Raw genomic sequence first — 115,343 nt, forward strand, 5'->3', positions numbered from 1 at the left:
GCGAATGCTCTCGCCGCTCGACACCGCAGCGACAACACGCTCACGAAGATCGTTTGATATCGGTGCGGTCATGTGATGCTGGCCTCCATCCAACCAGCATCAAAGAATCAGAACAAAACTGATTTGGGAATCCCAACCGATTCAGAAAAACGGTGAAACGTTCTAGTCTGCAGAAGGCGTAACGGGAGTCTAACATTTCAGTCTGTGCCGCTCTTGATAGCAAGGCGACCCATCGCCCGCTTCGGATGCTCTTCGTTCGGGGCAATGGGTACCGGGCACAGGACCCTGCTCAAGCCGCGTGACGCGCGAACCGTCCGAAGCTACCTCGCGAGAAGCACAGCGGCTCACCTTCACGGTGTGCGGCACGCAGCACGCGGGCGATGAGGATCGTGTGATCGCCCTCGTCATGCAGGGAAGCGCGGGCGCATTCGAAGCGGGCGAGCGTGTTGTGGATCATCGGTGCGCCGTGATCGTTGAGCGACCAGTCGAGCCCTTGAAAGCCTGCACCGCCGCGGGTGAAGCGGCGCATGATGTCGACCTGTTCGGCATCCAGAATATGAATGACGCTATGGTCCGCCCCGGTGAAGAGGCCGTGGCGGGCTGAGTTGCGGTCGATGGACCACAGAACGAGCGGCGGCGTCAGCGAGACGGAGGCGAAGCTGTTGACCGTGATGCCGGTCGGCCCGTCCACGCCCATGACGGTCACGACGGCCACCCCGGTCGTGAACGCGCCGAGCGCCGAGCGCAACTGCCGCGCATCGCTCTCGCCGGAAACGAAAATCTGTTCGGGAACGCGCTCAACTTTCGCCGCCGTGATCATCAGGGCACCTCTTTTCCGATTGCCAGCGTGTAAAGTTCAAACCAGGTCTGCCGGTCGATTTCGACTTTGGCCGCCTCGCCGATGCGGGCGATGCGCGAGAGATTGTTGGTGCCGAGCACGGGCAAGATGCGCGCCGGATGCGCCAGCAGCCAGGCAACGGCCACAGCGGCTTCATCGATGCCCTGTTCGTCGGCTATTCGCTTCAATGCGGCAGCCAGCGCCGGCTTCGAGCCATCCATCAGCCCGCCGCCACCGAGCGGCGACCACGCCATCGGCACGATCATCCGCTCCTGCAGATAGGCCAGATCGCCATTGGTGAACGGGTCAGTGCAGGCAAGGCTCAGTTCGATCTGATTGGCCGAAAGGTTGTTCTCCATGGACGACTGCAGCAGCGAGAAATCCCACGGGCGGAAGTTGGACACGCCGACTGCGCGGACCTTTCCGGACGCCACAAGCGCATCGAGCGCCGGGCCGGTCTCGTCCGGATCCATGAAGGGATCGGGCCGGTGGATCAACAGGAGGTCGACATGGTCGGTGCCAAGTTCTTTCAGCGAGGTCTCAAGGGATGCGGTGATATGGGCAGCACTCGTGTCGTAATATTTGAGACGAGCAGCCGAATGGCGCCCCGCAGGCACGAGGATATCGCATTTGGTGACGATTTCGATCTGGTCGCGCAGCGACGGCGTGGCCTTCAGCACGCGGCCGAACAGGCCCTCGACCGTGTAGCCGCCATAGATGTCGGCATGGTCCATGGTCGTGATGCCTTGGCTCAGGCAGGCATCCAACTTGGCGCGGATATGCTTATCCGACGTGTCCGCGTCATCGCCCAGCCGCCACATGCCATAGACAAGGCGGCTGAAGGTGAGGTCGGGGGTGATATCGATGCGTTCCATCAGCGGCGAACTCCGGTTCCAAGCGGCGTCGCCGGGGTTTCGGCGGGCACGCGTCCATATTCATGTGGCAGCGAACAGGTTTTCAGCTGCGGCAGAACCTTCGTGCCGAAATATTGCGCTTCGTCAAGATGCGGATAGCCGGACAGGATGAAAGCGCGGATGCCCATCTTGCGATAGGCTTCCAGTTCGGAAAGCACCTGATCGGTCGAGCCGACGATCGCCGCCCCGCAGCCGGAGCGCGCCCGGCCGATGCCCGTCCACAGATGCGGCTCGATATAGCCGAACTGGTCGGCGAGTTCGCGGGCGCGGGCCTGATGGGCAACGCCGAGCGAGATGGAATCATGCGCCCGCTCGCGGATCAGCTTGCCATATTCGTCATCAAGCTTGGAAACGATATGCTCTGCATATTCACGTGCTTCCTGCTCAGTATCGCGAACGATCATATGGACGCGAAGGCCGTAGTCCAGCGTGCGGCCATGGGCGGCGGCGCGTTCGTTCACAGCCTTCATCCGCTCGGCAAGCTGTTCCTTTGTCTCCGGCCACATCAGATAGACGTCGCATTGCGCGCCGCATAGCTCCAGCGCGTCGGGCGAATAACCGCCGAAATAGAGCAGCGGGCCGCCATTCTGCTGATAGGGGCGGGCGGGGTCGGTGGGCACGTTCTTGAAATTATAGACCTCACCCTCGAAGTCGATCCTGTCGCGGGTCCATGCCTGACGCAGGATTTCCACGACCTCGTGGCTGCGACGATATCGAAACGCGCTGTCGGCCACTTCGCCGGGGAAGTCGGAGGAGATGACGTTCAGCGTCAGCCGGCCTTTGAGCATATGGTCGAGCGTGGCGACGGTGCGCGCCAGCATGATCGGTTGCATCTCGCCGCATCGGATGGCGGCAAGCATGTTGATCTTGTCCGTGATCGGCGCGCAGGCCGCAACGAAGGAGAGTGTGTCCTGGCCGACCTGATAGGAGGAGGGGCAGAGAATGTTGCGGAAGCCCAACCCCTCGACCGTCTTCACGATGTCCGAGCAATGCTCGAAGCTCGAGCGCAGGCGGCCGTCCGGCACACCTAAGAATTCGTAATCGTCGGAACACAGAGCGGCGAACCAGGACACTTCGGCAGCGTCGAGGTCCGGCGATGTGATGGGAACGACCGTCATGACTTTTTCCTCCCGGTCCGTATTTTTCTCTTGCCTAACATCAAGTTTGATGTAGATCAATAGTATATCAATTTTTCCGGTGACGGTCCGAAGGGCGCACCGAATGCAAGGCGGAGGCGTTTGGGAGGGCGCGGAGGTCATGAATTCAGCCGCAGGCAGCTTGCCCATTTATGTCCAGATCGCCGAGCTTCTGGTGCGCGACATCGCCGCCAACCGGCTCATCGACGGCGAGCGGCTGCCGCCCGAGCGGGATATGGCCGCCAGCCTCGGCATTGCCGTCGGGACATTGCGCAAGGCTTTGGCGGAACTGGAGAAGCGCGGCCTGCTGGAGCGCCGGCAGGGCTCGGGCAACTACATTCGCGCCGTTAGCGATCCGCAAAGCGTCTATGCCATGTTCCGTCTCGAACTCATCGAGGGCGGCGGGCTGCCGACGGCGGAAATCCTCAGCGTCGTGCGCCGCGAGAAGCCGGCGGACCTGCCGGAATTCGGCACATCGAGCGAGGCGTGGCGCATTCGCCGTCTGCGCCGTCTTTCCGGCAGGCCGGCTGCACTGGAAGAAATCTGGCTGGATGCGGGCGTTGCGGCCGGGTTCAAGGCCGAGGACCTGTCTGAGTCCCTCTATCTCTACTATCGCCAGAAGCTGAATCTGTGGATCGTGCGGGCCGAAGACCGTATCGGTCTAGGCACCGTTCCCGAATGGCGGCCGCAGGAATTCGGCATGGCGGCAGGCGCGCCCGCGCCGCAGGTGCTGCGTATCAGCCAGGACCAGCATGGCGGGAAGGCGGAAATCTCTCACACTTGGTTCGACCCGGACATCGCCCGCTACGTTGCGCGGCTGAAATAGACAAGCAGACAGGACTTGCAATGACGACGTTGAATTATGGATTGATCGGCTGCGGGATGATGGGGCAGGAGCATTTGCGCAACATTGCGCTGCTCCCCGATGCGAAGGTTGCGGCGATTTTTGAGCCCGATGCGGCCATGCGCGCCATAGCAGCGGAGATGGAGCCGCAGGCCGTGATGGCCAATTCGATTGCCGAGGTTCTGGCGGTCGAAGAGGTCAATTGCCTGCTCATTGTCAGCCCGAACTATATGCATCTGCGCCAGCTTGAAGAGATCGCCGCGATCCGTCCGCTGCCGATCCTGTGCGAAAAGCCGCTCTTTACCGATCCGGCGGACGCGCCGCGTCTGGCAGCACTTCGCGCCGCTTACCCTGCGCCGATCTGGGTGGCGATGGAGTATCGCTACATGCCGCCCGTGGCGCGGCTGGCGGAAGAGGCGGAAGCCGCGACCGGCGGCGTCAGGATGCTGACCATCCGCGAGCATCGCTTTCCCTTCCTCGAAAAGGTCGGCGACTGGAACCGGTTCAACCGTAATACGGGCGGGACGCTGGTCGAAAAATGCTGCCATTTCTTCGATCTGATGCGCTTTATTCTCAAGTCCGATCCCGTCCGCGTCATGGCCTCGGGTGGCCAGTCGGTGAACCATCTGGACGAGGTCTATGACGGGCAGACGTCCGATATCTGGGACAATGCCTATGTGATCGTCGATTTTGCTTCCGGCGCGCGGGCCATGCTGGAACTCTGCATGTTTGCCGAAGGCGCGCGCTATCAGGAGGAGATTTCCGCCGTCGGGCCGAAGGGCAAGATCGAGGCGCATGTGCCGGGGCCGGGGCGGTTCTGGCCGGCGCATCTCGGCGCGCCACCGGTGCCGCAGGTTGTCGTCTCACCGCGCGAGCCGAAGGGGCCGCGGCTTGTTGAAATCCCGGTCGATCCGCAACTGCTGGCGGCCGGCGATCACAACGGTTCGACCTTCTACCAGCATCAGCGCTTCCAGCGGGCTGCCTTGGGTCAACAACAGGTCGAAGTCTCGCTTGAGGACGGCTGGTGGGCGGTCGCCATGGGCATGGCGGCGCAGCAATCGGCCGCGACGGGCCAGGCGGTGCGGCTCGATCAGGTCGCCTATGGGGTGAAGCGTTGAGCCGCGGGCTCAAATCTTTATTGATTGCGCGCACGCGCCGTGGAATGCCGTTCCACGATGTGGCAGGCAAGCTCGATGCGGCGCGCCGGCGTTGCATTGCCGTTGACGGCATCGAGCAGAAGATCGAGCGCGCTCGCGCCGATCTCGTGCATCGGCACATGGATGGACGACAGCGGCGGGTGGTAGAAGGCCGCCTGCGGCAGGTCGTCCATGCCCATGACGGAAACGTCGCCGGGCACGTTAAAGCCTGCCTTCTGAACACCCATCATCGCGCCGGCCGCAAGGCTTTCGCCGGCCGTCAGAACGGCTGTGAAATCGAGGCCACGTTCGGCAATGCGCGTTTCGATCGCCGTAGCAGCCAGCTCCGGCAGCCAGTCTTCCACCTCGACGGTCAGATCATCGAAATCGCGGATGCCCTTGGCGAAGAGCGCATCGCGCCAGCCCTCGAAGCGGCGCTCGATGGTGCGGCGGCCGCGCCGCATGAGGAAAAGTATCCGCTCGTGGCCGAGCGATTGCAGATATTCCGCACCGATGCGCGCGCCGGAGCGGTTGCAAGGCGTAACGCTCGAAAGCCGCATCAGCGGGTCGTCGCCATTGATCAACACGACCGGCTTGCCGAAATCGCGGCTGAGCGACAGTGCGCTTTCGTCATCGATGGTGAGGAAGAGAAAACCCGCGACGCTCTCGTCGGCCAGCGCCGCGCGAAGACCTTCCACATCGCCGGCCGCGTTGGAAATGGGGCGCGTGACGATCTCGATACCCAGCGTTTCGGCGCGCTGGTGCAGGCCCTGCAGAACCTGCGCGGTGAACTGGTTGCGCACATAGTCGATCATCGCGACGCTGCTGGCCGCCAGAATGATCTTCTGGCCGGTGACAGAGGTCGGGATGCTGTAGTTCAGCGCCTTGGCCATTTCCATGACCTGCGCGCGGATTTCGGGCCGCACGCCCTTTTCGCCGGCAAGCGCCCGCGAAGCCGTGCTCATCGAGACGCCGCAGCGCGCCGCGATGTCTTCCAGCCGCACCTTGCGGCTTGGCTTTCCGCGTTTGCCAACCATGCTCATGCCATTGTCCCCGCGAATTCGTTGCGGGAAACTGCAAGAAATTTTCAGATTGCGCAAGAAAATTCATTGTGCCAGTTTTCTCTTCAAGCCGCCGGGGCGCCCTTGCAGGGCACGAGAGGCGGCATGCATGGGAGGAAATCGATATGACGCCTGACGCGAGCGTTCTGAAAGAGCGCCTGGACCGGCTTGTGCAGGGCATGACCAAGCTCAGCCATGATGGCCGCTACAACGAGCCCAATCTGGACGGAACGGCGGGCGACTATATCAGCTTCAATTCCTGGGAATGGCCTCAAGGCATCGGCCTTTATGGCCTGGTTCGTCTCTGGATGTTCAATCGCGATCCGTCGTTGAAGGCGTTGATCGAGAACTGGTTCGACGGCCGAATTGCCGCAGGGCTCCCCAAACTCAACATCAACACGACTGCCCCCATGCTGCCGCTTTCGCTTCTGTGGCGCGAGACGGGCGAGGCGCGCTGGAAGTCTGAGCTCGACAAATGGGCTGACCGCGTCCTTTCCGAAATGCCGCGCACGCCGGAAGGCGGCATTCCGCACATCGTGTCCGACAAGATCAACGATCGCGAGCTATGGGACGACACGCTGGTCATGGTCGGCCTGTTTCTGGCCTCCTACGGTCAGACGAGCGGCCGGCGCGAGCTGGTCGATGAGGCCTGCCATCAGTTTCTGGTTCATACGCGCTATCTGGCGGACACCAAGACCGGCCTCTGGTTCCATGGCTGGACGTTTGAAGGCCGGCACAATTTCGCCCGCGCGCTCTGGGGTCGCGGTAATTCCTGGATTACGGTCGGTATTCTCGACCTGATCGAGATCGCGGACATTCCGGCTCCGGTGCGGAAATTCCTGCTCGGCGTTCTGGAAGCGCAGATCGAGACGCTTCTGAAGCTTCAGGCCCCCTCGGGTGCGTGGCACACGCTGCTCGACGATCCGACATCCTACGAGGAAATCTCGGCGACCGCCGGCTTCGGCTACGGTCTGATGAAGGCCGCGCGTCTCGGCATCGGTCCCAAGGGCTGCCGCGAGGCGGGGCTGAAGGCCCTTTCAGTCGTCCTCGCCAATATCGACGATAACGGCACCGTCGCGAACGTCTCCTACGGCACGCGCATGGGCCACGACCTGCAATTCTACAAGGACATCCCGATCGAGCCGACGGGTTACGGTCAGGCGCTGGCCATCCTCTGCCTCACCGAGGCGCTCTCCCATGTGGACCACAAGGAGGCGGCGGCATGACCATGCGCGTTCTCTACGGCGTTTCGCCAAACGATATGAAAACCTTCGACACCGCGCGCCTGCGCGCCGAATTCCTGATCGAGGGCCTTTATCGTCCCGGTCATATCGAATTTGCCTACACCCATGTCGATCGCATGATCGTGGGTGCCGCAACGCCTGCCGCCGAGCCGCTTTCCTTCGGTGACGGCGCGGAAATCGGCACGCCGCTCTTCTTCACCGCCCGTGAAATGGGTGTGGCCAATCTCGGCGGTGCGGGCAAGATCACGGTGGACGGCCAGACTTTCGCGCTCGCCAACCGCGATGTTCTCTATATCGGGCGCGGCGCTGAAAAGGTGACGCTGACAAGCGACGATCCGGCCAAGCCGGCGCGCTTCTACATGAATTCCGTGCCGGCCGGTCGCGACATTCCGCATCGGCTGATCACGCGGGCTGAAGCCAAGGCGCTTGATCTCGGCGATGAGGCGCGCTCCAACAAGCGCCGGCTGCGCATGTATATCCACCCCGAGGTCGCCCCGTCTTCCCTCCTTTTGATGGGGATCACCGATCTCGCACCCGGAAGCATCTGGAATACCATGCCCCCACACCTCCATGAGCGGCGCATGGAAGCCTATTGCTATTTCGACCTCGACGAGGCCGACCGGGTCATTCACCTGATGGGCCGTCCCGACGAGACGCGTAATCTGATCGTCGCCAATGGCGATGTCGTGATCTCGCCGGCCTGGTCCATCCACATGGGCGCGGGCACCGGCCCTTATGCCTTCGTCTGGGGCATGACCGGCGAAAACCAGGCCTATACCGATGTCGATCCCGTTCCCGTGGCTACTCTGAAATGAACACGCACATGACCTCTTTTGCGACCGATCACCTGAAGCGTCCTCTGCCCGCCGGCGCGCCGATCACCTATTGGCAACTCGGTTCCACGGCCGAAGCGCGTTATGACGTGCCGGACCAGCCGATGAAGGGGGAGATGGACCCCTTCTTCTTCCTGACCAAGCATAAGAACTTCATTCCGCACGAATATCCCTGCCGCACGGCGTTCGGCGTCGAGCGCCGGGGCAAGCGGCCCGAAGTCACCGGCGAATTTGCGCTGTCGCGCTTCTGGCTGCCTTTCGGCTCGCCGCGCGTCGATCTCTCCGGCTTCTGGTTCCGCCCGACCGTCATCGGCACATGGGCGCGCACTTGCATCGAGGCGGCCAGCGCCGGCGAAGCCGTGCTGCGGCTCGGCACCTGCGGCGGGGCGATCCTGTTCGTCAACGGCGCGGACGTCGGCTTCATGGCGGACTATGTCCGGAACCTTGAAGCGAAGAAGGATTTCACCGTCTCGCTGAAGGCCGGTCTCAACGAGATTTCCGTGTTCTTCGACGATCTGGCCGAGCGCGATGCGCGCTATTTCTTCCAGATGGATTATGTCTCCGGCCCCTCCGCCGAACAGGCGTTGCCCGTGCCGGGCAAGGCCGCAACCGCCGCTTCCATCGAGGCGGCGCTGGACGACATGCATTTCGAAAAGCCGGTCTATCGCGCCGGTGATGTCGCGCTTGTGACGGGCGCGGCGCTGCCGGTTTCGGCGGAAGCCCATGTCACCATCGAAGGCGACTTCATGTCCCGCGAGGAGCCGATGCGTCTCGCGCTGACGCTCAATGCCGGCCAGTCGCGGCTCTCGCTCGGTGAGGCCTCGGCGCTGCCCTCTGACTTCCGTCATTTCCATGTCAGCCTCACGGCGGACGGTTTTTCCGCCGCGCGCGTCTTCGGCGTCGAAATCTGCCATGCCGAGCGGCAGGGCGCCGCGGGCGCTGATCTTGCTGCCCGCATCACCGAAACGCTCGCCGAGATCTCCGAATTCGGCGAGCCGGACAATGTCATGGCGCTGGCGCGACTGGCCTCCGGCCGCTACGGCGCCAAGACCGACGAGATGATCGCCGCGACGCTGCCGACCATTGTCGATTGCCACGACTGCGCCGACTTCGCCCTCGTGCCGCTTCTGTGGTGCCGCACGGCCTATGGTCAGCATATCGGCAAGGATGTCGTCGCCAAGATCGATGAGGCGATCCTGTCCTATCGTTACTGGATGGATGAGCCGGGCAATGACGTGCAGTGGTATTTCTCCGAGAACCACGCGCTGCTCTTCCACACCGCCTGCTATCTCGCCGGCGCGCTGCATCCTGAAGCCCGCTTCGCCCGTTCGGGGCGTCTGGGTTCGGAACAGTCGGCAGTCGGGCTCGCGCGGGTTCGCGCCTGGCTCGATCATTTCGAGAAGTGGGAAATGGCCGAATTCAACTCCGCCCCCTATTTCCCCATCGACCTCAAGGGACTGACGGCGCTCTTCGCGCTGGCTCCCGATGCCGATGTCCGCGAACGCGCACGCAAAGCGATTGTCCGGCTCGTGACCGTCGTCGCCCGTTCGGCCCATCATGGCATCCTGACCGGTGCGCAAGGCCGTTCCTACGAGCATACGCTGCGCGCGGCAGGCTCGCTGGAACTGTCGGGCATTGCCCGCCTCATCTGGGGCAAGGGCAATTATGGCCGCCGCGTCCATGCGCTGCCGCAGATGGCGATTTCGCTGCGCGATCACGGGCTCGAAATCCCGGCGGATCTGGCGGCCGTTGCCGGCTGGCGCTCGCCGGAAGGCCAGGAATGGGTCTTCGCGCAGGGCGAAAACCGCATCGCCAAGCTCTATCACTATAAGACCGCCCATTACGCCATCGGCACGGCGGCGCATTACCGCTGGAACGAATGGGGCTATCAGGAAACGGTGCTCCAGCTTCGCCTCGGCGAGAATGCCGACGCGCAGATATGGATCAACCATCCGGGCGAAACGATCCATTCCGGCTATGGCCGTCCGTCCTATTGGGGCGGTTCCGGTACGCTGCCGCGCCTGCACCACTATCGTGGCCTTGCCGTTCTCATCTTCAACTGCGCGGCCGAACAGCCGGGCTTCTCGCATGCCTGGTTCCCGCGCCAGGAATTCGACGCCGCCTCCGTCAAGGGCGATGTCGCCGTGGCGCGTTCGGGGCAGGGCATGGTGCTGCTCAAGGGCAGCAGCCCGTTTGCGGATGTCGAAACCGGGCCGACTGCCGGAAACGAGCTTCGCATCGACGGTCACCGGACCGCCTGGATCGTCCGTCTGGACGATCGTGGTTCCGAGCAGGATTTCGCAGCCCGCTTCGGCGCGCTTGCAATCTCGGAAGGGGCGGACGGCGTATTGACCATCCAGGACCCCGAATACGGAAAGGTCCTTTGCCATGCCGATGGCCGCACCGAGGCCGAAGGACGCGTACTAAACCCCGCCGACTGGAGCGTCGAGGGCAAGGCAACCAACATGACGCACGGGGGCTGATCCCCGCGCGAGACAAGCCGGGCTGGCGGAGGAGGGTCCGCGGCCCGGTCAACTGACGGCTAGAACCCGTTGATCTAGGGAGGAGACGAAATGAAGAGCATTTCCATTCTGGCAGCTGCAGGTATCGCACTGCTGTCGAGCACGGCGGCCTTTGCCGGTGACGTGCGAATCATGTGGTATTCGGACGGCGTGGAAGGCCAGGTCTTCAAGGACCTCATCGCCAAATTCCAGAAGGACAATCCGGATATCAAGGTGACGGTCGACGAGGTTGCCTATTCGACCATCAAGGAACAGCTGCCCGTGCAGCTTGCAGCCGGAAACGGCCCGGACATTGCCCGCGTCACGAACCTGAAGTCGCTGTCGCAATACTGGCTGGACCTGACGCCCTATCTCAAGGACGCCGAGTTCTGGAAGAAGAACTATGGCGACCAGCTCGACTGGATGCGTCCGGACGGCTCGAACATCATTCCCGGCTTCATGACGCAGATCACGCTGACGGGCGGCTTCGTCAACAAGACGCTGTTCGATCAGGCCGGCGTTGCGCTGCCGGGCGAGAAGGCAACGTGGGAAGACTGGGTCAATGCGTCCGCCAAGGTCGCCAAGAGCCAGCAGGTGCCTTATGCGTTCGCCATCGACCGTTCCGGCCACCGCATCACCGGCCCGGCGATCTCCTTTGGCGCGAACTATATCGGCAAGGACGGCATGCCGGCTCCGCTCGATGATGCTGCCAAGAAGTATCTGACGCAGTTGATCAAGTGGAACGCCGATGGCGTCTCTGACAAGGACGTCTGGGTTTCGGCCTCCGGCACGACCTACAAGCCCGCCGCGGACGACTTCATCAACGCGCAGGTGGTCATGTACTATGCGGGCTCGTGGCAGATCCCGAATTTCATGACCAAGATCGGCACGAATTTCGATTGGGTGGCGATCGGCAGCCCCTGCGGTCCGACCGCCTGCACAGGCATGCCCGGCGGCGCCGGACTTGTCGCCATGAAGGACACGAAGAACCCGAAGGACGTGGCCAAGGTCATGGACTTCCTCGCCTCGACGCCGGTAGCCAAGGACTTCGCTGAACGCACGCTTTTCCTTCCCTCGAACAAGGAAGTCGTCGCCGGCGGTCTCGACTTCAAGACGGACAACAAGTTCGCCAAGGAAGCGCTGAACACTTTCGTGAAGGCCACGACGACCACGGCTCCGGAAGCGCTGAAGCTTCCCGGCTGGAAGTGGTCCGACACCTATTACGGCGCACTGGTCAGCCGCGTCGGTCAGGCCATGGCGGGCGAAATGACGGCTGAGGAAGCCTTCAAGCGCATCGACAGTGACATCGCCGAAAAGGTCAAGGCCGCCAAGTAAGGCCGCGATTTGCTGATGCGCGGGGAGGAGGTCTCCGCGCATCGGTCCGAACAAAAAGAAGAAACGGGAGGGCACATCATGAAAGCCAATGGGCTTCTGTCGGCATCGCAAGCGGTCTTGATGACCGTTGTCGGGCGGCTGATGGGCATTGTCGATGTGCCGCTGCGCGCGCTTCAGCGCAAGACCGGGCAGAACGGCATGGCCGCGTTCTTTCTCGCGCCGAACATGGCGATCTTCGCCGTCTTCGTGCTGGTGCCTTTTGTCATCAATTTCGTCTATTCGCTGACCGGCGGCGCGGCGATCTTCCTCAACGAGCGCAGCTTCGTCGGCGCCGAACAATATAGCGAGATCTTCGCCTGCGGCAGCTATCTGGATCCGAATTCGTGCAAGCAGGACGTTTTCTGGATCGCGGCGGGCAATACGGCCGCGTTCGTCGTGTTGCAGGTGTCGCTGATGATCGTGGCGGCGCTGATCACGGCGCTGATCCTCAATCGCGAGATTATCGGCCGCAGCTTCTGGCGCGCCGTTTTCTTCTTCCCCGTGCTTCTGTCGCCGGTCGTCACCGGCCTTATCTGGCGCTGGATTTTCCAGCGGCAGGGCGTCTTGAACGGCGTGATGCAAGGTCTCGGCCTCGAGCCGCATGACTGGCTGACGGAGCGTAGCAGCGCCTTCTTCGCTTCCATCGGCGTGTCGATCTGGGCGCATGTCGGCTTCTACACGCTGATCCTGCTGGCAGGGCTTCAGGCCATCCCGAAGGATTTGTATGAAGCCGCGCAGATGGACGGAACAAGCCGCCAGCGCGTTTTCTGGCGCATCACGCTGCCGCTTCTGATGCCGAACCTGATCGTCGTTCTCGTTCTGGCGCTGATCAAGGCCGTGCAGATTTTCGACGAGGCCTTCGTCCTGACCCATGGCGGGCCGGGGACCAGCACCATGTATCTCGTCCAATATATCTACGAGACCGGCTTTGCCTCGGAGCTTCGAAATCCCGGCCTCGCGGCGGCGGCCTCGATCCTCATGGGTGCAGTGCTCGTTGTTTTGACGCTGGCCCAGATGGCCGCCTCACGGCGCAATGAAAAGAAGGGGGCACGCTGATGGCGCGCGCAGTGGAATTTGTCACGCGCCGTCGCGGTGCGAGCGGTTCGGGCCGAGGCTGGCACTGGACAGATATATTTACCTGGGTATGGTTGGTCGGCGGGCTTTTCATCATGTTCGCGCCGGCTGCCTGGCTGACGCTCTCGTCCTTCAAGACGCCGGCAGCACTCTCCGAGTTTCCCCCGACGCTGCTGCCTTATGTCACCGAGACGGTGAAGATCGCCGGCAATGACAAGCCTCTGCCGCTCTATGACGTGACGCTGCCGGATGGCAAGACGGCCCGGCTGGTGGAACTGCGCCGCGTCGGCACGATTGCCCAGATGGTCGATCCGGCAAGCCCGGAAACCGTCATCAAGGTCAATATCAAGGATCGCAAGCCCGTCCAGAAGCTGCATTTCGAGACATCGAACTACACCGAACCCTTCGTGCATTTCGACTTCCTGCGCTATCTGTGGAACTCGGTCTTCGTGACGGTCACGGCGACACTGATCACGCTGCTGGTCAATTCCATGGCGGCCTTCGCGCTGTCGAAATACCAGTTTCGCGGCCAGAATGCGGTTCTGATCGTCATCGTCGGAACGTTGATGGTGCCGCTTGCCGTCATCATGGTGCCGCTCTATTCGGTCGTCTCGTCGTTGGGGCTCTTGGATACGCTCTGGGGCGTGATCCTGCCGACTGTCGCGACCCCGACCGGCGTCTTCCTGCTGCGGCAATATATGCTCACCATTCCCGACGAACTGATCGACGCCGCGCGCATGGACAAGGCGTCAGAATGGCAGATCTACTGGCGCATCGTGCTCCCCTTGTCCGCGCCGGCGCTCGCCGTCCTCGCCATCTTCTCCGTCGTCTGGCGCTGGAACGACTTCCTCTGGCCGCTGATCGTGCTCAGCCGTTCGTCGCTCTATACGCTGCAGGTGGGCCTCAACGTCTATTCCGGCCAGCTGAACGTGCAGTGGCATTTCATCCTGGCGATGACCGTCGTCACCATGATCCCCGTCGTCCTCGTCTTCGTGTTCCTGCAGCGCTTCATCGCGCGGGGCATCGCGACCTCGGGCCTCAAGTAAGGAACCAGCCATGGGCCGTATCACGCTCGAAAAAGTCACCAAGTCCTTCGGTGCCGTCGATGTCCTGCATGGCATCGACCTCGATATCGGCGAAGGCGAATTCGTCGTCTTTGTCGGGCCGTCCGGCTGCGGGAAGTCGACCCTGCTGCGCCAGATCGCCGGGCTCGACAAGCCGACCAGCGGCGAAATCCGTATCGACGGAACGCTGGTCAACGAGGTGCCTGCCTCAGACCGGGGGCTTGCGATGGTCTTCCAGTCCTATGCGCTCTATCCGCATATGAGCGTGCGCCAGAACCTCGCCTTCGGACTTGAAAACGCGCGCATGCCGAAAGCCGAGATCGACGCGCGCATCGCGGAAGCGGCCCGAATGCTGGAAATCGGCGACTATCTGGAGCGCCGTCCGGGCCAGCTTTCCGGCGGCCAGCGCCAGCGCGTCGCCATCGGCCGCGCCATCGTGCGCAATCCGACCGCCTTCCTTCTGGACGAACCGCTGTCGAACCTCGACGCGGAACTGCGCATTTCCATGCGCGCCGAGCTTGCCGCCCTACATGCGCGGCTGAAGACGACGATGATCTATGTGACGCATGACCAGATCGAGGCGATGACGCTTGCCGATCGCATCGTGGTTCTGCGCAAGGGGAAAGTGGAGCAGATCGGCTCTCCGCTGGAGCTCTATAATCGTCCGGCTAACCGCTTCGTCGCCGGCTTTATCGGCGCGCCGAGCATGAATTTCCTGTCGGGCCGCATCGAAGGCGTGACCGAGGCAGGGACGCAGCTTCGTCTCTTCGACGGCGAGATCGTCACCGTGCCGCGTCGTGCCGAACAGACGCAAGTGGGGCAGGACATATCCATCGGTCTGCGGCCGCAGCATACGCGGGTCGCGCGCGACGGCGAAACCGGTGTGCCGGTGACGATCGATATGGTCGAGGCGCTGGGGTCGGAAACAGTCGTTCATTCGCACGCCCCGACTGGTGAGCTTGTTCTTGCGGTCTTGCAGGGACAGCATGAGCTTTCCCGCGGTGACAGCCTGAAACTGGCCTTCAATCCCGGCGACCTGCATCTCTTCGACAAGAGCGACCGCCGGGTGGCCGGAACCTGACGGGACGATCTGCCGGCGGTCGCCTTTGCGGGACTGTCGCAGTTCCGCATTGCACCGGATTTTCTGATATCCAATTTCGGAACCCGTGGTCTCCGCTGGTGCATGCCTCGCTGGTATGGCCAGAAGGGGTGAAAACAGAATCGCGCTTTTCAAAAATCAGGAACCGAGATACAAATCGGAAATTCTGAAATGAATGAGCGCCATGAACAAGAATTTCCTGATTGTCGATCCAGAGACTGACCACGCCGTTCTCAAGGGCATTTCCTCGCCGGCGCGGGCGAAAATGGTGAAACTGCTGCATGAGCGCGGCCCGATGAATGTCAACGACATCGCTGCTGTGCTCGATTTGCCGCAATCGACTGTCTCAACCCATATCCAGATTCTGGAAGACGCAGGTCTCGTCGAAAGCGAGACGCAGAAGGCGCGCAAGGGTAACCAGAAAATCTGCCGCGCCACGGTCGAGGAAGTCATCATCGTCTTCAAGAGCGAGGTGCGCGAGCCGCGCAAGGATCTGATCGAAGTTTCCATGCCGGTGGGGCTCTATACGAGTTTCGAAGTCACCGCGCCTTGTGGCCTCTGTTCCCCCGATGGCATCATCGGTCTGCTGGATGTTCCCAACGCGCTTCTCGACCCGGACCGCATGAAAGCCGGGCTTATCTGGTTCACGCGCGGCTATGTCGAGTATCAGTTTCCCAACAATGCGAAGCTTTCAAACACGGCCATCCAGGAGCTGGAAGTGGCGGTGGAACTGAGTTCGGAAGTGCCCGGCACCAGCGCCGACTGGCCATCCGACATCACGCTCACCATCAACGGCAAGAAGGTTGGCGTGTGGACTTCACCCGGCGATTTTGGCGACAAGCGCGGCGTCTATACGCCCGACTGGTGGAAGCTGAAGGGCTCGCAATATGGCAAGCTGAAGAACTGGCGCGTCGGTCCGGACGGTACCTTTGTCGATGGCGTGCAGATCTCCAATGTGACGCTCGCGGATCTCGATCTTGCCAATCACCATTCGATCCGTGTGCGCATCGGTATAGACAACGACGCCACCCATCCCGGCGGCATCAATATCTTCGGCAAGGGCTTCGGCAATTACGATCAGGATATCGTTCTGCGCCTGAAGATCGAATAGTATCAATTAATCCGATATTTAAAATACTTTCATAATTTCAATGTATTGAGAATCCTGAAAGATTTTCACGGGCGCGTTTTGGCTCCCATCTCTTGACCTTCATCCAAATCTTCGATTTAGTATCCGTAATGACGATCCATATCGTCTTTTATGATATTTATGGGAGGAATGCATGAAGGTGTCTGTCGTGGCGCATCCGCAGTTTGTTGTCGCGGATATCGACCCGAGGCTCTATGGCTCGTTCATCGAGCATCTGGGCCGCGCAGTCTATACGGGCATCTATGAGCCCGGCCATGCGACGGCCGATGAGAACGGCATGCGCAAGGACGTGATCGACCTCATCAAGGAAATCGACGTTCCGATCGTCCGCTATCCCGGCGGCAACTTCGTTTCGGCTTACAATTGGGAAGACGGCGTGGGCCCGAAGGAAGAGCGTCCGGTTCGCCTTGATCTCGCCTGGCACACATCCGAGAGCAACGAAGTCGGCCTGCACGAGTTCGCCGACTGGTGCGTTTCCGCCAATACCGAAATGATGCTGGCGGTGAACCTCGGCTCGCGCGGTCTCGACGAGGCCCGCAATCTGCTCGAATATGCCAACCATCCGGGCGGTTCCGAATGGAGCGATAAGCGCATTGCCAATGGCCGCGCAGAACCCTTCGACGTCAAGCTCTGGTGCCTCGGCAACGAGATGGACGGCCCCTGGCAGATCGGCCACAAGACGGCGGACGAATACGGTCGTCTTGCCCATGAAACCGCCAAGGCCATGCGCGCCTTCGACAAGTCGCTCGAACTCGTCGTCTGCGGCTCGTCCAACGCCAAGATGCCGACCTATCCCGAATGGGAAGCGACCGTTCTCGATCACACCTATAACGAGGTCGATTACATCTCTCTGCACATGTATTTCGACAACCACGCCAACCACACGCCGAACTATCTGGCGATGAACGAGAAGCTCGACGACTACATCATGTCGGTCGCCGGCGTCATCGATTACATCAAGGCCAAGAAGCGCTCGTCCAAGCAGGTCTATATTTCCTTCGACGAATGGAACGTCTGGTATCATTCCAAGGAGCAGGACAAGAAGATACTGGAGGGTGCCGATGGCTGGCCTTTTGCTCCGCCGCTTCTGGAGGACATCTACAATTTCGAGGACGTGCTGCAGGTCGGCCTCATCCTCAACACCTTCATCCGCCGCTCGCATATCGTGCGCATTGCCTGCCTGGCGCAGCTTGTCAACGTCATTGCGCCGATCATGACCTCGCCGAATGGTGCGGCATGGCGGCAGACCATTTTCTATCCGTATATGTTTGCCTCGCGATATGGCCGCGGCAAAGCGCTCGATCTCAAGGTCGCCGGCCCGACCTACAAGAGCGATGTCGCAGGGGACGTCTCCTGCCTCGACGTGTCGGCTGTTCACGACGAGAAGGCTGGCGCCGTCAGCTTCTTCATCGTCAACCGCTCGGACAAGGAAGTTGAAGCTGAATTCGACATCGCCGCCTTCGGCAAGAATGCCAGTATCATCGACCATCAGATCATGACTCATGCCGATCTCAAGGCGGTCAACACGGAAGCCGACATGATGAATGTCGCGCCGAAGAAGGCCGACAGCGCATCGCTCGCAAATGGCAGCCTCTCGGCCAAGTTCGCCCCCTATTCCTACCAGATGATCCGGATCAAGGTCTGATCCGGGTCCCGTCGGACAGGTCATGGGAGGAGAGACAATGACGGCCAGCATAGACATCAAAAATGTAACCAAGCAGTTCGGTTCATTGACCGTTCTTGACGAGCTGTCGCTGTCCATCCCGGCGAATGAATTCGTCGTGTTTCTAGGCCCCTCCGGCTGCGGCAAGTCCACGCTGTTGCGGATGATCGCGGGTCTCGAAAGCGTTGATTCCGGCGAAATCCTCATCAATGGCGAGCGCATCGACAACCAGCCGCCGGGTCAGCGCGGCGTGGCCATGGTGTTCCAGTCCTACGCGCTCTATCCGCATATGACCGTGCGCGACAACATGGCCTTCGGCCTGAAGAACATCTCTGTCGAGCGCAGCGTCATCGATGCGCGGATCGCGGAAGCCGCGCGCATGCTGGAAATCGGTCATTTGCTCGACCGCAAGCCGGGCCAGCTCTCCGGCGGCCAGCGTCAGCGCGTCGCCATTGGTCGCGCCGTGGTCAAGGAGCCGGAGGCTTTCCTGTTCGATGAGCCGCTCTCCAACCTTGACGCGGCGCTGCGCACGCGCACCCGCATCGAGCTTGCTCAGCTGCACCAGCGTCTGAAGTCCACCATGATCTTCGTCACGCACGACCAGATCGAAGCCATGACGCTCGCCGACCGCATCGTCGTCATGAACAATCGCAAGATCGAGCAGATCGGCGCGCCGATGGAGATCTACAACCGGCCCGCCACGCGTTTCGTCGCCGGCTTCGTCGGCGCGCCGGCGATGAATTTTCTGCCCGTGAAGACCAAGGCCGAGGGTGGCCTTGTTGTCGCGGAAACGGCTGCGGGTCTTCGCATCGCGACGGCTATCCCGGCGGACGGCCTTGCGGGCGGCGATTGCGAGCTTGGCCTGCGCTCCGAGCATGTCCGCATCGCCCAGCCCGCCGGCGATGCCGCCGAGGGGGTCGTCGACGTGCTTGAGCGGCTGGGCGAGCGCACGCTGGTTTATGTTCGCCTCGGCGATGGCCATCAGATTGTAGGCTCAGATGCCGGCGACAGCCGCGTCAGCGTCGGAGACCGCGTAGGCCTGGCTTTCGAAGGAGCTAAGGCGCATCTCTTCGATACATCGGGCCGAGCCTGGCATGGTCGGGAGACGGGCCATGGCTGACCCTGTCAATGGCAATGCGCGGCGCGCGAAAAGCGTGGATATCTACGCTCCGCAGTGGCGCAACTTTCTCTTCGTCGCGCCCTATCTCGTCATCTTCGCCGCGTTTCTCGTGTTTCCGCTCTTCTGGGGCATCTGGCTGTCGTTTCATAAGGCCGACACGTTTTCCTCCGGCCCCTTTGTCGGTTTCGGCAATTACGTCCGTCTGTTTCGCGACGGCATCTTCCTGCAATCGATCTGGAACACCTTCTATTTCGTGTTCCTGACCGTTCCGGCGCTGGCGCTGATAGGCCTGTTTCTGGCGCTTAGCCTCAACCGGCAGACGCGAAGTGCGGCAGTGCTGCGCACGCTGTTCTTCTCGTCCTCGGTCCTGTCCGTCACCATCGTCACGCTGATTTGGCGCATCGTCTACATTCCAGACTTCGGCCTGCTGGCGATGATCTACGGGTTTTTTGGCGCCAAGGCGCCGGCCTTCCTGTCCAACCCCGACCTCGCCATGATCGGCATCGCGATTGCTACGGTCTGGTGGTGCATCGGCCTGCCGATGATGCTGTTTCTCTCGGCCCTGCAGCAGATTCCGCAGGACATTTATGAGGCTGCGGCGCTCGACAATGCCAACCGCTGGCAGACGCTGCGTTCAATCACGCTGCCTTCGATCAAGCGGACTTTCGTTCTGGTGATCATCATCCAGATCGTGCTGCAGTTCCAGCTCTTCGGTCAGCCCTGGTTGATGACGCGCGGCGGCCCCAACAACCTGACCAAGCCGATCGTCCTCTACATCTACGACACCGCCTTCCGGCGCTGGGATCTGGGCCTCGGTGCCGCGGCTTCGGAAATCCTGTTCCTGCTGATCCTCGTCGCGGCCATGGCGCAATATCTCGTCACCCGTAGAAAGGCAGATGCGTGATGGCCTCGCACAATTCCGAAATTATCGGCAGATCCTTCGGCGACCGGGTGATTTTCGGCCTCGTCATAGTGCTGGCGCTCCTCATGGCTGGACCGGTGCTTTACGTCATCGCGATGTCGCTCAAGGACAACAAGGAGCTGATGGTCGATCCGCATTCGGTCTTCCATCTACCCTATACCATCAAGAACTACATCGACACGGTCGGCACGTCGAACGTGTTCTCCTGGGTGTTCAACAGCATCATCGTGGCGGGGGGGCTGACCATCTTCACGCTGATCCTCTCGTCGCTAGCCGGCTACGGCTTCGCACGTCTGAACTTCCCGGGCCGCGACGTGCTCTTCGTCATCGTGCTTTTAGGCCTTGCGGTACCGGAACAGGCGGTGCTGATTGCGCGTCACCAGATCTTCAGCTGGCTAGGGCTGCACAATACCTATCCGGGGCTGATCCTGCCCGGCCTGTCGAGCGCCTTCGGGGTGTTCCTGATGACGCAATATTTCCGCGCCATCCCGAAGGAACTGGACGAGGCCGCCATCCTCGACAATGCGAGCCGCTTTCGCGTCTTCTGGAAGGTTCTGCTCCCGCTCACCGTCCCCGCACAGGCGACACTCGGCATCTTCACCTTCCTCGGCGCCTGGAATGACTATTTCTGGCCGCTGATTTCGGCGACCAAGAAGGAAATGTTTACGCTGACAGTCGGCATTGCCTCGACGCAGCAGAATTTCGCGCAGTCGCAGGGCATCGGCTTTCTGATGGCGCAGGCGGTCTTCGCCGGTGCACCCATTCTGATCATCTATCTGTTTTTCCAGAAACATATCGTGACCGCCGTATCGGGAGCGGCGGTTCGGTAATGCATGCGCCGGGGGGAGAACAAGCCCGGCGATTGAGGGAACGGCCGTCCACTGATGGACGGCGAAAAACCAACCAGGAGGAAATGACATGACTTTGAGAAAACTGTTTCTCGCCACCATCTCCGCAGCGACGGTGATGATGGCATCACCGAGCTTTGCGGCGACGGAACTGCAGGTTCAGCGCTTCTTCGGCGCCTGCGATGCCGATTTCGGCAAGAACACCGATGTCAGCAAGGCTGTCGGCGAATGCGGCATCATCACCTCGCTGATCAACAAGTTCGCGGCCGATAATCCGGACATCAAGGTCAATGTCACGACGGTCGAGTGGCCGGGCTATGACCAGCTGACCGCGCAGTTCGCTTCGGGCGACGCACCGGACATCGTCACGATCCATGAATCGGTCCTGTCCGACTATCAGTCCAAGGGGCTGATCATGCCGCTCGACGACGTGCTGAAAACGGCCGGTGTCACGGTTGACCAGTTCACCGGCGCCGCCAAGGAAGGCGCGACGAAGGACGGCAAGATCTACGGTCTGCCGATCGACAACTGGACCATGCTCTACCACATCAACATGGACCTCTTCAAACAGGCTGGCCTCGTGAATGCCGATGGCACGCCAATGCTGCCGAAGTCGCCTGAAGAGCTTCTCGCCCAGGCCGAGCAGTTCAAGCAGAAGACGGGCAAGCCCTATTTCGTGCAGAACCTCGCCAACGAGACAGCGCTCTTCACGCGCAACTTCTACACCTACCTCTTCCAGCAGAATTCCAACTTCTTCGCCGATCCGAAGAAGGCAAAGTTCAACACGCCGGAAGCCAAGAAGGTCGTCGAGATGTACAAGGCGATCTATGACAAGGACTACACCACCAAGAACCTTGATTACGCAGGCGGCATCAACGCCTTCCTGGCAGGTGAAGGCGGCGTGCATCTCAACGGCACCTGGGTTGTGGGCGACTACAATGCCCAATCGGAAAAGGCCGGCACCGCGCTCAACAAGGGCGGCTATGCGGTCTATCCGTATCCGCAGCTCTTTTCGGGTGCCAAGGCACAATATGCCGACGGCCACACCTGGGCGGTTTCCAAGAAGGACCGCAAGCCTGAACAGACGGCCGCTATCGGCAAGTTCCTGAAGTTCTTCGCCGACAACGACTTCGAATGGTCGCGCACCGGCCACCTGCCGGCCTACAAGGCCGTCATCGACTCCGCCAAGTTCAAGGCGCTGCCGCATCGCGACACCATCTCCGCCGTTGCCACGCTTGGCAAGCCGCTGCCGTCTGAAGTTCAGCGTCAGTTTGCCATCCAGGACATCGTCGGTGAAGAAATGAGCGCTGCCGTTACCGGCCAGAAGCCGGTCGACAAGGCTCTTGCCGACATGGAAAGCCGCGTCAACGAGCTGCTTGCCAACCTCTAACAGGCTAAGCCCTTTACGGCCCCCCGCCGTATCCCGCGTCGCGTCATCCCTCCCGGAGGCGCGGCGCGGAACTGTTTTGGCCCCCCCCCCGGCCTCAGCCTACTTCTTCCTTTACCGGCAAGCAGGAGTTCAAAACAGAAAAACCCGCGCATCATCCGCGCGGGTCTCTGATGTTCGGGACAGTGTCTCGAGCTTATTCGGCAGCCACGGCAACCGGAACCAGGCGGGGCTCATCGGCAATCGGCTTGCCGGAGAGAGCGGCCGACAGCCGATCCTTGTCCAGTTCGCCTTCCCAACGGGCGACGACGACGGTTGCGACCGCGTTGCCGATGAAGTTGGTGATGGCGCGGCATTCCGACATGAAGCGGTCGATGCCGAGGATCAGCGCCATGCCGGCGACCGGAACGGCCGGGACGACCGAGAGCGTGGCAGCGAGCGTGATGAAGCCTGCACCGGTAATGCCGGCTGCACCCTTGGAGCTGAGCATCGCGACCAGCAGCAGCAGGATTTCGTCGCCGAGCGACAGATGCGTATTGGTGGCCTGCGCGATGAAGAGGGCGGCGAGCGTCATGTAGATGTTCGTGCCGTCGAGGTTGAACGAGTAACCCGTCGGAATGACGAGACCGACGACCGGGCGGGCGCAGCCCGCGCGCTCCATCTTGGACATCAGGCCGGGAAGGGCTGCTTCCGACGAGGAGGTTCCGAGGACCAGAAGAAGTTCTTCCTTGAGGTAGCGGATCAGCGAGATGATCGAGAAGCCGTTATACCAGGCCACCGCGCCGAGAACGACGAAGATGAAGAGGAAGGACGTCAGATAGAACGTGCCGATCAGCATGGCGAGGTTGGCGACGGAGCCAATGCCATACTTGCCGATGGTGAAGGCCATGGCGCCAAAAGCGCCGATCGGAGCTGCCTTCATGAGGATGGCAACGAGGCGGAAGATCGGGGTGGTCAGCGCCTGCAGGAAGTCGAGAACCGGCTTGCCCTTTTCGCCGACCATGCCGAGTGCGATACCGAAGAGCACCGAGAAGAACAGGACCTGCAGGATGTCGCCCTGTGCAAATGCGCCGACGATCGTGTCCGGGATGATGTTCATCAGGAAGCCGGTGATCGTCGCTTCGTGTGCCTTGGCGGTATAGGTGGCGACGGCCTTCGTGTCGAGCGTTGCCGGATCGATGTTCATGCCGGAGCCGGGATGAACGACATTGGCGACAATGAGGCCGACGATCAGCGCCAGCGTCGAGAAGGTCAGGAAGTAGATCATTGCCTTGCCGGCAACGCGGCCGACCTTCTTCAGATCCGCCATGCCGGCAATGCCGGTGGCAACGGTCAGGAAGATGACCGGGGCGATGATCATCTTCACCAGCTTGATGAAGGCGTCACCCAGCGGCTTCAGGCCTTCGCCGATGCCGGGATAGAAATGACCGAGGAGAATGCCGGCGGCGATGGCCGCAAGAACCTGGACATAAAGCTGCCGATAGAGCGGCGTCTTGCCGCGCGGTTCGGCGACCGCGTTCGAAATCTGCATGTGAGCCTCCACTTTGCCTCGCCCGGATGAATGCGCCTCCCGAGGCGGATCGTTGATCGCACGGCATCTTTTCCCTGCCGTCGGTTCCTGTTTTGCAACGACCGTGCCAGTTTTGAGGGGCCGATTAAGTGGCTGTAAAGAAATGTGAATTTTTTGTGTCGCCCAAAAGTTCGCCCAGTTTTGTGCGGAATTCCGCACGCGGCCGCTTGCCTCCCGTATAGAAAGATGCACACAATGTCTCATGACCGACAGCATCGCGACACGGCAAAATCAGGAGCCGCTTGCGCCCCTTGCGGGCCTGAAGCGCCGCGTTAAGCGGGCGTGGTCGATCTTCGCCGTTCTGTTCATTGTGGGTGTGGTTCTGGTTGTCGCGGGCGCCAATCGCTACGGCAGGGAGGCTGCGGTTACCGAGCTGTTGAATCAGGGACGCACCGAAATCAATCTGAAGGCCGCGCTGCTGCGCAGCGTTCTCGAGCGGCCGCGGGCCTTGCCGCTGGTTCTGTCGCAGGATCGCGATGTGTCCGATGGGTTGACGTCGGGGGCCGCAAGCGACATAGACCGCCTGAATCGCAAGCTTCAGGCTCTGGTCGTCGGTACCAAGGCGTCCGTCATCTACGTGACGAATGACAGGGGCGTGGCAATTGCCTCCAGCAACTGGGATGAGAAGACCAGTTTCGTGGGCAGCGACTATTCGTTTCGCGCGTATTTTCAGGACGCGATCGCTAAAGGAACGGGAGAGCAGTTCGCGCTCGGCAGTGTGAGCAACAGGCCTGGGCTCTATATTTCCAATCGGGTCGATGTGGCGGGCAGAGCACTCGGCGTCGTCGTCGTGAAGATGGAATTCGAGCAGCTGGAAAACGACTGGCGCGATAGCGGCAAGCCGTCCTTCATCACTGGTCCGCAGAATGTCATCCTGATCACGAACCTGCCGAGCTGGCGTTTCATGACCATCGGATCGTTGGAGCCGGGGACCGCTGCCGCGATCCGCGAGAGCCTGCAATTCGGCGGCGCGGCGCTTCAGCCGCTTCCCCTGCGTCCCGAAACGCCGCTGGCGGAGGGGTTGACGCAGCTCCGCGCCGTGCTTCCGGGCGGCGGGGAGGCCTCCTTTCTGGAATTGAGGACGGATGTCGCAACGACAAACTGGGTGCTGCATTACCTCGTGCCCGTGCAGCCGATGCTCAACGATTCCATCGGGCGCGCGATGTTCGTGTCGCTGGCCGTTTTCATCGGCCTTTCCGTGCTCACATCCATTGTGATGTGGCGCCGGCAGGCCAATCTCTTCGGGCAGGCTCGCGCAGCGCTCGCGCGGGCCGAACTGGAACGCCGCGTGCGCGAGCGGACCAAAGACCTGAGCCGTGCGCGCGATCTGCTGCAGGCGGAGGTTTCCGAGCATCGCAATACGGAGCAGAGGCTGAAAGGCGTCCAGCAGGAGCTTGTGGCGGCCAACCGTCTGGCGATTCTGGGGCAGGTGGCGGCGGGCGTCGCGCATGAGATCAATCAGCCGCTGGCGACCATACGCGCCTATGCCGAAAACGCCGCGACGTTTCTTGAGCGGAAGAAGATCGATACCGCTCGCGAGAATGTCGGCCTGATTGTCGACCTCACGCAGCGCATTGCCACGATTACCGACGAATTGCGCGCGTTTGCGCGGAAAGGGCGCGGGGCGCCCGAACCTGTGCCACTGCGCAACGTGCTGGAGGGAGCCGTCATCCTTCTAAAAACCCGGTTTGCTGGGCGTATCGAGGCGATTTCCATCGATCTGCCGGCGGAAGACATGAAGGTGCTCGGCAACCGCATTCGTCTGGAGCAGGTCTTCATCAACCTCTTCCAGAACGCGCTCGAGGCGCTGCAGGACAAGGTCGACGCGCGTGTTGAAGTGAGCGTTGCGAAGTCGGCCACCGGAGTCATCGTCACCGTCGCTGACAATGGATCGGGAATTCCGGCTGAAATTCGCGATGTGCTATTCACCCCTTTCAACACGTCCAAGGAGCAGGGTCTGGGGCTCGGCCTCGTGATTTCCAAGGAAATTCTGGCCGACTATGGCGGTACGATTGCCGTTGAAAGCGATGGGAACGGTACACGCTTTGCCATCGGATTGAAGGGAGCATGAGTTTGGAAACGGGCGGTTCGGTCTTTCTGGTCGATGACGACAGGGATCTGCGGCGGGCGACCTCCCAGACGCTGGAGCTTGCGGGCTACGACGTCCAGTCCTTTTCGCGGGCGCGCGAGGCGCTGGCGGCCTTGCCGGAGGATTTTGCAGGTGTGGTGGTCAGCGATATCCGCATGCCGGAAGTGGACGGGCTGCAACTCTTTGGAGAGATCATGGCGCGGGACCCGGACCTGCCGGTCATCCTGATCACCGGCCATGGCGATATACCGATGGCGGTGCAGGCGATCCAGAACGGCGTCTATGACTTCATCGCGAAGCCCTTTCCAGCCGATTATCTGTCGCTGACCATTGCGCGTGCGCAGGAAAAGCGGGCGCTGGTGCTGGAAAACCGGCGCCTTCGCCGCCTAGCCGAAGCGGTGGATGATGACATGCCGATGCTGGGCAATACGCCGGCCATCACTCGCCTGCGCCAGACGCTCCGGCAGATCGCCGACACCGATGTCGATGTGCTGGTGACGGGGGAGACGGGCACCGGCAAGGAGGTCGTTGCCAATCTCCTGCATCAATGGGGACGTCGAAAGCGCGGTAATTTCGTTGCGCTCAATTGCGGCGCCTTACCGGAAACGGTGATCGAGAGCGAATTATTCGGACACGAAGCGGGAGCCTTCACCGGCGCGCAGAAGAAACGCATCGGGCGGATCGAGCATGCGGACAAAGGGACGCTCTTCCTCGATGAAATCGAGAGCATTCCGCTCTCTACGCAGGTCAAGCTGCTGCGCGTGCTGGAGGGCAGGGTGGTGACACCGCTCGGCACCAACGAGGTGCGGCCCGTGGACTTCCGCGTCGTCGCGGCGGCGAAGGAGGATCTGGCCGTTTCCTCCCGCGAGGGCAAATTCCGCGAGGACCTTTTCTACAGGCTCAATGTCGTCAGCATTTCCATTCCGCCGCTGCGGGAGCGGCGGGACGATATTCCGCTTCTCTTCACCTATTTTGCCGGGCGCGCGGCGCAGCGTTTCCGCAAGGATGTGCCCGATATCAAGCAGGCCTATATGCGCGGACTGCAGTCGCGCGATTGGCCGGGCAATGTGCGGGAACTCTCGCATGTGGCGGAGCGCTTCGTGCTCGGACTAGATGAGGATGCCGGAAAGGCGGAAAGCGCCCCGCCGGCGACCAGCCAGGAAACACTCTCTTTGCGAATGGATCGGCTCGAAGCCGATATCATCCGTCAGACGCTGGAGCACTGCAACGGCGACGTCCGGGCAACCATCGAACAGCTGGGTATCGCGCGAAAGACATTCTATGACAAATTAAGTCGGCACGGGATCAGCCGCGCCGACTATATTCGGGACGATTCAGGGCCGTAATCAGGACATTTGCTTCGCAGGTCGCCGTAACAAACAAACCTTCGCGCCGAGCCACCCCGGCGCGCATCGGTGATTGCCGATGACCTTGCGAAACGTGTCGCTCAGGTCCCGGACTTCTTGAAGCGTGTCGCCGCGAAGGCCGACTTGACGGTCGTGGTGTCGCGGTTCTGTGCCGGCGGGAACGAGAAGAGTTCCGCAGCAACGTCGATCAGAAGGTTCTTCTCATGCAGCCACATGATGTCGGAGACGAGACGGTCGATGCGCTCGCGGGCTTCCGCCAGCACCATAGCGCGTTCTTTCTCTTCCTCGAGAGCCTTCTTCTTTTCGAGAGCAAGCTGGAGCTCCGTGATCTGGCGCTCAAGTTCTGCGTCGGACTTAGACATCAGTTCGGGCCGAAGCTTGTCGATGTCCTGAATATTCGTCATGATGTTTCCCCTGTTGGACCTGACAGAACCGCGCGAAGCCCAGATCGCAAACGCCGCCTGATACAAACCACTGAGTCGCTGATTCTACTGGTCAAATTATTACGTATGAGGGCCGGGCGCTGACAAGACGGAAAACTCTTGAGAAAGAGTTACGAACGATTTTGTTGTGAAACATCCCAAACGTGCAAACCTGCTGAAATACCGCATTTACGCTCTTTTCACCGAAAAACATAATTGCAATGCGGCGTTAAGCTCTTTCAAGCGTCTGCGGCCTATAGTCGTGTCCGGTCTTGAACACGGATGCGTGCATGTGCGGTTTTGCGGGATATTTGGGCAATGTGGCTGAGCCGGAACGGCTTCTGGCTGCCATGGGCAATGCGATTGCTCATCGCGGACCCGATGGCCACGGCCTGAAAGTCGTTGCACCTGCGGGCTCCGCGCCCGGTGCCGGCCTCTCGCATGTGCGCCTTTCGATCGTCGGTCTCGCCGACAGCGCCCAGCCGATGGTCTCCGAGGATGGCCAGCTTATGATCGCCTTCAACGGCGAAATCTTCAATTATGTCGAACTGCGCGAAGAGTTGATCGCGCGCGGCCACCGCTTCCGCACCAGCGGCGATACGGAAGTTCTGCTGAAGCTGTATGAGATTTACGGTGAAGGCTGCCTGTCGCGGCTCAACGGCGATTTCGCCTTCGCCATCTGGGATGGCCGCGCCAAGCGGATGTTTATTGCCCGCGATCGCATGGGCGTGCGTCCGCTCTTCTATACCGAGAGGGCCGGAACGCTCTATTTCGCCTCGGAAGTGAAGGCGCTGCTCGCAGTCCCCGGCTTCCATGCCGTGCTCGACCCCTTTGCTCTCGATCAGGTCTTCACGCTCTGGTCTCCGATTGCCCCGCGCACGGCGTTTGAAGGCGTGTTCGAGCTGGAACCCGGCAATTACATGATCGCCGAGGCCTCTGGCCGTCGGATTTCCACCTATTGGTCGCTCGACTTCCCGGATGCCGGCGATGTCCGCCCCGACATGGACGAGGACCAGAAGGCCGCGCAACTGCGTCATCTGCTGGAAGATGCGACCCGCATCCGGTTGCGGGCCGATGTTCCGGTCGGCTCCTGCCTCTCCGGCGGTCTTGATTCCTCCATCGTCGCAGCACTTGCCGCCGACATGGCCCCGCGTGGGCTCGACACATTTGCCATCACCTTCGACAGTGCCGAGCATGACGAGAGCGGCTTCCAGACGCTGATGGCCCGCCATCTCGGCGTCAAGCATCATGAGATCAACTGTACCGAAGCCGATATCGCCGCAGCTTTTCCGGATGTCGTGCGACTGGCCGAAAAGCCGCTGATCCGCACTGCGCCCGCGCCCATGTATCGCCTCTCCTCACTGATCCGCGAGACGGGGATGAAGGTCGTGCTGACGGGCGAGGGGGCCGACGAGGTTTTTGCCGGTTACGATCTTTTCAAGGAAGCGCAGGTGCGCCGCTTCTGCGCGCGCCAGCCGGGCTCGAAAATCCGCCCGCATCTCTTCCGCAAGCTCTATCCCTATCTGCCCGGTCTGCAGAAGCAGTCGGCGGAATATCTTGCTGCTTTCTTCGGCGCGGATGCCGCGCCCTTGTCGGATCCGCTCTTCTCGCATCGCCCGCGCCTGCGCAACACGGCAGCGGCCAAGCTCTTTTTCTCTGGCGACCTCAAGAGCCGGCTTGCCGGTTATGACGCAGCGGACGACATGATCGCGCAACTGCCGGAGCGCTTCAGCCGCTGGCATCCGCTGCATCAGGCGCAATATCTCGAAACGCGCTTCCTCATGCCGGGCTATATCCTGTCCAGCCAGGGCGACCGCATGGCGATGGGCAATGGCGTCGAAGGCCGTTTCCCCTTCCTCGATCACCGTCTGGTCGAGTTTGCCGCGACGCTTTCGCCTTCGATGAAGCTGAAGGGGCTGAAGGAGAAATATCTCCTGCGCAAATCCATGGCCGACAAGCTGCCTCCCGAAATCGCCTATCGCGTCAAGCAGCCCTATCGTGCACCGGACAGCCGCGCTTTCTCGGGCGCTGTTGCACAGGAGCAGGTTCATGCCGTGCTGAACCCGAGCCGCGTTGCCGGCGACGGGCTTTTTAATGCCGCAGCGGTCGACAAGCTGGCGCAGAAATGCGCTGGCCAGACCGCTCCGAGCTTCCGCGACGACACGGCCTTCATCGGCGTTCTGTCGACGCAGATGTGGCTCGATATCTTTCAGGGAACCAACAGGCGCGCCAGCGAAGCCGCCTGAATAATAAGGAGAGAAACCATGACTGCCATCAAGGAAACCATTCGGTCCTTCATCGTTGAAAACTTCCTCTTCGGTGACGAAGCCGCCCTTCCGGCCGATGCGGACTCGCTGATCGCGGGCGGGATCATCGATTCCACCGGCGTTCTCGAACTCGTCGCCTTCATCGAGGAGCAGTTCGGCTTCACCGTTGCCGACAGCGACATCGTTCCGGCCAATCTCGACACGATCGAAGCCATTGCCGGTTATGTCGGCCGCAACGCGTCGACAGCGGCGGCCGCTTGAGGAGATAAGCCCATGCGGGTCGAGCGCTTCCTGACAGACAGTGCCCAGGCGTTTCCGGAGAAGACGGCGCTCGTCACCGCCGACCGGCGGCTGACCTATGCCGAGCTTAACCGCCTGACCGATGCGCTGGCCTCGTCGCTTGCCGCCCAGGGCGTCAAGCGGTCCGACCGCGTGCTGGTCTTCATGGACAATTGCTGGGAAGCCGTCGTCTCGATCTTCGCGATCCTGAAGGCAGGGGGCACGTTCAGCCCGATCAATTCCTCCACCAAGGGAAACAAGCTTACCTATATCATCGGCAACTGCGAGCCGGCGGCGATCTTGACTCAAGGACGGCTTATGCCGGTGGTGCGCGAGGCGCTCGCCGAACATCCCGGCCGCCAGATCGCCGTGCTTTCGACGGAAGGCCGCAACGGCGTTCCGGAAGGGGCCGGCTCCTTCATCGCTGCACTTGAGGCCGAGGCGACCCCGCCCGCCCATGGAAGCGTCGAAACCGATCTCGCCATGCTCATTTACACATCAGGCTCCACGGGCCAGCCCAAGGGCGTGATGATGACGCATGACAATATCGAGGCGGCGTCGCGCTCGATCATCACCTATCTCGAAGGCCGTAGCGGCGATATCGTGCTCAACGTCCTGCCGCTCGCCTTCGACTACGGTCTCTATCAGCTTCTGATGACCTTCCGTCTCGGCGCGACGCTGGTTCTGGAAAAATCCTTCGCCTTCCCGCAGGCGATCTTCGATCTGATGCGCCGTGAGCGCGTCACCGGCTTTCCGCTGGTGCCGACCATGGCGGCGATGATCCTGCGGATGACCGAGCTGCAGCCCGGTTTCCTGCCCGATGTGCGCTATCTGACGAACACGGCCGCAGCCCTTCCGGCCGAGCATATCGCCCAGCTGCGTGGGCTCTTCCCCGGCGCACGGCTCTATTCCATGTATGGTCTGACGGAGTGCAAGCGCTGCACCTATCTGCCACCGGAAGAACTGGATCGCCGTCCGGGTTCGGTCGGCATCGCCATTCCGGGTACGCAGGCCTTTGTCGTGGACGATACCGGGGCTCAAGTACCGCCGGGTGTCGAAGGCGAGCTGGTCATTCGCGGGCCGCATGTCATGCAGGGCTATTGGCGCAACGAGCAGGCGACGAGCGCGATGCTGAAGCCCGGCCCTGACGGCGTCATCCAGATGCACACCGGCGATCTCTTCCGCACCGATGCGGAAGGTTTCCTCTATTTCGTCGGGCGCAAGGACGACATCATCAAGACGCGCGGCGAGAAGGTGGCACCGAAGGAAGTCGAGGCCGTGCTTCACGCGCTGCCGGGTGTCGCCGAAGCCGTTGTCGCCGGCATTCCCGACCCGATCCTCGGTCAGGCCGTGACGGCCATGGTCGTCTTGAGCAACCCGGCGCTCACGGAGCGCGAGGTTCTCGCCCATTGCGCCCGCAATCTCGAAGATTTCATGGTGCCGAAGCGGATCGTCTTTAAAGACGCGCTGCCGCGCACCGATACAGGCAAGGTCAGCCGTCGTCTGGCGGCCGGAGAACTGGAGCAAGCCGCATGAGCACGTCCGCAACCGCCCTGAGAGAGGCCGAGGCCTTCGGTCCCGAAACGTTGGTCATCGACGCCGAGGCGGAGGTCGAGAAGATCGTGGCGGCCCTGCGCAGCCAGCTGCGCGCCATGCGCAAGCGCGGCCTCGTGCTCGGCCTCTCCGGCGGGATCGATTCCAGTGTCTCCGCAGCACTCGCCGTCCGCGCGGTCGGGGCGAAGAACGTCTTCACGCTGTTCATGCCGGAACATGATTCAGATCCGGAAAGCCTGCGCCTCGGGCGGCTCGTCGCCGAGACCTATGGAATCGAGAGCGTTGTCGAGGATATCGGCCCGTCGCTTGCCGCCATGGGCTGCTACAGCCGTCGCGACGAATTCATTCGCACGCTGGTGCCGGAATACGGTCCCGGCTGGGCCTCCAAGGTTGCGATTTCCAACTCCGCGGAAGGTGGCGGGTTCAACATCTCCTATCTCGTCGTCGCCGATCCGGATGGCAAGCAGAGCCGCCACCGCATGCCGCTCAATGCCTATCTCGGCATTGTCGCGGCCACCAACATGAAGCAGCGCACCCGCAAGCAGCTCGAATATTACCATGCCGACCGGCTGAATTTCGCCGTGCTCGGCACGCCGAACCGGCTGGAATACGACCAGGGCTTCTTCGTCAAGAATGGTGATGGCGCCGCCGATGTGAAGCCGATCGCACATCTCTACAAGAGCCAGGTCTATCAGCTCGCCGCCCATCTCTGCGTCCCGGAAGAGATCCGCGTCCGCCCGCCGACCACCGACACCTATTCGCTCGCCCAGACGCAGGAGGAGTTCTACTTCTCGCTGCCGTGGGACAAGATGGACTTGTGCCTCTATGGCCTGAACCACGGTCTCGACGCGGGCGAAGTAGCTGTCGCCGCCGGCCTCAAGCGCGAAGCGGTTGAATATGTCTATGCAGACATTACGGCCAAGCGTTCGGCGACGCGCTATCTCCATGCCGGCCCGCTGCTGGTGGAAAAGGTTGAGGAACTGGATCGCCTCGACTGACCGGCCTGCGGCCCGGCACTCCCGGACCGGCGGAGCGTGTTGTATCACGCGTCGCCGCCGAGCAGCGTCTATATTAAGCCTGACCCGGCACGCGATATGCGGCTAGAATATCTCCGGCCATCTCGCCGACGGCCTTGAATTCCGCGGTGGTCCAGGCGCGCAATGTCGTCATGTCGGTGACAATGCCGGTGGAGGCTACGGCGAGCGAGGTGGCGGTCGCCTTTTCCGGCACGTCGGTCTCGATGATCATGATGAAATCCTTGTCGCCGGCGGTGAAGTAGAAGCTCAGCAACTTGCTGCCGCTGGCTTCTGCGAGCTTTCGCATGGCAGCTTCGCGGTCTTCGGGGGCAGACATGAACCCCTTCAGATAGTCGGCAGTCAGGCGCCCGCGGGTGATCATGATCATGGCGTGTCTCCGTGTTCGGATTTGAAATTCAATAGGGTTCCGAGCCGAAGAACTGGCGCCAGCGCCACACGCCCTCGACCTTCTCGAAGATGCAGGTGGCGAGATAGTCTCTAACCTCTTCAAGGCCTGCCGGATCGCGGCGTCTCAGCACCCCTTCCGCGAAAATCCAGCCGGCGTTTCCAACAATGCTGATGTGCTTATTGGGAAACTCGAAGATCAGCGTTGCAGGATTGGATAAGATGGCCTCGATCTTTGCTGCGACCCGTTCTCGCGTCAGGCAGATTTCCCCACGTTCCGATCCAACGAGATGGAAGCCTCCATCGCCCCAGAGTTCGTCGAACAGAGCCCGGTTTTTCGTCTCGATCATCGCTTGGAGCGTATAAAGCTTGGACAACAGAATGGTGGCCTCTGCTGCGGGGCCATCGTCCCGTTGAGTGTCGTGGATCGCGGCCGCAGTCGCCATCACGCGAGGGCTTTCCGCTCAGCCGGGCCGAATTCGGCGATGCCCTGTTCGGTAGGGACGACTGCAACACCGTCCGGATGATTGCCAGGCTGCACGACTGTCAAGACCGGAGGTTGCGGCCTGGCGCCGTCGGCCGACATTACGCTGGTCAGGAGTTCGAGCCATTCCGGTCGTAGACCGTCGCCACGTCCCGCTGCCAGTTGATGAAGTTTCAGGAAGAGATGCATGACAGACATAGCCTCCATTCTCTGCAAAGGGCGCGCATCGACACCGGGCGCATTGCTGCCCCCGCTTCGGCGGACGGTTGATTGGTTGATCTGATACAGGGCGCGCGCAGCTTGATCCGGCTGGGCAGGCGAACTGATTACGCTTAAAAAGATACTCGACCGGGTCGGACTGTCGACGGAGAAGTTTGCGTGCAAATTTCGCCGCGGTCGGAGCCGCAACGGGTCCGTTATCGGGCAGCGATCGGGTCGTTGAGGCTTGCCAGCGCAGACGCGTGAGCACGATCGAGCAGCGACATCCGGCCCGCGACATTGCGATCGAACGCAGAAAGCAGAGTTGGAAGGAGACGAAGGTGTCCCCGCGCGTCGATCTCTATCTCGCCACCGGTGGCGGCGCTCTTCAACAGCGTTCGCACATGCGTGCGGGACACGCCGAACCGGCGTCCGAAGTCGGTGTAGTCGATGGCGATCCAGCCACCGCCCGCCTGGACGTGCAACTGCACGAGCCTCATCAGCATGAGCATGCCCGCCGATGCCGCATAAAAGCGCAAGGCCGGGCGGTTTTGCGAGAAGATCTCCCTTGCCATCGGCTCGAGAGTGGCAATCCACGCCCCGCGCACGGCCTTCAGGAAATCAAGATCACCCGCCAGCGGCAATGCATAGGCTGTGTGTCCGGCGATTTCCGCAAGCGCCGCGTAATGCGCCTTGATGAATGCGCGGTCGTGTTCGATCAGCGCCGGCGTGGGCAGGACGATGCGCATCCGCAGATCGCTGGGAGCCGGTTTAATCTGCAGATGCCCGACCTGCACAAAGCGCGCGACAATCAAGTCTATCTGGCGGGCGCTGGCGACACCAAACAGATCGACGGTCTTTTTCAGCCGGCTTATAGAGGGAAGGCTCTCCGGATCGTCTTCCCGATAGTCTCCCCACATGGCCATCACCACGGCGTAGACCATAATGCGGCCGCCATCGAGCATCAGTTCGATCAGGGATGGCTCGAACTGATAGAAATTGAGCACTGCGTCGAGATAGGCCTCACGACACGTCAGAAAATTCGGATGTTCAAGAATCCGATCCGTGCTGAGGTATGTCGGGTCTGATCCGTGCAAAGTGCAAATCCGAAACAGCAGCGTCAATATGGTGCAAACCATATGTCTTTTCGCGGCTGGCGGCAATTGCGGGTTGCGCTTTGTCAAGCGCCGCAGTGCACTGTCGTGTCTGGCTTGGGTTCAGTCGAAATCGCCGCCGAAGAAGCGGTTCCAGCGTTCGCCGGCGAGCCCTGTCAGCATGCAGTCTCCGGAGAGGAACGGTTCGGCGAGGGCCGGGTCTTTCGTTTGTATGACTGTCGAGGAGATCGTCGCCATGATCATCGAACGGCCTGTTGCCGCCTCGATCAGCTCGGGGCTCGTGCGCCCGCGCAGACCCGACGCGCCCTTTTCCAGCGCATGGGCAAACATCAGGTCCAGCACGGGGCCGAGCCGCCCCGGTGCCGCCATCACCTGCAGTACGCGACCGATGCCATCCGGTTTGAGATGATAGAGGAACGCGCCGAGAACGTCGCCGCTCCTTGTCTTGACCAGCCCCATATGTGCATGCCCATAGGCCGGCTTGATGACGGCATTTGCGAGAACGTGGTCGAGATAGCCGTTTTCCCAGTCCGGCCGTGCCTGCTTGCCGGCGCTGAGCTTCCGGATGGCTTCGGCAAAGGCATCGAAGTCGGCATCCTCGGCCATCAGCCCGGCGGGGGCAGGGGCGGGCGCGAAGCGGCCAAGGCTCGACTTCCCCGAAAGTCTCGTGTCAACGAAACGGCTCACCGGCGCGAAATGCCGGACAAAGGCTGCTTTTTCTCCGGCGAGCGCGGTCGCAAAGCCGGCGGGACGGAAGACGCGAAACCACTCGAAGCTATAGCCGGGAATGGTGCGTCCCCGCAGCTTCGTCCACATCGTCTCGGAAATGACATTGGCGGTCTCGCTGAGCGAGATATCCTGCGGACCGCTCACGAAGGCCTTCAGCAAGCGGGCGCCGGCAAGCGGATCGCTCTCGTGATCTTCCGACATGAGCGCGCCGCAAAAGGCTGCGCGCAGGCGACGCTCGCCGACCAGATAGGGCACCGAATGAACGCCGACAAAGCCGTTGACACGGCCGCTATCGGCAACGTGTACAAGGGCCGGGATTTCAGGGTCGCAATACGGACCGTCGAGGTAGAAAGCGCGGAAATAGGCGCTGAGCGCCGCTGGCGGCGTTGCATCGCTGTGGCGGAGAATCCGGGTGTAAAGCGCGGCGACGGCGCTGATATCGTCTGCGGAGAGAGGCCGCACCTCACTCATGGGGCGGTATCCTTGAGACGCGCGACAGCGACGCGCGACCGGCCTTCCTCGTCGGTGGGGAAGTCGAGACTCTCGAAGACGCGGGAGCGATTGAGCAGCGACTGCGCCTGTCGCTCCTGGCCGACACCGAATTCGAAGAGAAGCAGCCCGCCGGGTTTCAGAAAGGCAGGGGCCTCGCGCACCAGACGTTGCTGGATGGAGATGCCATACGGCCCGCCATCAAAGGCCTCGCGTGGCTCGCTTTCGAGAAGATGGGCGCTCTCGCCCTCCAGACGACCGGTCGAAATATAGGGCGGGTTGCAGACGATCATCGTCGCCTGGCCCTCGGCACCTTGCCCTTCCAGTGCGCCGAAGAGGTCGCCCCGGCAGATGGTGGCGCGGTGGGAGAGGCCAAGAAGAGCCGCATTGGCCTTGGCGGTCGCCACGGTATCTTCGGTCAGATCCGCCGAGAGCAGGGTGGCGGAATTCACCGCATGGGCAATCGCCAGCCCGACATTGCCCGAGCCGCAGCACATGTCGATCACGAGCGGCGCGGCATCGCCGGTCTCGCGCAGCATGGCAATCGCCTGGCTTGCCAGAAGCTCTGTTTCGGCGCGCGGAGCAAGAACGGATCCCTGCAACACGAGGTCGAGCCCCAGAAACCGATATTGCCGCTGTTGCGATGTCCCGGCGTCCGCCGCCCTGTTTTCAGCCTGCATGAATGGTCCCGCTTGCCGGTGAAATGTGAAATTCCACTCAGTTTATAAGGATCAATGTTTAAGTCTTCATAACTTGCGTTTGCGAGGATCAGCCGCCCCACACCACCGCTTGTTCATGACGCTTGATCAGGTGCCGCAATTCTTCAAAGCGCCTGGCAATATGTTTGGCGAAGTTCTCGACGGCCGGGATGGCGGATGCCTCCTTGAGCCGCATGAGCACCAGCGCTCGCTCCGGATGTGGGATCTGCAAGGGAAGGGCGGTGATCGAGCGGTCGTTTCGCATCGAAAAGACGGTGGAATGGGGCAGGATGGTCAGCGCGTCCGAGCCCTTCAGATAGTTGACGACGCTCATCAGCGAGCCGCCGGAATAACGGATTTTCGCTTCCGTTACGCCCAGCGACAGCAGCAGGCTGTGAAGGTCTGCGAGCAGCGGGCTGGTCGGCGGCGGGGCGATCCAAGGGTAATCCAGCAGGGCCGAAGGCTTGAGCTTGCGCGGCACGAGCAGGGGATGCGTGACCCGGCAGGCAATGACATTGCGCCCCGGCAGGATTTCCTCCGCGACAAGCCCGGAGCCCTCGTCTAGCAGATCGATGGGGCAAATGGCGAGGTCCAGCTGGCCGGACGTCAGTCCCGCCTTGAGGTCGGAAATATAGCCATAGCTCTGTTCAATGCGGATATCGGCATGGATCGACTGGAAGTCGGCCGCCATGCCGGCAATCAGCCCATCCATGAAATACGGCGTTCCACCAACGCGCACGACGCCGCTGCGCCCAAGGCGGAAACTGTCGATGGTTTCGCTGGCCTTGCGCGACGCGGACATGACGACCATGCCGTGATGCGCGAGTTCGCGTCCGAGTGGCGTTGGTTGCAGCGGGCGCCTTCCCTTGACGAAGAGCGGTTCGCCAACCCGCTTTTCCAGCATCGCCAGCGTCCGCGAAACGGCAGGCTGGGTTAGTCCCAGAAGGGCAGCACCCTCCACGACCCCTCCGGCCTTCACGACAGCGGCCAATTGCAACAGGTGTTTCTCATCCAGCTTCATAGCAGATCGTTATATAATGTTGCGAAGAAGTCATCAAATCTTGTTTTCCGTCCTGCTAGGCTTTCGAAATGGAAACGTCTGACAGGTGCGGCGCTGCATGGCTCGGCCATGCGACGCGGAGGATTTGCATCTTGCTTCCGGCTGCTCGTTTCGATGAAGATCGAGCCTGTCAGCGTTCGCGATGGCCATGACGCTTGAGGAGAGTTCCCGATGAGCCGAGATTTTGTCTATCAGTCGAACCCTTCCACCGTGGTCTTCGGTGCGGGCAAGCGCGCTGAGGCCGGTGAATGGGTCCGGAAACTCGGCCGGTCGCGCGCGCTTGTCCTGTCCACGCCGCATCAGGCGGGCGATGCGAAAGCCCTGTCGCAGACGCTGGGCACACTCTCCGCAGGCATCTTTTCCGGCGCCGTCATGCACACGCCGACGGATGTGACGGAGACTGCCGTGAAGGCGCTGGAAGACGCCAAGGCAGACTGTGTCATCTCGTTCGGCGGTGGTTCGACGACGGGGCTCGGCAAGGCCATCGCGCTACTAACAGGCGTGACCCAGATCGCGATCCCGACGACCTATGCCGGTTCGGAAGTGACGCCCATCCTGGGGCAGACTGAAAACGGTCGCAAGACGACCATTCGCGACATGAAGGTTCTGCCGAATGTCGTCATCTACGATCCCGAACTGACAGTCGGCCTGCCGGTGCCGATGACCGTGGCGAGCGCGCTGAATGCGATGGCGCATTCCATGGAGGGTCTCTACGCGCGGGATCGCAATCCGATCTCCACGATGATGGCCATCGAATCCTTCCGCAGCTTCAAGGCGTCGCTCCCTGGATTGATCGCCGACCCCCACAATCTCGACCTGCGCGCTGAAGCGCAATATGCCTGCTGGCTGGCCGGTACGGTTCTTGGAACCGTTGGCATGGCCCTGCATCACAAGATCTGCCACACGCTCGGCGGCAGTTTCGATACGCCGCATGCCGAAACGCACGCGATCATGCTGCCCTACACGACCGCCTATAACAATGTGGCCGTGCCGGAACAGCTTGCGCCCATTGGCGAGATTTTCGGAGCAGGCGCGGGGGCCGCACTTTACGATTTCGCGAAAAGTCTTGGCTCGCCGCTTTCGCTGAAGGACATTGGCCTTACTGAAGCCGATCTTGACCGGGCGGCTGATATTGCAGCCGAAAACCCCTATTGGAACCCACGGCCCATCGATCGCACTTCCATCCGCCAACTCCTGCAGAATGCTTGGGCGGGTCAGCGTCCTAACAATTGAGAAAGCCAAACTTCGCCTGATTCCACGCATCTGCACGCAGTGCAGCACATGCATAGCTGCGTTGCACAATAATTAGATTGCGCTTGTTCAAAATTCAGGCATAATGCTCGCAGTTGATGCGTTTTCGGCCTCCTCCCAGTGCCGTTGCATCAGCTGTTCCCCTCTGGAGGTTTAATTTACCTTCACACCTAATGGGCCGCGGTTTTCCGCTGGCCCACTTTTTTTGCCCATTTGCAGCTTACGTCTCATCCAGCCCGATATCCAGGCAAGGAGCGCTATGCGTGATCCAGCCGATGGACAGAAGATCGACCCCGCTTGCGGCAATCGCGGCTGCGGTCTCCGGCGTGATCCCGCCCGAAGCTTCCGTGATGGCGCGACCGGCGACGAACTCTACCGCCTGCAGCAGCAGCGCGGGCGACATATTGTCGAGAAGGACGGCATCGACGCCGATCTCCATGGCTTCCGCAAGCTGGTCGAGCGTATCGACCTCCACCTCGATCTTCACCATATGACCGACATTCGCCTTGGCGCGGCGGATCGCTTCCGCGACGCTGCCGGCGACGGCGATGTGATTGTCCTTGATCAGCACGGCGTCATAGAGCGCAAAACGGTGGTTCATGCCGCCGCCGGCGCGGACGGCATATTTCTCGAAGGCGCGCAGGCCGGGTGTTGTTTTGCGCGTGCAGACAACCGCGGCCTTGGTGCCAGCGACCGCATCGACGATGTCGGCGGTGACGGTGGCGATGCCGGAGAGATGACCAAGGAAGTTGAGGGCCGTCCGTTCGCCGGTGAGAAGCCCACGCGATGGACCTTCGATCGTGGCGATAATCTCTCCGGGTGCCACGCGTGCGCCGTCGGCGATATGCATGGTCATGGTTATGGCCGGATCGATCAACTCGAAAGCCAGCTTCGCGATGTCGAGCCCCGCAATCACACCCGGCTTGCGCGCGGCCATGACGAAGCGCGAGCGGTGGTCGGCCGGGATGACCGCCGCCGAGGTCACATCGCCGGCAAGGCCGAGGTCTTCGAGAAGCGTGGCCCGGACGGCGGGCTCGACGATCACGCGGGGCAGGGGAGACAGAAACATCAAAGATGGGTCCTTATGCACTTGCGGCGAGCGGATGCGTGTTCAGTTCGCGAGCGGTGTCGAGGATGGCGGTGAGCGTCATGGTCCGGCGTTCGGCCTTGTCGTGTTGTGCCGGGAAATCGCTGCGGGCATGGGCACCGCGCGATTCTTCGCGCAGCCGGGCGAAGACGGCAATCGATAGCGCCACAAGCGCGGGATCTGATGAAGGGCCGACGCTTGTGGCCAGCGGAAGCAGGTCCGCAATCGCGCGGTCGAGCCCTTCCTGATTGCGCACGACGCTGAGGTCGCGGGAGGCGATGTCGCGGGCGCGCCGAAGGTCCGGTTCCGCGCCGAGGGCGACCTCGGCAACAGATCTCGGCCTCGCTTCCGCGCGCCCTGCAATATCCCTTGCCGCCGCAAGGCCCATGATGGTGGCTTCCAGAAGCGAATTGCTGGCCAGTCTGTTCGCGCCATGAAGACCGGTGCAGGAGGCTTCGCCGACGACCCAGAGGCCTTCGACCGAGCTTTGGCCCGCCGTGTTGGTCGCGACGCCGCCCATGTGGTAGTGCGCTGCCGGTCGGACAGGAATGAGATCGCGTGCAGGGTCAATGCCGGCCTCGGTGCAAAGCGCATGGATGAGCGGAAACCGCAAGGCGAAACGGTCGCCCAACACCTTTCGTGCGTCGAGATAGACCTTGCCGCCACGGGCGATTTCGCGGCCGATAGCGCGTGCGACAACGTCGCGGGGTGCAAGCTCCGCGCCGGGGGTTCCCGACATGAAGCGCTCGCCCTTCTCATTCAGCAGGATCGCGCCTTCACCGCGAACGGCTTCGCTCACCAGCGCCAGTGGACGACGCGGTGTTGCGAGGGCGGTCGGGTGGAACTGGACGAATTCCATGTCACGCAGCTCAGCGCCCGCGCGTGCGGCCAGCATGATGCCCTGACCGAAATTGCCGGCGGGATTGGTGCTGGCATCGTAGAGCCCTCCAATGCCGCCCGTTGCGAGAACAACGCGGGTCGCCGGGAGGGTGAAACCGCCGTCAGGGCCCGAGCAAAGCAGGCCGGAAACGATGCCATCGGTGGTCAGCAGCCGGCGGACCTCGACCCCTTCCAGCAGCGTGATCGACGGGCAGGTGCGCACAGCTGCGGTCAAGGCCTGAACAATGGCCGCGCCGGTGCCGTCCCCATTCGCATGGATGATGCGTTTGCGCGAATGGGCCGCCTCCAGCCCGAACTGCAGCGCGCCCTCACTCGTCCGGTCGAAACGGACGCCGAAGCGTTCAAGGGCGGACATCGCTTCTCCCGTACCGGAGAGAAGCGTCTGGACGGCGTTTTCGTCGCAGAGGCCATCGCCGGCTGCCATTGTGTCGGCGATATGCAGTTCGGTGCTGTCGTCCGGTCCCAGCGCTGCGGCAATGCCGCCCTGCGCCCAGCCGCTCGAACTTTCGCCGCCAAGGGCTGCGCGCGTCAACAACACGACCGGTTGCGGAGCGAGGCTGAGCGCCGTCACCAGCCCGGCAATTCCGCTGCCGACAACGGCGATGCGTCCGGCGAGACTGTCGCGAAGCGCGGTCATATCGCGAGCATCCTTTCGACAGCGAGGCGGGCGGGGGCGACGAGCTCGGCGTCCACAGTGACCTCGTGGAGGTTCTCCTCCAGCGCCTTGCGGATATTCGCCAGCGTGATCCGCTTCATGTGCGGGCAGAGATTGCAGGGGCGGACGAAGTCGACTTCGGGGTGATCGACGGCGACATTGTCGCTCATCGAGCATTCGGTCAGCAGCACGACGCGAGCGGGCTTGTTGATGCCAACATAGTCGGACATCACGGCCGTCGAGCCGGCGAAATCGGCCTCCGCGACGACCTCCGGCGGGCATTCCGGATGGGCGAGCACGACGACGCCTGGATGCGCATCGCGCAGGTCGCGGATATCCTGTGCGGTGAAAAGCTCATGCACCTCACAATGGCCGTGCCAGGCGATGATCTCGACGTCCGTCTCGCGGGCGACATTGCGCGCAAGATATTCGTCCGGGATCATGATGACGCGCGGCACGCCGAGCGATTCCACCACCTTCTTGGCATTGCCCGATGTGCAGCAGATGTCGGATGCCGCTTTGACTGCGGCGGATGTGTTGACATAGGTGATGATCGGCACGCCCGGATGGGCCTGACGCAGCAGGGCGACGTCTTCCGGCGTGATCGAGTCTGCCAGCGAGCAGCCGGCACCCATATCGGGGATCAGGACGGTTTTGGTCGGGTTGAGCAGTTTTGCCGTCTCGGCCATGAAATGCACGCCGGCCAGAACGATGACATCCGCATCGACTTCCGCCGCCTTGCGGGCCAGCGCCAGACTGTCGCCGACAATATCCGCGACGCCATGGAATATCTCCGGCGTCTGGTAGTTGTGCGCCAGGATGACCGCATTGCGCTTTTTCTTCAGTTCGAGGATCGCGGCGACATCCGCCTCATGGGAAAGCCATTCGGCCTTCGGCATCACGCGGGCGACGCGCTCATAGAGCGCGGAAACGGAGGGCATTGTATTCATGGCGCATCCCTTTTACTCACTGTGAGTATATGTCGGGCGCATAGTTATACTCGTTTGGAGTATATGTCAATTGCGCGACAGGGGCAGTCTGGGGCTGGAGAGCGCGTGCTCTTCGAGAATGGCTCGGCGGTAGCGATAGAGCTTGGCGGGGCGACCGCCGGTCTCGCTCGACATGGCTCCGGTTTCCTCGATCAGTTCCTGCTGGTCGATGAGGCGGCGGAAATTCGGCTTGTGGAGCGCGAGTCCAGCAAGCGCCTCGACGGTGTGCTGCAAATGGGAGAGCGTGAAGCTCTCGGACATCAGCTCGAAAACGACGGGGCGGTATTTGATCTTGGCGCGTAGCCGTGTGATAGCGGTCGCCAGAATGCGGCGGTGGTCGGCGAACATGGACCTGCCGGAAGGCAGGCCGGCATCGCCACCCGCTTCCGCAACGAGACCGGCCTCATACATCAACTCGTATCGCTGCAGCGCCAATTCCTCGTTCCATGCCGCGCCGTTGAGGCCCAGCGACAGATCGACGCGCTTCTGGCGGTGATCGCGCCGCATCGGGTCAGATGCCGCCCATTCGTTCAGCGCCTGGGTGATTCCGGCAAGCGCTTCCGGTCTTCCTTCGCGGTGATCTTCCCAGGGAAAATATTCATACCAGCCGTGCCAGCCGGGCGCGCCGGCGCCGGGAGCTGCCTGTTCGCGCACCAGCCCGAGATAGCTGATCGAGATGGTCCGCCGCGCCTTGTCCATGGGCGAGCGGTCGCGGTCGGCGAAGGTGTAGAGCTGTTCCAGATAGCCGAGCGGATGGCCGGTCTGTTCGTTCACCCATTCGCGAAGACCGGCTTGCAGGCTGCGGTGCTCCAGCTCGAACGGTCCGGAGGGCAGGGCCTCTCCCTTGCTCACCGTCATCACCCTCGGCTCGTCGTTGGTGACGGCTGTCAGCACGGCGATCAGTTCGGCATGGGCAAGCGCATCGTTCAAGGGCAGCCGGTCCTCTGGCAAATTTCACATGTTCGGCAATGGCTGCACGAGTAGCAGAGAATCCGCGCGGAGAAACGGAAATATTGCGTCGCTCCATTGCGCAGACGCAAACGCGCGCCGCGAAGGGGGCCGCGGCGCGCGTTTTCAAATCAGGCTTTGAGTCTCAGGCGCTCTTGCGCATCTTCGGGGTCTCGACAACGGGTTCCGCCTGCTGGCGCGATTCATCGCTCGGCGGCGCGCCATCGAGGTCCCTGACCCTGGCAGCCAGCTCCTCAGAACCATTGCTGGCACCCTGATCGCCGGAAGCTACGCCACCCTGATGATAGGCGGCTTCGGCTGTGCCCCATTCCTCGGCGGCCTGCTGCCAATGGCGATCATGGTGACCATCGGGGCGGCCTTCCTTTTCCCAGATCTGATAGGCGCGCTCGCGTATGTAGTCTTCCCTGCTTCTCTGCTCCATGGTCTTCTCCCGGATTGTAACGACAAGCGCATCAGGCGCTCCAAGCAAGAACGAATGGCGCGCGCGTTTGTTCATCTGCCGATCGGAAAATTAGCGAAGCGGGCTCTGCGCGCCATCGACATAGATGAGCGAGCCCGTGACATGCCGCGCGGCATCTGAAGCCAGGAAGGTGATGACGCTTGCGACATCCGACGCCTTGCCGGACTTGCCCCCTGTCAGTGGAATGTCGCCTTCAGGAAACTCGACCGGCACCTCGACGCTTTCCGTGTCACGCCGCACTGTGTTGTTCTCTATGGCGGTTTCAATCGCACCGGGGCAGACGGCATTGATGCGGATGTGGTCGCCGGCAAGCTCGACGGCGAGTTGCTGGACCATGGCCACCTGCGCCGCCTCGGTTGCGGAATAGGCGCTGGCACCGGCCGAGGTGAAGGTCCGTGTCCCGTTGATCGAGGATACGACGACGATAGCGCTCTTCCCGGATTTCTTCAGATAAGGAACGGCATGGTGGATGGTCAGATAGCTGCCGCGCAGGTTAACCGCGATGGTCTTGTCCCACTCTTCGGGTTGCAGCTCGGCAATCGGGGCCCAGACGCCATTGATCCCGGCATTGACGACGGCGACATGTAGCCCGTCGCGCTCGGCAAATGCCTTGATGGCGGTCGACATCGCCTCGGCATTGGATACGTCCGCGACAAGAACTTCGGCTGCGCCACCGAGTTGTTCCACCTCTTCGGCGACCTTGCGCAGTTCAACTTCCGCATGGCCTAGCAACCCGATCGTGTCACCCTGCCGGGCAAACGCCATCGCGGTGGCCCGGCCGATGCCGGAGCCTGCGCCTGTGACGAGGATGCGTCGTGAGGGACGATAATCGGTCATGCGGCTGCCTTCCTTTCGGGTCGGGGTCGCGCCTTCTCGACGCGGCACCCTAACACGAGGGGAAGCGGCTTGTTCCCGCCGACATCAGGCCTTGCGCGAAAAGACGAGAACGCTTTGCCCCGAGCTCTCGGTTTCGCCCGCGTCGCTGATCTCCACCTCCTCGGCCGATGAGAAGGCAAACTGCCAATTCCAGCCTTCCGGCAGTCGAATGGGCGTCGCTTCACCTGCATTCAAGACGAGAAGAAGCTCCTCTGCAGCGCCGTACTCGCCCGGCGCATCCTTGAGATGCATCATCAGCACCCGCATGTCTCCATCGCTCCATGCGCCCTCGTCCATGGTGGAGCCGTCCGGCTTCAGCCAGGAAACATAGGGTGCCGGCGGATCGCCGGGCTCGCCTTTCAGGAAGCGTTCCGAGCGCAGAAGCGGCTGCGACTTGCGAAACGCGATCGCGGCGCGGCAGAAGTCGAGGAACGGGTCTTTGCGTCCCTCCCACGATATCCAGCCGATCTCGTTGTCCTGGCAGTAGGAATTGTTGTTGCCATGCTGTGTGTTGCCGAGTTCGTCGCCGCCGAGCAGCATGGGGACGCCCTGGCTGAAGAAGAGTGTGGCGATCATGGCTCGTCGCCGGCGGGCGCGGGCGGTCAACACGGTTTCGTCGTCCGTCTCGCCTTCGATGCCCATATTGTCCGACTGGTTGCCGTCATGGCCATCGCGGTTCTCCTCGCCATTGGCCTCGTTATGCTTGTCGTTGAACGATGTCACATCGGCGAGCACGAAACCGTCATGGGCACTCAGCAGATTGACCGAGGTGGTCGCACTACGGCCGGAATGGTCGAACTGCACCGGCGAGCCGGTCAGGCGTTCGGCGAGCGGTGCGACAAGACCAGTGTCCTTGCGCCAGAAGCGGCGGACATCGTCACGGAACTTGTCGTTCCATTCGCGGAAGGGAAAGGGGAAGCCGCCGACCTGATAGCCGTCCATCCCGACATCCCAGGGTTCGGCAATCAGCTTGACGCCCGCCAGGATCGGATCCTGCCGGATCGCATCGAAAAAGCCGCCATCGCGGTCGAAGCGCAGGTCTTCGCGGCCGAGCGTGGAGGCGAGATCGAAGCGGAAACCGTCCACATGCATGACGCCCACCCAGTAGCGCAGGCTGTCGAGCACCATGCGCATGACCATGGGATGCGCGACATTGAGCGTATTGCCCGTGCCGGTCGTGTCGAAAGTGTGGCGCAGCTCGTCCGGCGACTGGATATAGTAGCTGAGATTGTCGATCCCGCGGAAGCTGAGCGTCGGCCCGCGCTCGGAGCCTTCGGCCGTGTGGTTGTAGACGACGTCCATGATGACCTCGATGCCGACGCTGTGGAAGGCCTTCACCATCGTCTTGAACTCGGCGATTTTCTCGCCCGAGAGATAGCGCGATTGCGGGGCGAAGAAGCCGAGAGACTGGTATCCCCAGAAGTTTCGGAGGCCCTTTTCGACGAGATAGCGGTCGTCGAGGAAATATTGCACGGGCAGTAGCTCGATCGCACTGACGCCGAGCTTCGTCAGATGGTCGAGGATCGGTTCACTGCACATGCCGAGAAAGGTCCCGCGCAGCTCGTGCGGTACATCGGGATGCTGCATGGTCAGCCCGCGCACATGCGCTTCGTAGACGATCGTATCGGTCCACGGACGGCGGATCGCTTCGTCGCCGTTCCAGTCGAAATCCGGGTTCTGCACGACACCCTTCGGCATGAAGATGGCGCTGTCGCGCTCATCGAAGGAAAGGTCTCCTTCCTCCGCACCAATCTTGTAGCCGTAAAGGCTGTCGTCCCATGAGAGATCGCCGACGATCTGCTTGGCATAGGGGTCGAGCAGCAGCTTGTTCGGGTTGAAGCGATGGCCGTTTTTCGGATCGTAAGGCCCGTGGACGCGATAGCCATAGACTGTGCCGGGCTGCAGGCCGGCAACATAGCCGGACCAGATATCCCCTTCGCGCTTGGGCAGGGCCAGACGCTGCGTCTCCTCTTTGCCGTCAGGCGAGAAGAGGCACAGTTCTACCGCTTCCGCATGGGCGGAAAACAGCGCGAAATGTGTTCCCTCGCCAATGAATTCCGCGCCAAGTTCGGGTTTCAGGAAATCGAGTTCGGAAAACGAATAGCTCATGAAAATGCCTCGGGAGGAAAGGGAAGGGGCCGCGGCTGCAACGCCACAGCTTCCAAATGGTTCCGGCAAAACGCACCGGAACCCGCGCCGCGTCCGCGTGTTCGACCCTCCAGTCAAACCGGGAATTCAACCCGGCATATCGAGACGAGGAGAGTTTGCATGGCAGGTGGAGCGGGGACATTTTCGGGCTGGGGGCCGCAATGGCTGGACGACAATCGGGTTCTTTTTCGCCTCTGGGCACCGGAGGTGGAGGTGCTGGAATTGGTGACCAGTGGCGCGTGCATTCCGATGAACGCGGTCGGCGAGGGCTGGCTGGAGGCGGAGGTCTCCGGGCTGCAGGACGGCGCGCGATATACGTTTCGCCTACCGGATGGCTCGGAGGTCATTGATCCCGCCGCGCATTTCCAGCCGGAGGGACTGATAGCCCCGTCGATGCTGGTCGACCATAGGCGCTATCGCTGGCAGGCCGAAGACTGGACCTGCTTCCCCTGGGAGGAGGCTGTCATCAGCGAAATCCATATCGGAACGTTCACAAAGGAAGGCACGTTTGCCGCCGCCATCGAACGTCTTCCGCATCTGGCCGAGACGGGCATCAACGCGCTGGAGATCCTGCCGGTCGCGCATTTTCCGGGCGCGCGGGGCTGGGGCTACGATGGCGTGCTGCATTACGCGCCGCATTGCGCCTACGGGTCCCCGGACGACGTGAAGGACTTTGTCGACGCGGCGCATGCACACGGCATCGCTGTCTATCTCGACGTCGTCTACAACCATTTCGGCTCCGAGGAGAATTATCTGCCGCGCTATGCGCCCGACTTCTTCCACACCGAGCGCGCGACCCCGTGGGGCGTTGCTCTCGATTTCACCCGCCAGCCGGTCCGGCGCTACTTCATCGATAATGCGCTCCATTGGCTGGAGCACTACCGCTTCGATGGGCTCCGCCTTGATGCCACGCACGAAATTTACGATGCCTCTGAAGAGCATGTGCTGGTGGAAATCGTGCGCGAGGTGCGTGCGCGCTTTCCCGATCGCCGCATACACCTCATTGCCGAAGGCCAGCGCCATCGCTGGGGCATGGTCGGCTATCGCGCCGGCCGACCGCTGCTTTATGATGCCGGCTGGAACGATCATTTCCATCAGGCACTGAATGTCATCGTGACCGGCGAAACCGGCGGCTACTATGCCGATTTCGCGACAGAACCCGAAAAGGGGCTGGCGCTTGCCATGGAGGGTCGGCGGCCGGAGGCGCGCAGCCCGCGTGAAATGGTGAGCGAGGCGGAATATGCCGAGGCGCACTGGCCGCCACAGGCCTTCATGAATTTCCTGCAGAACCACGATCAGGTCGGCAATCGCGCCTTCGGCGACCGTCTGTGGACGCGGATCGATCCGTCGCTTGCCCGCATTCTGACGGCGCTCCTGATCCTGTCGCCACAAATTCCGATGCTCTTCATGGGCGACGAATATGGCGAGACGAACCCCTTCATGTTTTTTGCCGACTACACGGGAGAAATCGGCGAAGCGGTGCGCAAGGGGCGGCGAAACGAGGCGGTCAATTTCAGTTCGATCGCTGCGGATGACGTGGATACGGCCTTGCCCGATCCTCTGTCGGTTTCCACGTTTTTGCGGAGCAAGCTGGACTGGGATCATGCGGGATCCGCCGAAGCCCGGGAGCGTCTGGCACTCCACCGGCAACTGATCGCGCTGCGGCGCAAGCACATCATTCCGCTTCTGGCTGCGGGTGAGCCGGTCAGCGCCAATGTAATCGAAGCGGAGGACGGCAGTCTCGCCATCGACTGGCAGTTCGCCCAGGCGAAGCTGCAGCTTCGTGTGAAGTTGAAATCGGCTCATCGAAACCTGCCGGCGGCGACGGGGAGCGTGGTCTGGCTGGAAAGGTCTGCTACTTCACCGGACGGCCCTGAAATCCTTGTTGCCATTGCGCCGGCGGAGGAACGGGCCGAATAGGAGGGGCATTGTAGGGGCGGATCGTCAGGCCTGTAAACCGAGCCAGCGCCGACGCGACGCCTCCAGATGCCGGCACATCGCTGCCTGTGCCTGCAGCGGATCGCGCTGGCTCAGCGCGTCGAGAATGGCCTGATGTTCCTGAAGCGCCTCTGACCAGGTGCCCGAGGTGGCAGAGCGATGCTGCAGCCGCGCGGCGAGCGGACCGTGACGCTCCTCGAAGAGATCGGCGACAATCTTGGCAATGACCGAATTGCCGGTCTGATGCGCGATCAGCAGGTGGAAAGCCTTGTCTTCGGCCAGCGGGTCGCGCCCTACCGCAACAGCGTGCGCCATGTCGTGGAGAATGTCTTTCAGCGCTGCGAATGCCGTATCTGTCATGCGGCCAGCGGCAAGAATGATCGCGCTTCCCTCGACCATGGATCGCGCCTGCATCAGTTCCGACGGGCTTTCGCCCAGGGCGTGCGCTACATCCGAAACGCGCGGAACTTCCGCCGCGAGATAGATGCCGGAGCCGCCCCTGATTTCGACTGTCCCCTCGATCTCCAGCGCGATCAGCGCTTCACGCAAGGATGGTCGCGACACACCCAGTTCCTGCGCCAGATCACGCTCGCTGGGCAGTCGCGCGCCTTTGATGAGACCTTTGGACTGGACCGAGGCCCGGATCTGATCGGCCACCTGCTGGTAAAGCCGCCGCGGTTCATCATTCCTGTTCATGGGGTCCGTTTCGACGGTTGTGACCTCAATTGGTCGGGCCAATTCGCAAAATTTTTGTCGGTTCTGAACGCAATTCGTTGCCTGTCCGGCCCATATTGCAGCGATCCACTCCAATATCAACCGATTTCGGGATAGGCACCCTCTTCCCGACATAAATTGGCTTGACCAATTTTGTCGTGATGCCTATTCCTCTTCCTGAATGCCAGCGGAGTCTGGTTCTTTTGTCATGGGAGCGATGAGAATGGTGCGGATCATGAGCCGAGATGCGCAGCGGACATCTGCGCGGAGACAGGCCTGACCATGCGGGTCGATTCTCACCAGCATTTCTGGCTCATGGAGCGCCGCGAAGGGCAATGGCCCCCGCCGGAGCTGGCGGCCATCCGGCACGACTTTCTTCCGGGCGACATCAAGGCACATCTCAGCCGTGCGGGTATCGCTGGGACGGTTGTCGTCCAGTCCCTGCCGGAACTCGACGATACGATGTTTCTGCTCGATCTCGCCGGCCGCAACGATTTCATCCTGGGAGTCGTGGGCTGGGTAGATATGAAGGCCGCGAATGCACCGGACAGGATCGCAACGCTGGCCGCGCATCCCAAGCTCAAGGGCATCCGGCCGATGCTGCAGGGAATAGAGGATGTCGACTGGATCGACGATCCGGTCCTTGCGCCTGCCGTTGCCGCCATGATTGAGCGCGACCTTGCCTTCGATGGTCTGATCCTGCCGCGCCACATGGCGCCGCTGACGCGCTTTGCCGAGCGCTATCCGGATTTGCGGGTCGTGGTGGACCATGGCGCGAAGCCTCTGATCGCCGAAGGAAAATTTGTCGAGTGGCGACAGCGGCTCGCGGCGCTTGCCGCGCTGCCGAACGTCTCATGCAAGCTCTCCGGCCTGCTGGTCGAGGCCGGCAACCAGCGTCCCGAGGCGGTGCGTCCCTATGCCGAAACGATCCTCGAACTCTTCGGCGAAAGGCGGGTCATGTGGGGCAGCGACTGGCCGGTTGTCAAACTTGTGAGCGACTACCAGAGCTGGCTCGATCAATGCCTGGATATAGTGCCCGCCGAGCACCATGACGCCGTCTTTGGCGGCAATGCCATCGACTTCTACCGCCTCAAGCCCAGCCGCTGAACCTGTCGGAAAGCGAAACGGAAAGAAACACATGCAGTCCAACGCTCAAGATGGCGAAAACCCGATCCTGCAATTCGGCACGAGCCGGTTTCTGCTGGCGCACGCCGATCTGTTCATCTCACAGGCGCTGGCAGCCGGCGAGGCACTTGGTAGAGTGACGCTGGTCCAGACCACCGGAAGCGAGGAAAGCGCGAAACGCGTGGCGGCTCTCGCTTCGGGTGCCTCCTATCCGGTCCGCGTGCGTGGTCTCGCCGGCGGGAAGGTCGTGGACGAGGAACTGCAGGGCAATGCCATCGGCAAGGCGCTCTTTGCCGGGAGTGACTGGCCGGCGGTGCGCCGTGCGGCGCTTGCAGCCCAAGTCATCATCTCCAACACGGGTGATCGCGGCTTCGCGCTCGATCCGCTGGACACGCGCGAGAGCATTGCCGACAGAGGCACGGCACCTCGCAGCTTCCCGGCCAAAATCGCGGTGCTCCTGCTGGAACGCTCGGAGGCGAACCCGCAACAGTCGATTTCGCTTTTCCCCTGCGAGCTTATCGAGAAGAACGGCGAGCGCCTGCGCGAGATCGTGACCGGGCTCGCCCGCGAGTGGGGCTTCCCGGAAGGATTCTTCGCGTATCTCGACAGACATTGCCGCTTCGCTAACAGCCTGGTCGATCGCATCGTCTCGGAACCGATCGAGCCGGTCGGAGCGGTTGCCGAGCCCTATGCACTCTGGGCGGTGGGCGAGCAGGACGGACTTGTCCTACCGTGCACGCACCCTGCCATTGTCGTGACTTGCGACCTTCAGCGCTATGAAACGCTCAAGCTCCATATCCTCAATCTCGGCCACACATTCCTGGCGGACCGGTGGCGGAAAGAGGGAAGGCCGGCGGCAGAAACAGTGCGGGAAATCCTGAGCGATGCCGCAGTGCGTGCCGATCTCGAGGCGGTTTGGCGCGTCGAAGTTCTGCCGGTGATGGCCAAACGCGGTCTCGGGGACGAGGCGCTCGCTTACATGGCTGAGGTTTTGGATCGATTCCTCAATCCCTTCCTCGTGCACCGGCTTTCGGACATCGCAAACAACCATGCCGAAAAGATCAACCGCCGTATCCGTCCCATGGTCGAGGCGGGCCGATCCCTTGGGCTGAGCCAGCCTCACCTCACGGCCATGCTAGACCGTCACAGTGTTTCATAGAAAGACTGCGACAGTCTTTTTCTTTGTTTTCATGCAATTCCGGACGCGAAACCGGTTTTCACTTTCGGCTCGGAATTGCTCAAAAGGAGATGACAATGAGAAAAGCGCTTGCCATCGAAGCGGAGAATTCTGCCCGTTTCCGCATGGTCGAAAGCCAGCCGCTGGGTGCCGGGGAGGTGCGTGTTCGTGTACGCCATGTCGGGCTCTGCGGCAGCGATCTCAATACCTATCGCGGGCTCAATCCGCTGGTCGCCCTGCCGCGTATTCCCGGCCACGAGATCGGCGGCGAGATCCTTGAAGTTGGGGACGGCGTCGGCTCGTTCATGAAGATCGGCGCGCGGGTCATCGTGATGCCCTATACGAATTGCGGGACCTGCAGCTCCTGCCGCAAGGGCCGGCTGAATGCCTGCCGCTACAACCGCACGCTTGGCGTACAGCAGGATGGCGGTCTGGCGGACGATATCGTTCTGCCGGCGGAAAAGCTGATCCTCAACGACACGCTTCAACCCCATCGCCTCGCGCTGGTCGAACCGCTCTCGGTCGGCTTTCATGCCGTCGAACGCGGTCGCATCGAAAAAGGCGACAAGGTCGCCGTCATCGGCTGCGGCATGATCGGCATGGGCGCGCTCATCGGTGCTGTGGCCAAGGGTGCCGAGGTGCTTGCCATCGACATGAGCGAGAAGAAACTGGACATCGCCCGCCGCTTCGGCGCGAGCGTGACCGTCAACGACCGTAACGAAGATGTCGCGGCGCGGGTGGCGGAATGGACCAATGGCGATGGCGTCGATGTGGCCGTCGAGGCTGTCGGTCTGCCGCAGACCTTCGTGCAGGCGATCGATCTCGCCTGCTTTGCCGGTCGCGTCGTCTATATCGGCTATTCGAAGGCGCCGGTGACCTATGACACCAAGTTCTTCAATCTCAAGGAACTTGACATCATGGGTTCGCGCAATGCGACCATGAGCGACTTCAGGACTGTTATCGCGCATCTGGAAAAGATCGGCGATACCGCTGACCTCCTCATCTCGAAGGTCTTTCCCTTCGATGAGGCGGAGGCCGCCTTCCCCTACTGGCAGGAAAGCCCGGACGCGCTGAAGATCGTTATCGAGCGGACATAAGAGCCGAGCTGTCCCCGCTCGTTTCGCTGATTGGTATTCCCGCACCCGACGCGTCGACGGCGGTGTCGGGTCGTCGCATATTTGCCGGCTTCTCCGCCGACAAGATGGTCTTCGAGGATTGCGACTTGACGCAAGTCAAGGCCGGGTGAGGGCCCGGTTCTTAAGTTCGCGATCAATTCGGTTTCTGGAGGGGAAGCATGACCATACTTGCCGTGGCGCTCAATCCGTCTGTCGATGTGTCCAGTGATGCGGGGCGCGTGGTGTCCACTCGAAAGGTCCGCACACATAACCAGCGGCGGCATGCTGGCGGCGGCGGGGTGAATGTCGCGCGCGGGGTCGCCATGCTGGGCGGGCATCCGCAGCTGCTGATGATGTGCGGCGGCGAGACGGGCGCGCTTCTGATCGACGCGCTGGCCGGCACAGGGATAGATGTTTCGACGGTCCGGACTGCCGAGCCGACGCGCCTTGCCTTCATGGTCTATGAGGAGGAAACCGGGCTGGAATACCGTTTCGTTCCGGACGGTCCTGCCGTTACGTCGGAGGAGATCGAAGCGGCCATGGATGTGGTTCGCGCGTTCAAGGGCGACTTTCTGGTTCTCAGCGGCTCGCTGCCACGGGAGGCGCCTGACTACACCTATGCCCGCATGGCAGCTGTCGCGGCCTCGGCGGGCGTCAAGGTCGTGCTGGATACATCCGGCAAGGCGCTTGTGACGACGCTGAAACAGACGAAGGTCTTCCTCGTCAAGCCCAGCCTCAGTGAACTGGAAACGATCGCCGGCAAGAAGCTCGACGAGCGCGGTATCGCCGAAACGGCACGGCTGATCGTGGAGGAAGGCTGGGCGGATTATGTGACAGTCACACTCGGCCGGTCCGGCGCACTTCTGGTTGGTCGCGATATCAGCCTGCGGCTGCCTGCGATCCATGTGCCCGTGCGTTCTGCCGTTGGCGCAGGCGACAGCTTCCTTGCGGCTCTGGTCTGGAAGCTGGAGGAGGGCGCACCGATCGAAGAGGCCTTCCGTTTCGGTCTCGCGGCGGGGGCGGCTGCAGCGTTGACGCCCGGAACCGAACTCTGCCGCCGCGAGGATGTGTTTGCCATCTACGAGGGGCGGTTCGGTGAGCCGGAGAAGGAGCCCGAGGCGTTGGAGCAGTAGGGCTCGAGCGTCTCGGGGCCCGGTTTTACCCGAAATGGCCTCGCCAAAGCTGCGCCGCGCCTTTACGAAGGGGCGAGGCAGCGGGAGGATGATATGGAAAAGAACGAATTCGCCGAATGGTCACGCAGGGCCGCCGACTGGGGTGTGGACTATCGCGCGGGGCTGAACGAGCAACCCGTCCGCGCCCGTACCACACCGGGTGATATCGCCCGCCAGATCGCCGCCGCGCCGCCGCTTTCCGGCGAGAGCATGGAAATGATCTTCGCGGATTTCGAAAACATCGTCATGCCCGGCATGACGCATTGGCAGCACCCGCGCTTCTTCGCCTATTTTCCCGCCAACGCCGCGCCCGTCTCGGTGATTGCCGAATATCTCGTCTCGGCGATCGCCGCGCAATGCATGCTCTGGCAGACCTCGCCGGCGGCGACCGAACTGGAGACGAAGGTGCTCGACTGGCTGCGCCAAGCCATCGGCCTGCCGGAAGGGTTCTGCGGTGTCATCCAGGATTCCGCCTCCTCCGCCACGCTCGCCGCCGTGCTCACCATGCGCGAACGGGCACTTTCGTGGAACGGCAACAAAGCCGGGCTCGCCGCCAATCCGGCGGTACGCGTCTATGCTTCGACGCAAGTCCACACCTCCATTGACCGGGCGATCTGGGTTTCCGGCATCGGCGAGCAAAACCTCGTTCGTATCCCGTCCTCCGGTCCGCTGAAGTCGATGGACGTGGCGGCCCTCGAGGCGGCCATTCTTGCCGACAAGTCGGCAGGCCTGCTGCCGGCCGGCGTGATTGCTTGTACCGGGGGGACCAGCATCGGCGCTTGCGACAACATTGCCGAAGTGGCGCGCGTGGCGCGCGCCCATGGCCTCTACGTCCATGTCGATGCCGCCTGGGCAGGTTCTGCGATGATCTGCGAGGAATTCCGCCCGCTCTGGGCTGGCGTGGAGCAAGCCGATTCCGTCGTCTTCAACCCGCATAAATGGCTCGGCGCGCAGTTCGACTGCTCGGCGCATTTCATTCGAAATCCGACGGATCTGGTGAAGACGCTGGCCATCCAGCCGGAATATCTGAAGACCCATGGCCGCGACGGCATCGTCAATTATTCCGAATGGTCGGTGCCGCTCGGAAGACGCTTCCGGGCGCTGAAGCTCTGGTTCCTGCTGCGCTATCATGGCCTTGAGGGTTTGCGCGCCGTCATCCGCAATCATGTGCGCTGGTCGCAGGGGCTGGCGGAGCGGCTTCGCAAAGAACCGGGTTTCGAGATCGTCACCGAACCGGTCCTGTCGCTCTTCTCCTTCCGCCATACCGGGAGCGCGGATCGCGATGGGCACAATATTGCGCTGGTCAATGCGATCAACGAGGACGGGCGCATCTATCTGACGCAGACGCGCGTGGATGGTGCGATTGCCATCCGCTTCCAGGCAGGTTCGTTCGAGATGACGGAAGCCGACATCGGGATAGCCTTCGAAGCCATCACGGAAATTGCACGGAGACTGTCGAAGCCTGATTAATACGGCTTGCGTGCGGGCGACGGGCGGGCCTAGAACGCGGATATGTCGCGGCGATCCGTCCGCCGTGCTTATCTTGCGTCCTGTTCGACCAGAAGGAATTTGCCCATGCCCGCTCCGAAAAACACCTTCAAGCAGGCGCTCAAGGAAGGGCGGACGCAGATCGGGTTCTGGCAGGCGCTGACCTCGCCGACGGCGGTCGAGATTTCCTCCAAGGTCGGCTTCGACTGGCTGCTGATCGACGGCGAGCATGCGCCGAACGACCTGCCGATGATGATTGCGCAGTTGCGGGCCATGGCGGGTTCCGGGTCTCATCCTATCATCCGCCCGCCGGTCGGCGAGACCTGGATCATCAAGCAATTGCTCGACATCGGCGCACAGACGCTGCTCATCCCCATGTGTGACAGCCGCGAGATGGCGGAGGCCATGGTCAAGGCCATGCGCTATCCGCCGGAAGGCGTTCGCGGCGTCGGCTCGATCCTCGCCCGCGCGTCCGCATACAGCAGCATTCCGGATTATCTCCAGACTGCCAACGACGAAGTCTGCCTTCTTCTGCAGGTGGAAAGCCGCGCGGGCATCGCCGCGCTGGACGACATTGCCGCGACGGACGGCGTTGATGGCGTCTTCATCGGCCCAGCCGATCTCGCCGCGGACATGGGGCATCTCGGCGAGCCGGGACATCCCGACGTGCAGGCCGTCATCGAGGACGCAATTGCGCGCATCCTCTCTCATGGCAAGGCTGCCGGCATCCTGATCGGCGATCTGGCGCTGACGAAACGCTATGTCGACCTCGGCGCGACCTTCGTTGCCATCGGCAATGACGTCACGCTCTTCGCCAATGCCGCGCGCAAGCTGCTCGACGATTATCACAAAACCGAGCCTGCCAGGGCAACGGGCGATGTGCAGGTTTACTGAGGCTCACTGTCTGGCGGTACCCGGCGACATCTGCCTTTGATTTGTGCAGGAAAGGCGGTGCGCAAAGTTCGCGTCATCCGGACAGACGTGGAGCGCCTGACTTAATGCTCTGTATTTCAGCAAAAGCGGATTTTTTCGCCATTCCGTACCTTTTTAGAATGTTCAGGCCTCACTCCGACACCTGAAACCTGCTAATCCGACGCGTCTTCTTGGTTGCGGCGGTTTTCCTTCATGTCGATCTTTCAGCGGCTCAATCCCTCGCTTGCTCCGACCAGTCTGCGCGAGCGCGGCCGTGCCGCCGGGGGCGCGTTGCTGGGGATCGCGCTGACGGGGCTCGTCAGCACGCTGGCGCTCGGCAATAACGGTCTCGCCGCGCCGCTGCTTGTCGCCCCGATGGGCGCGTCCGCCGTGCTCCTCTTTGCCGCCCCCGCCAGCCCGCTTGCCCAGCCCTGGTCGATCCTGGGCGGCAATGTCGTGGCGGCGCTGATTGGCGTGACTTGCGCGCTGTTCATCCCCCAGCCGCTGCTCGCCGCAGCGCTTGCGGTCGGTCTCGCAATCGCTGCCATGCTGGTGCTCAACTGCCTGCATCCGCCGAGCGGCGCCGTGGCGCTGACCGCCGTACTCGGCGGTTCGGCGGTGCACGCCAGCGGCTACTGGTTCGTGCTGACTCCGGTGGCGCTCAATTCCGTCCTGCTGCTGGCGCTGGCGCTCGCCTATAACAACCTGACCGGCCACCGTTATCCGCATCTGCCGCACAAGACGCCCGCCATCGGTGGCGGCGCTGAAAAGGCCGACCCGATCGAGGCGGATATCGAGGAGGCGCTCGAGCAATTCGGCGAGGTGGTCGATGTCAGCCCCGACACGATGGCCGCACTCTTCCGTCGGACGCAGCTGGCGGCGCACGAGCGCCACCATCACCACCCGCTGACGGGCGAGATCATGTCTCGCAACCTGCTCACCGTGCGCGCCGACGATCGCCTGCGGACCGCGTGGCGGCTCTTCTCCATTCATCACGTCAAGGCGTTGCCGGTGGTCGATAGCGATGGCCGGCTCGTCGGCATGATTTCGCAGGCCGATTTCCTCTCGAATTCGGTTCTTTCGGATGATGGCAACCTGCATCTCGGCTTCCGCCGCCGCGTGCTCGCCAAGCTCAGCCGGCAGCGCGTGCCGCGGGCCGTCGGCGATATCATGGACCGCCGGATCCAACCGACGAGGCCTGAAACTTCGGCCTTCGCGCTGGTCATGCGGATGGTGGATGAGGGGCTCCACACGATCCCGGTGGTGAATCACTCCGACCGCCTTGTTGGCGTTGTCAGTCAGGGCGATCTTCTGGCCGCGCTCTTCCGGGCTGATCTCGATATGGCCGGTGAGCCTTTCCCGCACGCAGCAGGCATATAGATGAGGCGTGTACTGTCGATGCCGGCAATGTTTTTCCTGGGTACTCTGTCTTATCCGATAGGCCATTCCGCCTGATGCGCTGGTCAGCTCCGTTTCCTCGGGAAACCGACCACCCGCTGGATTCCGGTCTGCAATGGCGGACCGGGTTTTGGTTATGGTGAGCGTCGCTCTGGCGGGGGAGGGGCGCTGTTGCTATAGACGCGTTCGGACGAATTGGTTGCAGCGGTTGAGGAGGATTGCGTGCGGATCAGGGTTTCGACGAAAGACACTGCGTGGGTGGAAGGCGAGGTTCGCGCGGTGGAGGGGGAGGCCGATGTCGCCGCCCGTGGGACCGTCACCGAGAACTTCAAGGGTTTCGGCGCCTGCTTCAACGAACTGTCCTGGATCGCGCTGCAGAAGACGGACGCCGCCTCGCGTGAGCATCTCCTGCATGAGGTCTTCTCGCCGGAAGGCCTCGACTTCCACTATAATCGCCTGCCCATCGGGGCGAGCGACTTTGCCGAAAGCTGGTACAGCCACAACGAGACCGAGGGCGATTTCGCGATGGAGCAATTCTCCATCGCCCGCGATCATCGCTATCTCCTGCCGTACTATCGCGAGGCCCGCGCCGCGCATGGCCGCGACTTCACGCTCTTTGCCTCGCCCTGGAGCCCGCCGACCTGGCTGAAGGATCACAAGGCCTATAATTATGGCCGGCTCGTCTGGCAGGAAGACCATCGCAAGGCGCACGCGCTCTATCTGTCCAAGTTCGTCGAAGCCTATCGCGATCTCGGCATCCGCATCGACGCCATCCACGTGCAGAACGAGCCGGATTCGGACCAGAAGTTTCCGTCCTGCTGCTGGACAGGCGAGCGCCTTGGCCTTTTCATCCGCGACGATCTCGGCCCGATGTTCGATGCACGCGGCGTCGATGCCGATATCTGGCTCGGGACCATCGAGCGGGCGAGCTTCAATGACTGGGTTGCACCCTCGCTTTACGACCGGCACACCCGCGCGCGTCTCGGCGGCATCGGCTTCCAGTGGGCCGGGAAAGGGGCCGTGCAGCGGACTCATCAGGCCGCACCCGACCTGCCGCTGATCATGACCGAGAACGAATGCGGCGACGGGGCGAATAGCTGGGACTATGCCCACTATGTCTTCGACCTGGCGCAGCATTATCTCGTCAATGGCGTCGAGGCCTATGTGTACTGGAACCTCGTTCTCGAACAGGGCGGCATCAGTACCTGGGGCTGGCAGCAGAATTCCATGTTCTGCGTTGATGTGGAGAAGGGGGCGGTCATCGCCAATCCGGAATATCAGCTGATGCGGCATTTCGCCCGCTATGTTCGCGGCGGTGCCGCTGTGCTGGACGCTGCCGGACGGTGGGCCGCCAATACGGTCCTGTTCCGCAACGCTGACGGCACCGACGTCGCCGTACTACAAAATCCGCTGAACCAGGACGTTGAGGTGCGTGTCGGGATTTCCAACGCGGTCTGGTCCGTGACGCTGCCGTCCAAGTCCTTCGCAACGCTGACCAATCGAGACGGTTGAGAGTGCCGAAGAGCTTCAGGCGCCGCAAGCCGTGGCGACCTGGTGTCGCGCTCAGGCAGTCGCGGCCAACGCCGGTGCGACCGTCTCGGACGACACGTGCGAGCTATATTGCGCACGGACTTGAGCGCCTTGCGCGAAGACCTCGCCGATGCCGATCAGCACGGGCTCGTCGGTTCCGATGTCCCGCACGGCCGCGGGCAGGGCATGAAGCGGACCGCGCCAGCCCCGCTCGTTCTCCCGGCTGACGGCGGACATCACGGCGACCGGCGTCTCTGCGGACATGCCCGCTTCGCGAAGCCGTTGTTCGATGCGGCCCACCATCCGCCCGCCCATGTAGAACATGGTCGTCTGGTTGGGTTGGGCGAGGGAGGCCCAGTCGAGCGTCGCCGGCAGTTCTGAATGACGCGAATGGCCGGTGACGAACCGGACCTGCTGAGCATGATCGCGATGCGTCAGCGACGTCTTGAGGCGCGCGGCCATGGCAGACGCTGAGGTTATGCCGGGCACGATCTCCACGGCGATGCCTTCCGCCTCAAGCCGCGCGATCTCCTCGCCGGCGCGGCCGAATATCATCGGGTCGCCGGATTTGAGCCGAACGACACGTTTGCCCGCCTTGGCGAAACGGACCATCATGTCGTTGATGTCATCCTGCTTGCAGCTCTCGCGGCCGCCGCGCTTGCCGACCAGGAAGCGCTTGGCCTCGCGCCGCGCGAGTTCCAGCACCTCCTGCGAGACGAGATCGTCGAAGAGGATGACATCGGCGGACTGAAGCGACCGCATCGCTTTCAGCGTCAGCAGTTCGGCATCGCCGGGACCGGCCCCGACCAGCGTGACTGAACCAGTGGCGGGAGCCGAAGCGATTCGCTCGGCGGCTTTGAGCAGGTCTTCGGAATCGCTATCCGCCGGTGCCCGGTTCGAGCCCATGCAGCGATCGACAAACGTCTCCCAGAATGTGCGGCGCGGTTGGCCGGGTGCAAGGCGCAGGTTGACCGCCTCGCGCAGCTGCCGGGCAAGCTGCGCCCAGTCCTTCAGCGCCGGCGGCAGCAGCGTTTCGATGCGCTGGCGGATCGCCTGTGCCAGGATCGGTGCCGCCCCATCGGTGGAGATCGACACGACGACCGGCGAGCGGTTGACGATGGAACCGAACTGGAACTGGCAGAAGGCCGGCTTGTCGATGACATTGACCGGAACACCAGCCGTGCGCGCCGCGCAAAAGAAGGCGCGAGCCTCGTCCTCCCCCTCGCAATCCGCAAGGGCAAGGCTCGCGCCTTCAAAGACGCTGATCGCCCAGGGCTGCGGTTTCAATGAAACCTTCTCCTCGGCAATCAGCGCCTGCATCGTTTCACTCACATCATGCGGCTCGCAATAGACCTCGACCCGCGCGCCGCAGGCGGCCAGCAGTTCGGCCTTCCACGCGGCGGCGTCCGACCCACCGGCCACCACGACACGCTTGTGGGTCAGCGACCAGAAGACCGGAAGCTTGGCGAGCGGCGCGATGCGCTCGGGACTGTCACTCGGCGGCAAGGATTTGCGTCGCATCGATGATCCTCCTGATTTCCGGGCGGCAGGAGCCGCAATTCGTGCCTGCATTCAATTGCGCGCCGATCTTTTCGACCGACCAGCAACCTGCGCGCACCGCGCAGGCGATCTCGTTGACGCCGACCGAGAAGCAGGAGCAGACGATGGCGCCCTTGTCAGGCCGCCCTGGTGCGGGCCGGCCCGCGACCAGCATGAAGCGGGCGGCTGGGTCCGCATGGCTGACGGTCAACTGTTCCACAGCCCATTGCCGCGACACGGCGACCGGCGCGCGGGAGACGTAAAGGGCGGCGAGAAGCCGGTCGCCGTCGAAGGCGAGCAGGCGGTGATCGCCATTGCAGGCATCCGCATAACCCGAGAAGGTGATTTCGCCGTCGATCCCCAGCGTCGCACGCAGCCACGCCTCCCAGCTCTCAGCCGGGATGTCGCCCGCAAACTCTAGTCGATGGCCGCTTTCCGTCTTCGCAGTGGCCCAGTAGGAGAAGGGCAGTGCCTTCGGCTTTGCCTGTGAGACCAGAAAGCCATGGGCGGCGGGGGCGTGGCGGGCCACAGACGCGGCCGCCATTTTCAGCGCCGGCTGGCCGGAGACGGGATCTACACGGCCGGGCACCAGCGTATCGACGCGCGCGGCAGCGGCCGTCTCGCCCGTCCAGTGCATCGGCACGAAGATCGCACCCCGCGCCTGCCGCTCGGTCAGTAGCGCCCGGACGATGACCGCGTGGCCGGAGGGGGAGGCGACCGTCACGAGATCGGCATCCGCAATGCCGAGGGCGCGCGCGTCCAGCGGGTGAATTTCGCAGAAGGGCTCGGCGATGTGGGCGGAGAGCCGTGCGCTCTTCGCCGTGCGCGTCATGGTGTGCCAATGGTCGCGCACGCGGCCGGTGTTGAGCGTGAAGGGGAAGGCGGCATCGCGCGCGGCGGGGGCCGGTGGCGTGATGGGGACGAAGCGCGCCTTGCCGTCTGGATGATAGAAGCGCCCATCCGCGAAGAAGCGCTTGCGCGACGGTTCGCCTGCCGGCTGCGGCCATTGGAACGGGATGAGGGCGTCATAGTCGGTCCCATCGATCTCCGCGTAAGCGCCGATATCGAAATCGCGGATGCCATCATTCTCGTAAGCAGACAAGGCGGCGTGTTCGGCGAAGATCTCCGCCGGCGAGGCGAAATCGAAGCCCTCAGCAAAGCCCATGCGCTTGCCGACTTCGGCCATCTGCCACCAGTCCGGCCGGGCCTCGCCGGGGACGGGCAGGAAGGGCCGCTGGCGGGAGATGCGCCGCTCGGAATTGGTGACGGTGCCGGATTTCTCGCTCCAGCCGGTGGCGGGCAGCAGGACATGGGCAAGCCGCGCCGTGTCCGTATAGGCCTGAATGTCGGAGACGACGACGAAGGGGCAGGCGGTCAGCGCCGCCTTGACTCCATCCGCATCCGGCATCGAGACGACCGGATTGGTGGACATGATCCAGATCGCCTTGATGCGCCCCTCTGCAACTGCCTCGAACATGTCGACGGCCTTGAGGCCCGGCTTGTCGGCGATGACAGGCGCATTCCAGAAGCGCTGCACGGTGTCGCGATGCGCGGCGCTGCCGAGTTCCATATGGGCCGCGAGCATGTTGGCAAGCCCGCCCACCTCGCGCCCGCCCATGGCATTGGGCTGGCCGGTCAGCGAAAACGGCCCCATGCCCGGCCGGCCGATGCGGCCCGTGGCAAGATGGCAGTTGATGATGGCGTTGACCTTGTCCGTGCCGACCGCGGACTGGTTGACGCCCTGACTGTAGCAGGTAACGACCTTTTCCGTCTCGGCGAACAGCCGGAAGAACTGGCGCAGCGCCATGCCGGAAAGACCGGTCGCCTCGGATAGCTCCGCCATGCCAAGCCGTGCAGCGGCCATCAGTGCCTCGCTGAAACCACTCGTGTGCGCGCCGACGAAGGCCTCATCCACACGGCGGGTATCGACCAGATGATGGAAGAGCCCGTTGAACAGCGCCACGTCGCCATCGGCGCGAATGGGGAGATGCAAGTCGGCGATGTCGCAGGTGGCAGTGCGGCGGGGATCAATGACCACGACCTTCATTGTCGGCCTGCTGGCCTTGGCGGCGGCCAGTCGCTGGTAGAGCACGGGATGGCACCAGGCCGTGTTGGAGCCGGTGAGAACCACGAGATCGGCAAGCTCCAGATCCTCGTAACAGCCGGGCACGGTGTCCGAGCCGAAGGCCCGCTTGTGGCCGGCGACGGAGGAAGCCATGCAAAGTCTTGAATTCGTGTCGATATTGGCCGAGCCGATGAAGCCCTTCATCAGCTTGTTGGCGACATAATAGTCTTCCGTCAGCAATTGCCCGGAGACGTAGAAGGCAACCGAGTCCGGCCCATGCGCGGCAATCGTCTCCCGGAAACGCTGCGCCACGAGATCGAGCGCCGCGTCCCAGCCGGCCTCTTGACCATGGATCTGCGGGGCCAGAACGCGGCCCTCCAGATCGAGCGTTTCGGCCAGCGCCGAACCCTTGGAGCAGAGCCGGCCGAAATTGGCCGGGTGATCCGGGTCGCCTTTCACGCTCACCTTGCCGTCGTCCTCGACACGCGCAATCACGCCGCAGCCGACGCCGCAATAGGGGCAGGTGGTCCGGGTTTCAGTGGGCATGAATGCCTCTTTCGGTTTGCGCGAAGGCACCCCCCTCTGTCAGCTTCGCTGACATCTCCCCCTCAAGGGGGGAGATGGGATGGGGCACGACGCTCGCTCTCCCTCCCCCTTGTGGGGAGGGTTGGGGAGGGGTCTTTCTATCCGCTTGCTCAGTGGCTTCGGCAAAGACCCCCTCTGGCTGCCGCCATCTCCCCCACAAGGGGGGAGACGACATGTGGCGCGCGCCCCATCCAATCTCCACCCTTGCGGGGGAGATGTCCGGCAGGACAGAGGGGGGTAATGCGCTCGTCATCATCGTCTTACTCCGCCGCGACCAGCGCGGCCGCCTGATAGGCAATCGACAGTTGGCCATCGATATTGCGCACCGGAATGGTCCGCACTTCGCCCTCGTCCGCCCCCAGCGCCTTGCCGCTCTCCAGCGAGATGACAAAATTGTGCAGCGGGCAGGTGACGGCCTTGCCGTGGACGATGCCCTGACTGAGCGGCCCGCCCTTGTGCGGGCATTGATCCTCGATGGCGAAAACCTCGTTTTCGGCGGTGCGGAAGACGGCGATCTTGCCGTCTGGCGTCTTCACGCAGCGCGCGCCGCGCAGCGGAATGTCGTCGATATGGCCAATGGCGATCCAGTTGTGATCCATGATCTCACTCCGCTGCCTGATGGAAACCGACGGTCGCCATCGGTTTGAATTCATGCTTGTCCTTGCCGGAGACGCGCTCCGACCAGGGATCGACCTGCGCGAATTTCTGGGAGAAGACGAAGCGCTCGTAATAGGCGCGGCGCTTTTCCCCATCCGCCATGATCTGGCGGCGGATCTCGTCATGGCCGATGCGTTTCGCCCATTTGTAGATGCGCTCCAGATAGCGGGCCTGCTCGCGATACATCTGGGTGAGCGCCACGATATGCTCCAGCGCCTCGTCCTCGGTCTTCACAAGGCCGAGAACATCGGTGCCCTTGATGTCGAGACCGGCGGCGCCTGCAAAGTGGATTTCGAAGCCTGAATCCACGCAGATGACGCCGATATCCTTGCAGGTCGCTTCCGCGCAGTTGCGCGGACATCCCGAAACGGCAAGCTTCAGCTTGGCCGGTGTCCAGGAGCCCCACATGAACTTCTCGATGCGGATGCCGAGCCCGGTCGAATCCTGCGTTCCGAAGCGGCACCAGTCGGAGCCGACGCAGGTTTTGACGGTGCGGAGGCCCTTGGCATAGGCCTGGCCGGAGACGAAGCCGGCCTTGCCGAGATCGGCCCAGACGGCGGGCAGGTCTTCCTTCTCGACGCCGAGCAGGTCGATACGCTGGCCGCCGGTGACCTTCACCATCGGGATTTCAAACTTGTCGACCACGTCGGCAATGGCACGGAGTTCAGCGGCATTCGTCACGCCGCCCCACATGCGCGGCACGACCGAATAGGTGCCGTCCTTCTGGATATTGGCGTGGACGCGCTCGTTGATGTAGCGCGACTGGTAGTCGTCGGCATATTCATCCGGCCAGTCGCAGACGAGGTAATAGTTCAGCGCCGGACGGCACTTGGCGCAGCCGCAGGAGGTCTTCCATTCCAGTTCCTGCATGACGGCGGGAATGGTCTTCAGCCCCTTGGCCTTGATCAGACGGCGCACGTCGTCATGGCCGAGTTCCGTGCAGGTGCACATGGGCGTGACGGCGGCCGGGTTATAGGCATCGCCGAGCGTCAGCGACATCAACTGCTCGACAAGGCCGGTGCAACTGCCGCAGGAGGCAGAGGCTTTCGTAAGGGCGCGCACGCCGTCCAGCGTCGTCAGGCCCTTGGCCGTGATCGTGCTCGTGATCTTGCCCTTGCATATGCCGTTGCAGCCGCAGATTTCCGCATCATCCGGCAAGGCTGCAACGGCCGCCATAGGGTCCAGCGGAGCACCCCCCTGGAACGACTGGCCGAAGATCAGCGTGTCGCGCATGGCGGAAATGTCTGTGCCCTTCTTCTTCAGGTCGTTGAACCAGGCTCCATCGGAGGTTTCGCCGTAGAGAACCGTGCCGATAATGCGGTTGTCCTTGATGACGACGCGCTTGTAGATGCCGGCGGTGGCGTCGCGCAGCACGATTTCCTCGCGGTCGTCGCCATCGGCGAAGTCACCCAGAGAAAAGAGGTTGATGCCCGTCACCTTCAGCTTGGTCGGCGTGTCGGAATGGACGAAGGCCGGCTTGGTGTCGCCCGCCAGATGGGCAGCGGCAACGCGGGCCATTTCGTAGAGCGGCGCGACGAGGCCATAGACCATCCCGTCGACTTCGGCGCATTCGCCGACCGCCAGAATATCGCCATCCGAGGTCTGCATGCCGGCATCGACCACGATGCCGCGATTGACGGCAAGGCCTGCGTCCTTGGCGAGACCCGCATTCGGCCGGATGCCGACGGCCATCACCACCAGCGTCGCCGGAATGATCGTGCCGTTGTCGAGCTCAATGCCCTCGACGCGGTCCGTGCCGATGATGCGCTTCGTATTGGCCTTGGTGATGACCTTGATGCCGCGCTCCTCGACGGCCTTCTGCAGCAGATAGCCGGCGGCCGGATCGAGCTGGCGCTCCATCAGCGTCGGCATGACATGCAGCACCGTCACGTCCATGCCGCGCAGCGCCAGACCTGCGGCCGCTTCAAGCCCCAGCAGGCCGCCGCCGATGACGATGGCCTTCTCGCGTGACTGCGCAGCCAAGAGCATGGCGTCGACATCGTCGAGGTCGCGATAGGTGATGACGCCGGGCAGATCCTTGCCCGGAACCGGGATGATGAAGGGCACGGAGCCGGTGGCGATCACCAGCTTGTCGTAGCTTTCCGTCACGCCATGGTCAGAGGTGACGGTGCGGGCGTTCCGGTCAATGCCGACAATGCGGTGACCCTTGTAGAGGGTCACGTTGTTTTCGATATACCAGCCATCGCCATGGATGATGATATCCTCGAACGTCTTTTCGCCCGAGAGGACCGGCGAGAGCATGATGCGGTCATAGTTGACGCGCGGCTCGGCGTTAAAGATCGTGACGTCGTAGAGGCCGGGGGCCTGCTCGAAGAGGTGCTCCAGCATGCGGCCGGGGGCCATGCCATTGCCGATGATGACGAGTTTCTGGGCCATGGTGCTTACTCCGCGGCTTCGACGAAGCGGTGGCGTTCGTAGAGGAACTTCAGCACGGCTTCGCGGGATTTGAGATAGGTGCGGTCGGAGGCAAGGGCGATGCGGTCGCGCGGACGCGGGATCGGCACGTCCAGAACCTCGCCGATGCGCGCCGCCGGCCCGTTCGTCATCATCACGATGCGGTCGGAAAGCAGCACGGCCTCGTCGACGTCATGCGTGATCATGATCATCGTGTTGCCGAGGCGGGCGTGGATTTCCATCACCGCGTCCTGAAGATGGGCGCGGGTGAGCGCATCGAGCGCGCCGAAGGGCTCGTCGAGCAGCAGGATCTTCGGCTCCATGGCAAGCGCCCGGGCAATGCCGACGCGTTGTTTCATGCCGCCGGAGATTTCCGCCGGGCGCTTATCCTTGGCGTGGGACATCTGCACGAGATCGAGATTGTGCATCACCCATTCATGCTTCTCGGCCTTGCTCTTGCGGCCGGCAAAGACTTTTGCGACGGCGAGGTTGACGTTCTCGTAGACGGTGAGCCAGGGCAGCAGCGAGTGGTTCTGGAAGACCACGGCGCGTTCCGGGCCGGGCGCGTTGACTTCCGTATTGCCCAGCAGGATGGCGCCTGTGGTCACGCGGGTCAGCCCCGCGATCAGGTTCAGAAGCGTCGATTTCCCGCAGCCGGAATGGCCGATGATGGAAACGAACTCGCCCTTTTCAATCGTCAGGGAAACGTCCTTCAGGACTTCGGTGCGCACGCCGCCGCGTTCGAAACTCTTGTCGATATGGTCGATTTTCAGATAGCTCATGACGGCCTCCCTCAGTTGCTGCGCGTGACGATGGTCCCGACAAAGGCAACGAGCTTGTCGAGGATGAAGCCGGTGACGCCGATATAGACGAGCGCCACGATGATGTCGGAGAGGCGCGACGAGTTCCACGCGTCCCAGATGAAGAAGCCGATGCCGACGCCGCCGGTCAGCATTTCCGCCGCCACGATGGCGAGCCACGAGAGGCCTATGCCGATGCGCAGGCCGGTGAAGATGTAAGGCGCTGCGGCCGGGATCATGATGCGGACGAAGAATTCCAGCTGGTTAAGGCGCAGGACGCGGGCGATGTTGCGGTAATCGTCGGGAATGTTGCGAACGCCAACGGCCGTGTTGATGATCACCGGCCAGATCGACGTGATGAAGATGACGAAGATGGCCGAGGGGTTGCTGTCGCGGAAAGCCGCCAGCGACAGCGGCAGCCAGGCGAGCGGCGGCACGGTACGCAGGATCTGGAAGATCGGGTCGAGGCCGCGCATGGCCCAGACCGACTGACCTACGACCGCGCCGATGATGACACCGACAATGGCCGCAAGGCCGAAGCCCATGGCGACCCGCTCCAGCGAAATCAGCACCCGCCAGGCAAGCCCGATATCCTGCGGCCCGTTGTTGAAGAAGGGTGAGGTGATGAGATCGGCGCTGTCTGTCCAGATCTGCGACGGCGCAGGAAGGCTTGCGCCCGGATGCGAACAGGCAATCTGCCAGACGCCCAGGATGATCATGACGACGACCAGCGGCGGCAGAACATTTCGGCCGAGGGTGGCGAGCATGGCTTGCGGGCGGAACGCGCGCCGCGCCGGCAGCGGCATCGCGACGACCGTCGCCGTCTTTGGCGAGGCTGTTGCCTCGGACACGGGTTGGGCCTTGCGGGCAGTTGCGGTCATGGGGTTATCCTGTTCGTTGTTTGGTTCGGGTGAAGACCCCGCCTGCCTAGAGGGGAAGCAGGCAGGCGGGACTACGGTGCGCGTCAGGCGGTGGCCTTGATCTTCAGGCTTTCGAGATAGGCCTTCGGGTTTTCCGGATCGAAGACCTTGCCATCGAAGAAGGTCTCTTTTCCGCGCGAGGTCGATGTCGGAATGTCGGCGGCGGCGACGCCGAGATCCTTTGCGGCGGCGCGCCAGATGTCCTCGCGGTTCACCTTGTCGACCAGCGCCTTGATGTCGGTGTCGGGTGCAAACTTGCCCCAGCGGATATTCTCGGTGAGGAACCAGGCGTCGTGGCTCTTGAACGGATAGGACGCATGGTCCTTCCAGAACTTCATCTCGAGACCGGTCTTTTCAGCGACGCGGCCATTGCCATAATTGATCGTGCCCTTGAGGCGGCCGGCGACATCCTTCGGCGGCACGTTGAACCATTGGCGCTTGCCGAGGATCGTCGCCATCTCTTCCTTGTTGTCCATGCTGTCGGCCCACATCTGAGCTTCCATCACGGCCATCATGAGGGCCTTGGCGGCGTTGGGGTTCTTCTCGATCCAGTCGGTGCGGAGCCCCAGCGCCTTTTCCGGATGGCCCTTCCAGAGTTCGCCGGTCGTGCAGGCGGTGAAGCCGATGCCCTGGTTGACGAGCTGCTCGTTCCACGGTTCGCCAACGCAGAAGGCGTCCATGGAGCCGACCTTCATGTTCGCGACCATCTGCGGCGGCGGCACGACGATGGTGGAGACGTCCTTGTCTGGATCGATGCCGCCGGCTGCGAGCCAGTAACGGATCCACAAGTCATGCGTACCGCCGGGAAAGGTCATGGCGACCTTGACCTCGCCACCCTTTGCCTTCTTGGCCGCGAAGGCTTCCTTGAGCTTGGATGCGTCAAGTTGCACGCCCGTCTGGGCATATTCCTGCGCGACCGAAATGCCCTGGCTGTCCAGATTGAGGCGGGCGAGGATCGACATCGGGACAGGAATGTTGTTCTGCGTCACCTTGCCGGTCGAAATGAGGTAGGGCATGGGCGTGAGGATATGTGCGCCGTCAATGCCGTTGGCCGCGCCGCCGAGCACGAGATTGTCGCGCGTTGCGCCCCAGGATGCCTGTTTCGTCACCTCGACGTCGGGCAGACCATGCTTGTCGAAAAAGCCCTTCTCCTTGGCGATCAGCAGCGGCGCGGCGTCTGTCAGCGCAATAAAGCCGAGCTTGACGCCCTTGACTTCGGGGCCGGCCGATTGCGCGAACGCGCCGGAGGGGAATGCCATTTTGACTGCGCTGATCAACGCTGCGGCGGATGTGACCTTCAAGAGATCGCGGCGGCCGATACCTGTTCCTGTCGTCTTCGTCATGTGCGTCGTGTCCCTCTGGTGATGTGACGGAGATGCGGAAAAACAAAAAACGCCGCTGGTTGGTGCAACGACCGGATGGGAGATCCGGGGTGCAGAACCAAGCGACGTCGATGTCTCTGGTGAGCGCGCTTCGGGCGCTCTTGTCTCCGGTCGCCGTTGACCGGATGTAATTAGTAAAGCAAGAGGTGTGCCAATTCCGAGTATGAGGCGCTATCTCGCTGAAATCTAAACCGCTTTTCGCTTTAGGCCGCTAGTACCGCTTTGGGAGGTGCGTGGCGAACGGCGACTATAAATTCGGCATTCAAGTCAGCTTGCGCATTTTTTGTGCAATGCAGCGTAATCAGGCGTCGTGCGCAGCGAGGGGCGGCGCAGCGTCCGTTCTGACGGGAAAGCGGGCCACGTAGTCCGGCATCTGCGTCGGGCTGAAGACCTGCCCATCCATGAAATTCGACAGCATCGCGTCCTCTTCCGTCGGGTCGGGAATGGAGGCATCCGCGCCGAGCGCATTGCGATAGAGGTCGGGCCGATAGGCGCTTTCGGCCCGAGCGCGGTCCGCTTCCGAAAAGACGGTCTGGCCCCAGCGCATCATCTGGCTGAAGATCCAAAGTGCCTGATTGGGGCGAGGGTAATTCGCCGCGCCGCGATGGAAGAGGAAGTAATCGGGGATGATCCGCTTGTTGCCCTGGGCATCGAGGTTGAATTCGCCACTGAGGACGCGGCGGATGATGCTGCCCTGAGCCTGGATATAGGGTGCGGAACTCAAGATTTCTGCAAGCTCGTCGTGATTGCCCGGCTCGTCGCACCAGCGCGCGGCGCGGTCGAGTGCGACGATCAGGCGCGAGACCGTATCGGCATTCGCCTCCGCCCATTCGGGGCGTAGGCCGATCACCTTTTCCGGCGCGAGCGGCCAGATATCCTGCTTTGCCGCCACGATCCGGCCTGTGCCGCGCTCGGAGGCCACCATGTTCCACGGCGCGCCGACGCAGAAACCGTCGATGGCGCCAGCCGCCAGCGCATCGGAGGTGAGTGGTGGCGGCACGACAACGAGCTTCACGTCCCGGTCCGGATCGATGCCTCCGGCGGCGAGCCAGTAGCGGAATTCGTAATTATGCGAGGAGAAGGGATAGGTCATGCCGAGCGTCGGCATGGCCTCGCCGCGGGCGCGCATATCGGCCAACACGGCGGCCAGCGCATTGGCACTGGCGAGCGCGCTCGCATCGTCCGGCAGGCCGGTCAGTGCCTGCATGCGCTCGAAGATGCGCGCCGACAGCGTGATCGCATTGCCGCCGCGTCCCAGCGAAAACGGCGTGATGGTGGGCGAGGGGTTGGAGCCGAGACCCAGCATGGAGGCGACCGGCATGGGAGACAGCATATGGGCGATATCGAACTGCCGGAAGGCAAGCCGATCGCGCACATTGGCCCAGGAGACATCGCGAACCAGATCGAGCCGCAAGCCTTCCTTGTCCGCAAACCCGAGTTCGGCCGCGACGATGAGGATCGAGGCGTCCATCAGCGGAATGAAGCCCGCGCGCAAGGTCTTCTGCTCCCGGCTGACGTGGGGCGGGGCGGCGGCTGAACCGAGCGCGCTCATGGAAAACATCTCACTCATAATCGTTTCTCCGGATCGCATTGCCCATCACAACAGCAGTCCCGCTGCCGTGACCACGCTCTGGGCGATGTCCGCGATCTTCTTCTTCTCGTTCATGGCGCTCTGGCGAAGCAGCGCGAAGGCGTCCTCCTCGCTCAGTCCCCGCATTTTCATGAGGATGCCCTTGGCGCGCTCGATGATCTTGCGCTCTTCCAGCGCGTTGCGGGCTTCGGCGAGTTCGCGCTGCAGGCGACTGAAGGCATTGAAGCGGCTCACCGCCATGTCGAGGATGGGCTTCACGCGCTCCTTCTTCAGCCCGTCGACGATATAGGCTGAGACGCCGGCATCGACCGCAGCCTCGATGGACGCGGTGTCTGAGCGGTCGACGAACATGGCGATCGGCCGCGAGACGCTGCGCGTCAACTGGAACATATGCTCCATCATGTCACGGTTGGGGCTTTCGATATCGATGATGATGACGTCGGGCTCCAGCGTCTCGATGAGGCGGGCAACGCCGTTGACCTCATGGATGACAGTGACCTTGCAATGCCCGGCCTCAGCCAGTCCTTCCTCGATGATCGAGGCGCGGATGGCGTTCTCATCGATCACCAAGATCGTCAGGTCTGCGGTGATCTTGGACCCGCTCAATGCACCGTCCCGACAAGGTAGGAGCCGAAGCTGGTAGCGGCGGCGAGAAGCGACCAGCGCGACGCGAGAAACTGGTCCGCCAGGACCGCGAGGGCGATGGCGCAGAGGAAAAGCAGGACGCCGACCAGCGGGGCGACATTCATGAAAAGCAGCGCCATGGCGCCCAGAAATATGGTCGAGCCGACAGTCACCATTGCCCGCTCGGCGCGCGACGCGGGCGCATGCTGCCGATACGCGGACGCGAAAGCTGGCCAGCTGCAGGTGATCGCAAGGCATAGGAACGGCAGGTGGGGCGCCAAATGGGGTCTCTCCAGTGATCTCCCTAACGCAAAGCAAACGCTGTGCCAGCAGGCCGGGCGCGGATTACCCGGTTTATGATGCTGCTTTTGCTGTCAATTTGAACAGGAGATTAAAATTTAGGCATATGGCTTTCCTTCAGGCGAATTAGTTAGGTGCATACCTTAATAAGACTTGACGCATCTAAGGGTACGAGTTAGTAAGGTATATGCCTAACTATTCGACATCACTCGATCTTGCCTTTCACGCCCTGAGCGACCCCACCCGTCGCGCTGTCGTCTCACGTCTCGTGGAGGGTGAACTGCCTGTCACGGCCCTGGCCGAACCCTTCGACATGGCGCTGCCCTCCTTCACCCAGCATCTGAAGGTGCTGGAAGACTGCGGGCTGATCGTCAGCGAAAAACGCGGACGGAGCCGCTGGTGCCGGCTGGTGCCGCAGCGTTTCGATGAGGCGGCGGACTGGATGATGGCCGAGCGGGAGCGTTGGTCAGGGCGGTTGGACCGTCTGGAAGCCTATCTGGACAACAAGCAAAAGGGAGAAAAAACAAATGCCTAATCCATTGGAGACGTGGTCGCTCGACCGCGAAATCGTTCTCGTGCGGGTGCTGAACCATCCGCGCGACAAGGTCTTTGCCGCTTGGACTGACCCCGAAGCCCTGTCGGTCTGGTACGGCCCGGCCGGGCTGCGGATCGAGACGCATGAGGCCGATATTCGCGAGGGCGGGATCTGGCGGTTCGATATGGTGGGCGAGTTCGAGGGAAAGACGCAGCGCTTCCCCAACTTCATTCGCTTTTTGAAAATCGTGCCCAATGAGCGGCTGGTCGTGGATCATGGCGGCGCGGACCCCGATGACCCGGACCGTTTTCGTGTGACCGTGACATTCGATGAGCAATCGGATGGCAAGACGGTCCTGACGATGCGCCAGTTGCACCCGACCGTCGAGCGCCGCAAGTTCGTCATCGGATTTGGGGCTGTCGTTTATGGTCAGCAGACCCTCGACAAGCTCGCGGCCTGGCTGGATCGCTGATTGCTCCGCGGAAAGCGCATATGAGAAGGCCGCGCTGGCGACACCTGCGCGGCCTTTTCGTTTCCGCTATCGCCAGCCGAGAGCCGGGGCGACGTGCTTGAGGATCGCTTCGATCACATGGGCATTATAGTCGACGCCCAGTTGGTTCGGCACGGTGAGCAGAAGCGTATCGGCCTCGGCAATGCCCTCGTCGGCGGCGAGTTCCTTGATGAGTTCGTCGGGTTCAGCGGCATAGGAACGGCCGAAGATCGCCCGCGTGCTGTCATCGATATAGCCGACCGAATCCTGTTCCTTGCCGCCGCGGCCGAAATAGGCGCGATCGCGATCGTCAACGAGCGCGAAGATCGAACGGCTGACCGAGACGCGCGGCGTGCGGGTGTGGCCGGCTTCCTTCCAGGCCTCGCGATAGGCGCGGATCTGCCTGGCCTGCTGGACATGGAAGGGCTCGCCCGTCTCGTCGTTCTTGAGCGTCGAGCTCTGAAGGTTCATGCCCAACTTGGCGGCCCAGACGGCCGTCGCGTTCGAGCCGGCGCCCCACCAGATGCGCTCGCGCAGACCTTCCGAATGCGGCTCGATGCGCAGCAATCCGGGCGGGTTCGGGAACATCGGGCGGGGGTTCGGCTGTGCAAAGCCTTCGCCCTTCAGCACTTCGAGGAAAACTTCCGCGTGGCGGCGGCCCATGTCGGCATCCGTCTGGCCTTCTTCCGGCTGATAGCCGAAATAGCGCCAGCCTTCGATCACCTGCTCGGGGGAGCCGCGGCTGATGCCGAGCTGCAGGCGGCCGCCCGAGATCAGATCGGCAGCGCCGGCATCTTCAGCCATGTAGAGCGGGTTTTCATAGCGCATGTCGATGACGCCCGTTCCGATCTCGATTGACTTGGTGCGCGCGCCGACCGCCGCGAGAAGCGGGAAGGGCGAGGCGTGCTGCCGGGCGAAGTGGTGGACACGGAAATAGGCGCCGTCCGCGCCCAGCTCTTCCGCCGCAACGGCAAGATCGATGGACTGCAGGAGGTTGTCGCGGGCCGAGCGCGTCCCCGATTGCGGCGAGGGCGTCCAATGGCCGAAGGAGAGGAAACCGATTTTCTTCATGGGACAGGGGTCCTTCACAAATTCAAAGCCCGAAACGGGCTGACGTTGGACCCTACATAATGCGTCCCGTGGCCAAAGTCGCGTTTTCGGACGGTGAACGATGCGTTCAGTGCGTTCGGTAAATGGAGACGAATTTCCTTACCAGCTTTCCTTGACCGCCTCCATGGTGACATTGGTCGAAGTGCTGGCGACATAGGGCAGCGTCGAGATCAGTTCGCCGAGAACCCGGCGATAGCGGCCGATGTCGCGGGTGCGGACTTTCAGGAGATAATCGAAGCGGCCCGCGATCATGTGGCACTCCTCCACCTCGCGGATTTTCTTTACCGCCTCGTTGAAGCTTTTCAGCGCCTCCTCGCTCGTATTGGTCAGCTTCACCTCGGCAAAGGCGATGTGATCGAGGCCGAGCTTCTGCGGATTGATGACCGCCCGGAAGCCATCGATATAGCCGTCCGACACCAGCCGCTTGAGCCTAAGTTGGCAAGGTGTCTTGGAGAGCCCGACGGCGCTTGCGAGATCGGTGATCGAAATACGCCCGTCAACCGCGACGATCTCGAGAATTTTCAGGTCGATCTTGTCAAGATCACCATAGGAGGCATCTTCTCTAGGCTTCATGCGCGTAAAATCCGAAATATTTGGAGAATTCAGCCATGAAGATAGCCTTCTTTAGGACGCCTGTTCAAGCGGCCTTATGCTATCAGCACTGTCTATCCAGCGGCGAAAACGTGGTTCGGTCGGGCGGTCTTGCAAGGGACGCCAAGGCGTGAAACCATCGAGAGAAACCGCCTTTCCGCTGATCGTTCGAGGAAGGATCGTCATGCCCGTTTCGCCATCGCCCTTTGCTGCCTTCGCCCCTGCCATTCGACCGCAGAGCGCATTGCGCGCCGCCATCACCGCCGCCTATCGCCGGCCGGAGATTGAATGCATGCAGCCGCTGCTGGCCGCAGCATCACTGCCGGAGGCGATGAAGGGGCAGGTCGCTGAAACGGCGACCGCGCTGATCACGGCGTTGCGCACCAAGCATCGCGGTACGGGCGTCGAAGGCCTCGTCCATGAATATTCGCTTTCCTCGCAGGAAGGCGTGGCGCTGATGTGCCTGGCGGAAGCGCTGCTGCGCATTCCGGACACGGATACACGCGACGCACTGATCCGCGACAAGATCGCCACCGGCGACTGGAAGGCGCATCTCGGCGGCGGGCGCTCGCTCTTCGTCAATGCCGCGACCTGGGGCCTCGTCGTCACCGGCAAGCTGACCTCCACCGTCAGCGACCGGCGCTTGTCCGCAGCGCTCACCCGTCTTATCGCACGCGCTGGGGAGCCTGTGATCCGCCGTGGCGTCGACATGGCGATGCGGATGATGGGCGAGCAGTTCGTCACCGGCGAGACCATCGACGAGGCGCTGGAACGCGCCCGTGTGATGGAAGCGCAGGGCTTCCGCTATTCCTATGACATGCTGGGCGAGGCGGCGACCACGGCGGCCGATGCGGAGCGCTACTATCGGGACTACGAAAATGCCATTCATGCCATCGGCAAAGCCGCCGCCGGGCGCGGCATCTATGACGGCCCCGGCATTTCCATCAAGCTTTCGGCGCTGCATCCGCGTTATGTCCGCGCCAAGGCGGAGCGGGTGATGGGCGAGTTACTCCCCAAGGTCCGGGCGCTGGCGCTGATCGCCAAGGGCTACGATATCGGTCTCAATATCGATGCGGAGGAGGCCGACCGGCTGGAACTGTCGCTCGATCTGCTGGAATCGCTGAGCCTTGACCCGGCGCTCGCCGGTTGGAACGGCCTCGGCTTCGTCGTGCAGGCCTATGGCAAGCGCTGCCCCTTCGTGCTCGACTACATCATCGACCTGTCCCGCCGCTCGGGCCGCCGCATGATGGTGCGCCTCGTCAAGGGTGCCTATTGGGATGCCGAAATCAAGCGCGCGCAGCTCGACGGGCTCGAAGGCTTTCCGGTATTCACCCGCAAGGTTCATACTGACGTCTCCTACATTGCCTGCGCCCGAAAGCTGCTCGGCGCGCCGGATGCCGTCTTCCCGCAATTTGCCACGCATAACGCGCAGACGCTGGCAACGATCTATCATCTTGCCGGCCCGGATTTCGAAACCGGCAAATATGAATTCCAGTGCCTGCATGGCATGGGCGAACCGCTTTACGAAGAGGTGGTCGGCGCGTCCAAGCTCGGACGTCCGGCGCGTATCTATGCGCCGGTGGGCACGCATGAGACGCTGCTTGCCTATCTCGTCCGCCGCCTTCTCGAAAACGGCGCGAACTCCTCCTTCGTCAATCGCATCTCGGATGAAAATGTCTCGGTCGCCGATCTGGTCGCCGATCCGGTTGATGTGGTCGAGGCGATGCCGGTTCCCGGCGCCCCGCATGACCAGATCGCGCTGCCGTCTGACATTTATGGAGCCAGTCGATGCAATTCGGCAGGACTGGATCTGTCGAATGAGGCGCAATTGGCTGAACTTGCGGCCATACTTCAGGAGAGCGCCGCCCAATGCTGGACCGTCGGCCCGTTGCTTGCGGAAGGCGATGCGACGGGCGAGGGCCGTCCGGTTCTGAACCCTGCCGACCACAGTGATGTGGTCGGTCAGGTCACGGAACTGGATGCAGGCGAAGCCGCCCGTCTCGTTCGCATCGCCGCCGAACATGCGGCAAGCTGGGCGCAAACGCCGCCCGCCGAGCGTGCCGCCTGTCTCGACCGTGCGGCCGATCTCATGCAAGCGAGGATCGAAGTGCTGATGGGCATTGCCATGCGCGAGGCCGGCAAGTCGGCGGCCAACGCCATCGGCGAAGTGCGCGAGGCCATCGACTTCCTGCGCTACTATGCCGATCAGGCGCGCAAGACGCTGGGTGCTGCGCATCTGCCGCTTGGCCCCGTGGTCTGCATCAGCCCATGGAATTTCCCGCTGGCGATTTTCACCGGACAGGTCGCGGCAGCCCTCGTTGCCGGCAATCCGGTTCTGGCAAAGCCCGCAGAAGAAACGCCGATCATCGCCCATGAAGCGGTGAAGATCCTGCATGACGCGGGCGTGCCGCGTGCGGCGCTGCAGTTTGTCCCCGGCGATGGCCGGGTGGGAGCCACCCTTGTCGGCGCGCCGGAAACGGCGGGCGTGATGTTCACCGGTTCCACCGAAGTCGCGCGGCTCATTCAGGCGCAGCTTGCCGAGCGTGTTTCGGTGAACGGTAAGTCGATCCCACTGATTGCCGAAACCGGCGGGCAGAATGCGATGATCGTCGATTCTTCGGCGCTGGCCGAACAGGTTGTCGGCGATGTCATCGCGTCCGCCTTCGACAGCGCCGGTCAGCGCTGCTCGGCGCTGCGCATCCTTTGCCTGCAGGAGGATGTGGCGGATCGGGTGCTGCATATGCTGAAAGGTGCGCTGGCCGAGCTGACGCTGGGTCGCGCCGACAGGCTCAGCACGGATATCGGTCCGGTTATCAATAGTGAAGCCAAGGGCGTCATCGAGGCACATATCGAACGCATGCGCGGGCTCGGACTGCCGGTCGAGCAGGTGGCGCTACCTGCCGAGGCCCGCAAGGGAACCTTCGTTGCCCCGACGATCATCGAGATGCCGTCGCTGAAGGAACTGAAGCGCGAGGTCTTCGGTCCCGTGCTGCATGTCATCCGCTATCGACGCGCCGATCTCGACCGGCTGATCGATGAGATCAACGCGACGGGCTATGGCCTGACCTTCGGCCTGCATACCCGCCTCGACGAGACCATCGCCCATGTCACAAGCCGCGTGCGGGTCGGCAATATCTATGTGAACCGCAACGTCATCGGCGCCGTCGTCGGCGTCCAGCCCTTCGGCGGACGCGGGCTCTCTGGCACCGGGCCGAAAGCCGGCGGGCCGCTTTATCTCGGTCGTCTGGTGCAGAAAGCCCCCGTGCCGCCGCAGCATCATTCGGTTCATACCGATCCAGTCCTCGGCGATTTCGTCCGCTGGCTCGATGAACGGCAGGACCATGAAGGCGCTGACGCCGCCCGCGAACTGGCCGAGCGTTCGGCCCTTGGTCTTGTTACCGAGCTGCAAGGTCCGGTCGGTGAACGCAACATATATGGCTTGCATCCGCGTGGGAAAATTCTTCTGGTTCCACAGACACTTGAGGGGCTGAAGCGTCAGCTCGCCGCCGTGCTCGCAACGGGTAATTCTGCTGTCGTCGACGAAGCTTCGGGCCTGAAGGCGCAGTTCGGGAATTTGCCCGCATCCGTGGCCTCGCGCATCGGCTGGGCCTTTGATTGGAACGCCGCCGGGCCCTTTGCGGGGGCGCTGATCGAGGGGGATGGCGCGCGCGTTCTGGCGGTCAACCAGAAGATTGCTGGTCTCTCTGGCCCGTTGGTTCTGGTTCAGGCCGCGACTACCGAAGAGCTTTTTTCAGATCCCGATGCGATCTGCCTGAACTGGCTGCTGGAGGAGGTTTCCACTTCGGTCAACACGGTCGCGGCGGGCGGGAACGCCAGTCTGATGACGATTGGATAACTAGCATTCTAGTGCGACTGTGAAGCGAGTGCACCCCCTGATGCTCTGCATTTCGCCGTGTGAAAGGTCGTGAAATGGAACCTCTTGGTACGCCTCGGGCGTTTCCGTTTTCTGCAAATGACCCAGAAATCCAAAGCAGAAAGCCCACCGAAACATCCGTTTCGGTGGGCTTTCTTTTGTCTCATGTTGCGGAACTACGAGTTCCGGCTGAGATAGGCGGAAATGGCAGCGGCGACCTGATCGGGGTTTAGGTTACCCATCTGCGTGTCGACCAATGCGCCCAGCTGAGCGTTGGTCAGGGCGTCGATGCTGGCGGTCGACAGACCCTTTACGCCGCTCGAGCTCAGCGCCGAAATTTCACCCGATGTGAAGGTCGCGAGCGAGCCTTGTGTCAGCGCAGCCACCTGCTGCGAAGTCAGTCCGGCGATCTGGCCGGATGAGAGCGCATCGGCCTGCGCCGTCGTCAGGGCCGCGATTACCTGCGTGCCGAGACCGGATACCGCACCGCTGGTGAGCGCCTGCATGGCCTGCGTGGAGAGAAGAGCGACATCGTCGGTGCCGAGGCCGGCCGCCTGGATCGCGTTGAGCGCGCCGAGCTGCGTCGTCGTCAAGGCCTGAACCTGCGCAGTGCTCAGCGCGACGACCTGGTTGTAGGTCAGCGCACCCACCTGTCCGGTCGAGAGACCTGCGATCTGACCCGTAGTCAGGCTGCCGATGATGGCAGTCGACAGGCCCTTGAACGCGGAGGGGCTTAGAAGGCCGATTTCCGTGTTGCTGAGCACGGCGAAATCGGCGGTGGAGAAGCCTGCAAGGCCGTCGGCGTTCAATGCTGCGAGTTGCGCGGTCGACATCGCGTCGATCTGCGCGGGGCTCATGGCGGCGACCTGCGTTGATGTCAGGCCGGAGACGCCCTTGGTGCCGAGTGCGGCGATTTCAGCCGCAGAGAGCGAGGCGATGTAGGCCGCCGGCAGGCCGGCGATGCCGGCCGAGCTGATCGATGCCAGCTCGCCCGTCGAGAGGGTCTGCAGGTCGGCCGTCGTCAGGCCGACAAGCGCTTGCGAGGTCAGTGCCGCGATCTGCGTCGAGGAGAAGGCCTCGAATTGTTCCAAGCGCATGGCGGCGAGCTGAGTGCTTGTCAGACCCGAGACGCCGGTGGCGCTGAGTGCCGTGATCTGGCCTGTGGTCAGCGCATTGATATCGGCCGACGTGAGCGCTGCGACCTGATCCGATGTCAGGGCAGCGACCTGTGTATTGGTCAGGGCGTGGATCTGGTCGGTGGAAAGCGCAGCAATCTGGGCCGTCGTCATGCCAGAAACGCCGGCCGTGCTGAGTGCCGCCAGCTGTCCGGTGGAGAGTGTGGCAAGCGCTGCGGTCGTCAAGCCGGCAATGCCGGTGGCGCTGATCGCTGCCACTTCAGCGGTGGTGAACGTGCCGAGACCGTCGGAGGTCAGTACGGCGATTTGCCGTGAGCCAAGCGCTGCGATCTGCGTGCTGGTCAGCGCATCGACCTGGTCGGTCGTCATGGCGGCGATCTGTGCGGTCGAAAGGCCGGACACTGCGGGGCCGCTGATGGCGGCAACCTGTTCGCGGGTGAGCGAGGCAATGATCGCCGTCGACAGACCGGCAATCGCGCCCGAACTGATCGCCGCGATATCACCGGTCGACAGAAGATCGAAATTGGCGGAGCTGATCACCGAGAGCTGGTCGGAAGAAAGGGCGCCGATCTGGGTGGAGGAGAGCGCGTTGATCTGGTCGGCGGTCATGCCGGCCACCTGCGCCGTGGAAAGGCCGGATATGGCCGTGGTCGAGAGTGCCGCAGTCTGCGCCGTCGTCAGCGCGGCAATCGATGCAGTTGGCAGAACGGACACCTGTCTCGCCGTCAGGGCGCCGATCTGGGTCGTGGTGAGCGCGTAGAGCTGATCGCTGCGGAGAGCCGAAATCTGTGCGGTCGACAGGGCCGAAATGGCCGCTGTCCCCAGCGCCGAAACTTGATCGTTGGTCAGGCTTGCAATGACGGCGGTAGACAGTCCGGCGATGCCGTTCGCGCTGATGGCGGCGAGGTCCGCAGTCGAGAAGGTTTCCAGATCCTGCGAAGGAAGAGCCGCGATCTGCCGCGAGCTCAACTGACCGACCTGGCCGGATGTCAGCGCCTCGGCTTGCTCGGTGGTAAGAGCAGCAATCTGGTCAGTGGTCAGGCCGCCGATGCTGGCAGTCGCAAGGACAGCGATCTGGTCCGTGGACAGGGCGGCGATGTCTTCCAGCGAAAGCACCGAAATCTGGCGAGAGGTCAGAGCACCGGCCTGTGTCGTCGTCAACGCTGCGATCTGCCCCGTACTCAGCGTTGCGATCTGCAGAGTTGTCAGTCCAGGGACCGCTGTCCCGCTCAAGGCTGCAATCTGCTCGGTCGGCAAGGCAGCCAGAACTGTCGTCGAAATCCCTGCGACTGCCGATGAGGAAAGCGCTGCGACGCTGCCGGTTGACAGCGCGGCAAAGTCATCCGTCTGCAGGACTGCAACCTGCATGGACGTCAGCGCGCCGATCTGCGTCGTGGTGAGAGCTGCGATCTGTACCGTGGTGAGGGCTGCGACCTGTGCGGTGGTGAGGCCGGCAATCACTGTCGTGCTGAGCGATGCGATCTGTTCTGCGGTCAGCGAGGAGACCGAGCCGGTGCCGAGCGAGTCGATCTGGCGCGAATTGAGGGCTGCAAACTGCCCGGTCGACATGGCCTGGAACTGTGCGCTGCTGAAGGCGCCGATCTGCGCGGTGGTTAGACCGGCAACCGCGGCCGTGCTGATCGCCGCGGCCTGATCCAGCGAAAGAGCTGCAATGGCCGCCGTGGTGAAGCCGGAAATGCCGACGGCACTGATAGCCGCCATGGCTTCCAGCGAGATCGCCGGAATATCGTCCGTTGTGAAGGCGGAAAGCTGCCTCGACGTCAGCGACGCATATTGCTGGGTTGTCAGGCCGCCGATCTGCGTGCTGCTGAGCGCGCCGATCTGCGCCGTCGTCAATCCTGCGATACCGGTCGAACTGATGGCTGCAAGCTGTTGAGGCGTCAGGGCTGTTATGTCACTCGCACCGAGAGCGGTGATCTGGCTTGCCGTCATGCCGCCGAGCTGGCTGTTGGTGAGCGCTGAGACCTGCGTCGCTGTCAGCGCGTTTACCTGCTGCGTCGTTAGTCCTGCGATGGCTACCGAGCCGATGGAGCCGATCTGGCGCGTGGAAAGGCTCGCGACGACAGCCGTCGAAAGCCCCCCAATCGACGCGGATGTCAGCGACGCCATGTCCTGCGTCGAGAAGGTCGCGACGGCATCGGAGCTCATGGCCGCGAGCTGCGCCGAGCTGAGGGCGCCGACCTGGATCGGGGTCATGGCTTCGATCTGCGTTGTGGTCATCGCGCTGATCTGGCGCGTCGAAAGACCTGCAATGCCCGCAGTCGACAGGAATGCGATCTGAGTTGTGGTCAGCTGCGAGATCACGTCCGTTGTGAGGCCACGGATCGCAGTTGAACTGATGGCGGCCATGTCGCGCGAGGAAAATGTCGCGATACTGGCACTCCCGAGGACAGACATCTGGGTCGAATTCATCGCCGCTATCTGGTCGGGGTTGAGCGCCGCCATCTGGTCGGTTGTCATGGCACCCAGTTGCTGGGTGGTCAGGCCGGCGACGCTGGCCGGTGCCAGGACTGCGATCTGCGCCGTCGAAAGTGTCCCGATGGCGGCTGTCGAAAGTACGGCGATCTGCCGTGAGGTGAAGGCTGCGAATTGCGTGGCGGTCATGGCCTGCATCTGCGCCGTCGTCAGAGACACGACCTGACGGGTGGAGAGGCCCTGTATGCCGAACGTGCTCAGAGAGGCGATCTGTGTCGTGGTCAGACCGGCAATGGCAGCTGTCGATAGTGACGCGATCGCATCAGAGCCTATGGCCGCGATGTCTTTCGTCGAGAAGGTTGCGATATCGCCGGCATCCAGAACGGCCAGTTGCGAGGAGGTGAGAGCGCCCACCTGGCCGGCGACAAATGCCTCCATCTGGGCCGACGTCATGCTATTGATCTGTTGGGTCGACAGAGCTGCCACGGCGCGGGTGCTGATCGCTGCGATCTGGGCGCTGGAGAGCGTGGCCAGAACATCCGTCGTGATGCCGCCGATCGCGGTCGACGCAATGGAGGCCATATCCTTGGTCGAGAAGGTTGCCAGGGCATCCGAACTCAGCACCGAAAGCTGGTCGCTGGACAGTACGCCAACCTGCGTAGGGGTGAGCGCCTCAATTTGTGCTGTCGTCAGTGCCACGATCTGCTTGGTGGACAGCCCCGCCAGCGCGACGCTGCTGATGGCAGCAATTTGCGTGGTGGAAAGTGCCGCAAGGTCGGCTGATGTGAGGATGCCGACCTGATCCGATCTCAGGGCGGCGATCTGGCGGGTATCGAGGGCCGCCAGCTGGGTTGATGTCATGACATCGACCTGAACGGTCGCCAGACTCGTGATTGTCGATGTGCCCAGCGCTGCAATCTGCGCGCTGGAGAGTGTGACAAGAACGTCGGTCGAAAGGCCGGTAATGGCGGCAGGCGCAATCGCTGCCATATCCTTCGTGGTGAAGGTCGCCAGCGCCTGGGTGTTCAGTGCCGCAAGCTGCGTGGAGCTGAGAGACGCAATCTGCGTGGGAATGAACGCGTCTACCTGCGTAGTCGTCAACGACGCGACCTGCCGGCTTGAAAGGCCGGCAATGCCGACCCCGCTCAGGGCCGCGATCTGCGCTGTGGAGAAGAGGGCGAGATTGTCGGTGCTGAGAACGGCGACCTGTGCCGAGGTCAGCGCGGCGATCTGCCGGGTCCCAAGCGCCATGATCTGATCGCTGGTGAGCGCCGAAATCTGGTCCGAAGTCAGCGCGCTGATGGCGAGCGTTCCAATCGCGGCCATCTGTGTGGTTGAGAGCGCGCCGATGTCATCCAGCGACAGCGCCTTCGCCTGCACCGACGACAGCATGACGAGCTGGCTCGTCGCCAATGCCGCAACCTGTGCCGTCGACAGCGCGGATATCTGATCCGACGTCAGGCGGGCAATGGCGGCCGGGCTGATGGCAGCGATTTGCTCGGTCGAAAGCGCAGCGATGGCATCAGTCGAAATTCGCGCGATCGACGCCGTCGGGATGGCTGCGATATCCGCTGTGGAGAACTTCGAAATGTCCGTCGGGTCGAGGACCGCAAACTGATCGGTCGACATGACGGCGATCTGGCTTGCTGTCAGCGCCTCGACCTGGCTGGTGGAGAGAGCATTGATCTGGCTGGTCCGCATCGCCCCGATTGCGGCCGTTGTCAGGGCGGCGATCTGGTCGGAGGACAGGGCGGCTATCTGGTCGGTGGTCAGACCCGAAACGTTTGCAGCCAGGATCGCGCCAATATCCGCCGTTGAAAACGTTGCAATACCGTCGGCGGAAATTGCCCCGATCTGCAACGAGGTCAGAGCTCTCACCTGCTGCGACGTGAGGGCTGCGGCCTGCGCAGTCGAGAAGACCGCCAGTTGATCGGTCGTCAGCCCGCTGATGCCGGCGGCACTCAGGGCGGCAATCTTGTCGGTCGATAGCAGTGCGATCTTGTCGGTCCCCAGGGCGGCGAGGCGACTGCCGCTGAGCGCCGACATCTGGCTGGTCGTCAGCGCGTGGACCTGTCCCGAACTCAGGGCTGCAATCTGCGTGGTCAGCAGCTGGGCGATCGAACCCGTGCTCAGCGCTGCCACCTGCTCGTCCGTCATCGCGGCCAATGCCGTGGTCGAGAGGCCGGTGATGCTCTGGCTTGCCAGTGCTGCAATATCGGCCGTCGGGAGCGCTGCGATATCGTCCGTGCCCAACGCGGAGAGTTGCGCGGAGGAGAGGACTGCAGCCTGCGTGGGGACCAGCGCGCCGATCTGCCGCGCTGACAATGCAGCAATTTGCGCAGTCGAGAGCGCAGCAATAGCGCGCGTGCTCAGCGCTGCGATCTGGGCCGACGTCAATGCGCCGAGCGCCGACGAGGATAGGCCTTGGATGGCGGTGCTGGAGAGCGCGGCAATCTTCGATATATCTATTGCGCCGATTGCGTCGGCACTGAAGGCGGACAGCTGGACCGATGTCAGGCCGGCGACCTGAAAGACGGTCAAGGCGCCTATTTGTCCGGTCGAAAGACCGGAAATCTGTGCTGTCGTGAGACCTGCGACCGCACCAGTTGCCAGCGCCGAAATCCTGTCAGGCGAAAGCGCTGCCAGATCCTGCGGGTCGATAGCGGGAAGTTGCATACGCGTCAGCGCCGCGATCTGGCTTCCGGAAAAGGTCGTAAACTGCGCGGCGGTCATCGCCGTCAGTTGCGCAGACGTGAGCCCGGGAATGGCGGCAGGTGAAAGCGCGGCGATCTGAGCCGTCGAAAGCGCTGCCAGCGCATCCGTTCGCATCCCGGAGAGGCCATTTGTCGTCAATGCGGCCAGGGTCTGGGTTGTCAGCACCGAGATATGATCCGTGTCCAGCGCAGCAATCTGCCGGGCGCTGAATCCACGGATCTGAATCGTGTTGAAGGCCGCGACCTGATCCGTGGAAAGCGTCTGGATCTGGGTCGGAGTGAGGCCGCCTATGGCCGGCCCGCTGATCGCGGCAATCTGTGCCGTGCCCAACGCCGCGACCTGCGCGGTGGAGAATGCCGCGATCTGGTTGGCGCTGAGTCGCCAGACCTGGTCTGCCGTGAGCGCCGCGACCTGCTCTGTCGTCAGGGCGGCGATCTGATCGATCTTGAGGCGGGTGACGGCAATCGTCGTCAAGGCGGCAAGCTGATCGGTCGAAAGAACGTCGATCAAGGCCGAAGACAGGCCGGAAATCGCATCGCTGCTGATTGCAGCGATGTCGTCGGTCGAGAAACGCCGGATGTCGTCGGCGTCCAGCGCCCCGATCTGCCCTGCGTTCAGGGACGAGATCTGCGCTGGAGAGAGATTGGCCACCTGGTCGGGAGAAAGCGCGGCGATCTGACCGGAGGTCATGCCGCCGATTGCAGAGAGCGAGAATGCCGAGATCTGGTCGCCCGACAGCGACGCCAATACATCTGTTGCAAGACCGGCGATGGCCCTGCTTGACAGCGCGGTGATCTTTCCGGTCGAGAAGGCTGCGAGATCATCGGCGCCGAGTACTGCAACCTGATCCGAATTGATAAAGAGAGCCTGCTGCACCGTCAGCGCGGCGACCTGGTCGGTCGACAAGGCCGCAAAGACGCCGGAGTTGAGGCCGCTGATCATCCGCGAATTGATCGCGGCGATCTGCTCCGTCGAGAGTGCGCCGATCGCGCGCTGTGACAGGACATTGATTTGCGAGGCTTTCAGCGCGCCCATCTGGATTGTCGAGAAGGCTGCAATCTGCGCCGTCGACAAGGCCATGATCTGATCGGACGAGAGCACGGCAAGGGCTGCGGTCGAGATCGCAGCCGTTTGGGGCGCGCTCAGCCGCGCCAGAGCGTCAGCGCTCAGCCCGCCGATGGCGGTCCACGAGATGGATGCGATATCCGCAGTCGAGAAAACGGCTATTTCGTCCGGCGTTAGGGCCGCCAGCTGTCGGGACGTAAGGCCGGAGACCTGACTTGAGGTGAAGGCAGCCACTTGGTCCGTGTTCAGACCTGCTAGCTGGCGGGTCGTCAAAGACGCAACCTGACTCTGTGTCAGGCTCTCGATATCGGCCGTGTCAAGAACGGCAAGCTGGTCGAGGCTGAGGCCGACAAGGGCGCCGTTGCTGATGGCGCGCAGCTGGCCGGATGACAAAACATCGACGTCCTCGGTATCCAGAGCCGCGATCTGCTCGGAAGACAGGAATGCGATCTGCTGAGTCGATAGCGATGCGACATCATCCGTCGTCCACGCGGCTACAGCCGCTGTTGACATGGATCTTATCTGGCTGGGAGTAAGCGTTGAGGCAGTCGAGGTCATGCTTTGGCCCGGTGTTCATCCATCGTCGTCGACAAGTCATTTGTCTGGAAGCATGGTTCGACCCTAGGCGGGCTGGCTTGCTTGAAGCTGTTCGGCGGGCCCTCGCTACCGGCAAATCCACGAAGCTTTGGCGAGCCGAAATGCGCCCGCGAGGCGACAGATTTGATTTCTGATATTGGTCAAAAAATCTTGTGTCCGGCGTTTTGTACTTTCCAGACTTTTCGCTGCGCGATAACACTGTTTCGAAATTGCCGCATACCTGGGCAAGAAATCTAGCAGCATGAGCGGACATGGAAACGCGCGTACTCTACATCGATGACGACGTTCCTCTCGCGCATCTGGTCAGGCGCAATCTGGGCCGTTCCAATCATGATGTGATCCACGTCCATGATGCCGATCAGGCGGTCGAGAGGCTGCAGAGCGAGCCGTTCGATGTCGTGGTGCTGGATCACTATCTGGCGAATGTGACCGGACTGGAGATCCTGCGCCGCTTCCGCGAGGCAGGGATTGCGACCCCTGTTGTCTATGTCACCGGCTCCAGCGAGGCGCGCATCGCAGTCGAGGCGCTCAAGAGCGGCGCCTCGGACTATGTGATCAAGAACGCGAGCGAGGACTTTCTTTCTCTTCTGGCGGATGCGGTTGTGAACACCGTCGCGAATGCCCGGCTGCGCAAGGCCAAGGAAGAGGCGGACGAGGAGACGAGACGGGCCAAGGAGAGGGCGGAAGCGCTGCTGGCCGAAATGAACCATCGTGTGGCCAACAGCCTTGCCCTCGTCACCAGCCTCCTGCGCCTGCAGGCCGGCTCGGCCCAGCATGACGAGACCCGTCAGGTTCTCCAGGAGACCCAGAATCGCATCGCGGCCATTGCCGGCATGCATCGCAGCCTCTATTCGAACGACAAGATCAGCTCCGTGGACATGAAGCCTTATCTTGGCGCGCTTGCCGCCGATCTCGCCGAGACGGTCGGCGCTGCGGAGACGCGGTTACGCATTTCGGTTGATCTTGACGACATAGAGCTTGCCGCCGACAAGGCCGTATCTGTCGGAATGATCGTCACGGAACTTGCCACGAATGCGCTGAAATATGCCTATGCCGAGGGCGAAGAGGGGGAAATCCGAATCGTCTTCAGGCGGGTCGATGAAGCGAATGCCCGGCTCGCTGTCGAGGACGATGGCGCGGGTCTCGCATCGTCGTCCGAGACCAAACCGGGCAACCGCAAGACCGGCCTCGGGACCCGTATCGTTCGCTCCATGGCCGATGCGATCGGGAACGGTATCAGCTATCCGACGACGGTGAAGGGAACGGTAGCTGAGGTGCTGGTTCTTCTCAACTGAGTTTCAGCCTGGAGACATGTGGCCGGGGCGGAAGCCGTCCTTGTGTCAGCAATCCCATGAAAACAAAGAAATAGACCGCTTCAGTGTATTTCTCAAACGCTGAAGCGGTCTATTTGTTTGCTCGACCGGAAACGGCCGGCGCTGGGAGCGCCGGCCTGAATTCCCATGTTCAGGGCTTGGGAGCGGGAGCGGTCGTGCCGCCCGAGGTGCCCGTGGTTCCGGAGGCGCCATTGGGGCTGGTGTTGCCGGCCGGAGCCGCGCCGGTGGTTGAGCCTGCGCCGCCGTTGTTGGTCACGGGGACTTCCGGCTTCGTGTAGTCGGGACGGGCCGTCAGGGCATCCTTGGTCAGTTGCGTCTTGGCCTGGAGGTTGCCGTTGCCGTCAGCCGTGATGGTGACATCCTGCGGCGTCAGGGCAACGCGCTTGGAGCCGATGCCCAGGAAGCCGCCGACATCAACGACGTAGTTGGTCACCTGGCCCTCACCGCTCAACACGAGATCGTCGATCTTGCCGATGCTGTTATTCGTGGCATCCATGACCGTGGCGCCGATAATATTGGACGCGGTCACGTTCTGACCATACATCGCGGTGCCTGCGGCGCCAGCGCCCGGAGCTGTCGTTGCCGCGCCCGTCGTCGTACCCGTTGTGGTCGTCATAGGGGTCGTGCCGCTCTTGGTGGTGCCGGAATCGGCAGCCATGACGGGGACCGCGATGGAGGCCGCGAGAAAGGTCGAAGCAATCAGGGTCTTGAACATCGGATGTCTCCTTTTCGTTTGTTGTCTTTCCGGTCAGGAGACAGCGTGTCTGCCTGACTGGTCACATCAACCGAACGTCTGCGCAAAGAAGTGGTTCCGAAGTTTTGCGCAAAAGAGGGGAGATCGTATTTCGTCAGATGAGCGGGCGAGGACCAGCCGGTGGAGGTTCCCACTCGGCCAGCGCACACAAACCCTCCGGATCAAGCACCTCGCAGGCGCGACCGCGCCAGACGATCAGCTTGCGCTGCGCCAGCCGCTTCAACGTCTTGTTGGTGTGGACCAGCGACAGGCCGAGCGTATCGGCAATCAGGTTCTGGCTCAGCGGTATCTGCGCGTTCGTTGGGACCAAAAGGCCCGATCTGAGCCCGCGATAATAGAGGAAGACGATGAGATAAGCTGCCCGCTCCAACGCAGTGCGCTGGCCGAGACTGAGCATGTGGCCGTCCAGGATGCGTTCTTCCCGAGAGGCGATCCAGGTGACATCGAAAGCGAGGTCGGCCGATTTTTCGAAGATCGTCAGAAAACGGCTGCGCTCGAAGACGCAAAGGCGCATCGGCGTCAGCGCCTCGACACTGTGGTCCATTTCCTGAAGCAGCGCACCCTGCAGGCCGATGAGATCGCCGGGCACCAGATAGTTCAGGATCTGCCGCCTCCCATCTTCAAGCGACTTGTAGCGGAATCCCCATCCCTCCAGGACCGTATAGAGATGCGGGCTGAACGTGCCCTCCGAAATCAGGTTCATGCCGGGCTCGCAGCGCATTTCTCCCGACTTGAAATCGCCGATCAGCTTGGCCTCGTCGGCGGACATGGAGCGGAAGCCGCTCATGCGCCGCAATTGGCAGCGATCGCATTTGATCATTGGGGGGCTTGCCGGTGTATCCATTTCAACACCCTTCGACTTTTTGTTGTCTGCTCGATCCGGGTTCATCTACAGGTTCAAAAAAAGCACATGCGGAATATGTCTTTTTTAAATGACGGACGCGCCATTTTGGCGTCAGTTGGCGCCATACGGTAGGGCGTACGGGCACGAGAGTCGACCCGCCTGACCCCCTTGACGCTCCTTCGTGGAGCCTTGATAGAGATGAGTTCAAATCCGACATGGTAGACAAACGTCCCGCGATCCTCATCGCCGAAGATCAGATGTTCATTGCTTTCGAGGCTGAGCGCATTCTCTCGGAAGCTTTTGATTGCGAAGTAGAAATCTGCCGCAGAGATCGTCTGTCAGCTGCCCTCGCGGAGAGTGCGTTCGACATCGTCATTCTCGAATTCGTTGGTCATGAGCGTGAAGACCGGCATTATGTTTTTCTGGTCAGGCAGGCTGGTGCGCAACCAGTCTTTCTGACCGCCACCGACGATCATTGGGGGATGTCGGAGGTTTTTCCGGATGTCCCGACAATTAGAAAGCCTTTCAACGACACGGAGGTCCGCGCCATTATCGGGGACCTGCTCGTCAGCAGAGGGAAGGACGTGCATCGCGGTTCTCCCGACACCCTTGCGCCACTCTAGCAAAGTCTTCGGCGCCAGCGATGTCGGCACGCAGGCTGAACACCGCTGCACAACACGCCAGCATGATCATACCGAGACCGTATGCCTGAGCACCGCCGCGATATGTGGTTCCGGGCCGTAGTCGCTCTCGCCGTCGATCCCCAGCAATTCCTGAAGCCGGCCACGAGCGCGATTGATGCGGCTCTTGATGGTTCCCACTGCACACCCGCAGATATTGGCCGCTTCCTCATAGGAGAACCCGGATGCGCAAACCAGGATGATCGCTTCGCGCTGATCCTCGGCGAGCTTGTTGAGCGCGGTCATGAAATCCTTCATGTCCATCGAGCCGATCTGGTTGGGGTGAACCGACATCTGCTCCGTATATGTGCCTTCGGCATCAGAGATCTCGCGGCCGCGCTTGCGCATCTGTGAATAGAACTCGTTGCGCAAGATCGTGAATAGCCAGGCCTTCATATTCGTGCCCAACTCAAAGCTGTCCTGGCGCGACCATGCGCGTACAACGGCCTCCTGCACAAGGTCGTCTGCCTTGTCGTGGGTGCCGGTCAAAGAAATGGCAAAGGCGCGGAGGCTCGGCAGGGTCTTGAGCAGTTCTCGCTTGAACTGCAACTGGTGGCTCTCTGTATCAGCCATAAGATCACACCTCTGGTGTCTGCTTGCCCGTCTGGGCGCGCTCGGCTTCATCCAGTTTCTCGAGGAGGAGAAGGAGATTGTCCGGAATCCCTTCATTCTCGATATTGGAGTAAAGCTCGCGCAGACGCAGCGCGATCCCATCCTGAACGACGTCTGCCGGCACCTGGCCGTTCAGTCGCTTGTTCACACTCTGAGCATTAGGCTTGTTCATCATCTAGACCGATCAGTGGACGATATGCCGTTAAACGAGGGTTGAGGTGAAAGGTTCCGTCGATTGCCTCGATTTTCGCACATTTTGCGAGAAGTGCGCAATTGGCATCTCCTGTCGGAACTATCGCTCGCCCCATACGTTTCGAGTCCGACAACTAGGGAGAAAGCACATGCTCTACTACGCTCTTCTGTTTCTCGTCGTGGCCATCATTGCGGGCGCGCTGGGTTTCGGTGGTATCGCCGGCGCATCGGTCGGGATTGCCAAGATTCTGTTTTTCGTCTTCCTGATCCTGTTCCTTGCCTCGCTGGTCTTCGGCGGCTTCCGCCGCGCACCATGAGGCCGGTAACAAGTTCGGTCCCAAAGCCCGGGTTCTTCCCGGGCTTTTTCATGTCCGGATCAGAGCGGTGCATCGCTCTTTCCCTTTGCTCATTCGCAGTCCGGACGCAAAAACCGCTTCGCACTTTTGCCGAAATTGCTTCAGGCCTGCTCTGTTTCCACGAACACGATCGAGCGGTCTGATGTATCGAGCAGAGTATCGGCAATCCGACCGTAGGATAGTCGCTCTCCCGCGCGGCGGCTTACGCCGACAATGAGGAGATTATAGCGGCCCCTGCGGGCATGCCTGAGAACGGCGACCTCTGCCGAGCTTCCCTCCTGCAGCGTTTTGGTAATTTTCACGCCGGTCTGCGCGCTGATTTCGTCGATGCGCTCGAAGGCCGCCGCATGGCCGCTTTCCTCGCGGCCGAAACGCGGCCGTTGCTGTGCCTCGTTCGGCTCGAGGATGTATATGACCGAAACGGCACCTCCCGACGGGCGCGCCAGGGCGCAACCGAATTCGACGGCGCGGATCGAGCGTTCGGTGTCGGTGATCGGGATGAGGATGCGCAATTCGTTGTCGGAAACAGGTGTGCGACCCTCGCGCGAAACGACGATGGCCACCGTGCTGGCGAAACCGGCCACGAGCCGGGACACGCGACGGGAAAAGCCGCCGCTTTCGGCGCTGACAGGATCGACGCCGACGAAAAGCAGATCGTGTCCTTTCTCCGCGCTGTCCTTCAGCACGTCCGTTACCTCCGCGCCGTCCCGATGACGGGCGGTGACGTGGATTCCATCCGCCTTCGCACTCTCGTCGCCCTCTTCTTTTGGACGGACTGAACGTTCGCGTAGCCGGGTTGCGAAAGCCTCCGTCTTCTCCCGGAAATCAGATGTCTTGTTGTCTTCTGTGTTCTCGGGTGCGGAGGTTTTGTCCTCGCTTTCTTCGACGTTCAGGATAGTGAGCGGCGTGGCGCGCGCCAGAGCAAAATTTGCCGCCAGACGGCCGGCGAGATCACCACCCGTGGAAAGATCAACCGTCAGAAGCGGGCGTTCGAACCGGTTGAGGAAGCTTGCCGCTTCGAAATCCTCTTTCAGAAGCCGGTTTTCCTCCTCCTCACGTAAAGGCAGGCGGCGAAGCGCCCACCGCAAGGTGGCCGGCATGGCCATCGTGGTGACCAGCGCCATGGCGACGATGGCGGAAAACAGCTGTTCATTGAGGACACCGACACTGAGGCCGATGGTTGCGATGATGACTTCCGTCGATCCGCGCGCGTTCATGCCGGACCCGAGCGCCAGTGCCTCGGCACGCGACAGACCGCTTAGCCTTGCTCCCACAAAGGCGCCGCCGAACTTGCCGATGCTCGCCACGACGATCAGCCCCAGCGTCAGAAGGAGCGCGTCGCGCTCAAAGAGAACTCCGATATCGGTCTTGAGACCGGTGAGGCCGAAAAAGACCGGCATGAACAGCGCGGTGGTCAGTCCGCGCAACTGGGTATCGATCTGCCGGGTCAGGATCGGCGATTCCCCGACAAGGATGCCCGCGACGAAAGCGCCGAGCACGGTGTGAACGCCGATCATGTCAGTCAGCATCGCCATGGCGCCCATGATGGCAATGATCGCCGATAGGACAGGGAGGTCGCTCTTGAAGTTGTCGTTGGTGAGGCGAATGATCTCGAAGACCAGCCGGCGGCCGATGGTAAAGCTGACCACCATGAACACGAGCGTGCCGAACACGCTTGTTCCGATCGATGCAAGGTCGATCGTGCCGGATTTTGCCAGGCTGAAGGTGAAGGCTATGACGACCCAGCCGATCGTGTCGTCAATGATGGCGGAGGCCACGATCAATTGTCCGATATTGCGCCGCAGGAAGTCCATCTCCCGGACGACGGTGGCCACGATCTTGACCGAGGAAATGGCAAGCGCCGTTCCCATGAAGAGAGAGGTGACGATCCTCTGGTCGGGATTGGGGACCAGATGCTGGGGCATGAGTTCGCCGAGAACGAAGCCGCAGGTGAAGGGAACGACAATGCCGGCGAGCGAAATGCTGGCCGCCGAGCGCCGCAAGCGCATGGCAAGCCCGAGATCGGTCTCCATCCCGGCAAGAAGCAGAAGGAAGAGGATGCCAAGTTGGGCCACCGCCTCCGTCATGCTCTTCTGGGCATCCACCTGCGGGAATATGGCTGCCTCGACACCCGGCGCGAAATAGCCGAGGACCGATGGGCCCAGCAGGATGCCACCGATGATCTGCCCCATGATGGAGGGCTGGCCAATACGGACCATCAGCTCGCCGAAAAGCCGGCCGACAACAACGAGCAGGACGATCTGGAATAGAAAGAGGGCTTCCGAATGAGCCGCGGCACCATGCATGAGGTCAGATCTCGTTTCGCTGCTGCATTATCTCAGGCAGGCAAAGATAATGAAGACCAGGCCGGAAACCTGAATGATCGCCTGCGTGGCAGATAGCCAGGTAAGGGCGCGGCCGGAGTGAAGCGGCAGCCCGCTCTCAAGGTCTCCTGCTGCTGAGACCCAATCGGACGACCACTCATCACCGTTAGCAACCGTGTTGGTTTTCTCCCAAGAGATGCGCATGGAATGTCCCCCCATGGTTGCGCGTCATCTGATCTTTTCCTGAAAGCCCACTGCGGTGCGGGAATCGTCGCCCGCCTTCGGCTTGCGCGGATCGATCCGGTTCGTCACGTCGATCGGCTTCATCTTCGCCATCAGGCTCGCATCGAACGTGTTGCAGGAACCCAGGATCCGCATGCCGGGGGTCTTAAGTTTGCGGATTTCCGCCGGCATGTTCGTCTCGCATTGCTGCGCGCGCTCATAGGTGGAGATGCGCACGGGCTCCGAGATGCAATGTGTTGAATTCACAGGGCATGCGACCAAAACCAGTATTGCTGCGACATTGCTCATGTCCGCCTCCAACGTCTGTGCAGCTTTAACGTTTAAGGCGGAAATTTGTTCCGGGGTCAGTTTTTTCCAGTGATCAGCCGATGCACGAAATCGAGTTTTTCGATGACGCGATCGGAGAAGACGAACGGGTAGAGGTCCGGCTGACCAAGGCTCCGGTTGATGGCATTGATCCCGATGGTCAGTTCCACCCAGGCAGCAATGATCCGATCGATCGGCAAGTCCACTCCCGGCACGAAACGCCCGTCCGCGTCTGCCGATTGGACATGGTAGGCATAGGCCGTTTCGAGACCGTCGATGATGTGGAGATAATGCGCCCAGGTCTCGGCGAAGTCTTCCCAGGGGTGGCTGGAAGCGTAGGCGCTGACGAAGTTCTCCTGCCAGTCGGTCGGCGTTCCGTTAGCATAGTGGGCTTCGAGCGCTGCCCCATAGTCCACGGTTTCGTCTCCAAAGACGGCGCGGGCCGCCTCCAGCCTTCCTCCGTTACGGATCAGCAGGTTCCAGTAGTAATGACCGGATTCGTGACGGAAGTGGCCGATGAGAGTGCGCAGCGCTTCGCCCATCGCCTCGCGTGCCGCCTCGCGTTCGGCGGCATCGGCTTCGGCGATGTTGATGGTGATGAGCCCGTTTTCATGCCCCGTCATGACATGGCCGACGTCGGGCGCATCGGCGAGCAGCTCGAAGCCCAACCCTTGTTCCGGGTTCTCCTGGCGGGTCACGATCGGCAGGCCGAGTCTCAGGACGCCGTAGAGGAAATGCCTTTTGGCGGCCTCAAGCTTGGTCCAGCGGTCGACATGGGCCGGATTGGAAAGATCCGGGACCATCTGGTTGAGCGAGCATGCAAAACAGAAACCTTGGCCCTCAAGAGCCGGTGCAAGCCAGTTGCAGCCACAGGTGGCGGCATTGGCGCAGGCCACATAGCCTTCCGGCGGCGTTTCACTGAATGCCCGCATGGTCAGGGCCTGCTTTTCGAAGCCAAGCGAGAAGCCGCAGTTGAGGCAGAGCGCATTGTCGAAATGAACGACAGAACTGCAGTTTTCACAGGTGAACCGGTTCATGAACTGCGGCCTTTCAGGGGTTTGAAACGAGGATATGCGATCGTGCGGGCAAAGGGGAACGAGGCGTTGTTGTTCCGGTCCGTTTGGTCAGGACCTGCCTTCGAGCGGGAATGTCAGTTCGTAGCTGATGTTGTTGTCTTCGACACGGTTGACGGCATAACCACCAAGGGCAGCCGGAACGATGCGCTGCAGGACCGTGCTGGAGAAATGCTGCGTCCAGTCGGACGGCTGCACGATATCGGGGCGCAGCTGCTCGGCCCAGCGAAAAATGATCCGCTGCCCTTCCGGCGTGTCGACCCTGTGGCATTGAACGCGCACGCTGTTTTTCTCGGCCAGGATGTCGCTGTTGGTGATGGCGTTGACGACCAGTTCATGCAGAGCAAGGCCCAGATGCGTTGCGGCATTCGGGGTCAGGTTAATGGGATCGCTTTCGAACGTGACTGCTTCCGGATTGCTGGCGATGTAGCGGCTGATCTGGGCTTTGGCGAGTTCGAGAAAATCGGCACCGCGCCAGCTCGAGGCGGTGACGAGGTCCTGCGATTGTGCCAGCGCGTAGAGCCGGCCGCGAAACTTGGCGAGAAACTCGTCGAGATTGCCGGTAAAACGCGCAGTATGCGATGCAATTCCCTGAACGATCGCCAACAGGTTCTTCGAGCGATGGCTCACCTCCAGCAGAAGAGAGTGGAGGGTCTTTGCCCGCTGGCGCTCCTCGGTCCTGTCAGAGATCGACATGATCACATAATTGCCTTGGCCGGGGATGGCGACCATATGGCTGCGGAACTCGTAGATATTCTCGTCGGCGATTGCGATCTCAAGGTCTGCCTTGTCGCCTGGATTGACGAGCCCAGCGCGCAGGGTTTCCAGTCGGGCCGCAAGTTCGGGTCCAAAAAGGTCGCGATCGGTTGGCCGCTCGGTATATCTCCCCTGCCACCGCGGCGGCAGGCTGGTGATACAAATGCAAAGGCCGGATTGGTCATAGAGGATATAGCAGGCGCCCATGTCGACGAGAGCATGGATGAAGAAGTCGCGCGCCAGCGCGTCGATCTCTCCCGGCTCTACCCATGACAATCGCTTCACTGTTTCATTACCCCGATTTCGGCCGGCGGCGTGTCGTCACGACACCCGCCGGACCGACAGGTCTTCGCTTTTCTTGATAAACCTCGCGACGTTAGGCCGCTTGCTTCTGTCTTTCGTTGAAAAACAGAGCCTGACTGATCAAGGCCTTCACCATGTCCGGATTGAAAGGCTTGGTCACCAGGAAGGCGGGTTCGGGCCGCTCGCCCGTCAGCAGCCGTTCCGGGAAGGCGGTGATGAAGATCACCGGGATGCTGCTGTCGGTTTTCAGAATATCGTTGACGGCATCTATGCCGGAGCTGCCGTCGGCGAGCTGGATGTCGGCGAGTACCAGCTTCGGCTTCGTCTCGGCGTAAAGCTTGACCGCTTCCGTGTGGGTGCGGGCGATGCCCGTCACGGTGTGCCCCAGTTCTTCCACCATCTGCTCGATGTCCAGCGCGATCAGCGGCTCGTCCTCGATGATCATGACATCGGTCACCACCTGCTCGGAAATCTGGCGCGAGGCCTCATCGATCAGTCGGCTGAACTCGGCTTCACTCACATTCAAGACCGCCGCAGCCGATTCGCTCGAAAAACCCTCCAGCGCCATCAGCAGGAATGCGATCCGCTCGCGCTTCGGCAGATTAAGCAGGTTGTGCGCGGCCCGCTTTTCCCAGGCGAAGGGTGTTTCGATCGGCTTCGGCGTCACATCCAGACGGTCGAAGACGCTGATGAACAGCTTGAAGACGGCAACCTTGTCGTCCTCCTCCTTCGGCATGATGGAAATGTCGGCAATCAGCGCCTCCAGCATGGCCGCGACATAGGCGTCGCCGGATGTTTGGGAGCCGGTCACCGCGCGGGCAAATCGTCTCAGAAGGGGAAGGTGGATCGCGACACGGGCGGTCAAGGACATATAGTCACTCCATGGAGTCAAAACTGCGCTCTGCTCGTTTACAACGCATCCAGAGCATTTTGGTTCCCGCACATGCAGATTTTTTCGAAAATTCTTGGGAACCAATTGAAATAACTTCTATATATTTTACGGCGAGGTGGGAGCGAAAGCTCAACGCCGCGACTTCATAAGCGCATAAGCAATGCCGGCCACCGAGAGGATCGTAATCACCGGACTGGATTTCACCAAGCCGGGAAGTTCCGTCAAAGCCAGCAGGGTGCCACCGCTGCGCACAGACGAGGCTGCAGCAATCCGCCGCCGCTCTTCTTCCCAGATGCGCTGGGCGCGCCGGTTCAGGATGGTGACGATCGCCCATGCGAGGAGCGAAAGAACCACCGCCACGACCGTCATCCACGCGCTGGCCACCACCGGCCCCTGACGCTCGTAGATCGCAAACCAGGCGGTTGCGAAGAGCGACACAAGCGCGATCGTGGCGAAGATCACCGTGATGGCAGCGCCGACGACGCTGCGCTGCAGCCGTCCAGTTGACGGTTCCAGGCCGCGCGCGGCGGCCTGGGCGATCTGGCTGATCAGGTATTCCATAGGCTCACCGGCGGGTCAGGATGGCGGCCAGGAAGCCGATGCCGGCCGCAACGCCGATCGCGGTGAACGGGTTTTCGCGGATGCGCTGCTCGAGGTCGCCCTCGGCCGCAATTACAGTATCCTTGGCCGCGGATGCGATTGCGACGGAACGGTCTGCTACGTCATCTTTCATGCGGCGGGCTTCGGAAGCCAGCGTCTCCAGCGTGCCGTTGCCGTAACCGGAAACGCTCTTGGCGAGTTCGGCGAGCTGCGTCGTCAACTGCTCGACTCGTGCTTCCAGATCGCTCATGTTGTTCTGTGCCTCGGTGCTTGCGCCCTTCAAGATCGATGTCGCGGATGCCATTCGAAATCTCCTTTGTGTTCAGTCCGTGGGTTGACGGTTCGCGATGACAACGTGCGGCTTCCGGGAAAGTTCCGAAATTCGCAGAAAGTGCGGAAAAGATTTTTTGAAATACCGGGAACTTCGGGTCACGTAGCGCGTTCTTCCGCCGATCTTGACGCGCGGGTACGGCTCTCTGTCTGTGCCGCAATCCCTGAAGACCTTTGAATGTGTGGAGTATTTTGAAGTCTTTTGCAGCCCCCGAACCGGCCGTCGCCCTTCCCAAGTCCCCTCATGACGGCCCAACTCTGCCGCGCCTCTTCGAGGCGCGGCATTTTCTGTTTTTGTATCCTCAAGGCTTCCCTTCCTTCCTGCCGCCGGTTTCCTGATGACGATCAACAAGCCCTTTGTGCGAAATTCGCTGATCATGCTGTTCTGCGGCTCGGCCCTGCTCGTGTCCGTTGTTCTGTCGGCGATCATCCTGATTTCTCAGACGCAGGAGACATTTAACAAGCTGGTGGCAGAGCGCGTCGCTCGTTCGGCGGCGGTAGATCTCTTCAGCCTCCTGCAGGACGCCGAAACGGGGCAGCGCGGGTATCTCCTGACAATGGATCCTGCGTTCCTCAAGCCTTATGACGATGCCGTTGCGCGGATCCCCGCCGCTGAAGACAAGCTCACCAGGGCGGTGGACCGGCTGACCGACCATACGCATGACACACCTGAGCTTTACGACCTGATCTCACAGAAGCTGCAGGAACTGGGGACGACGGTTGATGCCGCGCAGAAGGGCGATCTGCAGGCCGCGCGGCGAACAGTCAGTGATGGCGCCGGCCAGCAACTCATGACCAGCATCCGCGAGAAGATGCAGGCCATCATCGGTGCGTCCGACCTCGCGATCCGCGACAATGTCGGCAAGCACGAAGCCACATCCGAGCGCCTGCAGTTCATCATCATCGCAGCCTTCATCGCCATCCTCATCGTGTTGGGCGGCGCGATCTACATCATCATGCGTCACGTCAAATCGCTTACAGAAGCGCGGCGCGAGTTGATGAAGCTGAATGAAGAGCTGGAAATGCGCGTGCAGGAGCGCACCCAGGACGTGGTTCGCGCCAATCAGGAAATCCAGCGCTACGCCTATATCGTGACGCACGATCTGCGCGCGCCGCTGGTCAATATCATGGGCTTTGCCAGTGAACTCGACCGGTCGATCAAGGACGTCAGCGCCTATGTGCTGGCGGACGGTGCGCCGCTCTCGCCGCAGCAGGTGCTGGATGCGCGTATCGCCGTCGAACAGGACATGCCGGAGGCTCTCGGCTTCATACGCTCGTCGACCTCGCGCATGGACGGGCTCATCAACGCTATTTTGAAGATCTCGCGGGACGGTCGGCGGCAGCTGAAGCCCGAATCCATCGATATCAAGGATCTCGCCGCCCATTGCGTGGCCAGTCAGCAGCACCGCATTGACGAGGTAGGCGGCAAAGTGGAACTGGCGCTGTCGTCCACGAAACTGTTCAGCGACCGCATGTCGATAGAGCAGATTCTGGCCAATCTGGTGGATAACGCCATCAAGTATCGGAGCCTGGACCGTCCGTTGCGGATCAAGATCGAAGCCGTTCGTCGCGGGCGCCTTGTCGACATTGTCGTCGAAGACAACGGTCGTGGCATCGAGGCGGACGATCTCGAGCGCGTCTTCGAACTCTTCCGCCGCGCCGGTCCGCAGGACCAGCGGGGCGAGGGCATCGGTCTTGCCCATGTCCGCTCGCTCGCCCGCAATCTCGGCGGCGAAATCGATGTCCGCTCGGTGCCTGGCAAGGGGTCGGTTTTTGTCCTGACCACGCCCACCGATCTCACGCAGGTTTTAAGGAGTCTCTCTGCATGAAAGCCAATGGAAGGGAAGTCACGATCGTGATGATCGAAGACGATGAGGGCCATGCGCGCCTCATCGAAAAGAATGTCCGCCGCGCCGGCGTGCACAACGAGATCGTGCCGTTTACCAACGGTACAGAGGCGCTCGAATATATCCTCGGCAAGGACATGAGCGGCACGGTCTCCGCCGAGCGCTATCTCCTGATCCTGCTGGATCTCAATCTGCCTGATATGTCTGGCACGGAAATCCTGCAGCATATCAAGGAAAACCCCTTCACCAAGCGCCTGCCGGTGGTCATCCTGACGACGACCGACGATGCGCGGGAAATCCAGCGCTGCTACGATCTCGGTGCGAATGTCTACATCACAAAGCCGGTCGATTATGAGGGCTTTGCCAACGCCATCCGCCAGCTTGGCCTGTTCTTTTCTGTCATCGAGGTGCCGTGATGGCTTTGCCCTGCGCGTCCTTCAGGAAGGCGATCAGTGAGGCGAGCGGGCGGCTGGGCGGCAGGCTGTTCGGCCAGACGAGGTAATAACGCCCCGCAAGCGGAAGGTAATCCGGAAAGGCCGGATGGAGCCGTCCGCGCAGGAATTCGCTCTCTGCCAGATATTCGGGCAGCAGCGCCACACCAAAACCCAAGGCAGCGGCCTCGGCCATCGCAGTGAACTGGTCGAAGAGCATGCCGCGCAGGCGGTCGGCCTCGGCGCCTTGCGCCGCAAACCACTCCTCCCACGCGCCCGGCCGGCTTTCGAGATGGAGAAGCGGCATGGAAAGCAGTTCCTCCGCCGTCTTCGGCCCGTGGGCCAGAAGCTCCGGGCTTGCCGCCGGTATGACCCGTTCGCGTGACAGCTCGAGATAATCCACACCCTGCCAGTCCTGCCCGCCATAATGGATCGCGGCGTCGAATTTTTCCCGCGCGAAATCGAAGGGGGAGAGCCGCGTGGTCAGGTTGGCTGTCACATCCGGATACTGCGTCGAAAACGCCTTAAGCTGCGGCGCAAGCCAGTGCATGCCGAAGGCCGGAAGGACCGCCAGATTGAGGCTGCTGCGCGCCCCGCCGGCGCGGATCTTGAGGCTGGCGCGGGCGAGATCGTTGAGGCAGTCTCGCACCGAGCGGGCATAATCTGCGCCGGATGGTGTCAGCGCCAGACCCTTGCCCACCCGGCGCAGCAGCGTCACGCCGATCTGCTCCTCCAGCACCTTCAATTGCCGGCTGACCGCGGAATGCGTCAGCGACAGCTCCTCCGCCGCCGCCGTGGCAGAGCCGAGACGATCCACGGCCTCCAACGCCAGTAGCGAACTGATCGAGGGAAGGAAGCGGCGCGGAGCGAGCATTGTGACTTTTTCTCCAATCAATGTTCCAATTCTTCGCTCATTTCATAGAGGACTTCACGCTATCCTGTCAAAAATGGAAAATCATGCGACCGAGGGATAGAGGCCTCTGCCCGCCGGTTGCGCATAAATGGAGACAGCGGATGACGCATCAGGATATTCTCAAGGCTTGCGGGCTGACTTCGGCCGAACTCTCCGACGGGACGCTCGCCGTTCGCTCGCCGATCGACGGCGCGGAGATCGCCCGCGTGCATGAGACGAGCGCGGATGACATGCAGTCCGTGATCGCCCGCTCGGTTGCTGCCTTCAAGGCCTGGCGCGATGTGCCGGCGCCGCGCCGTGGCGAACTGGTGCGCCTGCTGGGCGAGGAGCTGCGCGCCGCCAAGACCGAACTGGGCGCTCTCGTAACACTTGAAGCTGGCAAGATCACCTCGGAAGGCCTTGGCGAAGTTCAGGAAATGATCGACATCTGCGATTTCGCGGTCGGTCTCTCGCGCCAGCTTTACGGCCTGACCATTGCCTCCGAGCGCCCCGGCCACAAGATGACCGAGACCTGGCATCCGATGGGTCCCTGCGGCGTCATCTCCGCCTTCAACTTCCCCGTCGCCGTGTGGAGCTGGAATGCGGCGCTGGCACTCGTCTGCGGCGATCCGGTGATCTGGAAGCCGTCCGAGAAGACGCCGCTGACGGCGATTGCCACCCACAAGATCATGATGCGCGCCATCGAGAGATTCGGTGCGGATGCGCCGGAAGGCCTCTGCCAGCTGGTTATCGGCGGTGCTGCGGTCGGCGAGGCGCTGGTTTCGTCGCGCGACGTTCCGATCATCTCGGCCACCGGTTCGACCCGCATGGGTCATATCGTCGGCCCGAAGGTCATGGCGCGCTTCGGTCGCCCGATCCTCGAACTTGGCGGCAACAACGCGATGATCGTCGCCCCGTCTGCCGATCTCGACATGGCCGTGCGCGCCATCGTCTTTTCCGCTGTCGGCACGGCCGGCCAGCGCTGCACGTCGCTGCGTCGCCTCATTGTTCATCGCTCGATCAAGGACGATCTCGTTGCGCGTCTTGCCAAGGCCTATTCCTCGCTGAAGATCGGCGATCCGCGCGAAGCCGGCGTTCTCATCGGCCCGCTGGTCGACAAGGGCGCGCTGGATGCGATGCAGAAGGCGCTTTCCAATGCCAAGGTCGAAGGCGGCAAGGTGCATGGCGGCGAGGTGGTTACATCCGGCGTTCCGGCCGGCGCGTATGCCGCGCCTGCACTCGTCGAGATGCCGACGCAGTCGGCGACCGTGAAGACCGAGACCTTCGCGCCGATCCTCTATGTTCTGACCTATGACGAACTGGATGAGGCGATTGCGCTGCAGAACGACGTGCCGCAGGGCCTGTCCTCCTGCATCTTCACGCTCAATATCCGCGAAGCCGAAACCTTCCTCTCCGCCTCCGGCTCGGATTGCGGCATTGCCAACGTCAATATCGGCCCCTCGGGCGCTGAAATCGGCGGGGCCTTCGGCGGCGAGAAGGAGACCGGCGGCGGTCGCGAATCCGGCTCGGATGCCTGGAAGGGCTACATGCGCCGCCAGACCTCGACCATCAACTATTCCTCCAAACTGCCTTTGGCCCAGGGAGTGAAATTTGACATCTGACCGCGGTTCCAATCTGTGGCGGGCGAGCAGCCGGGAAACCTTCTCGGCCACGCCGCTCGATCGTGATCTCTCCGTCGATCTTCTGGTGATCGGCGGGGGCTTTACCGGCAATTCGGCAGCGCTTGAAGCGGCGCGGCGCGGGGCTTCCGTCTGCCTGCTGGAGGCCGAGACGGTCGGCCATGGCGGCTCAGGCCGCAATGTCGGGCTGGCCAATGCCGGCCTCTGGCTGCCGCCGGACGAGATCATCACACAGATGGGAGAAGCGGAAGGCACGCGCCTGATCCGCGACCTCGGCGAGGCGCCGGGCCGCGTCTACGGGCTGATCGAGCGGGAGGGCATACACTGCGAGGCGACCCGCAAGGGCACGCTGCATCTTGCTCATTCGGAAGAGGGCTTCAAAGACCTCTCCGAGCGTTTCCGCCAGGGCAATCGCCACGGCGCGCCGCTGCAGTTGCTGGATGCTGCCGAAGCAACCAAGCGCACAGGAACCAATGTCTATCATGGCGCGCTTTTCGATCCGCGCGCGGGCACGATCCAGCCACTGGCCTATGCGCGCGGCCTTGCCCGTGCCGCCAAGGCTGCGGGCGCAATGATCTTCGAGCGCTCGCCGGTCACCGCGCTGGCGCGGGCCGGCGATCGCTGGGTCGCGACCAGCAACGGCCGGGTCGTCACGGCGAATTCGCTGCTGATCGGGACCAATGCCTATCATCTCGGCATCGAAACGCCTTTCAAGCCGGGATTCATTCCGGTGGGTTACTGCCAGTTCGCGACCGTTCCGATGCCTGCCGCCGCGCGGGAAAAAATCCTCGCCGGCGGGGAGGGCTGCTGGGATACGGCGCTTGTCATGTCCTCCTTCCGCACCGATCACGCCGGCCGGATGATTGTCGGTGGCATGGGCGATAGCGAAGGCTTGGGCGCGCTTTTTCATGCCGACTGGGCGCGACGCAAGCTCAAGGCGCTGTTCCCCGGGATCGGCGATCTGCCCTTCGAACACAGCTGGCGCGGCCGCATCGCCATGACGAGCGACCATGTCCCGAAGATTGTCGCCTTCGGGCCGAACGCCTATGCAAGCTTCGGCTATTCCGGTCGCGGCATCGGTCCGGGTACTGTGTTCGGCACGCAGGCGGCGATTGCGCTTCTGGAGAACAATCCGGCTGCCTTGCCGGTCCAGCCCGTGCAGAGCCATAGCGAGCGTTTCGCCTCGGCCCGTGCCGCTTACTATGAATTCGGCGCGACGCTGACGCATGCGCTGCCCATCCGGGCTGCTGCCGGCTAGAGACGCTGAAATCATATTTTGCGTGGCCGGTAAGACTTTGAGTATCATATTTCAAGGTTGAAACGATTTTACCTGCCGTGAGCACTTGCAAAAGCCGATAAGTCCGACTTATCTTTGTCATGTTCTCAGGGCGGGGTGTAATTCCCCACCGGCGGTATCGGGAGAAATCCCGGAGCCCGCGAGCGCTTCCGTTACGCCTGTGATGGAAGGTCAGCAGATCCGGTGAGATGCCGGAGCCGACGGTATAGTCCGGATGGAAGAGGATCGCGCGGAAGCCTTTGGCTGTTATCAGTCGAGGTGTGACCGTTGCTATTCGCCCAAGGGATATTCGTGCGTTCGCTCGCAAGAGGGATCGTTTGAGATTGCCGGTTTCGGCATAACCCTTGAAAGGCATTGAAATGACATTTGCTAAAATCGAAGACGCGGTATCGGCGATCGCACGCGGCGAGATGATCGTCGTCGTGGACGATCATGACCGTGAAAACGAAGGCGACATCCTGTTTGCGTCCGAACACGCGACACCGGAGAAGATCGCCTTCATGATGAACCACGCACGCGGCCTCATCTGCGTGCCGATGACAGGCGAACGCCTTGATGCGCTCGACCTTCCGCCGATGGTGCCGCGCAACACGGAATCGATGCAGACGGCCTTCACCGTCTCGGTCGATTACATTCCCGGCACCTCAACTGGCATTTCCGCCGCCGACCGTGCCGCGACCATCCAGGCTCTGATCGACGAGACCGCAAAGCCGGAAGATTTCGCCCGTCCCGGCCATATCTTCCCGCTCCGCGCCGTGCCGGAAGGCGTTCTGCGCCGTCCCGGCCACACCGAAGCCGCGATCGATCTGTGCCGTCTCGCGGGCCTGAAGCCTTCGGGTGTCATTTGCGAAATCGCCAAGGACGACGGCACGATGGCCCGCCTGCCGGACCTCGAAATCTTCGCCGAAAAGCACGGTCTGAAGCTGATCGCCATCGAGGACCTCGTCGCCTATATCAAGGCGAAGAACATGATCTCGGCGACTGCGAATGATGAAGACCTGCTTGAAGCGGTCTGATCTTTAGCGCTCCGAGGCTGCGCCGAGCCCGGCAGATGGCCGGGCTTGACTAGCCGAACGCTTGACATGTGTCATGGCGGCGCGGCGCGCGCCCTGCCAGATTTCCGTCTGCAAGGCCTGTTACCGTTTAAAGGACAGGCCGGCAGCGGAGGAAGCATGATCACCGACGATCAGAAGGCCGTGACCTCTTTCCTGAGCGACGCGTCATCCTACGGTCTCACTGGCCCTGTCGAGGTGATGGAGACGCATATCTCGCGCATCTTTCTTGTTGCCGACCGAGCCTTCAAGATGAAGCGGGCAGTCGAGCTTCCCTATGTTGACTTCTCGACACCCGCGCTTCGGGTCGCAGCATGCGAGAAGGAGCGGATTCTCAATGCGCGCACGACGCAGGAGCTCTATCTCGGCGTCCGGCAGATCTACCGCTCAGCGGATGGCCAACTGTCTTTCGAAGCGCCGGGCGAGGTGGTCGATGCCGTTGTCGAAATGAAACGCTTCGACCAGTCGGCGCTGTTCGACCGTATGGCCATGGAAGGCGAGCTGACTCCGGCGCTGATGACCGAAGTCGCCCGGATGGTGGCGGCGTTTCATGCCGGTGTGCCGGCGGCCGCGGAGAGTGGTGCGGCCAATATCCTCGGCGTCCTCGACATCAACAGGGCGGGCTTTGCCACGAGCACGGTCTTTTCGGATGAAGAACAGGCCGCCATCGACAATCTGTTCCGCGAGTGGCTCGAAATCATCGCCCTGCATCTTGACCGCCGCGCCGAAGCTGGCAAGGTCCGCCTCTGCCACGGCGATCTGCATTTGCGCAATCTCTGCCTGCTCGACGCCAAGCCGCGCCTCTTCGACTGCATCGATTTCAACGACCGCATCGCGACGGTGGACGTTCTCTACGATCTCGCCTTTCTCGTCATGGACCTCTGGCATCGCGGCCTGAAGGATCACGCAAACCTCGTCGCCAACCGTTATTGCGATGCTGCGGGCGAGGAGGAGGGTTTTGCGCTTCTGCCCTTCTTCACGGCCTTGCGCGCGGCCGTGCGCGCCCATGTGACGGCAACACAGGCAGAAGGAGCGGGTGGCGACGCGCGGCTATCGGCCTCGGCAAGATCCTATTACGATCTCGCCATGCAGACGCTTAAGCAAGCCCCGCCCCGTCTCATCGCCATCGGCGGCTTCAGCGGTTCAGGCAAGTCCACCGTGGCGGACGGGCTGGCCGCACATCTTGGGCCGCCCCCCGGTGCCCGGTTGATCGAGAGCGACCGGGTGCGCAAGGCGCTGAACGGCGTTTCCCCTGAAACCCGTCTCGATGCTTCCGCCTACAGTCCGGAAATGGCGGCAAGGGTCTATGCCGAGATGGCGCGCCGCGCCGGCACGGTGTTGACGGCGGGGGCGAGCGTCGTGGCGGATGCGGTCCATGACCGTGCCGAGCGTCGCGCAGCGATCGAAGAGGCGGCGCAGGAAGCAAGCGTGCCCTTCACCGGCATCTGGCTCGACGCGCCGGCGGATATTTTGCGGGCGCGGGTCGCAGCCCGGCCCAGCGGCCAGTCGGATGCGACGCCGGATGTGCTGGAAAAGCAGCTGGCCAGGGGGGGCGGCGATCTGACATGGCAGCGCGTGGATGCCACTCGCCCGGTCGATGCCGTGATCGAGGAAATCGTCGGTCTTGCCTCGCGCTAGGCGCCCAAGGAGGTCACCCTCGCAGCGCACTGGCCGGAGGCTGGCGGTAGGCGATGAGGGCGGGCAGGGCGCAGAGCAGGGCGGAAGCGACGAGCAGCATGCCGATACTCGTCATGTCCTCGGTCGCAAAGCCGACTGGCATGTGGAAGCCACTGTCAGCGGCAAGCCGTGCCGCAATGCCGCGAGCCGCGAGATAGCCGAGGCCGAGGCCTGCCGCGATGCCGGCAGCCACGAGACCGAAGAGTTCCAGCCAGACAATTCCAAACACCGCCTCGCGTGGGGCTCCGAAGGCGCGCAGCGCGCCGATCTGTTTGCGGCGCTGTCCGATATGCATGACGATGACGAGGATCAGCGCGGCTCCCACCAGCAATTGCGCGCCGCCTGCGACGGCTGAGAGCACCTGCTTCACATCGCCCAGCGTCGCGTAGAGCGTTGTCAGAACCTCGCCGGGGAAGACGGCGAGCGTGGCGTCCTTGCGATATTGCTGGCGCAGCTTGTAGGCGTCCGCAATCGATTTCGGCTTCACGACAACGGCTGGCAGCCCCGGCAATTCACCCTGCCACAGCTCGTTGATCGACTGATTGGGATCGATGGCGTGATGCTCGTGTTCGTCGTGGTCGTCATGATCTTCATGAGCGGCGGGCGTTTTGCCATCGGCGGCCGGCTTGGCGGCGGCGGCAGCATCGTGCTCGTGGTCCTCATCGCCATCGTCGTGATGATGACCGAGGCCGTGGATATCCCAGACAGCCTTGATCGGCACCAGGATCGCCTTGTCCCAGGCGCTGCCGGTCGGCTTCAGCCGGCCGGCGACGGTGTAGGCGAGTTCAGTATGTGTATGGCCGCCTTCGCCGAGCGTCCCATGCATCGGCTTCACCGTGGAGCCCATCGAAAGCTTCACGTCCGCGCCGATGACAGCCTCGCCCTCGCGGGCGAAGATTGCACCTTCGGAGACCCCGGCGGAGAGGTTCTTCACCAGTGCCGTTGTCGTCCCGACAATGGGTGAGGTGCCGAAGAAATCGCCGAAGCCGATGGGGGCCGCCCAGGCGACGCGGGGATCGGTTTCCAGATCGCTCAGCACCTTGCCCGGCATCAGCGGCAGCGCGGAGGGCTGGAGGAAGACGGAGGAGAGAACCAGCTGCGTTTCCGAGCCGGCCGCGCCAATGATCAGGTCAAACTTTTCCGCCGCACGGGCCGAGCCGAGGCGCATCGCGCGCTCCTGCAGCGTCACGGCAACGCCAAGCGCAACGGCCAACGCCACGATAGCGGCGATGAAGAAGGCCCCGAGGCGGAAGCGATTGAGATCGGCGAGGATGAAGCGGATCATGCGGCGGCCTCCGAAGGCTCGGCGGCGATGCGACCGCCGACAAGACGGATGCGGTTGTCGAAACGGCCGATCAGCGCGGGATCGTGCGAGACGACGATGAGGGTCGATTTCTCTCGCTCGGCGAGCGTCACGATCAGCTCGGCGACCTGTGCGCCGCTGACGCTATCGAGGCTGGCGGTCGGCTCGTCGGCGATGATGACGGCGGGCTTGCGGACAAGCGCGCGGGCGACCGCCACACGCTGCATTTCGCCGCGCGACATGGTTTCGACCTTCTGTTCGGGCCGCGAAAGGCCGACGATGTCCAGGAGTTCACGGCCCCGCTTTGTGGTTTCGGAATTCGCGGCGCGCGCGAGGCGGGCGGGTAGAAGAATATTGTCGAGTGCGGACAGGCCTTCGAAGAGGTGGAAATCCTGCATGACGAGGCCCACCGTCTCGCCGCGCCAGCGGTCGCGCCGGCTTTCGGAAAGACTGGCAATATCGGTTCCGTCCCAGCGCACGGCGCCCTTGTTCAGCCGTTCCAGTCCGGTCAGGATGTTGACGAGTGTGCTTTTGCCCGAGCCGGATGCGCCGGTGACGGCGAGATGCACGCCGGCGGGAAGGCGGAAGCTGTCGATGGAGAGCGCGGGCGTCGCCAGACCGGGGAAGGTGACTTCGGTGGCCTCAATGGCAAGATCGATCATGATATCGCCCTATGCCGCACGGAAGCTGGCGTCGCGGATGCGCAGGCGGCTGAGGAAGCCGGTGTCCGGATCGGTCCAGGAGCCTAATTCCAGTGTGCCATCGACGGAAATGCGGGTGCCGCCGGGTAGGAATGTCTGTTTGCCGCCTAGATAGATGACCACGATATTGTCCGGCCAGTCGGCATCCGACGAGCAGAACGGGCAGAGCGCCATCGGGATTTCGGTCAGCACGAAGAAATTCGCCTCGGCCTTGAGCGGCGGGGCCATGAAGCCTTCCATGGAGACCTGCTGGCCGGCGAGCGCCTTGACCTTGTCGGAATATTCGAGACCCAGCACGCCAAACTTGCTGTAGAGCTGGCCGAAGGAGATGGTCTCGGCGGCTTTTGCAGGCCGTGCGATAGCGGACAATGCGCCCGTGGCCGTCAGGCTCAGGAATGCCCGCCGATCAATGTATCCGCTTGAGATGTCGTCTGTCATCGAAATCTCCTGAAATGGCAGTCCGGTGGAATTGGCAGATCCCGGGCGCTTCGTGTCCGGGATCCGTATGGGTCATTGTCCAACTGCATTCCGGGGTTCCCCCTCACCCCGCCTCCGCTTCGCTCGGCGGACCTCTCCCCGAAGGGGCGAGGATGACTGCGAGGCTGCGGCTCCAGCCTCTTCTCCCCATCGGGGAGAAGGTGCCGGCAGGCGGATACAAGGGGGCGGCGAAGCCGAAGAACTCTTGCTTCGCGTCCTGCCTCCGGAGATTACTTCGCAGGCGCGCCCATGGCAAAGGTATCGGCGAGCACCTTGTAGACGTCGCTTTCTTCCATGTAGCCCTTGAAGCCTTCAGCGCCCGGACCGGCGGACTGAAGAACGACGTCGTCAACGGCGTGAACGCCGGTGTCTTCGTCGCGCGGCAGGTTGCCGGGGACGAGCATGGCGCCCGGGATGTCCTTGTAGGCCGGGTTGGGTTCATACTGACCCTTGTCGTTCTTCACGGCCGGCTCGAACGGGCCGTCAAGCTTCGGCTTGAAGGTCTCGTAATGGTCCGGGCCGTTATTGCCGAAGATGGCAAGGTGCTTGCTGACGGCAATCGAGTCCGGATAGCCATCGCCATCCTTGTCCTCGTAGTTCGGGAAGCCGGCCTTTTCATAGGTGCCGACGCGCTCGCGGCCTTCGGTCGCTTCCTTGGTGTCGTCGATCGTGCCGATGATCGATACGCCATGCGTGTGGTCGCCGGTGACGACGATCAGCGTGTCGGGATGCGTCTTCTGGAATTCGCGGGCAACCGCGATGGCATGATCGAACTCGATCGTGTCGAACACGGCGCGGTCCCAGTCGAGCGGGTGGCTGGCCTTGTCGATGTCGGAGCCTTCGATCATGAGGAAGAAGCCTTCCGGGTTCTTCGACAGGCTGTCGAGGGCGACCTTGGTCATGTCGACGAGGCCGGGCTGCTTCGGGAACTTGTCGACGGTGCCCTTATTCAGCTGCATGCGGTCGACGGCATAGTCCATGTTGCCGGTGTGGAAGAGGCCGAGGATCTTGCCGGTATTGGTGCCGGCGGCCGCCTGAAGCTCGTCCTTGTCGGTGGCAAGTGCGTAGCCTGCATCCTTGAACAGCTTGATATAATCCTTGTCGTCCTTGCGCTTGGAGCCCGGAACGTCCTTGGACAGGAAGTAGGCCGAGCCGCCACCGAGAACGACATCCGGCTTGACGTCGAACATCATGCCGACGATTTCGGCCTTGTCGGCGCGACGACGGGTGTGCGAGACGACGGCGGCGGGCGTTGCGTCTTCCAGTTCCGACAGCGCGACGATGCCGATCGACTTCTTGGTCGTGCGGCGGACGGCCTCGGCGATGTTTTCGACCTTCGGGTCGTCAAGGCTCGACGGTGTGCGGTCGGCATAGACGCCGAGCGCGTTGATGGCCGTCTTGTGGCCGGTCATGTAGGCCGACATCGTGTTGGCGGAATCGGTCGCGATCGCGTTGGTCGACGACGTGCCGATGAAGGCCATGTGGTCGAGATCGTCCATGGCGAGACGGCCATTTGCCTTGCCTTCCGTCATCCCCTTGGACATCAGGCGGGCGCCGGTGCGATGCGCGACGGACATGCCGTCGCCGAGCATGAAGATGATGTTCTTGGCCTTCGGCTGGGCAGCGGTTTCAAAAACGTCCCAGGTGACGGTCTTGGTCTCGGAGCCGGCGGTGACGGTCACGTCATACTTGCCGGCCTTGGCGATCTTGGCGTTGCGCAGGATCACGGCAGAGCCGAGAACCTTGTCGTCCTTGCCCTTTTCTTCCGCGACGAAGTCGCCCTTGCCGAGAACGGTCGTGTAGTCCTGACCGTTGACGGTGATCTTGACGTCTTCCGGCTTGACGACGGAATTGAACTCGACCTTGAAGTCGAACGGCGAGCCGACGAGGATCGTCGCACGGCTCAGCGGATAAACGGTCGCGGCCTGGGCGGCGCCGGCCAGCATGGTTGCTGCGGCGAGTGTGGTGAGAAGCTTGCGCATGGGTCCCTCCTGATACGCTGTTTCACAGCTGACCGGTTAACGGGGCCACATGACACTTACATGAAAACTCTGAAAAACATTCCTTGAACTGTCAAATTTAGTCTTTCATTTAAGTTATACTATAACGTTACAAAAGTTCGACTGTGTTGCGAGCCGACTGTTTCGTCTGCAATGGCTTTGCAAATGCCTCCGACACATAGGCCTTTGCGGTCTCAATCGCGGTTTCCAGCGTCTGCCCGCTTGCCAGGCCGCAGGCGATGGCCGAGGCGAGCATGCAGCCCGTGCCGCGCAACGTGCCGGGATGGCGGGGGCTATCGAAACTGAGGTACGGCTGATTGGGCCGAACCAGTAGGTCTCTGCAAATGCTGGGGTTCGATCGTGTAGAAGCCGCATGCGGCGCGTTCCCACTTCTCCCCATGGGGAGAAGGTGGCCCGAAGGGCTGGATGAGGGGTTCCCATCGAACTCAGCGCCAACCGACTCCTCATCGCCTCGCAACGCGCCGCACTTTTCCCCAAGGGGAAAAGAGGGAGATTGCGGCGCCCCTTCGCCGAAGATCGGCGTTTTCGCCCCGGCATCTTCAGCATGCCCGCCCTTGATCAACGCGGCTCGGACGCCAAGTTGCAAAAGCGCTTCAACAGACGCTGTGAAATCCCCGGCGCCAGTGAGCAATCCCAGTTCCGGCAAGTTTGGTGTCACCAGATCGGCGCGCGGCAGCAGGCGCTCAATCATCAGGCGCACGCCATCCGGCTCAAGCAGCGCTCTGCCGGAGGTCGAGGCGAGAACCGGGTCGAGGACGACGGGGAGGCTGGGGTGCCGTTCCAGGACATCCGCCACCGCTGCGACGATCCCGGCATTGGCCAGCATGCCGATCTTGATGGCACGGATCTCGCCGCTCTCCAGCGCCGCCGTCATCTGCGCTTTGACGAGCGTCGGTTCCATCGCCTGCACCGCCGTCACGCGCCGATCCGACTGCGCGGTCACTGCCGTCACGGCCACGGCGGCGTTGAGCCCGAAGGCCGTCACCGTCTCGACATCGCGAATGATGCCGGCACCGCCAGAGGAGTCCGAGCCAGCGATGATGAGGATGCGGGCGTTCACCGCCAGCGGCCCGTCTTGGCGATCCATTCGCGCGTGCGGGCTTCGGGATCGTCATTCAGCGTAATGTCGGTGACGACGGCGGCACTATCGGCGCCTTGCGAGAACACGCCCTCCAGCCGCTCGGGGCGCAATCCTCCAATTGCGACCAGTGGCAGTGGCGCGATTTTGTCCTTCCAGACGCGGATGCGGTCCAGTCCCTGCGGGTCCCATTTCATCTGCTTGAGAATGGTCGGATAGATCGGACCCAGTGCCACATAATCCGGCTTCGCCGCCAGCGCCGTTTCCAGCTCCGTCTCGTCATGGGTAGACAGGCCGAGCTTCAGCCCGGCGGCGCGGATGGCTGCGAGATCTGCCTCTGCGAGATCTTCCTGCCCAAGATGGACGAAATCGCATTGCTCCTCGATTGCAACCCGCCAGTAGTCGTTGATGATCAGCTGGCAGCCATGCCACGCGCAGACGGTTTTTGCCCGGCGGATATGCGCCCGCAGCACCTCTTCCGGCTGGTCCTTGATGCGCAATTGCACGAGCTTTACGCCAATGGGTAAAAGCCGCTCGATCCAGTCGGCACTGTCGACGATGAGATAGAATGGGTCGAGCTTCATGCGAAGACTGCCTTTCCGATGACGGGGGTGGAGGGAACGGCCATGTCGCGCGGTTCGAGCAGGCCGGCGCGATAGCCTTCCCGGCCGGCCTCTATGGCTGAAGCAAAGGCGCGGGCCATGGCGACAGGATCGGCAGCACCCGCGACGGCGGTGTTGAGAAGCACGGCGTCATAGCCAAGCTCCATGGCCTGCGCGGCATGCGACGGCCTGCCCAGCCCGGCATCGACGATCAGCGGCACGTCCGGGAAATGCGCCCGCATCGAAACAAGCGCTGCCGGATCGACCAGCCCGCGCGCCGAACCGATGGGCGAGGCCCACGGCATCAGCACCTCGCAGCCCGCTTCCAGCAGCTTTTCGGCGACGACGAGATCGGCGGTCGTATAGGGGAAGACCTTGAACCCATCGGCGCCAAGCTCACGCGCAGCCTCCACCAGCGCGAACACATCCGGCTGCAGCGTGTCATGATGGCCGATGACTTCGAGCTTGACCCAGTCGGTGGCGAAGAGATCGCGCGCCATCCGCGCCGTCAGCACGGCTTCTTTCGCTGTATGGCAGCCGGCGGTGTTGGGCAGGACATGGACGCCGAGGCTGCGGATAACTTCAAAAAACTGTCCGCCGCGCCCACCGCCCGCGGTCTCGCGGCGGAGCGACACGGTGACGATCTCAGTTCCTGACGCCCGGATCGCCTCTTCCATGATGGCAGGCGAAGGGTAGCGCGCCGTGCCGAGCAGGAGCCGCGAGGAAAGTTCGGTTCCGTAAAGTGTCAGCATGTCAGCCTCCCTGTTTCGGTGCTAGGATTTCGATCCGGTCGCCTTCGTTCAGGACGGTCCGGGCGCGCTCGCCGCGTGACACGAGATCACCATTGAGCGCTGTCGCCAGCCAGTCGCCCTCGTAATCGAGGGCTGTGAGGAGAGCGGCGAGCGTGCCGGCCTCGATCTCTTGCTGCTCGCCATTGATGATCAGTTTCATGCGGTTGCACTCCTTCGTTGCGGCTCCGCCTCAAGCCGCACGGCCAGCTCTTCCGCCAGCGCAGGCGCCATGAGGAAGCCGTGGCGATACATGCCGTTGATCGTGAGATATCGGCCCGAGCCGGTGATGCGCGGGATGTTGTCGGCATAGGCCGGGCGGATGCCGGTTCCTGTCTCGATTACCTCCGCCTCGCCAAAGGCGGGATGGAGCGTGTAGGCGGCGTTCAGCAGTTCCATCAGCGAACGCGCCGAGATCGGCCCGTCATGCTCGCTCTCGATCATCGTCGCGCCGACCATGAAGCGCCCGTTGCCACGAGGGACGACATAGAGCGGGATGCGCGGGTGAAGCAGGCGCACGGGGCGGGAGAGGGTGATCTCGCTGGTCTTGAGATAGAGCATCTCGCCGCGCACGCCGCGAAGCTGCGAGTCTGGTGTGATGGCATTGCGGCCCGTGCAATCGATGATGTGAGCATAAGCCCGCGCGTCGGCCTCGTG

99 protein-coding genes and 1 riboswitch (1 of these 100 running past the window's edge) are annotated in these 115,343 nt (G+C 62.2%); of the genes, 43 read left to right on the forward strand and 56 right to left on the reverse strand.

Annotated features, from left to right (window positions below):
• Positions 1-289 precede the first annotated feature (289 nt).
• The 3 genes from ABID16_RS15500 to ABID16_RS15510 are packed head-to-tail and all read right to left on the reverse strand — an operon-like array spanning position 290 to position 2,870.
• Positions 290-820 carry a flavin reductase family protein gene (locus ABID16_RS15500; RefSeq protein WP_435532430.1) on the reverse strand — a complete coding sequence of 177 codons (531 nt, stop codon included), beginning with the start codon at positions 818-820 and terminating at the stop codon, positions 290-292.
• A complete protein-coding gene (locus ABID16_RS15505) occupies positions 820-1,713 on the reverse strand; it encodes an aldo/keto reductase (RefSeq protein WP_354557260.1) in 894 nt (297 codons plus the stop codon). The genes ABID16_RS15500 and ABID16_RS15505 overlap by 1 nt, the downstream gene beginning before the upstream one ends.
• A complete protein-coding gene (locus ABID16_RS15510) occupies positions 1,713-2,870 on the reverse strand; it encodes an LLM class flavin-dependent oxidoreductase (RefSeq protein WP_354557261.1) in 1,158 nt (385 codons plus the stop codon). The genes ABID16_RS15505 and ABID16_RS15510 overlap by 1 nt, the downstream gene beginning before the upstream one ends.
• A 139-nt stretch (positions 2,871-3,009) precedes the next feature.
• Here ABID16_RS15510 and ABID16_RS15515 point away from each other — a divergent pair, with 139 nt between their 5' ends.
• Entirely contained in the window at positions 3,010-3,714 is a 705-nt protein-coding gene (locus tag ABID16_RS15515; RefSeq protein ID WP_354557262.1) for a GntR family transcriptional regulator, read from the forward strand.
• Positions 3,715-3,734: 20 nt separating this feature from the next.
• Positions 3,735-4,850 (forward strand): Gfo/Idh/MocA family protein, encoded by a 1,116-nt coding sequence (locus ABID16_RS15520; protein ID WP_354557263.1) that lies wholly within the window; start codon positions 3,735-3,737, stop codon positions 4,848-4,850.
• A gap of 17 nt (positions 4,851-4,867) precedes the next feature.
• Here the strand turns inward: ABID16_RS15520 and ABID16_RS15525 are convergent, their stop codons facing one another.
• Entirely contained in the window at positions 4,868-5,911 is a 1,044-nt protein-coding gene (locus ABID16_RS15525) for a LacI family DNA-binding transcriptional regulator (protein WP_354557264.1), read from the reverse strand.
• 143 nt (positions 5,912-6,054) lie between these two features.
• Between ABID16_RS15525 and bglB the strand changes: the two genes are divergently transcribed.
• The 13 genes from bglB (at position 6,055) to ABID16_RS15590 (ending at position 22,211) form a co-directional block, all read left to right on the forward strand.
• Positions 6,055-7,155 (forward strand): beta-galactosidase BglB, encoded by a 1,101-nt coding sequence (gene bglB / locus ABID16_RS15530; RefSeq protein WP_354557265.1) that lies wholly within the window; start codon positions 6,055-6,057, stop codon positions 7,153-7,155.
• Positions 7,152-7,988 carry a 5-dehydro-4-deoxy-D-glucuronate isomerase gene (gene kduI, locus ABID16_RS15535; protein ID WP_354557266.1) on the forward strand — a complete coding sequence of 279 codons (837 nt, stop codon included), beginning with the start codon at positions 7,152-7,154 and terminating at the stop codon, positions 7,986-7,988. Before bglB ends, kduI begins: the two co-directional genes overlap by 4 nt.
• An 8-nt stretch (positions 7,989-7,996) precedes the next feature.
• Entirely contained in the window at positions 7,997-10,489 is a 2,493-nt protein-coding gene (locus ABID16_RS15540; RefSeq protein WP_354557267.1) for a hypothetical protein, read from the forward strand.
• Between the two features lie 90 nt (positions 10,490-10,579).
• The gene (locus ABID16_RS15545; protein ID WP_354557268.1) at positions 10,580-11,842 is read left to right on the forward strand and encodes an ABC transporter substrate-binding protein; all 1,263 of its coding nucleotides are present in this window, start codon (positions 10,580-10,582) and stop codon (positions 11,840-11,842) included.
• Positions 11,843-11,920: 78 nt separating this feature from the next.
• Entirely contained in the window at positions 11,921-12,937 is a 1,017-nt protein-coding gene (locus tag ABID16_RS15550) for a carbohydrate ABC transporter permease (RefSeq protein ID WP_435532431.1), read from the forward strand.
• Positions 12,937-14,001, forward strand: coding sequence for a carbohydrate ABC transporter permease (locus ABID16_RS15555; RefSeq protein WP_354557269.1), 1,065 nt, complete (start codon positions 12,937-12,939; stop codon positions 13,999-14,001). Before ABID16_RS15550 ends, ABID16_RS15555 begins: the two co-directional genes overlap by 1 nt.
• Positions 14,002-14,011: 10 nt before the next feature.
• On the forward strand, positions 14,012-15,100 hold the full coding sequence (locus tag ABID16_RS15560; RefSeq protein WP_354557270.1) for an ABC transporter ATP-binding protein: 1,089 nt from the start codon (positions 14,012-14,014) through the stop codon (positions 15,098-15,100).
• 202 nt (positions 15,101-15,302) lie between these two features.
• On the forward strand, positions 15,303-16,229 hold the full coding sequence (locus ABID16_RS15565; RefSeq protein ID WP_354557529.1) for an ArsR/SmtB family transcription factor: 927 nt from the start codon (positions 15,303-15,305) through the stop codon (positions 16,227-16,229).
• Between the two features lie 172 nt (positions 16,230-16,401).
• Positions 16,402-17,913: an arabinosylfuranosidase ArfA gene (gene arfA, locus ABID16_RS15570; protein WP_354557271.1), complete on the forward strand. Its 1,512-nt coding sequence runs from the start codon at positions 16,402-16,404 to the stop codon at positions 17,911-17,913.
• A 37-nt stretch (positions 17,914-17,950) separates the two neighbouring features.
• Positions 17,951-19,051, forward strand: coding sequence for an ABC transporter ATP-binding protein (locus ABID16_RS15575; RefSeq protein WP_354557272.1), 1,101 nt, complete (start codon positions 17,951-17,953; stop codon positions 19,049-19,051).
• A complete protein-coding gene (locus tag ABID16_RS15580; RefSeq protein ID WP_354557273.1) occupies positions 19,044-19,955 on the forward strand; it encodes a carbohydrate ABC transporter permease in 912 nt (303 codons plus the stop codon). Before ABID16_RS15575 ends, ABID16_RS15580 begins: the two co-directional genes overlap by 8 nt.
• Entirely contained in the window at positions 19,955-20,803 is an 849-nt protein-coding gene (locus tag ABID16_RS15585) for a carbohydrate ABC transporter permease (RefSeq protein ID WP_354557274.1), read from the forward strand. Before ABID16_RS15580 ends, ABID16_RS15585 begins: the two co-directional genes overlap by 1 nt.
• Before the next feature lie 88 nt (positions 20,804-20,891).
• Positions 20,892-22,211: an ABC transporter substrate-binding protein gene (locus ABID16_RS15590; RefSeq protein ID WP_354557275.1), complete on the forward strand. Its 1,320-nt coding sequence runs from the start codon at positions 20,892-20,894 to the stop codon at positions 22,209-22,211.
• A gap of 193 nt (positions 22,212-22,404) precedes the next feature.
• On the opposite strand, the gene ABID16_RS15595 is transcribed toward ABID16_RS15590, so the two are convergent.
• A complete protein-coding gene (locus ABID16_RS15595) occupies positions 22,405-23,739 on the reverse strand; it encodes a dicarboxylate/amino acid:cation symporter (RefSeq protein WP_354557276.1) in 1,335 nt (444 codons plus the stop codon).
• Positions 23,740-23,980: 241 nt separating this feature from the next.
• Here ABID16_RS15595 and ABID16_RS15600 point away from each other — a divergent pair, with 241 nt between their 5' ends.
• Together ABID16_RS15600 and ABID16_RS15605 are read left to right on the forward strand one after the other, a co-directional pair.
• Positions 23,981-25,849 (forward strand): sensor histidine kinase, encoded by a 1,869-nt coding sequence (locus tag ABID16_RS15600; RefSeq protein ID WP_354557277.1) that lies wholly within the window; start codon positions 23,981-23,983, stop codon positions 25,847-25,849.
• Positions 25,846-27,213: a sigma-54-dependent transcriptional regulator gene (locus tag ABID16_RS15605; RefSeq protein ID WP_354557278.1), complete on the forward strand. Its 1,368-nt coding sequence runs from the start codon at positions 25,846-25,848 to the stop codon at positions 27,211-27,213. The genes ABID16_RS15600 and ABID16_RS15605 overlap by 4 nt, the downstream gene beginning before the upstream one ends.
• A gap of 101 nt (positions 27,214-27,314) precedes the next feature.
• On the opposite strand, the gene ABID16_RS15610 is transcribed toward ABID16_RS15605, so the two are convergent.
• The gene (locus ABID16_RS15610; RefSeq protein ID WP_354557279.1) at positions 27,315-27,638 is read right to left on the reverse strand and encodes a hypothetical protein; all 324 of its coding nucleotides are present in this window, start codon (positions 27,636-27,638) and stop codon (positions 27,315-27,317) included.
• A 308-nt stretch (positions 27,639-27,946) separates the two neighbouring features.
• Here ABID16_RS15610 and asnB point away from each other — a divergent pair, with 308 nt between their 5' ends.
• Genes asnB through nadE form a run of 4 tightly spaced genes read left to right on the forward strand, consistent with a single transcriptional unit; the run spans position 27,947 to position 32,754 of the window.
• On the forward strand, positions 27,947-29,902 hold the full coding sequence (gene asnB, locus ABID16_RS15615) for an asparagine synthase (glutamine-hydrolyzing) (RefSeq protein WP_354557280.1): 1,956 nt from the start codon (positions 27,947-27,949) through the stop codon (positions 29,900-29,902).
• Positions 29,903-29,920: 18 nt separating this feature from the next.
• Entirely contained in the window at positions 29,921-30,184 is a 264-nt protein-coding gene (locus ABID16_RS15620) for an acyl carrier protein (RefSeq protein ID WP_354557281.1), read from the forward strand.
• Positions 30,185-30,196: 12 nt separating this feature from the next.
• A complete protein-coding gene (locus ABID16_RS15625; RefSeq protein ID WP_354557282.1) occupies positions 30,197-31,738 on the forward strand; it encodes a class I adenylate-forming enzyme family protein in 1,542 nt (513 codons plus the stop codon).
• Positions 31,735-32,754 (forward strand): NAD(+) synthase, encoded by a 1,020-nt coding sequence (nadE, locus tag ABID16_RS15630; RefSeq protein WP_354557283.1) that lies wholly within the window; start codon positions 31,735-31,737, stop codon positions 32,752-32,754. Before ABID16_RS15625 ends, nadE begins: the two co-directional genes overlap by 4 nt.
• A gap of 73 nt (positions 32,755-32,827) precedes the next feature.
• Here the strand turns inward: nadE and ABID16_RS15635 are convergent, their stop codons facing one another.
• From ABID16_RS15635 to ABID16_RS15665, 7 genes are all read right to left on the reverse strand, one after another.
• The gene (locus tag ABID16_RS15635; protein ID WP_354557284.1) at positions 32,828-33,160 is read right to left on the reverse strand and encodes a GYD domain-containing protein; all 333 of its coding nucleotides are present in this window, start codon (positions 33,158-33,160) and stop codon (positions 32,828-32,830) included.
• Positions 33,161-33,188: 28 nt separating this feature from the next.
• Positions 33,189-33,623 carry a nuclear transport factor 2 family protein gene (locus ABID16_RS15640; RefSeq protein ID WP_354557285.1) on the reverse strand — a complete coding sequence of 145 codons (435 nt, stop codon included), beginning with the start codon at positions 33,621-33,623 and terminating at the stop codon, positions 33,189-33,191.
• Positions 33,623-33,859 carry a hypothetical protein gene (locus ABID16_RS15645; protein WP_354557286.1) on the reverse strand — a complete coding sequence of 79 codons (237 nt, stop codon included), beginning with the start codon at positions 33,857-33,859 and terminating at the stop codon, positions 33,623-33,625. The genes ABID16_RS15640 and ABID16_RS15645 overlap by 1 nt, the downstream gene beginning before the upstream one ends.
• Before the next feature lie 218 nt (positions 33,860-34,077).
• A complete protein-coding gene (locus tag ABID16_RS15650) occupies positions 34,078-35,043 on the reverse strand; it encodes a hypothetical protein (RefSeq protein ID WP_354557287.1) in 966 nt (321 codons plus the stop codon).
• A 33-nt stretch (positions 35,044-35,076) separates the two neighbouring features.
• Positions 35,077-36,174, reverse strand: a complete 1,098-nt coding sequence (locus ABID16_RS15655; RefSeq protein WP_354557288.1) for a hypothetical protein — start codon at positions 36,172-36,174, stop codon at positions 35,077-35,079.
• A complete protein-coding gene (locus ABID16_RS15660) occupies positions 36,171-36,872 on the reverse strand; it encodes a N5-glutamine methyltransferase family protein (protein ID WP_354557289.1) in 702 nt (233 codons plus the stop codon). The genes ABID16_RS15655 and ABID16_RS15660 overlap by 4 nt, the downstream gene beginning before the upstream one ends.
• 88 nt (positions 36,873-36,960) lie before the next feature.
• On the reverse strand, positions 36,961-37,911 hold the full coding sequence (locus ABID16_RS15665; protein WP_354557290.1) for a LysR family transcriptional regulator: 951 nt from the start codon (positions 37,909-37,911) through the stop codon (positions 36,961-36,963).
• A gap of 210 nt (positions 37,912-38,121) precedes the next feature.
• Between ABID16_RS15665 and ABID16_RS15670 the strand changes: the two genes are divergently transcribed.
• Positions 38,122-39,183, forward strand: a complete 1,062-nt coding sequence (locus ABID16_RS15670) for a maleylacetate reductase (protein WP_354557291.1) — start codon at positions 38,122-38,124, stop codon at positions 39,181-39,183.
• Positions 39,184-39,421: 238 nt separating this feature from the next.
• Here ABID16_RS15670 and nadC read toward each other — a convergent pair whose 3' ends face one another.
• From nadC to glgX, 7 genes are all read right to left on the reverse strand, one after another.
• Entirely contained in the window at positions 39,422-40,270 is an 849-nt protein-coding gene (nadC, locus tag ABID16_RS15675) for a carboxylating nicotinate-nucleotide diphosphorylase (RefSeq protein ID WP_354557292.1), read from the reverse strand.
• A 13-nt stretch (positions 40,271-40,283) separates the two neighbouring features.
• Positions 40,284-41,825, reverse strand: a complete 1,542-nt coding sequence (locus tag ABID16_RS15680) for an L-aspartate oxidase (RefSeq protein ID WP_354557293.1) — start codon at positions 41,823-41,825, stop codon at positions 40,284-40,286.
• A complete protein-coding gene (gene nadA, locus ABID16_RS15685) occupies positions 41,822-42,793 on the reverse strand; it encodes a quinolinate synthase NadA (protein WP_354557294.1) in 972 nt (323 codons plus the stop codon). The genes ABID16_RS15680 and nadA overlap by 4 nt, the downstream gene beginning before the upstream one ends.
• Positions 42,794-42,859: 66 nt before the next feature.
• Positions 42,860-43,762, reverse strand: a complete 903-nt coding sequence (locus tag ABID16_RS15690) for an NUDIX hydrolase (RefSeq protein WP_354557295.1) — start codon at positions 43,760-43,762, stop codon at positions 42,860-42,862.
• 163 nt (positions 43,763-43,925) lie between these two features.
• On the reverse strand, positions 43,926-44,222 hold the full coding sequence (locus ABID16_RS15695; RefSeq protein ID WP_354557296.1) for a DUF2934 domain-containing protein: 297 nt from the start codon (positions 44,220-44,222) through the stop codon (positions 43,926-43,928).
• Positions 44,223-44,312: 90 nt separating this feature from the next.
• Positions 44,313-45,098, reverse strand: coding sequence for an SDR family oxidoreductase (locus ABID16_RS15700; protein WP_354557297.1), 786 nt, complete (start codon positions 45,096-45,098; stop codon positions 44,313-44,315).
• Between the two features lie 84 nt (positions 45,099-45,182).
• Positions 45,183-47,246 (reverse strand): glycogen debranching protein GlgX, encoded by a 2,064-nt coding sequence (gene glgX / locus ABID16_RS15705; protein WP_354557298.1) that lies wholly within the window; start codon positions 47,244-47,246, stop codon positions 45,183-45,185.
• A gap of 159 nt (positions 47,247-47,405) precedes the next feature.
• Between glgX and treZ the strand changes: the two genes are divergently transcribed.
• The gene (gene treZ / locus ABID16_RS15710; RefSeq protein WP_354557299.1) at positions 47,406-49,205 is read left to right on the forward strand and encodes a malto-oligosyltrehalose trehalohydrolase; all 1,800 of its coding nucleotides are present in this window, start codon (positions 47,406-47,408) and stop codon (positions 49,203-49,205) included.
• A gap of 24 nt (positions 49,206-49,229) precedes the next feature.
• Here treZ and ABID16_RS15715 read toward each other — a convergent pair whose 3' ends face one another.
• A complete protein-coding gene (locus tag ABID16_RS15715) occupies positions 49,230-49,919 on the reverse strand; it encodes a FadR/GntR family transcriptional regulator (RefSeq protein WP_354557300.1) in 690 nt (229 codons plus the stop codon).
• A gap of 300 nt (positions 49,920-50,219) precedes the next feature.
• Between ABID16_RS15715 and ABID16_RS15720 the strand changes: the two genes are divergently transcribed.
• The 8 genes from ABID16_RS15720 (at position 50,220) to ABID16_RS15755 (ending at position 59,836) form a co-directional block, all read left to right on the forward strand.
• Positions 50,220-51,044, forward strand: a complete 825-nt coding sequence (locus tag ABID16_RS15720) for an amidohydrolase family protein (protein WP_354557301.1) — start codon at positions 50,220-50,222, stop codon at positions 51,042-51,044.
• Between the two features lie 31 nt (positions 51,045-51,075).
• Positions 51,076-52,221, forward strand: a complete 1,146-nt coding sequence (locus ABID16_RS15725; RefSeq protein ID WP_354557302.1) for a mannitol dehydrogenase family protein — start codon at positions 51,076-51,078, stop codon at positions 52,219-52,221.
• A gap of 95 nt (positions 52,222-52,316) precedes the next feature.
• Positions 52,317-53,336: a zinc-binding alcohol dehydrogenase family protein gene (locus ABID16_RS15730; RefSeq protein ID WP_354557303.1), complete on the forward strand. Its 1,020-nt coding sequence runs from the start codon at positions 52,317-52,319 to the stop codon at positions 53,334-53,336.
• A 197-nt stretch (positions 53,337-53,533) separates the two neighbouring features.
• Entirely contained in the window at positions 53,534-54,487 is a 954-nt protein-coding gene (locus ABID16_RS15735; protein WP_354557304.1) for a 1-phosphofructokinase family hexose kinase, read from the forward strand.
• A 93-nt stretch (positions 54,488-54,580) separates the two neighbouring features.
• On the forward strand, positions 54,581-55,996 hold the full coding sequence (locus ABID16_RS15740) for a pyridoxal phosphate-dependent decarboxylase family protein (protein ID WP_354557305.1): 1,416 nt from the start codon (positions 54,581-54,583) through the stop codon (positions 55,994-55,996).
• A gap of 105 nt (positions 55,997-56,101) precedes the next feature.
• Positions 56,102-56,908, forward strand: a complete 807-nt coding sequence (gene hpaI / locus ABID16_RS15745; RefSeq protein WP_354557306.1) for a 4-hydroxy-2-oxoheptanedioate aldolase — start codon at positions 56,102-56,104, stop codon at positions 56,906-56,908.
• A gap of 231 nt (positions 56,909-57,139) precedes the next feature.
• Positions 57,140-58,306 (forward strand): HPP family protein, encoded by a 1,167-nt coding sequence (locus ABID16_RS15750; RefSeq protein ID WP_354557307.1) that lies wholly within the window; start codon positions 57,140-57,142, stop codon positions 58,304-58,306.
• 240 nt (positions 58,307-58,546) lie between these two features.
• The gene (locus ABID16_RS15755; RefSeq protein WP_354557308.1) at positions 58,547-59,836 is read left to right on the forward strand and encodes a glycoside hydrolase family 30 protein; all 1,290 of its coding nucleotides are present in this window, start codon (positions 58,547-58,549) and stop codon (positions 59,834-59,836) included.
• Between the two features lie 51 nt (positions 59,837-59,887).
• Here the strand turns inward: ABID16_RS15755 and cysG are convergent, their stop codons facing one another.
• The 10 genes from cysG to ABID16_RS15805 form a co-directional block, all read right to left on the reverse strand.
• A complete protein-coding gene (gene cysG, locus ABID16_RS15760; protein WP_354557309.1) occupies positions 59,888-61,375 on the reverse strand; it encodes a siroheme synthase CysG in 1,488 nt (495 codons plus the stop codon).
• Positions 61,347-64,004 (reverse strand): nitrate reductase, encoded by a 2,658-nt coding sequence (locus ABID16_RS15765; RefSeq protein WP_354557310.1) that lies wholly within the window; start codon positions 64,002-64,004, stop codon positions 61,347-61,349. Before ABID16_RS15765 ends, cysG begins: the two co-directional genes overlap by 29 nt.
• 299 nt (positions 64,005-64,303) lie before the next feature.
• Positions 64,304-64,642 carry a nitrite reductase small subunit NirD gene (gene nirD, locus ABID16_RS15770; RefSeq protein WP_354557311.1) on the reverse strand — a complete coding sequence of 113 codons (339 nt, stop codon included), beginning with the start codon at positions 64,640-64,642 and terminating at the stop codon, positions 64,304-64,306.
• A gap of 4 nt (positions 64,643-64,646) precedes the next feature.
• Complete coding sequence (gene nirB / locus ABID16_RS15775; protein WP_354557312.1) at positions 64,647-67,097, reverse strand: nitrite reductase large subunit NirB; 2,451 nt, start codon at positions 67,095-67,097, stop codon at positions 64,647-64,649.
• A gap of 5 nt (positions 67,098-67,102) precedes the next feature.
• Entirely contained in the window at positions 67,103-67,897 is a 795-nt protein-coding gene (locus ABID16_RS15780) for an ABC transporter ATP-binding protein (RefSeq protein ID WP_354557313.1), read from the reverse strand.
• An 11-nt stretch (positions 67,898-67,908) separates the two neighbouring features.
• Positions 67,909-68,796 (reverse strand): nitrate ABC transporter permease, encoded by an 888-nt coding sequence (gene ntrB, locus ABID16_RS15785; protein WP_354557314.1) that lies wholly within the window; start codon positions 68,794-68,796, stop codon positions 67,909-67,911.
• 83 nt (positions 68,797-68,879) lie between these two features.
• Positions 68,880-70,178, reverse strand: coding sequence for a CmpA/NrtA family ABC transporter substrate-binding protein (locus ABID16_RS15790; RefSeq protein ID WP_354557315.1), 1,299 nt, complete (start codon positions 70,176-70,178; stop codon positions 68,880-68,882).
• A 340-nt stretch (positions 70,179-70,518) separates the two neighbouring features.
• Entirely contained in the window at positions 70,519-71,787 is a 1,269-nt protein-coding gene (locus tag ABID16_RS15795) for a CmpA/NrtA family ABC transporter substrate-binding protein (protein WP_435532432.1), read from the reverse strand.
• Positions 71,788-71,814: 27 nt separating this feature from the next.
• A complete protein-coding gene (locus ABID16_RS15800; RefSeq protein ID WP_354557316.1) occupies positions 71,815-72,414 on the reverse strand; it encodes an ANTAR domain-containing response regulator in 600 nt (199 codons plus the stop codon).
• Positions 72,411-72,608, reverse strand: coding sequence for a hypothetical protein (locus tag ABID16_RS15805; protein WP_354557317.1), 198 nt, complete (start codon positions 72,606-72,608; stop codon positions 72,411-72,413). The genes ABID16_RS15800 and ABID16_RS15805 overlap by 4 nt, the downstream gene beginning before the upstream one ends.
• A 311-nt stretch (positions 72,609-72,919) precedes the next feature.
• Between ABID16_RS15805 and ABID16_RS15810 the strand changes: the two genes are divergently transcribed.
• Together ABID16_RS15810 and ABID16_RS15815 are read left to right on the forward strand one after the other, a co-directional pair.
• Complete coding sequence (locus tag ABID16_RS15810) at positions 72,920-73,267, forward strand: ArsR/SmtB family transcription factor (RefSeq protein ID WP_354557318.1); 348 nt, start codon at positions 72,920-72,922, stop codon at positions 73,265-73,267.
• A complete protein-coding gene (locus ABID16_RS15815) occupies positions 73,260-73,739 on the forward strand; it encodes an SRPBCC family protein (protein WP_354557319.1) in 480 nt (159 codons plus the stop codon). The genes ABID16_RS15810 and ABID16_RS15815 overlap by 8 nt, the downstream gene beginning before the upstream one ends.
• 66 nt (positions 73,740-73,805) lie before the next feature.
• Here ABID16_RS15815 and ABID16_RS15820 read toward each other — a convergent pair whose 3' ends face one another.
• Both ABID16_RS15820 and ABID16_RS15825 read right to left on the reverse strand, forming a co-directional pair.
• Positions 73,806-74,828 carry an LLM class flavin-dependent oxidoreductase gene (locus ABID16_RS15820; RefSeq protein WP_354557320.1) on the reverse strand — a complete coding sequence of 341 codons (1,023 nt, stop codon included), beginning with the start codon at positions 74,826-74,828 and terminating at the stop codon, positions 73,806-73,808.
• 138 nt (positions 74,829-74,966) lie between these two features.
• Positions 74,967-75,440 carry an Lrp/AsnC family transcriptional regulator gene (locus tag ABID16_RS15825; protein WP_354557321.1) on the reverse strand — a complete coding sequence of 158 codons (474 nt, stop codon included), beginning with the start codon at positions 75,438-75,440 and terminating at the stop codon, positions 74,967-74,969.
• A gap of 202 nt (positions 75,441-75,642) precedes the next feature.
• Between ABID16_RS15825 and putA the strand changes: the two genes are divergently transcribed.
• A complete protein-coding gene (gene putA / locus ABID16_RS15830; RefSeq protein ID WP_354557322.1) occupies positions 75,643-79,314 on the forward strand; it encodes a trifunctional transcriptional regulator/proline dehydrogenase/L-glutamate gamma-semialdehyde dehydrogenase in 3,672 nt (1,223 codons plus the stop codon).
• Between the two features lie 194 nt (positions 79,315-79,508).
• Here putA and ABID16_RS15835 read toward each other — a convergent pair whose 3' ends face one another.
• Entirely contained in the window at positions 79,509-87,242 is a 7,734-nt protein-coding gene (locus ABID16_RS15835) for a beta strand repeat-containing protein (RefSeq protein ID WP_494337805.1), read from the reverse strand.
• 290 nt (positions 87,243-87,532) lie between these two features.
• Between ABID16_RS15835 and ABID16_RS15840 the strand changes: the two genes are divergently transcribed.
• Positions 87,533-88,576, forward strand: coding sequence for a sensor histidine kinase (locus ABID16_RS15840; protein WP_354557324.1), 1,044 nt, complete (start codon positions 87,533-87,535; stop codon positions 88,574-88,576).
• Positions 88,577-88,745: 169 nt separating this feature from the next.
• On the opposite strand, the gene ABID16_RS15845 is transcribed toward ABID16_RS15840, so the two are convergent.
• Both ABID16_RS15845 and ABID16_RS15850 read right to left on the reverse strand, forming a co-directional pair.
• Entirely contained in the window at positions 88,746-89,330 is a 585-nt protein-coding gene (locus tag ABID16_RS15845) for a PRC-barrel domain-containing protein (protein WP_354557325.1), read from the reverse strand.
• A 133-nt stretch (positions 89,331-89,463) separates the two neighbouring features.
• Positions 89,464-90,189, reverse strand: coding sequence for a Crp/Fnr family transcriptional regulator (locus tag ABID16_RS15850; protein ID WP_354557326.1), 726 nt, complete (start codon positions 90,187-90,189; stop codon positions 89,464-89,466).
• Positions 90,190-90,470: 281 nt separating this feature from the next.
• On the opposite strand from ABID16_RS15850, the gene ABID16_RS15855 reads away from it, so the two are divergent.
• Positions 90,471-90,836, forward strand: a complete 366-nt coding sequence (locus ABID16_RS15855) for a hypothetical protein (RefSeq protein ID WP_354557327.1) — start codon at positions 90,471-90,473, stop codon at positions 90,834-90,836.
• Positions 90,837-90,902: 66 nt separating this feature from the next.
• Here ABID16_RS15855 and ABID16_RS15860 read toward each other — a convergent pair whose 3' ends face one another.
• Together ABID16_RS15860 and ABID16_RS15865 are read right to left on the reverse strand one after the other, a co-directional pair.
• The gene (locus tag ABID16_RS15860; RefSeq protein ID WP_354557328.1) at positions 90,903-91,466 is read right to left on the reverse strand and encodes a sigma-70 family RNA polymerase sigma factor; all 564 of its coding nucleotides are present in this window, start codon (positions 91,464-91,466) and stop codon (positions 90,903-90,905) included.
• A gap of 4 nt (positions 91,467-91,470) precedes the next feature.
• Complete coding sequence (locus ABID16_RS15865; RefSeq protein WP_354557329.1) at positions 91,471-91,680, reverse strand: NepR family anti-sigma factor; 210 nt, start codon at positions 91,678-91,680, stop codon at positions 91,471-91,473.
• A gap of 166 nt (positions 91,681-91,846) precedes the next feature.
• Between ABID16_RS15865 and ABID16_RS15870 the strand changes: the two genes are divergently transcribed.
• Complete coding sequence (locus ABID16_RS15870; RefSeq protein ID WP_112629900.1) at positions 91,847-92,014, forward strand: DUF1328 domain-containing protein; 168 nt, start codon at positions 91,847-91,849, stop codon at positions 92,012-92,014.
• A 140-nt stretch (positions 92,015-92,154) separates the two neighbouring features.
• Here the strand turns inward: ABID16_RS15870 and ABID16_RS15875 are convergent, their stop codons facing one another.
• From ABID16_RS15875 to ABID16_RS15910, 8 genes are all read right to left on the reverse strand, one after another.
• A complete protein-coding gene (locus ABID16_RS15875) occupies positions 92,155-94,359 on the reverse strand; it encodes a cation:proton antiporter domain-containing protein (protein ID WP_354557330.1) in 2,205 nt (734 codons plus the stop codon).
• Between the two features lie 27 nt (positions 94,360-94,386).
• The gene (locus ABID16_RS15880) at positions 94,387-94,581 is read right to left on the reverse strand and encodes a hypothetical protein (RefSeq protein WP_354557331.1); all 195 of its coding nucleotides are present in this window, start codon (positions 94,579-94,581) and stop codon (positions 94,387-94,389) included.
• Positions 94,582-94,605: 24 nt separating this feature from the next.
• Positions 94,606-94,908, reverse strand: a complete 303-nt coding sequence (locus tag ABID16_RS15885; protein ID WP_354557332.1) for a hypothetical protein — start codon at positions 94,906-94,908, stop codon at positions 94,606-94,608.
• 56 nt (positions 94,909-94,964) lie between these two features.
• Positions 94,965-95,963, reverse strand: coding sequence for a zinc-binding metallopeptidase family protein (locus ABID16_RS15890; protein ID WP_354557333.1), 999 nt, complete (start codon positions 95,961-95,963; stop codon positions 94,965-94,967).
• Between the two features lie 87 nt (positions 95,964-96,050).
• On the reverse strand, positions 96,051-97,040 hold the full coding sequence (locus ABID16_RS15895) for a sensor histidine kinase (RefSeq protein WP_354557334.1): 990 nt from the start codon (positions 97,038-97,040) through the stop codon (positions 96,051-96,053).
• 91 nt (positions 97,041-97,131) lie between these two features.
• Entirely contained in the window at positions 97,132-97,929 is a 798-nt protein-coding gene (locus tag ABID16_RS15900; RefSeq protein ID WP_354557335.1) for a response regulator, read from the reverse strand.
• Between the two features lie 150 nt (positions 97,930-98,079).
• Positions 98,080-98,511 carry a hypothetical protein gene (locus ABID16_RS15905; RefSeq protein ID WP_354557336.1) on the reverse strand — a complete coding sequence of 144 codons (432 nt, stop codon included), beginning with the start codon at positions 98,509-98,511 and terminating at the stop codon, positions 98,080-98,082.
• Positions 98,512-98,515: 4 nt separating this feature from the next.
• Positions 98,516-98,854, reverse strand: a complete 339-nt coding sequence (locus ABID16_RS15910; RefSeq protein ID WP_354557337.1) for an ElaB/YgaM/YqjD family protein — start codon at positions 98,852-98,854, stop codon at positions 98,516-98,518.
• 364 nt (positions 98,855-99,218) lie between these two features.
• On the opposite strand from ABID16_RS15910, the gene ABID16_RS15915 reads away from it, so the two are divergent.
• Together ABID16_RS15915 and ABID16_RS15920 are read left to right on the forward strand one after the other, a co-directional pair.
• Positions 99,219-100,709, forward strand: a complete 1,491-nt coding sequence (locus ABID16_RS15915) for a sensor histidine kinase (protein ID WP_354557338.1) — start codon at positions 99,219-99,221, stop codon at positions 100,707-100,709.
• Positions 100,706-101,143 carry a response regulator gene (locus ABID16_RS15920; RefSeq protein WP_354557339.1) on the forward strand — a complete coding sequence of 146 codons (438 nt, stop codon included), beginning with the start codon at positions 100,706-100,708 and terminating at the stop codon, positions 101,141-101,143. The genes ABID16_RS15915 and ABID16_RS15920 overlap by 4 nt, the downstream gene beginning before the upstream one ends.
• On the opposite strand, the gene ABID16_RS15925 is transcribed toward ABID16_RS15920, so the two are convergent.
• On the reverse strand, positions 101,127-102,032 hold the full coding sequence (locus ABID16_RS15925; protein WP_354557340.1) for a LysR substrate-binding domain-containing protein: 906 nt from the start codon (positions 102,030-102,032) through the stop codon (positions 101,127-101,129). The genes ABID16_RS15920 and ABID16_RS15925 overlap by 17 nt on opposite strands.
• Before the next feature lie 140 nt (positions 102,033-102,172).
• Between ABID16_RS15925 and amaB the strand changes: the two genes are divergently transcribed.
• The 4 genes from amaB to ABID16_RS15945 all read left to right on the forward strand — a co-directional run bounded on the left by amaB (position 102,173) and on the right by ABID16_RS15945 (position 107,677).
• A complete protein-coding gene (amaB, locus tag ABID16_RS15930) occupies positions 102,173-103,672 on the forward strand; it encodes an L-piperidine-6-carboxylate dehydrogenase (RefSeq protein WP_354557341.1) in 1,500 nt (499 codons plus the stop codon).
• The gene (locus ABID16_RS15935) at positions 103,662-104,948 is read left to right on the forward strand and encodes an NAD(P)/FAD-dependent oxidoreductase (RefSeq protein WP_354557342.1); all 1,287 of its coding nucleotides are present in this window, start codon (positions 103,662-103,664) and stop codon (positions 104,946-104,948) included. Before amaB ends, ABID16_RS15935 begins: the two co-directional genes overlap by 11 nt.
• Positions 104,949-105,065: 117 nt before the next feature.
• A riboswitch (FMN riboswitch) is annotated at positions 105,066-105,217 on the forward strand.
• Between the two features lie 129 nt (positions 105,218-105,346).
• The gene (ribB, locus tag ABID16_RS15940; protein ID WP_354557343.1) at positions 105,347-106,003 is read left to right on the forward strand and encodes a 3,4-dihydroxy-2-butanone-4-phosphate synthase; all 657 of its coding nucleotides are present in this window, start codon (positions 105,347-105,349) and stop codon (positions 106,001-106,003) included.
• Between the two features lie 156 nt (positions 106,004-106,159).
• Positions 106,160-107,677: a bifunctional aminoglycoside phosphotransferase/ATP-binding protein gene (locus tag ABID16_RS15945; RefSeq protein WP_354557344.1), complete on the forward strand. Its 1,518-nt coding sequence runs from the start codon at positions 106,160-106,162 to the stop codon at positions 107,675-107,677.
• A 13-nt stretch (positions 107,678-107,690) separates the two neighbouring features.
• Here ABID16_RS15945 and ABID16_RS15950 read toward each other — a convergent pair whose 3' ends face one another.
• The 9 genes from ABID16_RS15950 to thiO form a co-directional block, all read right to left on the reverse strand.
• Positions 107,691-109,001: an ABC transporter permease gene (locus tag ABID16_RS15950; protein ID WP_354557345.1), complete on the reverse strand. Its 1,311-nt coding sequence runs from the start codon at positions 108,999-109,001 to the stop codon at positions 107,691-107,693.
• Positions 108,998-109,681: an ABC transporter ATP-binding protein gene (locus tag ABID16_RS15955; protein WP_354557346.1), complete on the reverse strand. Its 684-nt coding sequence runs from the start codon at positions 109,679-109,681 to the stop codon at positions 108,998-109,000. The genes ABID16_RS15950 and ABID16_RS15955 overlap by 4 nt, the downstream gene beginning before the upstream one ends.
• Positions 109,682-109,690: 9 nt before the next feature.
• Entirely contained in the window at positions 109,691-110,158 is a 468-nt protein-coding gene (locus ABID16_RS15960; RefSeq protein WP_354557347.1) for a hypothetical protein, read from the reverse strand.
• A 269-nt stretch (positions 110,159-110,427) separates the two neighbouring features.
• Positions 110,428-112,179 (reverse strand): alkaline phosphatase, encoded by a 1,752-nt coding sequence (locus ABID16_RS15965; RefSeq protein WP_354557348.1) that lies wholly within the window; start codon positions 112,177-112,179, stop codon positions 110,428-110,430.
• A gap of 127 nt (positions 112,180-112,306) precedes the next feature.
• Positions 112,307-113,305, reverse strand: a complete 999-nt coding sequence (locus ABID16_RS15970) for a hydroxymethylpyrimidine/phosphomethylpyrimidine kinase (protein WP_354557349.1) — start codon at positions 113,303-113,305, stop codon at positions 112,307-112,309.
• Positions 113,275-113,880, reverse strand: a complete 606-nt coding sequence (locus ABID16_RS15975; protein WP_354557350.1) for a thiamine phosphate synthase — start codon at positions 113,878-113,880, stop codon at positions 113,275-113,277. Before ABID16_RS15975 ends, ABID16_RS15970 begins: the two co-directional genes overlap by 31 nt.
• A complete protein-coding gene (locus ABID16_RS15980; protein ID WP_354557351.1) occupies positions 113,877-114,650 on the reverse strand; it encodes a thiazole synthase in 774 nt (257 codons plus the stop codon). The genes ABID16_RS15975 and ABID16_RS15980 overlap by 4 nt, the downstream gene beginning before the upstream one ends.
• A 1-nt stretch (position 114,651) precedes the next feature.
• Complete coding sequence (gene thiS / locus ABID16_RS15985; protein ID WP_354557352.1) at positions 114,652-114,849, reverse strand: sulfur carrier protein ThiS; 198 nt, start codon at positions 114,847-114,849, stop codon at positions 114,652-114,654.
• Positions 114,846-115,343, reverse strand: the 3' portion of a protein-coding gene (gene thiO, locus ABID16_RS15990) for a glycine oxidase ThiO (RefSeq protein WP_354557353.1). 471 nt of this gene lie beyond the right edge of the window; the window shows 498 of its 969 coding nt (coding positions 472-969); its start codon lies off the right edge, out of view; its stop codon occupies positions 114,846-114,848. The genes thiS and thiO overlap by 4 nt, the downstream gene beginning before the upstream one ends.

The sequence above is a fragment of the Limnomicrobium aquaticum genome (assembly GCF_040545545.1).
GTDB lineage: Bacteria > Pseudomonadota > Alphaproteobacteria > Rhizobiales > Rhizobiaceae > Ensifer_A > Ensifer_A aquaticum.

Bases quoted from the DNA above. Each gene is read 5' to 3' on its own strand.
- ABID16_RS15955 (WP_354557346.1), bottom strand. From the start codon at position 109,681: ATGATCGATCTTGCCATTGAGGCCACCGAAGTCACCTTCCCCGGTCTG.
- ABID16_RS15595 (WP_354557276.1), bottom strand. From the start codon at position 23,739: ATGCAGATTTCGAACGCGGTCGCCGAACCGCGCGGCAAGACGCCGCTC.
- ABID16_RS15780 (WP_354557313.1), bottom strand. From the start codon at position 67,897: ATGAGCTATCTGAAAATCGACCATATCGACAAGAGTTTCGAACGCGGC.
- ABID16_RS15790 (WP_354557315.1), bottom strand. From the start codon at position 70,178: ATGACGAAGACGACAGGAACAGGTATCGGCCGCCGCGATCTCTTGAAG.
- glgX (WP_354557298.1), bottom strand. From the start codon at position 47,246: ATGAGCTATTCGTTTTCCGAACTCGATTTCCTGAAACCCGAACTTGGC.
- ABID16_RS15885 (WP_354557332.1), bottom strand. From the start codon at position 94,908: ATGAGCAATGTCGCAGCAATACTGGTTTTGGTCGCATGCCCTGTGAAT.
- ABID16_RS15550 (WP_435532431.1), top strand. From the start codon at position 11,921: ATGAAAGCCAATGGGCTTCTGTCGGCATCGCAAGCGGTCTTGATGACC.
- nirD (WP_354557311.1), bottom strand. From the start codon at position 64,642: ATGGATCACAACTGGATCGCCATTGGCCATATCGACGACATTCCGCTG.
- ABID16_RS15765 (WP_354557310.1), bottom strand. From the start codon at position 64,004: ATGCCCACTGAAACCCGGACCACCTGCCCCTATTGCGGCGTCGGCTGC.
- ABID16_RS15825 (WP_354557321.1), bottom strand. From the start codon at position 75,440: ATGAAGCCTAGAGAAGATGCCTCCTATGGTGATCTTGACAAGATCGAC.
- nadE (WP_354557283.1), top strand. From the start codon at position 31,735: ATGAGCACGTCCGCAACCGCCCTGAGAGAGGCCGAGGCCTTCGGTCCC.
- ABID16_RS15815 (WP_354557319.1), top strand. From the start codon at position 73,260: ATGCCTAATCCATTGGAGACGTGGTCGCTCGACCGCGAAATCGTTCTC.
- ABID16_RS15590 (WP_354557275.1), top strand. From the start codon at position 20,892: ATGACTTTGAGAAAACTGTTTCTCGCCACCATCTCCGCAGCGACGGTG.
- kduI (WP_354557266.1), top strand. From the start codon at position 7,152: ATGACCATGCGCGTTCTCTACGGCGTTTCGCCAAACGATATGAAAACC.
- ABID16_RS15875 (WP_354557330.1), bottom strand. From the start codon at position 94,359: ATGCATGGTGCCGCGGCTCATTCGGAAGCCCTCTTTCTATTCCAGATC.
- ABID16_RS15720 (WP_354557301.1), top strand. From the start codon at position 50,220: ATGCGGGTCGATTCTCACCAGCATTTCTGGCTCATGGAGCGCCGCGAA.
- ABID16_RS15625 (WP_354557282.1), top strand. From the start codon at position 30,197: ATGCGGGTCGAGCGCTTCCTGACAGACAGTGCCCAGGCGTTTCCGGAG.
- amaB (WP_354557341.1), top strand. From the start codon at position 102,173: ATGACGCATCAGGATATTCTCAAGGCTTGCGGGCTGACTTCGGCCGAA.
- ribB (WP_354557343.1), top strand. From the start codon at position 105,347: ATGACATTTGCTAAAATCGAAGACGCGGTATCGGCGATCGCACGCGGC.
- ABID16_RS15965 (WP_354557348.1), bottom strand. From the start codon at position 112,179: ATGCGCAAGCTTCTCACCACACTCGCCGCAGCAACCATGCTGGCCGGC.
- ABID16_RS15655 (WP_354557288.1), bottom strand. From the start codon at position 36,174: ATGAGTGAGGTGCGGCCTCTCTCCGCAGACGATATCAGCGCCGTCGCC.
- ABID16_RS15580 (WP_354557273.1), top strand. From the start codon at position 19,044: ATGGCTGACCCTGTCAATGGCAATGCGCGGCGCGCGAAAAGCGTGGAT.
- ABID16_RS15740 (WP_354557305.1), top strand. From the start codon at position 54,581: ATGGAAAAGAACGAATTCGCCGAATGGTCACGCAGGGCCGCCGACTGG.
- ABID16_RS15515 (WP_354557262.1), top strand. From the start codon at position 3,010: ATGAATTCAGCCGCAGGCAGCTTGCCCATTTATGTCCAGATCGCCGAG.
- asnB (WP_354557280.1), top strand. From the start codon at position 27,947: ATGTGCGGTTTTGCGGGATATTTGGGCAATGTGGCTGAGCCGGAACGG.
- cysG (WP_354557309.1), bottom strand. From the start codon at position 61,375: ATGCGACGCAAATCCTTGCCGCCGAGTGACAGTCCCGAGCGCATCGCG.
- ABID16_RS15970 (WP_354557349.1), bottom strand. From the start codon at position 113,305: ATGGATCGCCAAGACGGGCCGCTGGCGGTGAACGCCCGCATCCTCATC.
- ABID16_RS15545 (WP_354557268.1), top strand. From the start codon at position 10,580: ATGAAGAGCATTTCCATTCTGGCAGCTGCAGGTATCGCACTGCTGTCG.
- ABID16_RS15850 (WP_354557326.1), bottom strand. From the start codon at position 90,189: ATGATCAAATGCGATCGCTGCCAATTGCGGCGCATGAGCGGCTTCCGC.
- ABID16_RS15520 (WP_354557263.1), top strand. From the start codon at position 3,735: ATGACGACGTTGAATTATGGATTGATCGGCTGCGGGATGATGGGGCAG.
- ABID16_RS15840 (WP_354557324.1), top strand. From the start codon at position 87,533: ATGGAAACGCGCGTACTCTACATCGATGACGACGTTCCTCTCGCGCAT.
- ABID16_RS15855 (WP_354557327.1), top strand. From the start codon at position 90,471: ATGTTCATTGCTTTCGAGGCTGAGCGCATTCTCTCGGAAGCTTTTGAT.
- ABID16_RS15910 (WP_354557337.1), bottom strand. From the start codon at position 98,854: ATGGCATCCGCGACATCGATCTTGAAGGGCGCAAGCACCGAGGCACAG.
- ABID16_RS15805 (WP_354557317.1), bottom strand. From the start codon at position 72,608: ATGGTGACTGTCGGCTCGACCATATTTCTGGGCGCCATGGCGCTGCTT.
- ABID16_RS15725 (WP_354557302.1), top strand. From the start codon at position 51,076: ATGCAGTCCAACGCTCAAGATGGCGAAAACCCGATCCTGCAATTCGGC.
- ABID16_RS15890 (WP_354557333.1), bottom strand. From the start codon at position 95,963: ATGAACCGGTTCACCTGTGAAAACTGCAGTTCTGTCGTTCATTTCGAC.
- ABID16_RS15565 (WP_354557529.1), top strand. From the start codon at position 15,303: ATGAACAAGAATTTCCTGATTGTCGATCCAGAGACTGACCACGCCGTT.
- ABID16_RS15500 (WP_435532430.1), bottom strand. From the start codon at position 820: ATGATCACGGCGGCGAAAGTTGAGCGCGTTCCCGAACAGATTTTCGTT.
- ABID16_RS15620 (WP_354557281.1), top strand. From the start codon at position 29,921: ATGACTGCCATCAAGGAAACCATTCGGTCCTTCATCGTTGAAAACTTC.
- ABID16_RS15870 (WP_112629900.1), top strand. From the start codon at position 91,847: ATGCTCTACTACGCTCTTCTGTTTCTCGTCGTGGCCATCATTGCGGGC.
- ABID16_RS15695 (WP_354557296.1), bottom strand. From the start codon at position 44,222: ATGGAGCAGAGAAGCAGGGAAGACTACATACGCGAGCGCGCCTATCAG.
- ABID16_RS15525 (WP_354557264.1), bottom strand. From the start codon at position 5,911: ATGAGCATGGTTGGCAAACGCGGAAAGCCAAGCCGCAAGGTGCGGCTG.
- ABID16_RS15735 (WP_354557304.1), top strand. From the start codon at position 53,534: ATGACCATACTTGCCGTGGCGCTCAATCCGTCTGTCGATGTGTCCAGT.
- hpaI (WP_354557306.1), top strand. From the start codon at position 56,102: ATGCCCGCTCCGAAAAACACCTTCAAGCAGGCGCTCAAGGAAGGGCGG.
- ABID16_RS15845 (WP_354557325.1), bottom strand. From the start codon at position 89,330: ATGTTCAAGACCCTGATTGCTTCGACCTTTCTCGCGGCCTCCATCGCG.
- ABID16_RS15900 (WP_354557335.1), bottom strand. From the start codon at position 97,929: ATGTCCTTGACCGCCCGTGTCGCGATCCACCTTCCCCTTCTGAGACGA.
- ABID16_RS15645 (WP_354557286.1), bottom strand. From the start codon at position 33,859: ATGTCTGTCATGCATCTCTTCCTGAAACTTCATCAACTGGCAGCGGGA.
- arfA (WP_354557271.1), top strand. From the start codon at position 16,402: ATGAAGGTGTCTGTCGTGGCGCATCCGCAGTTTGTTGTCGCGGATATC.
- ABID16_RS15865 (WP_354557329.1), bottom strand. From the start codon at position 91,680: ATGATGAACAAGCCTAATGCTCAGAGTGTGAACAAGCGACTGAACGGC.
- ABID16_RS15600 (WP_354557277.1), top strand. From the start codon at position 23,981: ATGACCGACAGCATCGCGACACGGCAAAATCAGGAGCCGCTTGCGCCC.
- treZ (WP_354557299.1), top strand. From the start codon at position 47,406: ATGGCAGGTGGAGCGGGGACATTTTCGGGCTGGGGGCCGCAATGGCTG.
- ABID16_RS15820 (WP_354557320.1), bottom strand. From the start codon at position 74,828: ATGAAGAAAATCGGTTTCCTCTCCTTCGGCCATTGGACGCCCTCGCCG.
- ABID16_RS15540 (WP_354557267.1), top strand. From the start codon at position 7,997: ATGACCTCTTTTGCGACCGATCACCTGAAGCGTCCTCTGCCCGCCGGC.
- ABID16_RS15680 (WP_354557293.1), bottom strand. From the start codon at position 41,825: ATGACCGCGCTTCGCGACAGTCTCGCCGGACGCATCGCCGTTGTCGGC.
- bglB (WP_354557265.1), top strand. From the start codon at position 6,055: ATGACGCCTGACGCGAGCGTTCTGAAAGAGCGCCTGGACCGGCTTGTG.
- ABID16_RS15880 (WP_354557331.1), bottom strand. From the start codon at position 94,581: ATGCGCATCTCTTGGGAGAAAACCAACACGGTTGCTAACGGTGATGAG.
- ABID16_RS15920 (WP_354557339.1), top strand. From the start codon at position 100,706: ATGAAAGCCAATGGAAGGGAAGTCACGATCGTGATGATCGAAGACGAT.
- ABID16_RS15945 (WP_354557344.1), top strand. From the start codon at position 106,160: ATGATCACCGACGATCAGAAGGCCGTGACCTCTTTCCTGAGCGACGCG.
- nadA (WP_354557294.1), bottom strand. From the start codon at position 42,793: ATGAATACAATGCCCTCCGTTTCCGCGCTCTATGAGCGCGTCGCCCGC.
- ABID16_RS15670 (WP_354557291.1), top strand. From the start codon at position 38,122: ATGAGCCGAGATTTTGTCTATCAGTCGAACCCTTCCACCGTGGTCTTC.
- ABID16_RS15700 (WP_354557297.1), bottom strand. From the start codon at position 45,098: ATGACCGATTATCGTCCCTCACGACGCATCCTCGTCACAGGCGCAGGC.
- ABID16_RS15640 (WP_354557285.1), bottom strand. From the start codon at position 33,623: ATGGCGACTGCGGCCGCGATCCACGACACTCAACGGGACGATGGCCCC.
- ABID16_RS15905 (WP_354557336.1), bottom strand. From the start codon at position 98,511: ATGGAATACCTGATCAGCCAGATCGCCCAGGCCGCCGCGCGCGGCCTG.
- ABID16_RS15605 (WP_354557278.1), top strand. From the start codon at position 25,846: ATGAGTTTGGAAACGGGCGGTTCGGTCTTTCTGGTCGATGACGACAGG.
- ABID16_RS15510 (WP_354557261.1), bottom strand. From the start codon at position 2,870: ATGACGGTCGTTCCCATCACATCGCCGGACCTCGACGCTGCCGAAGTG.
- ABID16_RS15660 (WP_354557289.1), bottom strand. From the start codon at position 36,872: ATGCAGGCTGAAAACAGGGCGGCGGACGCCGGGACATCGCAACAGCGG.
- ABID16_RS15635 (WP_354557284.1), bottom strand. From the start codon at position 33,160: ATGATCATGATCACCCGCGGGCGCCTGACTGCCGACTATCTGAAGGGG.
- ABID16_RS15560 (WP_354557270.1), top strand. From the start codon at position 14,012: ATGGGCCGTATCACGCTCGAAAAAGTCACCAAGTCCTTCGGTGCCGTC.
- ABID16_RS15575 (WP_354557272.1), top strand. From the start codon at position 17,951: ATGACGGCCAGCATAGACATCAAAAATGTAACCAAGCAGTTCGGTTCA.
- ntrB (WP_354557314.1), bottom strand. From the start codon at position 68,796: ATGACCGCAACTGCCCGCAAGGCCCAACCCGTGTCCGAGGCAACAGCC.
- ABID16_RS15555 (WP_354557269.1), top strand. From the start codon at position 12,937: ATGGCGCGCGCAGTGGAATTTGTCACGCGCCGTCGCGGTGCGAGCGGT.
- ABID16_RS15835 (WP_494337805.1), bottom strand. From the start codon at position 87,242: ATGACCTCGACTGCCTCAACGCTTACTCCCAGCCAGATAAGATCCATG.
- ABID16_RS15975 (WP_354557350.1), bottom strand. From the start codon at position 113,880: ATGAAGCTCGACCCATTCTATCTCATCGTCGACAGTGCCGACTGGATC.
- nirB (WP_354557312.1), bottom strand. From the start codon at position 67,097: ATGGCCCAGAAACTCGTCATCATCGGCAATGGCATGGCCCCCGGCCGC.
- ABID16_RS15810 (WP_354557318.1), top strand. From the start codon at position 72,920: ATGCCTAACTATTCGACATCACTCGATCTTGCCTTTCACGCCCTGAGC.
- ABID16_RS15715 (WP_354557300.1), bottom strand. From the start codon at position 49,919: ATGAACAGGAATGATGAACCGCGGCGGCTTTACCAGCAGGTGGCCGAT.
- ABID16_RS15585 (WP_354557274.1), top strand. From the start codon at position 19,955: ATGGCCTCGCACAATTCCGAAATTATCGGCAGATCCTTCGGCGACCGG.
- nadC (WP_354557292.1), bottom strand. From the start codon at position 40,270: ATGTTTCTGTCTCCCCTGCCCCGCGTGATCGTCGAGCCCGCCGTCCGG.
- ABID16_RS15950 (WP_354557345.1), bottom strand. From the start codon at position 109,001: ATGATCCGCTTCATCCTCGCCGATCTCAATCGCTTCCGCCTCGGGGCC.
- ABID16_RS15730 (WP_354557303.1), top strand. From the start codon at position 52,317: ATGAGAAAAGCGCTTGCCATCGAAGCGGAGAATTCTGCCCGTTTCCGC.
- ABID16_RS15980 (WP_354557351.1), bottom strand. From the start codon at position 114,650: ATGCTGACACTTTACGGAACCGAACTTTCCTCGCGGCTCCTGCTCGGC.
- ABID16_RS15960 (WP_354557347.1), bottom strand. From the start codon at position 110,158: ATGACAGACGACATCTCAAGCGGATACATTGATCGGCGGGCATTCCTG.
- ABID16_RS15665 (WP_354557290.1), bottom strand. From the start codon at position 37,911: ATGAAGCTGGATGAGAAACACCTGTTGCAATTGGCCGCTGTCGTGAAG.
- ABID16_RS15610 (WP_354557279.1), bottom strand. From the start codon at position 27,638: ATGACGAATATTCAGGACATCGACAAGCTTCGGCCCGAACTGATGTCT.
- ABID16_RS15505 (WP_354557260.1), bottom strand. From the start codon at position 1,713: ATGGAACGCATCGATATCACCCCCGACCTCACCTTCAGCCGCCTTGTC.
- ABID16_RS15860 (WP_354557328.1), bottom strand. From the start codon at position 91,466: ATGGCTGATACAGAGAGCCACCAGTTGCAGTTCAAGCGAGAACTGCTC.
- ABID16_RS15925 (WP_354557340.1), bottom strand. From the start codon at position 102,032: ATGCTCGCTCCGCGCCGCTTCCTTCCCTCGATCAGTTCGCTACTGGCG.
- thiS (WP_354557352.1), bottom strand. From the start codon at position 114,849: ATGAAACTGATCATCAATGGCGAGCAGCAAGAGATCGAGGCCGGCACG.
- ABID16_RS15915 (WP_354557338.1), top strand. From the start codon at position 99,219: ATGACGATCAACAAGCCCTTTGTGCGAAATTCGCTGATCATGCTGTTC.
- putA (WP_354557322.1), top strand. From the start codon at position 75,643: ATGCCCGTTTCGCCATCGCCCTTTGCTGCCTTCGCCCCTGCCATTCGA.
- ABID16_RS15795 (WP_435532432.1), bottom strand. From the start codon at position 71,787: ATGAGTGAGATGTTTTCCATGAGCGCGCTCGGTTCAGCCGCCGCCCCG.
- ABID16_RS15750 (WP_354557307.1), top strand. From the start codon at position 57,140: ATGTCGATCTTTCAGCGGCTCAATCCCTCGCTTGCTCCGACCAGTCTG.